The sequence below is a fragment of the Pseudomonas sp. BMW13 genome, assembly GCF_013357275.1.
Lineage (GTDB): Bacteria > Pseudomonadota > Gammaproteobacteria > Pseudomonadales > Pseudomonadaceae > Aquipseudomonas > Aquipseudomonas khazarica.
Map to the genome: position 1 here is coordinate 1 of NZ_SUKD01000033.1, position 93,163 is coordinate 93,163.

Sequence of the window (93,163 nt, forward strand, 5' to 3'; positions counted from 1 at the left end):
GATCGAAGCCGCCATGCTCAAGGCCCAGCTGCGCAAGCTGGAGAAGCTCGACAGCCCGGACGATGAACAGCAGGCCGAAATCGCCCGCGTGCGCCAGCAGCTGGAAGCCGCCGAGAAGGCCCTGACCGAACTGGACAGCCCAAAGCCTGCCGCAGCCGCCAAGCCCGCCGGCGACGATGCGCTGAAAAAAGCCAAGATCGAGCTGGCGATGAAGCGCGCCGAACTGAAGAAAGCCGAGAAGGCCGGCAGCGACGAAAGCGCGCTGCAACCACTGCGCGATGCCCTGGCCGCTGCCGAGCAGGCCCTGCATGCCGCCGAGGAGAACTCGGACAAACCGGCACCGCAGCTGGTACGCACCGAGCGCCCCGGCGTGGATGCCGAACAGAAGGCGCTGAAGACCGAAGTCGCCTTCGCCCGCGCCGACCTGCGCAAGCTCGAACGTGACGACAGCGCCGCAGCCGATGCACTGGAACACGCACGCAGCCGCCTGGCCGAGGCCGAACGCAAGCTGGCCGAATACCAGACGTAACGATCGCCCGGATGACATCCGGGCGACATGACGACAGCCCAGAGCATCCGGGCAACACAGACCACCGTAGCCCGGATGCAATCCGGGGAATGAATACCCACTGCGATCAACTCGAACGCAGTAACAGGAGCGCCGATGGCCCTGCCCCGCATCACATCGCCCCACGCCACGGGCAGCAACCGCACCCAGCAGGTCATGCTGCAGGTGCTGCTGGCCACCGTGCCGGGCATCTTCGCCCTGACCTGGCTGTTCGGCATCGGCACCCTGTTCAACCTGGTCTGGGCCAGCCTCTGCGCACTGGGCTTCGAAGCCGCGCTGCTGGCCGCACGCAAGCGCCCGCTGGCGTTCTTCCTCAAGGACTACAGCGCCCTGGTCACCGCCGTGCTGCTGGCCGTGGCCCTGCCGCCCTACTCGCCCTGGTGGCTGACGCTGGTCGCCTGCGGCTTCGCCATCGGCTTCGGCAAACAGCTCTACGGCGGTCTCGGGCAGAACCCGTTCAACCCGGCCATGGTCGGCTACGTGGTGGTGCTGATTTCCTTCCCCGTCGACATGACCAGCTGGCCCGCACCGCACGGCGTCGCCGCGCTGGACGGGATCAAGCACATCCTCGGCCTGGCCAGCCTGCCCGACGGCTGGGCGCAGGCCACCGCACTCGACGCCCTGAAGGTCAACAAGAGCCTGACCATCGACGAGCTGTACGCCGGCAACCTGGCCTTCGGTCGCTTCGGCGGTGCGGGCAGCGAGGCGGTCAACCTGGCCTTCCTCGCCGGCGGCCTGTACCTGCTGCACAAGCGCCTGTTCACCTGGCACGCACCGGTGGGCATGCTCGCCGCGCTGTTCGTCATGAGCCTGCTGTTCTGGAACGGCAGCGGCTCCGACTCCAATGGCTCGCCGCTGTTCCACCTGCTCACCGGCGCGACCATGCTCGGCGCCTTCTTCATCGTCACCGACCCGGTGTCCGGTGCCACCAGCAATCGTGGCCGACTGGTGTTCGGCATCGGTGTCGGCGTGCTGGTCTACGTGATCCGCACCTGGGGCGGCTACCCGGATGCGGTGGCCTTCGCGGTGCTGCTGATGAACCTCGCGGCACCGACCATCGACTACTACACGCGGCCACGCAGCTACGGCCATCGCAAGCCCAACAGCGGCTTCAAGCTGGGAGAATGAGCATGCTGCCGGAAATCAGCCGCTCGATGCTGAAGAACGCCCTGGTGCTTGGCCTGTTCGCCATTGCCACGGTGGGCAGCGTCGCCTTGCTGCAACAAGGCACCGCCGAGCGCATCGCCAACGCCGAGCGCGAGGCGCAGGTGCGCGCCCTCGCCGAAATCCTGCCGGCCGGCAGCTACGACAACCACCTGCTGGACAATCGCATCGAACTCGACGCGCCGGAACTGGGCCACCGCAGCCCGCAGTCGGCCTACCTGGCGTTCAAGGATGGCCAGCCCAGTGCGCTGATCCTGCCGGTCACCGCGCCGGACGGCTACAGTGGCGCCATTCACCTGCTGGTGGGCATTTACGCCGACGGTCGCCTGGCCGGCGTGCGCGTGCTCAGCCACAAGGAAACCCCCGGCCTGGGCGATCGCATCGAGCTGGCCAAGAGCGACTGGATACTTGGCTTCGCCGGCAAGTCCCTGAGCGATCCCGACGAGGAAGGCTGGGCGGTGAAGAAGGATCGCGGCGACTTCGACCAGTTCGCCGGTGCCACCATCACGCCGCGTGCCGTGGTCAAGGCCGTGCACGGCGCCCTGCGCTACTTCGCCACCCATCGTGCCCAGCTGCTGGGCCTGACGGAGGATGAACGATGACCAGCTATCGCGACATCACCCTCAACGGCCTGTGGAAGAACAACCCGGCGCTGGTGCAGCTGCTCGGCCTCTGCCCGCTGCTCGGGGTGAGCAACTCCACGGTCAACGCCCTTGGCCTGGCGCTGGCCAGCGCCGTGGTGCTGATCTGCTCCAACACCGCCGTGTCGCTGGTGCGTGGCGTGGTCAACACCGCCGTGCGCCTGCCGGCCTTCGTCATGATCATCGCCGCACTGACCACCTGCATCGAACTGCTGATGCAGGCCTACACCTACGAGCTGTACCAGATCCTCGGCATCTTCATCCCGCTGATCACCACCAACTGCGTGATCCTCGGCCGCGCCGACGGTTTCGCCGCCAAGCACGACCCGGCCCGCGCCGCCTATGACGGCCTGATGATGGGCCTCGGCTTCGGCGTGGTGCTGGTGCTGATTGGCTCGATACGCGAGCTGCTCGGCACGGGCGCCCTGTTCGCCAACATGCACCTGCTGTTCGGCCCGGTCGCCGCCGACTGGAAGCTCACCCTGGTGCAGGACTACCGCGGTTTCCTGCTGGCCATCCTGCCGCCGGGCGCCTTCATCGTCCTGGGCCTGCTGATCGCCGGCAAGAACCGCATCGACCAGATCGCCGCCGAACGGGCCAGGGCCGCTGAACCCGAGGCACCGGCACAGAGCCGCCGCGTGCGCGTCACGGGAGTCATCGAATGATGGCGCCCAGGTGAGCGACAAACCCTAGCCCGGATGCGATCCGGGAATGCCGAAACCACCCCGGATTGCATCCGGGCTACGCCAGAAGCCCTGAGCCATGAACGCAGCCAAACGCCTGGAAATCTTCCGTCGCCTGCACGAGGACAACCCCGAGCCGAAGACCGAGCTGGCCTACAGCAACCCCTTCGAGCTGCTGGTGGCGGTGACGCTCTCGGCCCAGGCCACCGACGTCAGCGTCAACAAGGCCACGGCCAAGCTGTTCCCGGTGGCCAACACGCCGGAGGCGATCTACGCCCTCGGCGTCGAGGGCCTGTCCGAGTACATCAAGACCATCGGCCTGTACAACAGCAAGGCAAAGAACGTCATCGAGGCCTGCCGCATCCTCATCGAGAAGCACGGCAGCCAGGTACCGGACAACCGCGAGGACCTCGAAGCCCTGCCCGGCGTGGGCCGCAAGACCGCCAACGTGGTGCTCAACACTGCCTTTCGTCAGTTGGCCATGGCCGTGGACACGCACATCTTCCGCGTCAGCAACCGCACCGGCATCGCCCCGGGCAAGAACGTGCTGGAGGTGGAGAAGAAGCTGCTCAAGTTCGTGCCCAGGGATTATCTGCTCGACGCCCACCACTGGCTGATCCTGCATGGGCGCTACGTCTGCACCGCGCGCAAACCGCGCTGTGGCGCCTGCCGCATCGAAGACCTGTGCGAGTACAAGGCCAAGACCTCGGACGATTGATCGACCATAGAATCCGGCGATCTTCTGATTGAAAAAATCTTTTTTACCCGCTCAATTTTTGCCGCTATAAGGTGCGCAAATGGCCCCTGGTAATGGGCCTGGAGTGGAATAGATGAGCACAGACAAAGAAGACCTCGAACTGGACGAAGACTTTGTCGCGGACGATGCAGACGATGCCGAGCCTGCGGTGGAAGTTGCCAAGACCAACCTGACCAAACGCCGCATCATCGACAACTTCCTCGAAGAGCGCCGCCTGCACAAACAGCTGGCCGAATACGACTTCGATATCTGAAGCCGCACGAAAAAGCCCCGCAGACGCGGGGCTTTTTTCATCGACGCGGCAATCAGTCGCGACGCGAGGGCGAGAGCAGCTCGACCTTGTAGCCGTCCGGGTCCTCGACGAAGGCCAGGATGCTCGTCCCATGCTTCATCGGCCCCGGCTCACGGGTGATCTTGCCGCCGCGCGAGCGGATATCCTCACAGGCCTTGTAGACATCTTCCACTTCCAGGGCGATGTGGCCGTAGCCGCTGCCCAGCTCGTAGCTGTCGACGCCCCAGTTGTGGGTCAGTTCGATCACGCTGTTGTGCGCCTCGTCGCCATAGCCGACGAACGCCAGGGTGAACTGGCCGTCCGGATAGTCCTTGCGGCGCAGCAGGGTCATGCCCAGCACTTCGGTATAGAAGGCGATGGACTTGTCCAGGTCGCCGACACGCAGCATGGTGTGCAGCAGTCTCATGGCTGTTCTCCTCATCGGCCCGCTGTTGCCGGGCCCAGAATGACGAACCCCGGCGCGTGGCCGGGGTCGTTTGACACGCTGCAAGCAGTCTATCAGAGCAGCTTGCGACCCTTGCCTGCGGCGATGCGCATGCGCAGGGCGTTGAGCTTGATGAAGCCCGCCGCGTCCTGCTGGTTGTAGGCGCCGCCGTCTTCCTCGAAGGTCGCGATGTTGGCGTCGAACAGCGAGTCGTCGGACTTGCGGCCAGTGACGATGACATTGCCCTTGTACAGCTTCAGGCGGACCACGCCGTTCACGTTGGCCTGCGAGGCGTCGATCATCTGCTGCAGCATGACGCGCTCCGGGCTCCACCAGAAACCGTTGTAGATCAGGCTGGCGTACTTCGGCATCAGCTCGTCTTTCAGGTGCGCCACTTCACGGTCGAGGGTGATCGACTCGATGGCGCGGTGCGCCTTGAGCATGATGGTGCCGCCGGGGGTCTCGTAGCAGCCACGGGACTTCATGCCGACGAAACGGTTCTCGACGATATCGAGACGGCCGATGCCGTTCTCGCCACCGATGCGGTTCAGCTCGGCCAGCACCTGCGCCGGGCTCATGTCCTTGCCGTCGATGGCGACGATGTCACCGCCACGGTAGGTCAGTTCGATGTAGGTGGGGACGTCCGGCGCCGCTTCCGGCGACTTGGTCCAGCGCCACATGTCTTCTTCGTGCTCGGTCCAGGTGTCTTCCAGCACGCCGCCCTCGTAGGAGATGTGCAGCAGGTTGGCGTCCATGGAGTACGGCGACTTCTTCTTGCCGTGGCGCTCGATCGGGATGGCGTGCTTCTCGGCATAGTCCATCAGCTTCTCGCGCGACAGCAGGTCCCACTCGCGCCACGGCGCGATGACCTTGACGCCCGGCTTCAGCGCGTAGGCGCCCAGCTCGAAACGCACCTGGTCGTTGCCCTTGCCGGTGGCGCCGTGGGAGATGGCGTCGGCGCCGGTCTCGTTGGCGATCTCGATCAGGCGCTTGGCGATCAGCGGACGGGCGATGGACGTACCCAGCAGGTACTCGCCTTCGTAGATGGTGTTGGCACGGAACATCGGGTAGACGAAGTCGCGGACGAATTCTTCGCGCAGGTCGTCGATGTAGATTTCCTTGACGCCCAGCGCCTGTGCCTTGGCACGGGCCGGCTCGACCTCTTCGCCCTGACCGAGGTCGGCGGTGAAGGTCACCACTTCACAGTTGTAGGTATCTTGCAGCCACTTGAGGATCACCGAGGTGTCCAGGCCACCGGAATAGGCCAGAACTACCTTTTTGACGTCCGCCATGCCATCACTCCACGGGTTGTACGGTAAAACCCGTGATTCTACTGACCCTGCCGGTCAATTTACAGAGGCGCGACAGCTTGTGATGACGAAGCGACGAGGATAAGCGGTCATTTTCCGGCCGAGGACGCTGGCGACCACTCTCGAGCGGACTCGCGGCCCCGCCATGGTGCCGCATGCCTCAGGAGGGCGTGCTGCCCGCAGGGTCGGCAGCCGGACTCGCCGGCGTGGTCTGCGGCGCCGCTTCCGGCACGGGCACGCGGTCCAGGCGCAGGGTCGCCCGACGATTCCTGGCGCGGTTGGCCTCGCTGTTGTTCGGCACCAGCGGATAGCGCTCGCCGTGGAAGCGCACGGTAATCTGCTCAGCCGGAATGCCACCTGCCTTGAGATAGTCCTGCACGGCCAGCGCACGACGACGCGAAAGGTCGCGGTTGGTCAGGCGATTGCCGGTGTTGTCGGCGTGGCCGTCGATCTGGAAGCTGTTGATGCTGGGGTCGGCCTTGACGAACTGGAGAACGATGTCGAGCTTGGCCCTGGCCATCGGATCCAGGTCGATGCCGCCGCCGGGGAAACCGACCTGCGCCTGGCGGATCTGGTCGAAGTTGACCGGCAGCAACTTGGCCGTACAGGCCTGGTAATCATCGTAGGCCTGGTGAAACTTCACCGGCAGCAGGCGTACCTCCAGGCGCTCCCCGCCATTGAAGGTGCGGTGGCGCACCACTGGGCTGCGCCCTTCCAGCAGGCCGCTGAGCAGGCGCGCGCCCTGCTCCTGCGAGGTGTTGAACGGCACCTCGCCCTGGCCGACGCTGACCACGCCCAGGTTGATGTCCTCGCGTCCGGGCTGCCACGGCGCCGCAGCCGCCAGCAGGGTCGCCGAGCCGGCGCCCATCCAGTGTTCACGCGCCTTCAGGCGGAACGTCACCTGCTCACCGGCGCGGCGCACGAACTCGCCGCTGCCGAAGTTGCTGATCGGCTGGCTCAGGCGGCACTCGAACTGATCACCCTCGACCTTCCACTCCACCTTTTCCAGCCGGGTCTGGAAGCTGATGGCATGCGCCGGCAGGCACAGAGGCATGCCAGCCAGCAGGCTGATCAGGATGAAATAGGGCGCACGCACGGCAGGCTCCAGGGCGGTTCACGGCATTCTCTGCTGATATCGGTCAGCCGCGCGAAAACTTGACCCCTGCGCGTGATTGTCGCGTCGGCGCAAGCGCGGACAGGTGCTTTTCAGGTACCATGCGGCCACGTTTTACCCGCCTGGAAGCCTCCATGTCCGACCGTCTGACTCTTCTGCGTCCCGATGACTGGCACATCCACCTGCGCGACGGCGCGGTGCTGCCACACACCGTCGGCGATGCCGCGCGCACTTTCGGCCGCGCCATCATCATGCCCAACCTGGTACCGCCGGTACGCAATACCGCCGAGGCCGACGCCTACCGCCAGCGCATTCTGGCCGCACGCCCGGCCGGCAGCCGTTTCGAGCCGTTGATGGTGCTCTACCTCACCGACAACACCAGCCCCGAAGACGTGCGCGCGGCCAAGGCCAGCGGGTTCGTGCATGCGGCCAAGCTCTACCCGGCCGGCGCCACCACCAACTCCGACTCGGGCGTGACCAGCATCGACAAGATCTTCCCGGCCCTGGAAGCCATGGCCGAAGTCGGCATGCTGCTGCTGGTGCACGGCGAAGTGACCCGCGCCGAGATCGACGTGTTCGACCGCGAGAAGATCTTCATCGATGAGCACCTGAGTCGCGTGGTCGAGCGCTTCCCGACGCTCAAGGTGGTGTTCGAGCACATCACCACCCGTGACGCCGTGCAGTTCGTCGAGGCCGCCTCGGCCAACGTCGGCGCCACCATCACCGCGCACCACCTGCTGTACAACCGCAACCACATGCTGGTCGGCGGCATCCGCCCGCACTTCTATTGCCTGCCGATCCTCAAGCGCAACGTGCACCAGGAAGCCCTGCTCGACGCCGCCACCGGTGGCAACGCCAAGTTCTTCCTCGGCACCGACTCGGCGCCGCACGCCAAGCATGCCAAGGAAGCCGCCTGCGGCTGTGCCGGCTGCTACACCGCCTACGCCGCCATCGAGCTGTATGCCGAGGCCTTCGAACAGCGTGGCGCGCTGGACAAGCTGGAGGCGTTCGCCAGCTTCCATGGCCCGGACTTCTACGGCATGCCGCGCAACAGCGACAGCATCACCCTGGTGCGCGAGGAGTGGACCGTACCGGCCAGCCTGCCGCTCGGCGAGAACAGCGTAGTGCCCCTGCGCGCCGGCGAAACCCTGCGCTGGAAGCTGCTGGAGGCCCAGGCATGAGCGAAGACAACTACGACGACGAACTGGACCCGAGCCTGCCGGTCGGCCCACGCTCGCCGATGGCAGCGCGCTTTCGTGGCTACCTGCCGGTCGTGGTGGACGTGGAGACCGGTGGTTTCAACAGCGCCACCGACGCGCTGCTGGAAATCGCCGCCACCACCATCGCCATGGACGAGACGGGTTTCCTCTACCCGGATCACACCCACTTCTTCCGCATCGAGCCCTTCAAAGGCGCCAACATCGAACAGGCGGCCCTGGAGTTCACCGGCATCAAGCTCGATCACCCGCTGCGCATGGCGGTGAGCGAGGACCATGCCCTGGGGGAAATCTTCAAGGGCATTCGCAAGTCGATCAAATCGGCCGGCTGCAAGCGCGCGATCCTGGTCGGGCACAACAGCAGCTTCGACCTCGGCTTCCTCAATGCCGCCGTGACGCGCTGCGGCATCAAGCGCAACCCGTTCCACCCCTTCTCCAGTTTCGACACCGCCACGCTGGCTGGCCTCGCCTATGGCCAGACCGTACTGGCCAAGGCCTGCCAGGCTGCCGGTATCGAGTTCGACGGCAAGGAGGCGCACTCGGCGCGCTACGACACCGAGAAGACCGCCGAGCTGTTCTGCGGCATCGTCAACCGCTGGAAGGAAATGGGCGGCTGGGACGAGTTCGACCACTGATCCCTGCCTCCGTACGCACATTAAAAAACCGGCACCTGCCGGTTTTTTAATGCCTGGATAATGCGCGGCCTGCGCCGTTCGTCAGGAGGTGCGAGCATTCGCAATCGATCTTTGACAAGCATTCTCATTAACATTAGTATCCGATTCATCGAACAGAACCACCAAGGCGAGCCTTGCCCCATGTACGTCTGCCTCTGTGAAGGTGTCACCGATACACAAATCCGCGATGCGGTTTACGAAGGCTGCTGCAGCTATCGTGAAGTCCGCGGCTCGCTCGGCATCGCCAGCCAGTGCGGCAAGTGCGCCTGCCTGGCCAAGCAGGTCGTTCGCGAGACCATCGCCGAAGTGCAAAGCAGCCAGGCCTCCCTCGCCTACCCTGCAGGCTTCGTCGCCGCCTGACACAGGCCCCGCACACAAAAAACCGGATCTCAGCATCCGGTTTTTTTATGGCCTGTGGTCAGCGAACCGCCGCGTCGGTCGACGCAGATGCCCCCGCATCCGACGCACTACAGACCATCACGCTCCAGGTGATCGAAGTTCACCGTATCCCCCGGTTTGGTATGCAGCTTGGCGCGAATGTCCTCGAAGATCGCGTCGTACTCTTCGTGCTCGCGCATGATCGGGCTGTGGTTGGGGTGCAGGCCGTGCTTGGCCACCAGGCGAGAGATCACGCTGGCGAAATTGAAGGCCGTGTCGCGGTGCATTTCGAAGACTTCCTCGAAGGCCTTGCCGTCGATCTCGCCAGCCAGGCGTCCGTGCAGCATCGGGCCTTCCTGCGCGTCCTGACGCACCTCGTAGTGGAAGTCGATGCTGTAGCCGGGCTGACCATCCAGACCAGGCAGCCTGCTGCGATGCAGATGACCGGGTTCGAACATGCTTGCTCTCCTTATCGGTTGCGCTGGCACAGTACCGAGGAACGCGCCCGGACAGTCTAGACCGGGACCTGCAGCGCTGCCGCGCGACATTTCAGTGCAGCGTCGACTGCCCTGCCCTCTCCTGAACCAGCACCCAGGGCGCGACCACCACGGCCCAGAGCTGCGGATCACGCGTCAGCAGATCTTCGGCCTGTGCATCTTCGAGCTTGCTCAGCAGTCCCTGGTTCATCCACTCGGCAACCTTGGCCTGGTCGTTCTCCGCCACGGCCTGCGCGATCGCCACCAGATCCTGCGCCCCGTCGACCCAGAGCAGCGCGCCCCGAGCGAAGAATGGCTGCAGCTCCTGCCAGGTGATGGCCGCTGTCTCGCCGAGCAGCTTGGCATAGAGGGTGCTAGATTGTTCCGTCATGGTGTGCCCCGTGTCGATGGCGGTAAGTGCAGGCGCGCATGATAACGTCGAGCGTTGCCCTGGCAACTGCGCGACGCTCGCCAGCCGACCCAGGCCACGCCGTTTTTCTATACATTTCTTGCATTTAAGCGACAACCCCGTGTTTCGCCTCCCGCTGCCGGCTTTTCAAGGCGCAAATCCGCGCTCTACACTGTTCCGGTACAGTTGCCGGGGGCATTACCGGGATCAAGGACCCGGTTCTGCAGCTTCGGCCGCAAGAACTACAACAATGAAAAACACAAGACTGGAGCATTCATGAACAAGGCTACTAAGCAGATTTCCAAACTGTTCGCGGCAATGGCACTGGCGGGGGCGGCCAGCTACTCGATGGCAGCCGACACCATCAAGATCGGCCTGGCCGGTCCGGTGACCGGTGCCGTCGCACAGTACGGCGAGATGCAATTCATCGGTGCCAAGATGGCCATCGAGCAGATCAACAAGGCTGGCGGCGTGAACGGCGCCCAGCTCGAAGGCGTGGTCTACGACGACGCGTGCGATCCGAAGCAGGCCGTGGCCGTGGCCAACAAGATCGTCAACGACGAAGTCAAGTTCGTGGTTGGCCACCTGTGCTCCAGCTCCACCCAGCCGGCCTCCGACATCTACGAAGACGAAGGCATCCTGATGATCACCGCGGCTTCCACCAGCCCGGACATCACCGCTCGTGGCTACGAGCTGGTCTTCCGTACCATCGGTCTGGACAGCCTGCAGGGCCCGACCGCCGGTAACTTCATCGCCGACCACATCAAGCCGAAGAGCGTTGCCGTCATCCACGACAAGCAGCAGTACGGCGAAGGCATCGCCACCGCGGTCAAGCAGACCCTGGAAGGCAAAGGCGTGAAAGTCGCCATGTTCGAAGGCATCAACGCCGGCGACAAGGACTTCTCCGCGCTGATCGCCAAGCTCAACCAGGCGGGTGTCGACTTCGTCTACTACGGTGGCTACCACCCGGAACTGGGCCTGCTGCTGCGCCAGACCAAAGAGCGTGGCCTGAACGTCAAGTTCATGGGTCCGGAAGGCGTGGGTAACAAGGAAATCTCGGCCATCGCCGGCCCGGCTTCCGAAGGCCTGCTGGTCACCCTGCCGAAGTCCTTCGACCAGGATCCGAAGAACCAGGCGCTGGTCGAGGCCTTCAAGGCCAAGAACGAAGACCCGAGCGGCCCGTTCGTGTTCCCGGCCTACGCTGCCGTTCAGGTCATCGCTGAAGGCATCGAGAAAGCCGGCGACACCGATACCGCCAAGGTAGCTGCCGCCCTGCGCTCCAACAGCTTCGACACCCCCACCGGCACCCTGGCCTTCGACGAGAAGGGCGATCTGAAGGACTTCAGCTTCGTGGTGTACGAATGGCACCAGGACGGTTCCAAGTCCGAAGCCAAGTAAGCTTCCCGCCTGAACCCAAAGCCCACTGCAGCCTGCAGTGGGCTTTGTTTATTAGAAGAATTCCGGCCTCGCGCTGCGCCACAAGCGCCGCTTTACGCGCTGCCCAGGAGTTAGGCTATGCCTGATCTTTATCACTACCTGCAACAGTTGCTCAATGGCCTGACCATTGGCAGCACCTATGCCCTGATCGCCATCGGCTACACCATGGTCTACGGCATCATCGGCATGATCAACTTCGCCCACGGCGAGGTTTACATGATTGGCGCGTACGTCGCCTTCATCGTGATTGCTGGTCTCTCCATGTTCGGTATCGAAGCCGTACCCGTGATCATGATCGGCGCGTTCGTCGTCACCATGATCGTTACCAGTGCCTACGGTTACAGCATCGAGCGGGTGGCGTATCGCCCCCTGCGCGGCGGCAACCGTCTGATTCCGCTGATCTCCGCGATCGGTATGTCGATCTTCCTGCAGAACGCCGTGCTGCTCTCGCAGGACTCCAAGGACAAGGCCATTCCCAGCCTGCTGCCTGGCAACTTCATCCTCGGTGAAAGCGCCACCAACGGCGTGGTCGTCTCCTACATGCAGGTGCTGATCTTCATCGTCACCTTCGTCGCCATGATCGGCCTGACCCTGTTCATCTCCCGCTCGCGCCTGGGCCGTGCCTGCCGCGCCTGCGCCGAAGACCTGAAGATGGCCAACCTGCTGGGTATCAACACCAACAACATCATCGCCCTGACCTTCGTCATCGGCGCCGCACTGGCGGCCATCGCCTCGGTGCTGCTGGGCATGCAGTACGGCGTGATCAACCCGCACCTGGGCTTCCTCGCCGGCATCAAGGCTTTCACCGCTGCGGTACTCGGCGGCATCGGCAGCATCCCCGGCGCGGTACTCGGCGGCCTCCTGCTCGGCGTGGCCGAAGCCTTCGGCGCCGATATCTTCGGTGATCAATACAAAGACGTGGTCGCATTCAGCCTGCTGGTCCTGGTGCTGCTGTTCCGTCCCACTGGCATCCTCGGCCGTCCGGAGGTGGAGAAGGTATGAGCACCTCCAGCGTGAAGAACCTCAAATCGGCGATTTTCAGCGCCCTGCTGGTGCTGATCATTGCCTACCCAGTCCTGGGTCTGAAACTCACCACCGTCGGCATCAGCCTGGAAGTGCACGGTGCCACCGCGTTCGAGCTCTGGTGCATCGGCGGCGCTGCGGCGCTGATCTTCGTGTGGCAACTGCTGCGTGATCGCATCACCCCGGCCTGGGCCAAACGACCGAGCTTGCCCAGCGGCGGCCAGGTCGGCAACTTCCTCACCCTGCCCTCCACCCAGCGCTGGATCATCCTGGCCATGCTGGTGGTCGCCCTGGTCTGGCCGTTCTTCGCCAGCCGTGGCGCCGTGGACATCGCCACGCTGATCCTGATCTACGTGATGCTCGGCCTCGGCCTGAACATCGTGGTCGGCCTGGCGGGCCTGCTCGATCTGGGCTACGTCGGCTTCTACGCGGTCGGCGCCTACAGCTACGCGATTCTCTCGCACTACTTCGGCCTGAGCTTCTGGATGTGCCTGCCGATCGCCGGGATGATGGCCGCCCTGTTCGGCTTCCTGCTCGGCTTCCCGGTGCTGCGTCTGCGCGGCGACTACCTGGCCATCGTGACCCTGGGCTTCGGCGAGATCATCCGCATCCTGCTGCGCAACCTCACCGACCTGACCGGCGGCCCGAACGGCCTGAGCATCGCCAACGAGAACAAGCCGACCCTGTTCGGCCTGTCCTTCGAGCGTCGTGTGCCGGCCGACATGCCCACCTTCCACGGCTACTTCGAGATCGCCTACAACTCGCAGTACAAGGTGATTTTCCTCTACCTGATCGCCCTGCTACTGGTGTTACTGACCCTGTTCCTGGTCAACCGCCTGCTGCGCATGCCGATCGGTCGCGCCTGGGAAGCCCTGCGCGAGGACGAGATCGCCTGCCGCGCGCTGGGCCTGAACCCCACCGTGATCAAGCTCTCGGCCTTCACCATCGGCGCCAGCCTGGCCGGTTTCGCCGGCAGCTTCTTCGCCGCCCGTCAGGGTCTGGTGACACCGGAGTCCTTCACCTTCATCGAGTCGGCGATGATCCTCGCCATCGTGGTGCTCGGCGGCATGGGCTCGCAGCTCGGCGTGATCCTCGCGGCCATCGTCATGGTGATGCTGCAGGAGATGCGTGAGCTGAGCGAGTACCGCATGCTGATCTTCGGCCTGGTCATGATCTTCATGATGATCTGGCGCCCGCAAGGTCTGCTGCCGATGCAACGTCCCCACCTGGAGCTGAAGCGATGAGCCGCACGATTCTCGAAGTAAGCGGCCTGACCATGCGTTTCGGCGGCCTCCTGGCCGTCAACGGGGTGGGCCTGAACGTCAAGGAAAAGCAGGTGGTATCGATGATCGGCCCGAACGGCGCCGGCAAGACCACCGTGTTCAACTGCCTGACCGGTTTCTACCAGCCAAGCTCGGGCAGCATCCGTCTCGACGGCGAGGCCATCGAAGGCCTGCCGGGCCACAAGATCGCCCGCAAGGGCGTGGTGCGGACATTCCAGAACGTACGTCTGTTCAAGGACATGACCGCGGTGGAGAACCTGCTGATCGCCCAGCACCGCCACCTCAACACCAGCTACCTGGCCGGCCTGTTCAAGACGCCCAGCTTCCGTCGCAGCGAGCGCGAGGCGATGGACTTCGCCGGCTACTGGCTGGAGAAGGTCAACCTGGTGGAGTTCGCCAACCGCGAGGCGGGCACCCTCGCCTACGGCCAGCAACGCCGCCTGGAGATCGCCCGCTGCATGATGACCCGTCCGAGCATCCTCATGCTCGACGAGCCGGCTGCCGGCCTCAACCCGCGCGAGACCGAAGACCTGAAGGAGCTGATCGGCATGCTGCGTGACGAGCACAATGTCACCGTGCTGCTGATCGAGCACGACATGAAGCTGGTGATGAGCATTTCCGACCACATCTACGTGATCAACCAGGGCACTCCCCTGGCCGACGGCACGCCGGAGCAGATCCGCAACAACCCGGACGTGATCAAAGCCTATCTGGGGGAGGCGTAATCCATGCTGAGCTTCAACAACGTCTCCACCTTCTACGGCAAGATCCAGGCGCTGCACGATGTCAGCATCGATGTGCAGGCCGGCGAGATCGTCACCCTGATCGGCGCCAACGGCGCCGGCAAGTCCACCCTGCTGATGACCCTGTGCGGCAACCCGCGCGCCACCAGCGGCAGCATCCGTTACCTGGGTGAAGAGCTGGTGGGCATGGACACCCCCGAGATCATGCGCAAGAGCATCGCCATCGTGCCGGAAGGCCGTCGCGTGTTCGCCCGCCTGACCGTCGAGGAGAACCTGGCCATGGGTGGCTTCTTCGGCAACAAGGCGGACAACCAGGAGCAGCTGGACAAGGTCCTGCACCTGTTTCCGCGCCTGAAGGAGCGCTTCGCCCAGCGCGCCGGCACCATGAGCGGCGGCGAACAGCAGATGCTCGCCATCGGTCGTGCGCTGATGAGCAAGCCCAAGCTGCTGCTGCTCGACGAGCCGTCGCTGGGCCTGGCGCCGATCATCATCCAGCAGATCTTCGACATCATCGAGCAACTGCGCGAAGACGGCGTGACCGTGTTCCTGGTCGAGCAGAACGCCAACCAGGCGCTGAAGCTGGCTGATCGTGGCTACGTGCTGGAGAACGGCCATATCGTCATGCAAGGCAGCGGTGAGGATCTGCTCAACGACCCGAAGGTACGCGACGCCTACCTCGGCGGCTGAGCCGGACTGCCGTACCCGAAACCGCCCTCCGGGGCGGTTTTTTCATGCCTGGACGACAGGCCTGCAACGCGCGCACACCTGCCGGCCAGCGAACTGTTTAGCGGATATGTCCGCCCTCTTGCATCCGCTTCGCCGCGTATTAGTCTCAACGACTCTACCCAGGCGGACCCCGCTCATGCGCAAGTCCCTGCTGCTGTTGCTCGCCCTCACCGTTGCGCTCGGCGCCTGCAGCCGTGCCGGCCTGGCCTACCGCAACCTGGACTGGATCATCCCCTGGAAACTGGGCGACTACGTCGAGCTGAGCCGTGAGCAGAGCGCCTGGCTGGAACCCAGGCTGCAGCAGCACCTGACCTGGCATTGCAGCGTGGAGCTGCCGCACTACCTCGACTGGCTGCAACGCAGCCGCCAGGCCCTGGCCGAGCGCGACGCCGAACTGATGCTCAGCCAGCTGGACGGCTTCGAGCAGGCGATGCAGCGCATCGCCGTGGAAATCACCCCGAGCACCGTCGAACTGCTGCGCGGCCTCAACCCGCTGCAGGTCGAGCGCCTGTTCGCCGAGCTGGAGGAGCAGAACCGGAAGCTGCGCACGACCTTCCTCGAGCCGCCACTGGACGAGCAGATCAGCCTGCGCGCCGAACGCATGAACGAGCGCCTGCAGCCCTGGTTCGGCGACCTCGAGCCGGCCCAGCGCGAACGGGTACTGGCCTGGGCCCGGAGCCTGGGCGCGCAGAATCAGGTCTGGCTGGACAACCGCCTGGCCTGGCAACAGGCACTGCGTGACGCCCTGGAAGCGCGACGTGGCGACGACTTCGCCGCGCGCATCAGCGCCTTGCTGCAGCAGCGCGAACGCTTCTACACCGAGGCCTATCGCGCCAGCTACCAGAGCAACCGCGAGGCCATGGCCGGCATGCTCGTGGATATCGTCGCCACGGCGGACGCGCGCCAGCTGCAACGCGCCGACGAACGCCTGGACGCGCTGCGTGCCGACCTGACCGCCCAGCAGTGCCGCAGCGACGACACGCTGGCCAGGCGCTAGGCGCGCTGGCAGCGCTTCAGAGCGCGGGCAGGCGCCAGTCGATGGGGGTCATGCCGTTCTGGCTGAGGAACTGGTTGCAGCGACTGAAATGACCGTTGCCGATGAAGCCGCGATGCGCGGACAGCGGCGACGGGTGCGGCGAGCGCAGTACCAGGTGCTTGGTCGGGTCGATCAGGCGCTGCTTGCTCTGCGCATGGCTGCCCCAGAGCAGGAAGACCAGCTTGGGCTGCCGCTCGCTGACCAGCTCGATGACCCGGTCGGTGAAATGCTGCCAGCCCTTGCCCGCATGCGAACCGGCGTTGGCACGCTCCACGGTCAACGACGTGTTGAGCAGCAGCACGCCCTGATCGGCCCAGCTCTGCAGGTAGCCGTGCGCCGGGATGTCGATGTTCAGGTCGCGCTTGAGCTCCTTGTAGATGTTCACCAGCGACGGCGGCGTCTGCACCCCCGGCTGCACCGAGAAGCACAGGCCATGCGCCTGCCCCGGACCGTGGTAGGGGTCCTGGCCGATGATCACCACCTTGACCTGCTCCAGCGGCGTGGAGTTGAGCGCATTGAAGATCAGCGGGCCGGGTGGGTAGATCTCCTTGCCGGCCGCCTTCTCCGTTCGCAGGAACTCGCCCAGCTCCTTCATGTAGGGCTTGTCGAACTCGTCGCGCAGCGCCTCTTTCCAGCTGGCCTCGAGTTTGATGCGGTCATCGGTCATGCCTGTTTCCTGCCTGAATCCTTACAAGTGCAGGCACGCTAGAGAAGGGGCCAGGGCAAGTCAAGGAAGACGATTGCGGCAAGGCCGGGGATGCTTTGCTAGCCTTTCGAACACAGCCACTGACGAATGAATGGAACTCGATGCCGACCACCACCGATACCTTGCGCCTGGCACTCCTCAACCGTTTTCTCAAGGGCGAAGCCAAGATACCGCAGATGCCGGAGGCCGCCGTGCGTATCCGCAAGCTGCTGGACGACCCGCACACCTCGCAGGAACAACTGGCGCGGGTGATCAACGGCGACCCGCCACTGGCGGCCTACCTGATGCAGTTCTCCGCCGCGCCGCTGCTGCGCGGCAACCGCCCCTGCACCTCGCTGCGCGACCTGCTCGGCCGCCTCGGCACCCGCCAGCTGGCCGACCTGGTGCTGGGTTTCAGCCTGCAGCACCTGTTCACCAGCGACGACGCGGCGCTGCAGCAGGCGTTTCGCACGCGCTGGCGCAACGCCCGTGAACGCGCCGCCTACTGCGCCGTACTGGCACAGACCGTCGGCTTCTCCATGGATGACGCCATGCTCGGTGGGCTGCTGCAGGACATCGGTAGCCTGCCCCTGTTGTCGGAGCTGGAACACTGGCCGGAGCTGCCGCGTGACAGCGCCTCGCTGAATGCCCTGTGCGAGCAGCTCTCCGGCGACATCGGCGCGCTGATCCTGACCCGCTGGCAACTGCCGTCGGCGGTCATCGAATGCGCCCGCCTGCATGGCCAGTGGCAGCGCGAGCACGAACGCAGCGCCGACCTGGCCGACCTGGTGCTGCTGGCCAGCGCCCTGCAGTCGGGCAGTACGCCGGATGGCCTGTTGCCGGCCCAGGTCAAGCTCGGACTGGAGCGCCCATTGGACGAACTGCGTGCGGAACTGGCCGAAGGCCTGAAACTGTGGAAGCGCCTGCTCGCCTGACGCCCGGTCATGGCGCCTCATCAGGTCGGTGGATACAGCTTGCCCAAGCCCAGGGGCAGGTCGAGACTCTCCCGCACACCCCGTGCAGGAGGTCACATGAGCGACTCGAACGGCATCAGCCGCGAGCGTCTGGAACAGGCGCTCGCCCACTCCACCTTCGCCCAGTTGCTCGGCGCCGAACTGCTCGAGTTCGCGCCGGGCCGGGTCAGCCTGCAGGTACCCAGCCGTCCCGACCTGTGCCAGCACCACGGCTACCTGCACGGTGCAGTGGTCGGTTTCATGGTCGACAGCGGCTGCGCCTGGGCCGCCGCCTCGATGGTCGGTGACGTGGTCACCAGCGAATACAAGCTCAACCTCCTCGCCCCAGCACTTGGCGAACGCCTGCTCTGCCGCGCGGAAGTACTCAAGGCCGGCCAGCGCCTGGCGGTCTGCCGAGCGGACGTGTTCGCCGTGAATAACGGCCAGGAAAAGCTGGTGGCTACCGGCCTGGCGACCATCGCACGGGTCTAGCAGGCCGCGACTACCCCAGGTGCAGCGCCCGGTAGTGACTGGGCGCCATGCCCACCACCTTGCGAAACAGACGCGAGAAGTAATAGGCATCCTCGTAACCCAGTTGCTCCGCGACCTGGCGCACCTCGACATCGCCACGGTCGAGCAGGCGGCAGGCCAGGGCCATCTTCAGCTGGATGAAATCCTGGATCGGCGCATGCCCGGTCAGGGCCCGATAGGTCTTGGCGAAATGGAAGCGCGAGAGGTGGAAGTGCTCGGCCAGCTCATCAAGGTTGAGGCTGCCGTGCAGGTGCTCGCGCATCACCGCGTGCACCGCCTCGATATCCAGTACCCGCCCCGACTTGAGATTGACCCGCGCCGGCAGCACCGCCAGCGAACTGAGCATCGCCTGCAGCCGATGCGCTGCATGGATGAATGGCAGGACGTTCAACCCCTGCCGCTGCAGCCCCAGCAGTGCCTCGAAGTCCCCCAGCAGGCGTGGCTGGACACCGATGCGGCGCAACGGCTGGCTACCCAGCAGGTCGAGGAAGTCCTGGCTGAGCGCCCCGTCGAAGTGCACCCAGTAGATGGTCCAGGGGGCGTCAACATCGGCGCCGTAGGCATGCGCGGTGTTCCTGGGCAGCAGCAGCAGATCGCCAGCACCGACCTCGAATCGTCCATCCTCGCCGTGCAGCCAGCCTTTGCCCGAGCGGCAGTAGATCAGCAGGTCATCCTCCGGCTGCGCCCGGCTCATGCGGTGCCCGACCGCTTCGGGGTAGAAACCGATGGCCAGCGGGTAGCAGCCAGCACTCAGCGGATGGCGCGCCAGCAGGCGGCGCAGACGCGGCGGCGTGATGAAGCGTTGCCCACCCAGCGGCAACGGCCAGTTGGAGGTTTCCACGCGCAAGCCCATGCTGATCGCATCCCGAGGCAGTCGACGAATCCCAAGATCGTCCATCCTTCGACCAAGATCGTCAATCCACAAGGCCGTTCCCAGCCGCTATAAAAGACCCGGACAAGAACAACAGGAGGCGAACATGCCCCAGACCCTGCCGCAACTGATCGACGGCCAATGGCGCACCAGCCAGGCTCACGAACTGATCGAAGTCACCGACCCGACCACCCAGGAAGTGATCGCCCTGGCGCCCAAGGCCACGGCCGAGGAAATCGAGACTGCGGTAGCCGGCGCACAGCAGGCCTTCCTCGCCTGGCGTGAAGTCCCGGTCTCGGAGCGAGCCCGCCTGATGCTGCGCTATCAGCACCTGCTCAAGGAGCATCACGACGAACTGGCGGAAATCCTCGCACGGGAAACCGGCAAGACCTTCGCCGATGCCAAAGGCGACGTATGGCGTGGCATCGAGGTGGCCGAGCATGCCGCCAACATTGCCAGCCTGATGATGGGCGAGACGGTGGAGAACGTCGCCCGCGAGATCGACACCGCCAGCTGGATCCAGCCGCTGGGGGTGTGCGTCGGCATCACCCCGTTCAACTTCCCGGCGATGATTCCCCTGTGGATGTTTCCGCTGGCCATCGCCTGCGGCAACGCATTCATTCTCAAGCCGTCCGAACAGGACCCGATGACGCCCAACCGCCTGGCCGAACTGTTCCTCGAAGCCGGCGCACCGGCCGGCCTGCTGCAGGTGCTGCATGGTGCACGCGAGCAGGTCGATGCCCTGCTGGTGCACCCGCTGGTGCGCGCGGTGTCCTTCGTCGGCTCGGTGACGGTGGGCCAGCATGTGTACCGCACCGGCACCCAGCACCTGAAGCGCGTGCAGGCCTTCGCCGGGGCGAAGAACCACATGGTGGTGATGCCCGATGCACCCAGGGACCAGGTCATCAGCAACCTGCTCGGCGCCAGTTGCGGGGCCGCCGGCCAGCGTTGCATGGCGATCAGCGTGGCGGTGTTCGTCGGCGAGGCGAAACACTGGATCGGCGACCTGGCCGAACAGATGGCCGCGCTGCGCCCCGGCCACTGGCAGGACAGTGGCGCCGCCTATGGTCCGCTGATCAGCCCGCAGGCCCGCCAGCGCGTGCTGCGCCTGATCGAGGAAGGCAAGGCCGAAGGCGCCGAGTGCCTGCTCGATGGTTCGCACTGCGTGGTCGACGGGTATCCGCATGGCAACTGGGTCGGCCCGACCCTGTTCCGCGGCGTGACCAGCAGAATGAGCCTGTACCGCGAGGAAATCTTCGGCCCGGTGCTGGTGTGCATGGAGGTGGACACTCTGGAAGAGGCCATCGCGCTGATCAACGCCAGCCCCTACGGCAATGGCACCAGCCTGTTCACCCGCTCCGGCGGCGCCGCTCGGCATTTCCAGCATGCAATCGAGGTCGGTCAGGTGGGCATCAACGTGCCGATCCCGGTGCCGCTGCCGTTCTTCTCCTTCACCGGCTGGAAGGGTTCGTTCTATGGCGACCTGCATGCCTATGGCAAACAGGCGGTGCGCTTCTATACGGAGACCAAGACGGTGACCAGCCGCTGGTTCGATGACACAGCGCTGGGCGACGGGCCGAACATGACCATTTCTCTGAAATGAGAACCGGGTAACGTGTCTTTAGACCAATAGACGATCACCCGAACTGGACAAGCGGCGTAAAAGGGTTCTCAGCAGAACAAGAACAAGGAGAACTGCAATGCGCCAACTGTCTGCCATTCTGGCCCTGTGGGCCGCTGTCACCGCCTGTGCGCAGGCTGCCGAGCCGATCACCCTGGGGCTCAACTACCCGCGCACGGGACCATACAAGGAGGAGGGATTGGCGCAGATGCGTGGAGCCCTGCTGGCCATCGACGAGCTGAACGCCCAGGGCGGCGTGCTGGGCAGGCCCTTGCGCCTGTCCAGCAAGGACACCGCCTCGCGTCCGGCCAAGGCGGTGAAGAACGTCGACAAGCTGGCCGCCGAAGGCGCCGCGATGCTCTTCGGCGGCTCCTCCAGCGCGGTGGCCATCGCCGCCGGCAAGCGCGCCAAGGAGCACGGCCTGCTGTATTTCGGCACCCTCACCTACTCCAACGACACCACCGGCAAGGATGGCCAGCGCTACATGTTCCGCGAGTGCAACAACGCCTGGATGAGCGCCAAGGTGCTCGGCCAGTACCTGAGCAAGACCTTGCCCAACAAGCGCTATTTCTACGTGACCTCCGACTACACCTGGGGCCACACCACCGAGGCCTCGCTGCGGCAGGCCACGGGCACCGACAACGCCGGCCAGCATGCAGGGGTGCGTGTGCCCTTCCCCGGCGCCCGCCTGGCCGATTACCAGGATGCCCTGACCCAGGCTGCCTCCAGCAATGCCGAGGTACTGGCGCTGGTGCTGTTCGGCGAAGACCTGGTGCGCGCCATGCGCATCGCCAAGGACCTGGGGCTGACCGAGCGCATGCAGATCATCGCGCCCAACCTGACCCAGAGCATGGTCGAGCAGGCCGGGCCGGACCTGATGCAGGGCGTGATCGGTACCGAACCCTGGACCTGGCGCGTCCCGGCGCTGGAGAAGTCCGCGCGCGGCGAAGCCTTCGTGCAGTCGTTCAAGACCCGCTACGAGATGTACCCGTCCAGCTCTGCCGCCTCGGCCTACAGCATCGTCCAGCAATGGGCCGATGCCGCCAAGCGCGCCAACAGCCTGGACAGCGAGGCGCTGATCAAGGCGCTCGAAGGCCACCGCTACAGCCTGCTGAAAGACGAGCAGCAATGGCGCGCCTTCGACCACCAGAACCTGCAGACCGTCTATGCGGTACGGGTCAAACCACGCGAGGACGTGCTCAAGGACCCGCTGAAACAGGACTACTTCGAAATCGTCGACCGCCTCGACGCCAGCACGGCGCTGCCCAGCCTCGCCGAGTGGCAGGCCGAGCGGCGCGCCGGCGGCCAACCCCTGACCTTGCAATGAGATGCCATGGACTTCGAACTCAGTGATGAACAACGCCTGCTGACCGACAGTGCCCGCGCCTTCGCCGCGCGGGAACTGGCGCCCTACGCCGCCGACTGGGATCGCGACCACCACTTCCCGGTCGAGGTGATCCGCCGTGCGGCCGAACAGGGCTACCTGGCCCTGTACATCGCCGAGGAGGACGGCGGCCTGGGACTGTCGCGTCTGTCCAGCGCACTGATCTTCGAACAACTGGCGGCCGGCTGCGTGGCCACCACCGCCTACCTGACCATCCACAACATGGCCACCTGGATGCTCGCCAGCTTCGCCGACCAGGCGCTCAAGGACGCCTGGCTGCCCGGGCTGGTCAGCGGCCGGTCGCTCGCCTCCTATTGCCTGACCGAGCCGGACGCCGGCTCCGACGCCGCCAACCTGCGCACACGGGCGCGGCGCGACGGCGACGACTACCTGCTCGACGGCAGCAAGTGCTTCATCTCCGGCGCGGGGGCCAGCGACGTGCTGATCGTCATGGCACGCACCGGCGAGGAAGGCGCCCGGGGCATCTCCTGCTTCCTGGTGCCGGCCGACGCCCCCGGCGTGCGCTACGGTCGCAACGAGGACAAGATGGGCTGGAAGGCGCAGCCGACCCGCAGCATCACCTTCGACGGCGTACGCATCCCCGCCGGCAACCGCATCGGCCCGGAAGGCGAAGGCTTCGTCTACGCCATGAAAGGTCTCGACGGGGGCCGCCTGAACATCGCCAGCTGCTCGCTTGGCGCCGCCCAGGCCGCACTGGAGCAGAGCCTGCGCTATGTCGAGGAGCGCAAGCAGTTCGGCAAGGCGCTGAGCGAGTTCCAGGCGCTGCAGTTCAAGCTGGCCGACATGCTCACCGACCTTACCGCCAGCCGGCAGATGGTACGCCTGGCCGCGCACAAGCTCGATCATGGCCACGGTGAAGCCAGCCTGTACTGCGCCATGGCCAAACGCTTCGCCACCGACCACTGTTTCGGCGTATGCAACGAAGCCCTGCAACTCCATGGTGGCTATGGCTATCTGAATGACTATCCACTGGAGCGCTGGGTGCGCGATGCGCGCGTGCACCAGATTCTCGAAGGCACCAACGAAATCATGCGGGTGATCGTCGCCCGCCGCCTGCTGCAGCAGAGCGGCATGCTCGATCGCCTGCTCTGAAACCTGCAGGAGCCCCTCATGACTACCGCAATCGAAACCTACAAATCCGGCATCTTCGACCTGACCCACAAGCTCACCGTGGAGAAGCACGGGCACACCGCGCTGATCACCATCAACCACCCTCCGGCCAACACCTGGGACCGCGATTCGCTGATCGGCCTCAAGCAGGTGGTCGAACACCTCAACCGCGACGACGAGGTCTACGCCCTGGTGGTGACCGGACAGGGGCCGAAGTTCTTCTCCGCCGGCGCCGACCTGAACATGTTCGCCGACGGCGACAAGGCCCGCGCCCGCGAGATGGCCAGGCGCTTCGGCGAGGCCTTCGAGACCCTGCGCGACTTCCGTGGAGTGTCCATCGCCGCAATCAACGGCTATGCCATGGGAGGCGGCCTGGAATGCGCCCTGGCCTGTGACATCCGCATTGCCGAGCGCCAGGCGCAGATGGCCCTGCCGGAAGCTGCCGTGGGCCTGCTGCCCTGCGCAGGCGGCACCCAGGCACTTCCCTGGCTGGTGGGCGAGGGCTGGGCCAAGCGCATGATCCTCTGCGGCGAACGCATCGACGCCGACACCGCCCTGCGCATCGGCCTGGTCGAGCAGGTGGTCGACAGCGGCGAAGCACGCGGCACGGCCCTGCTGCTGGCCGCCAAGGTGGCGCGGCAAAGCCCGGTGGCGGTACGCACCATCAAGCCGCTGATCCAGGGGGCCCGCGAACGCGGCTCGAACACCTGGCTGCCCGAGGAGCGCGAGCGTTTCGTCGACCTGTTCGACGCCGACGACACCCGCGAAGGCGTCAACGCCTTCCTGGAAAAACGCGACCCGCAGTGGCGCAACAAATAACCGCACCAGTAGCTCGTAGGGTGGATGTCGCCTTTCACATCCACCATTACCCCATCCGGTGGATGGATAGAGCGCCATCCACCCTACGCGGGAAAACCTCATGAACCTGCAATTCGAAGAACGCCCCAGCCTGCACGGCTATCGCATCGGCATCGCCAGCCTGGACGCCGAGAAAAGCATCAACGCGCTGTCGCTGCCGATGATCGAGGCACTCGACGAGCGCCTGAAAGCCTGGGCCGAAGATCCGACCATCGCCTGCGTGATGCTGCGCGGCAACGGCCCCAAGGCCTTCTGTGCCGGCGGCGACGTGGTCCAGCTGGTGCACCAGTGTCGCGAGCACCCCGGCGAAGTCCCGCCCCTGGCGCGCCGCTTCTTCGCCGACGAGTACCGCCTCGACTACCGCATCCACACCTTCCCCAAACCCTTCATCTGCTGGGCCCACGGCCATGTGCTGGGGGGCGGCATGGGCCTGATGCAGGGCGCCGGCATCCGCATCGTCACGCCGAGCAGCCGGCTCGGCATGCCGGAGATCAACATCGGCCTGTACCCGGACGTCGGCGGCAGCTGGTTCCTCGCCCGCCTGCCCGGCAGGCTCGGCCTGTTCCTCGGCCTCACCGCCGCCAGCATCAACGCCCGCGATGCGCTGGACCTCAACCTGGCCGACCGCTTCCTGCGCGATGACCAGCAGCAGGCGCTGCTCGAAGGGCTGGTGCAGCTGAACTGGCGCGAGCAGGCCCAACTGCAGCTGCACAGCCTGCTGCAGGCCCTGGAGAACGAAGCCCGTGGCGACCTGCCGGCGGCGCAGTGGCTGCCTCGCCGTGAACGCCTCGACGCACTGCTCGATGTCGCCGAGCCAGCCGCTGCAGTCCAGGCCCTCAGCGCCCTGCAGGACGACGACGATGCCCTGCTGGCACGAGCGGCGAGAACCCTCGCCGGCGGTTGCCCGCTGACCGCGCACCTGGTCTGGGAACAGATCCGCCGCGCCCGTCACCAGTCGCTGGCCGACGTGTTCCGCATGGAGTACGCCATGAGCCTCAACTGCTGCCGCCACCCGGAATTTCCGGAAGGCGTGCGCGCGCGCCTGATCGACAAGGACCACAGCCCGAACTGGCACTGGCCGGATGTCGCCGCGATCCCCGCTGCCGTGATCGACGCGCACTTCGCTCCGGCCTGGGAGGGCGAGCACCCGCTGGCGGACCTGTAGCCAGAAGAAACACGTAGCCCGGATGAAATCCGGGGAGGCCGGACCGTCAGCCCCACCCGCACGCCTCGAGCGCTGCACGGACAACAACAAGGAGATGCCAGAATGACCCAGATCGCCTTTATCGGCCTTGGCCATATGGGCCTGCCCATGGCTCGCAACCTGCTCAAGGCAGGCTACCCGCTGAAAGTCTTCGACCTGGTGCGCAGCGCCGTCGACACCCTTGCCGGCGAGGGGGCGATAGCCGCCGTCAGCGCCAGCGCCGCCGTCGATCAGGCCCAGGTGGTGATCAGCATGCTGCCAGCCAGCCGCCATGTGGAAAGCCTCTACCTGGGGCGCGACGGCCTGCTCGAGCAACTGCCGGCCGGCAGCCTGGTGGTCGAGTGCTCCACCATCGCCCCGGAGTCCGCGCGCAAGGTGCATGCGGCGGCGCGCGAACGCGGTATCGAGCTGCTCGATGCGCCGGTGTCCGGCGGTACCGCAGGCGCCGCCGCTGGCACCCTGACCTTCATGGTCGGCGGTGCCGCCGAGGCCCTGGAGAAGGCCCGGCCGCTGCTCGCGGTCATGGGCCAGAACATCTTCCACGCGGGCCCGGAGGGTGCCGGCCAGGTCGCCAAGGTGTGCAACAACCAGGTGCTGGCGGTGCAGATGATCGCCACCGCCGAAGCCATGGCCATGGGCGTGGCCAACGGCCTGGACCCCGCCGTGCTGGCCGAGATCATGCGGCAGAGCTCGGGTGGCAACTGGACGCTGGAGAAGTACAACCCCTGGCCTGGGGTGATGGAAAACGCGCCGGCGTCGAAAGGCTACAGCGGCGGGTTCATGGCCGAGCTGATGGCCAAGGATCTCGGCCTGGCCCAGGAAACGGCCAGCCACCATGGCAACAGTGCGCCGATGGGCGCGCTGGCCCTGCAGCTCTACCGCCTGCTGCTCAAGCAGGGCAAGGGCAAGCAGGACTTCTCGGTGGTGCAGCAGCTGTTCGTGGAGTGATGCCCTGCGGGAGCCGGCGTGCGGGTGAGGTCGCTCACCGGCACGTCGTCTCCCGCACGCAGCGCGATCATCTCAGGCGCATCCTCGTCGCGATCGCGCTCAACGCAAACGCTGCAGGTGCAACAGGCCGAACAGCAGCACCTGCAGGCGCTGCCACCAAGGCCCCGGCAGCCCGTGCAGACGCGTGCGGAACAGCAGCATCTCGGCAACGTGCGCCAGCAGTACCGCCAGCGCCAGCCAGTTGACCCAAGCGCCCAGCGGCGCAGCGAAGGGATAGAGCAGGTTGAGCAACGCCACCAGCCAGAACATGGCCAGGGCGCCCTTGGCGAAGGACAGCAGGTTCATCGTCAGTCTCCGAGTGGATGAACCCGGAGTGTGCCGGGCCTGACTCCGTGCGAACGCCCCTCTTTCGACTGGCGTGGCCCTGCCCCAGCGGCGATTCGCCGGGGCATTGCTGCAGCCAGATCGGCTAGCGCAGAGTCAGCCCGAAGGCTTCGTCGGTGAAGTCGAAGCAGCTGAGGAAGCGGCGGATATCCAGCAGGTTGCCATCGACCTTCACATCCCCCAGCAGCGCGCCCTTGACCAGGCCCCCCTCGCCGGTCAGCAGGGTGTCCATGAAGCTCTTGTCCATCGACAGACGCAGTTCGGTGCCCTCGGGAATGCCCTTGTGCAACTGCGCGACGCCACGCCGTACCTCCAGCGCCCACTGCTCTCCGACATCGGGAAAGCTGAAGCCCAGGGTCATTTCCAAATCGCCGGCCTTCTCCGGGTCGATGCGGGTCACCCAGTTCTGCAGGAAGCTCTGCGGGGTGAAGCTGCGCACCATGTCCGGCGAGAGGAACACCTTGCGCATCTCGATCGAGCGCTGGCTGATCTCGTCACCGTCGAGCTTGCCCTCCAGCTCCATGGCGCTCATCAGGTACCAGTTGCGCCAGTTGATGTTCATGCTGGCGTAGCCCAGCTTGCGGAAGCTGCGCGCCTTGATGTCGCGCGCCAGCTGGTCGTCATGATCGACACGGATGGCATAGCCGGCCAGCTCGGCGGCCCACTGGTAATCACCCTTGAGGTAGGCATTGCCGGCCTCCAGCAGCAGCTTCTCGCGCCCGCCCATCATGGCGATCAGGCGCTCGGCCTTCTGCCGTGGCGGAGTCGGGTCGAGGTCCACCGGGTCACCCTGGAACCAGCCCAGGTAGCCGTTGTAGATCTGTCGCACGCTGTGCTTCACCGTGCCGTAGTACTCACGCAGGTAGGGCGTGTAGCCCGCCAGGTGCGGTGGCAGCTTGACCTTCTCCACCAGTTCGTCCGGCGTCAGCCCCTTGTTCATCCAGCGCACGGTCTGGTCATGGATGTAGGCGATGCCGTCGCGGGTCATGCGCAGCACTTCCTCCACGGCGTCCTGACCGCTGACCGGGCGACCGTGCAGCGGCACCATGTAGTCGGCCCGGTAGGCGCGCAGCTTGTCCAGGCTGTCGACCCATTGCACCGGGTCGCGGAACTTGGTGCCGCGCAAGGTGTGGATGTTCGGCAGCGTCGGCCCCTGGTCCACCTCGGCGCTGATCAGCACGCGATTGGCCGGCAGGTAGAGCACGATCTCGTCCGGCGCCTCGCTGGGGACATGCAGGAACTGCACGTCGAGCCCGGCGATGGTGGTGTCGAGCTTGTCCGCGAAGGTCACCGTCGGGGCGATGAAGGTGGAAGGCTCCGGAGTGACCAGCGGGCCGATGCCGCCGTTCATGTCCTGCTCGTCCTGCGCCTCGAGGAAGGAGCCGAAGCTGTAGGCCGAGCGCACACCGAGAATCGGCCCGACCAGTGCGCCCTGGGCCACGACATTGGCCAGCAGGGTGTCGTGGGCGTAGATCTGCACGTCGCCGGACTCGACCTGCTCGCGCGTGACGAACGCCTGCACGCCGTTGATATGGTCCGGATGGAAGTGGGTGTAGACCACCGCCTTCACCGGCTTGTCGGTGATCTTGCGGAACTCGGCCATGATCTTGCGCGACTCGCTGACCGACTCGCCGGTGTCGACGATGATCAGCCCCTCCGGGGCCTCGATCATCACCACGTTGCCGAGCTGCCAGCCCACGGCGGAATAGACGTTGTCGGCGACGCGGTAGAGCTGCTGGGCAAAGACCTTGGTGTGGGCCGCCAGCTCGGCGTTGATGCTGGGCTCGATGCGCTCGGCCGGCAGCTCGGCATAGGCGCTCAGGGGCAGGGAGGCGGCCAGCAGCAGGCCGCTCAAGCGAAGGAATGTGCTCATGGCGATGGACGTCTTGTTGTTGGAGTGCTGGCAGGTTGGCAAAGCCTGTTCGATAATTCCAATGCATTCGAATAAGCAAGTTGATGCACAACGCACATGAACGATCTACGCCAGCTCCGCCACTTCGTCGCGCTCGCCGAGCACCAGCACTTCGCCCGTGCCGCTGCCGCCGTGCACCTCAGCCAGCCTGCCCTGAGCCGCAGCATCCAGGCCCTGGAGAGCCAGCTCGGCTGCACCCTGGTGGATCGCCACAACCGTGGCGTCACCCTCACCGCCCATGGCCGGCTGGTGCTGGAGCATGCCCGGCGCCTGCTGGCCGGCAGCCTGGCGTTGAGCAACGCGGTCAACCAGCTGGGCAACCTGCAGGCCGGCGAGCTGCGCCTGGGCGCAGGCCCCTACCCCGCCGCCAGGCTGGTACCGCAGGCGCTCGGCCAGTTGCTGCACCGCTATCCGCGCGTGCAGGTGAAACTGAACATCGCCAACTGGCTGGAGCTGCGCGACGCGCTGCTGGAGTCGACCATAGAACTGTTCGTCGCCGACATCCGCGAACTGCAAGACGATGCGCAACTGCACATCGAGCCGCTACGGGTGCACCACGGCGTACTGTTCTGCCGCCCGGCGCACCCCCTGCTGCAACGGCGCGAGCTGAGCCTCGGCGACCTGCTCGACTTCCCCCTCGCCGGCACGCAGTTGCCGCATGTGGTCGAGCGCAGCCTGAGCGCTGCCAGCGGCCGCCTGCAGCCGCTGAGCGTGGAGTGCGACAACTTTCTGGTGCTCAAGCGCCTGGTCGCGGGCAGCGACGTGCTGAGCATGGCGCCCTGGGACGTGATTGCCGAAGAAGTTCGCAGCGGTCAGCTCTGCCTGCTGCCCATGCAGGCGGAAGGGCTGCACCAGCACTCGGCCTATGGCCTGGTCAGCCGCGCCGGTCACAGCCTGTCGCCAGCGGCGCAGGCCATGGTCGAGGCGATTCGTCGGGTCGATGAGCAAACCCCGCACAGCGAAACCGTGCGGGGTTGAACGGGACTACCAGCGACGCTCGTTGCCGCGCCGCTGCTCGCTGTAGCTGCGCCCATTGGAGTAGCGCTGCGGGGTGCTCCGTCCGGTGTCCCAGCCGCGCAGGACCTTGACGCCACGCTGCTCCTGGCGCCGCGCGTCGCGCGGCTTGTCATGGCGTTGCTGCTCGTGACGCTTGTAGTCGTCGCGGTAGTGCGGCGCGTAGCCATAGCGTTGACGCGGTTGCGGCGCCGGCACGTAGCGGGGTGGCGCCTGGTACTGGCGACGGCGGTCGTCGTAGTAATAGCGCGACGTCACGTATACCGGTGGCGAATAGTCGTGACGGTAGCCGTTGTAGTAGGCGTGATTGCGGTAACCGCGATCGTGGTCGTAGCCATACACCGCACAACCGCCGAGCGGCAGGATCAGCAACGTGGCAAGCAGGATTCTATAGAACATGGTAGCCTCCACAGGGGAAGCGGGCCAGTGGCCCGGAAGCGGATCAGCAACGACCCTTCTTGGCCTGCCCCGGAGGGCAGTGCGAAGGACCACCACCGTCACCGATATCGACGCCGATACCTGGCAACCGCAGGCTGCAGCCCGACAGACCGGTGGCCAGGCTGGCGGCCAGCAACAAGGTGCAGAGGGTTTTCATCAGCAACTCCCCTTCATGCGATGCCCCGGCGGGCAGAAGTAGCCGCCGTTGGAGTGGCCACGGCCATCCAGATCGACACGAATCACGTCAGGGTCACCTACCCGCGCATGCACGCCCGGCGCGCTGAAGCTGCAGCCGCCCAGCAGCAACGCCAATGTCATCACAGTCAAACCACGCATATTGGAATACTCCTCGATTTCCAGAAGACTGCTGGACAGGCAGCGGCCCGGTGGTCACGGCGCTATTCAGCATGACTGTTCGACAATATGGACTGAGTCACGTTCCGTGCAGCCGAGTGACCAGGATCACAGGCTCGTCACGTTCGCTGGCACACTCCTCGCTTAGCATGGCCCGCAGCGGGAAAGCGTGGCGCTGCCTCAACACAATGGCCGACTAGGGTTCCGGCTCGTCCGATGACGAGTGGCTGGTCCGAGAGTGGGCGACCTCATCAGCGGCGGGGAGCCGCGAGGTTACACGGCGGGACAAAAGCCCGGGAGAACGCGCAGCACGGCTGTCTGCTTTCCCGCGTCCGCCAACCAACCGAGGTCCCTATGCCCATTCGCCCGCTACTCACCGCCCTGCTCTGCGCCTGCCTGCTCAGCGCTCCGACAGCCCAGGCCGCGCCGAAAACCTTCAAGCTCTGCTGGTCGGTCTTCGCCGGCTGGATGCCGTGGGACTACGCCGCCAAGCAGGGCATCGTGAAGAAGTGGGCCGACAAGTACGGCATCGACATTCAGGTGCAGGAAGTGCCGGATTACGTCGCTTCCATCGAGCGCTACAGCGCCGGCCAGTTCGATGCCTGCACCATGACCAACATGGATGCCCTGACCATCCCCGCCGCCGCCGGCACGGACAGCACCGCGCTGATCATCGGCGACTTCTCCAACGGTGCCGACGGCCTGCTGCTGCGCGGCAGCGGCAAGAGCATCCGCGACCTCAAGGGCAAGACCGTGCTGCTGGTGGAAAACTCGGTCTCCCATTACCTGCTCAGCCGGGCACTGGAATGGGGCCTGCTGGACGAGCAGGACGTGACCATCAAGCATGTCTCCGACAGCGAGATCGCCGACGCCTTTCTCTCCGGCCAGGGCGATGCGGTGATCACCTGGAACCCGATCCTCTCGGAAATCCAGCGCAAGGCGCAGGTCAGCATGGTGTTCACCTCCAACCGGATACCGGGCGAGATCCTCGATCTCACCGTGGTCAACAGCCAGACCCTGGCCCAGCATCCCGAGTTCGGCCGCGCGCTGACCGGTGCCTGGTTCGAGACCCAGCGCCTGCTCGGCCTGCCGACGGCTGCCGGACGCGCAGCCCGAGCACAGATGGCCGCCGCGGCGGGTACCAGCGCCGAGGACTTCGAGGACCAACTGGGCACCCTGCGCTCGTTCTATTCGCCACGCAGCGCCCTCAACTTCGCCCGCACCGGCAAGATGCCGGACCTGATGCGACGCGTCGCCCACTTTGCCGATGCCCATGCCCTGCTGGGCAAGCGTGGCCAGGGCCTGACCAACCTGGGTATCGAGTTCAGCGGTGAAAAGACCATCGGCAACCCGCAGCGCGTCCTGCTGCGCTTCAACCACGCCTACATGCAGCTGGCCGCCGACGGCACCCTGTAGCGCCCCAGCAGGCGGCACGCCAGCCGCACCACGCACCAGCACGGCGCAGCCTGCCCTCGACGAGCCGCAGCGCAGCGCCAAGCGCCGCACCTTGCGGCGCATGGCACGATGTTCGCTAAGGACATCGGGTGCAGGAACACCCCCGGCCAGCCGGGATCGCGGCACCACAATTTGCAATAGCCGGCTAGGGTTCCGGCTCGCCACAGGCGAGTGACTGGTCCGAGAGCTGGCGACCTCCAGCGAGGTTACACGGCGGGACAAAAGCCCGGGAGAACGCGCCCCATCCGTGGGGAACCGCCGCGAACTCCTGTCCGCCACCGTCAAACTGGAGGTTCATCATGGCTACGCCCCACTCGCACCAGCGGCACCCTGCCGCCTACCGGACACCCGTCAGCGGCGTCGTCGCGCTCTAGCCGTGCCCGCCCTTCGCTACAGGCCCGACGAGGACTCTCCATGCGCCTGATCAACCGCCATCCGGACCGCAGTGGCCGCCTGCTGCTGATCCTGCTGCCCTTCGCCCTGCTGCTGTTCGTCTACTTCAGCACCTCGACCGCACGCCTGGCCGAGAACCCCAACGACAAGCTGCTGCCCAGCGCCAGTCAGATGATCGATGCCGTCGACCGCCTGGCCTTCAGCGAAGACAAGCGCACGGGCAACTACCTGTTCTGGCAGGACAGCGCCTCCAGCCTCACCCGCCTCGCCATCGGCCTCGGCGTGGCGGCGCTGGCCGGACTGGTGCTGGGTATCGCCGCCGGCAGCGTGCCGCTGTTCGGCGCGCCGCTGTCGCCGATGCTCACGGTGCTGTCGATGATTCCCCCCCTGGCCATCCTGCCGATCCTGTTCATCGTCTTCGGCCTGGGCGAGCTGTCCAAGGTGATGCTGATCGCCATCGGCATCACCCCGTGCATCGCCCGCGACATCGAACAGCGCGCGCGGGAGATTCCAGCCGAACTGCTGATCAAGGCTCAGACCCTCGGCGCCAACTCCTGGACGCTGATCCTGCGCCTGGTGCTGCCGCAACTGATGCCACGCCTGTTGATCTCGCTGCGCCTGATGCTCGGCTCGGCCTGGCTGTTCCTGATCGCCGCCGAGGCCATCGCCAGCACCGACGGCCTCGGCTACCGCATCTTTCTGGTCCGCCGCTACATGGCCATGGACGTGATCCTGCCGTACGTCGTCTGGATCACCCTGCTGGCCTGGCTGATGGACCTGGGCCTGCGCCAGGTGCTGCGTCTGTGCTTCCCCTGGCACGCAGGAGGCAAGGCATGACCCTGTTCAGCCAACACATCGTCCCGCTGAGTGAACCCGCCATGAGCGAACCCCGTACCGCCGCCAGCCCGTCGCCAGGCGCCTTCATCGAAGCGCGCCACCTGTGGCAGGAGTACGCCGACCAGGTGGTGCTGGAACGCCTCAACCTCAGGGTCGAAGAAGGCGAGTTCTGCACCCTGGTCGGCGCCTCCGGCTGCGGCAAATCCACCTTCCTGCGCATGCTGCTCGGCCAGGAACGCCCCAGTCGCGGCGAGCTCCTGCTCGGCGGTGCCCCGCTCCCCAACGAGCCGGACCCGAGCCGTGGCGTGGTCTTTCAGCGCTATTCGGTGTTCCCCCACCTGAGCGTGCTGGACAACGTCGCCCTGGGCCTGGAACTGCCGCGCGCCCCCGTGCTGGGGCGCCTGTTCGGCGCAGCCAAGCGCGAGGCCCGCGAGCGTGCCGCCAGCATCCTCGCCCGGGTCGGCCTCGGCCATGCCCTGGATAAATACCCCAGCGCACTCTCAGGCGGCATGCAGCAGCGCCTGGCCATCGCCCAGGCGCTGGTGATGCAACCGCGCATGCTGCTGCTCGACGAACCGTTCGGTGCCCTCGACCCCGGTATTCGCAAGGACATGCACGCCCTGCTGCTGGAGCTGTGGCAGGAAACCCGCCTGACGGTGTTCATGGTCACCCATGACCTGTCGGAGGGCTTCAGCCTCGGCACCCGCCTGCTGGTGTTCGACAAGGTGCGCCACGACCCGCAGGCCCCCAACGCCTATGGCGCGCGCATCACCTACGACATTCCGCTGAACGCCGCACGCCGCGCGCAGGCGCAGCTGCCCAGCGAAGTGGCCGAACGTATTGCCGCACGCTGATCGCCCGCCCCGAAGACGTTGCCGATCAGCCCATCACCGTAGCCCGGATGAAATCCGGGGATTCACCGGGACATCGCCCCGGATTGCATCCGGGCTACACAGCCGAATGCCGTCCGCAGATCGTCCGTAGGAACCCGCTTGCGGGCGATCCATCGCTGGTACCGCCAATCGCCCGCAAGCGGGCTCCTACCCCAGGCACGTTGCCGATCAATCCAACACCGTAGCCCGGATGAAATCCGGGGGATTCACCGGGACATTGTCCCCGGATTGCATCCGGGCTACAGCCGAACGCCGTGCGCTGATCGCCCGTAGGAGCCCGCTTGCGGGCGATCCAGCGCGGCTAAAGCCCCTCCCACGAATCGTGGCGGACCCCGCCCCGTGGGAGGCGCTTCAGCGGCGAGCTTTTCAGCTCCGCATCACGCAGGCACCGATGGCTAGCTCAACACCTCGAGATAACGCGCCAGCGTCTCCTGCTCCGTGGCGAACCACTGTTGCGCTTCGCTGCTGCTCGGCGTCGCGAGGTCGGCTCGCCAATCCGGCTCGAGGGTATCGACGATGAAGGTACGCACCCGCGCACGGCCATCCTGCGGATGGTGCAGGTACTGGCGGACGCGCCCCTGCACCGGCGGCTCGAAACCCTCCAGGGTCAGCACCTGCCCGACGCGCGCCGGCACGGTGGACAGTTGCACGCGGTAGTCGCCCTGCGCATCGATGCTGGCCAGCGAGGTTTCGCAGTCGAGCAGCGCCGCCAGGGCCGCAGCATCGCCACAGGCCTGCGCCACCCGCTCACGCAATGACATGCTCGACGGCCGCGGCTCGAGCGCTCGCCCCTGCACCCAGCCAAGCTGCTCGCCGCAGACGATCAGGCCACCCCCACGACGCAGCACCTGGCCGGTTTCGCCGTCGCATTCTTCCAGCAGGCGCAGGCCGATCAACGGCCCCCTGCCGGCCTGCAGGCGCCAATCTTCGACATAGGCGCCCGTGGTGCCGAACTCGATCATGCAGTTGCCGATGCGCTGCAGCCGCGCCGGCTCCGGCCAGCGGTTGTGCAACTGCAGCGAGACCCCGCCGCGCCAGCTGAGCATGCCGCCCTCCCAGAGGCTGTCGGCCACCCAGCCTTCGTGATTGGCCAGCACGCGCAGCTCGGCGGCGTCATAGTTCTGCCAGGCGCGCCCCGGCAATGGCGGCCCCTCCGGCAGGCGCAGGTCGATAGTGAAGGTGCGGCTCTGCAACCAGTGCACCTGGGTGCGTTCGTCGCTGCGGCCATCGGCGAAGCTGATGGTGCGCCGGCGAAAGTGCCCGAGCATCCAGTCCGGCACGCCGCCCTCGACGCGCATCGGGTGGCGTGCCGCCAGTTCGAACAGGTTCATGCCGTCACCTCCCGGCGCCCCTGGCCGAAGCTGGACAGGCCCAGCGTGCCATCGGGGAGCTGCAGTGTGCCGTCCTCCAGACGCTCGCGCAGGTAACGAAAGGTCTGCGCGGTCTGCGCGAACAGGTGATCGCCGCAGCTCACCGGCTGGTACACCCGCTCACCCCGGGGCGCCAGGCCGGCAATCGGCGCGATGCGCGTCGGGTAATCGCAGGCGCAGAACAGCGGGAAGGCGAAACGCTCCTCGCTGACCTTGCGCACGCGGTGCGAGGTGGCGACGAACTGGCCGTTGCTGAGCACCTCGAGCATGTCGCCGATGTTGATCACGAAGGCGTCCTCGATCAGCGGCACGTCGATCCACTGCCCGTCGCCGTTGAGCACCTGCAGTCCCTCGGCAGTCGGCAACAGAATGGTGAAGCACTCGTAGTCGGTGTGCGCGCCGATGCCGGGGCGGTCCGCCACCGGGTCAGGGTCGAGCGGATAGTGGATCATGCGCAGCTGGCTGGTGGGGTGACGGGTGATACTGGCGAAGGTGTCCTCGGCCAGCCCCAACGCCAGGGCGAAACCGCGAAACAATGTGTCGCCCAGCGCCAGCGCGGCACGGTAGTAGGCGCTCACCTCGCGCTTGAAGTCGTCCGAGTCCGGCCACTGGGTCGGCCCCAGCAGCGGGTATACCTGCACCGCTTCGGTGTAGTCGTAATTGACGTCGTAGGCTTCCTTGAGGTCCTGGCTGCCGCCGGCGAACTGCTCCTCGCCTTCCGGCACGTAGCCGCTGTGGTTGCTCGACTGACCGATGTAGAAGCGCATCTTTTCCGCCAGCGGCCGGGCGAAGAAGCTGCGCGCCTGGCGGATCAGCCCCTGGCGCAGCTCGCGGGCAATACCGTGCCCGCTGATCTGCAGAAAGCCGACGTCGCGCGCGGCGCGGCCGAGTTCGTCGGCCACGCGCTGGCGCGCGGCCAGGTCGGCACAATTGAGACCGGAGATATCGACAAGCGGAATGGACGTGAAATGGGTATGCGCCATGGCAAGCTCCCTTGAACAAGTGAGTTACCTGGTCGTCCAGACAAGCAGCGGAGTCGGGTCGTCCCGAAGGCGCCGGCGAGGCCGCCTCTGCAGCCAGGCTGGTAGCGATTTCCATGCCACCGCGCTGGGGCGCCGGGAAGCGCATTTCACGCGTCGCCCGCCCTCGAACGGTGCAACGGGCGCCGAAGCGGCCCCATCAGGCAGCACCGATGCCGCCTTGCCCGACCGCCAACCCGTGGTTCACCGCGTTTACCGACCTGGCACGCAATTCGCTACGACCTCAGCGTGCAGGTTCCAACCGGGATTTCCCGGAATCGCGGCACCACAATTTGCGAAATGGATGACTAGGGTTCCGATCCGCCCAGGCGGGTGACTGGTCCGAGAGTCATCGACCTCCGATGAGGTTACACGGCGGGATAAAAGCCCGGGAGAACGCGCCTTTCGAACGCTTCGAAACGTGCCGCGACTCCTGCCCGTACTCATCAAGACTGGAGGTTCCAATGCGCAAGTACCGTCTGCTCTCCTTCGCTGCCGCCGGCCTGGCCGCAGTACTCAGTTTCAGCGCCCACGCCGAGAAGAAAGACAGTTTCAGCGTCTGCTGGACGCTCTACGCCGGCTGGATGCCCTGGGGCTATGCCAGCACCTCCGGCATCATCGACAAATGGGCGAAGAAATACGGCATCGACATCGACGTCGTGCAGCTCAACGACTACGTCGAGTCCATCAACCAGTACAGCGTCGGCCAGTTCGACGGCTGCACCATGACCAACATGGACGCCCTGACCATTCCGGCCGCTGGCGGCGTCGATTCCACCGCACTGCTGGTCGGTGACTACTCCAACGGCAACGACGGCCTGCTGATCAAGGGCGAAGGCAAGACCCTGGCCGACCTCAAGGGCATGCCGGTCAACCTGGTCGAGCTGTCGGTCTCCCACTACTTCCTCGCTCGCGCCCTGGAAAGCGCCGGCATGAGCGAGCGCGACGTGACGGTGGTGAACACCTCCGACGCCGACATCATCGCCGCCTACACCACGCCCGGCGTGGAGGCCGCCGCCACCTGGAACCCGATGCTGGCGGAAATTCTCGCCCAACCGGGCAGCACCCAGGTCTTCGACTCGTCGAAGATTCCCGGCGAAATCCTCGACATGATGGTGGTCAACACCCAGACCCTGAAAGACAACCCGGACTTCGGCAAGGCCCTGACCGGCGCCTGGTTCGAGATTCTCGAACTGATGCAGGCCGGCACCGCCGAGAGCAGCGAAGCGCTGAGCGAAATGGCCAAGGCCTCCGGGACCGACCTCGCCGGCTACCAGTCGCAGCTGGCCACCACCAAGCTGTTCTACACGCCGCAGGACACCCTGGACTTCATCACCAGCCCGGCGCTGCCGGAGACCATGACCAAGGTCGCCAGCTTCAGCTTCGACCACGGCATCCTCGGTGAAGGCGCACGCAGCGCCGATGCCATCGGCATGACCTTCGCCGGCGGCGTCAGCACGGGCGACAGCGCCAACATCAAGCTGCGCTTCGACCCCAGCTACGTGCAGATGGCCGTCGACGGCAAGCTCTGACGCCATCCCATCGCAACGATGATCAGGCGCCCTCTGGCGCCTGACGCTCCGGCTTTGATCCCGAGGTTCCCATGCACACTGCCCTTACCCTGCGCCCGAGCCTGTACGAAGAGACCGTACCTGGCGGCGGGCATACCTCATTCATCCTCAAGCGCGGACAACTGCTGCGCATCACCGACATCGAGGGCGGCGCCAACGTCAGCCTGCTGCTGTTCAACGCCGGCGAAAAGAGCGAGCGCCTGAACCTGCCGGACACCCTCAAAGGCCAGCACACCGCCAAGCTCACCGCCGGCCATTGCCTGTACTCGGACATGGGCAGGGTGCTGGCCGCGATCACGGCCGATACCTGCGGCTGGCACGACAGTTTCGCCGGCGTGCTCAACGCCGCCGAGACGCTGGAGAAGTACGGCCAGGGCCGCTACCAGGAACTGCGCAACGGTTTCTTCCGCAACGGCATGGACAACCTGCTGGTGGAGATGGGCAAGTGGGACCTGAACCTGCAGGACCTGCTGATGAACCTCAACCTCTTCAGCCGCGTGGATGTCGACGCCGCCGGGGCCTTCCACTTCCAGCCCGGCAACAGCCAGGCCGGCGACTACATCGAACTGTACGCGCCGATGGACACCCTGGTGGTGCTCACCGCCCTGCAACACCCGATGGACCCGAACCCGCAGTACGCGCCCAAGCCCGTGCAGCTGAGCTGGAGCAAGGTCGCCAGCGACGGCATCAGCGTACTCTGCCGCACCTCGCGCCCGGAGAACGGCCGTGCCTTCCACAACACCGAACGCCAGTACATCTGAGGGTGCCGACATGAGCCTGACCGCAAGCAACCTGCATCCCGAAACCGCCGTCTACCGACACACCATCCCGGCGGGCGAGCCCTACCTGTTCGAGGTCAGGGCCGGACAGACCCTGCGCCTGCACGACCTGGAAGGCAACCAGGCGATCGACACCCTGTTCTTCGCCGCTGCCAACCCGCGCGAGCGCTTCGACCCGCAGCGCACCCTGCGCAAGCAGAACCGCGTCTACCTGAGCACCGGCACCGTGCTCTACTCCAACCTCGGCAACCCGCTGCTGACCATCACCGCCGATACCTGCGGGCGTCACGACACCCTCGGCGGTGCCTGCGCGCAGGAGAGCAACACCGTGCGCTACGCCCTGGACAAGCGCTACATGCACAGCTGCCGTGACAACTTCCTGCGCGCCAGCCTGCACGACGGCCGCCTGAGCAAACGCGACATCGGCGCCAACATCAACTTCTTCATGAACGTGCCGGTCACGCCCGAAGGCGGCCTGACCTTCGAGGACGGCATCTCCGCGCCCGGCAAGTACGTCGAAATGAAGGCCGAGACCGATGTCATCGTGCTGATCTCCAACTGCCCGCAGCTGAACAACCCCTGCAACGGCTGGAACCCGACGCCCGCCGAAGTGCTGGTGTGGGATTGATTGATGCACTCCCCTCTCCCGCTTGCGGGAGAGGGGCCGGGGGAGAGGGTCATGTCATCAACCGCCCCTCTCCCCAGCCCTCTCCCATGAATGGGAGAGGGAGACAAGCCACCCGGATTTTCCGTCGCGGACGACCGTGGCGCATGACCAATGACGGCGGGACGGCCCGCCATGACCTTCGAGGGTCACCCCATGTTCGAAAAACTGCTGATCGCCAACCGTGGCGCCATCGCCTGCCGCATCCTGCGCACCCTGCGTGAATTGCAGGTCGGCGGCGTGGCCGTGTACTCCGAAGCCGACGCGGCCAGCCTGCATATCCAGCAGGCCGACGAGGCCTTCTCCCTGGGTGAGGGGCCGGCGACGCAGACCTACCTGGTGGTCGACAGGATTCTCACCATCGCCAGGGCCAGTGGCGCCACGGCGATACACCCCGGCTATGGCTTTCTCTCCGAGAACGCCGCCTTTGCCGAAGCCTGCGAAGCGGCGGGCATCGCCTTCGTCGGCCCGACGCCCGAGCAACTGCGCGTGTTCGGCCTCAAGCACACCGCCCGCGCGCTGGCCAGGCAACACGGCGTACCGATGCTCGAAGGCACCGAGCTGCTGGAGAACGTGGCGGCGGCGCTGGCCGCTGGCGAGCAGGTCGGCTACCCGGTGATGCTGAAAAGCACCGCCGGTGGAGGCGGCATCGGCATGCGCGTCTGCCGTTCGGCCGAGGAGCTGAGCGACGCCTTCGACGCCGTCAAACGCCTGGGACAGAACAACTTCAGCGACAGCGGCGTGTTCATCGAAAAATACATCCAGCGTGCCCGTCACCTGGAGGTGCAGGTGTTCGGCGATGGCCAGGGCGAGGTGATCGCCCTCGGCGTGCGCGACTGCTCGGTGCAGCGCCGCAATCAGAAGGTGCTGGAAGAGACTCCGGCGCCGAACCTGCCCGCCGGCATGGCCGATGCACTCTGCGCGGCAGCGATCAAGCTGGCCAAGGCGGTCGACTACCGCAGTGCCGGCACCGTGGAGTTCGTCTATGACAGCGAGGCGCAGCGCTTCTACTTCCTCGAAGTGAACACTCGCCTGCAGGTCGAGCACGGCGTCACCGAACAGGTCTGGGGCGTCGACCTGGTGCGCTGGATGATCGAACTGGCCGCCGGTGACCTGCCGCCGCTGAGCGAACTGGCCGCCGGGCTGCGCCCCAGTGGGCATGCCATCCAGGCACGCCTGTATGCCGAAGATCCGGGCCGGGACTTCCAGCCCAGCCCCGGTCTGCTCACCGCCGTGGCCTTCCCGCCCGCCGATGGCAAGGCGCTGCGCATCGACACCTGGGTCGAGGCCGGCTGCGAGATTCCACCCTATTTCGACCCGATGATCGCCAAGCTGATCGCCTGGGCCCCGGCCCGCGCACAGGCCAGTGCCGCGCTGGACCAGGCCCTGGCGGATTCCGTGCTCCACGGCGTGGAATGCAACCGCGACTACCTGCGCCAGATTCTGGCCGACGCCCCCTTCGCCAGCGGCTCACCCTGGACACGCTGCCTGGAAGGCCTGGTCTACCAGGCCAGCACCTTCGACGTGCTCAGTGCCGGCACCCAGACCAGCGTGCAGGACTACCCCGGCCGCCTCGGCTACTGGGCCGTGGGGGTGCCGCCCTCCGGGCCGATGGACGACCGCGCCCTGCGCCTGGGCAACCGCCTGCTCGGCAACGACACCGCAGCAGCCGGCCTGGAAATCACCATGAGCGGCCCGACCCTGCGCTTCAATTGCGATGCCGTGGTGGCCGTCACCGGCGCCGATATCCCGCTGAGCGTCGACGGCGCCGCGCAACCGATGAACACGGCCCTGCTGATCCACGCCGGCAGCACCCTGGCCCTCGGCACCATCGCAGGCAGTGGCGCGCGCAGCTACCTGAGCGTTCGCGGCGGCATCCAGGTGCCGGACTACCTGGGCAGCAAGAGCACCTTCACCCTCGGCCAGTTCGGCGGCCACGGCGGTCGTGCCCTGCGCGCCGGCGACGTCCTGCACATCCCGACGCTGAACGAACGCAGCGCAGGCGCACGACTGCCTGCCGAGCTCTGCCCGGCCCTGCCAGCGCTGCGCGAACTGCGGGTGATCTACGGCCCCCACGGCGCGCCGGAATACTTCACGCAGGCCTATGTCGACAGCTTCCTCGCCACCGACTGGGAAGTGCACTTCAACTCCAGCCGCACCGGCGTGCGCCTGATCGGGCCGAAGCCCGAATGGGTACGCGACAGCGGCGGCGAGGCCGGCCTGCACCCGTCGAACATCCACGACAACCCCTACGCCATCGGTGCGGTGGACTTCACCGGCGACATGCCGGTGATCCTCGGCCCAGACGGCCCCAGCCTGGGCGGTTTCGTCTGCCTGGTGACCATCATCGAGGCCGACCTCTGGCAGCTCGGCCAGCTCAAGGCCGGCGACAAGGTGCGCTTCGTGCCGGTGGAGATCGCCACGGCGCGGGAGCTTGCCAAAGCCAGTGCAATCGAGTGCACCACACTCCGTAGGAGCGGCTTCAGCCGCGATATAGCTGGCACACCAATCGCGGATAAATCCGCTCCTACAGGCTCCCCCATCGTGCTCGACCTAGGCGAAGCCGACACCCGCCTGGTCGCGCGCCTGTCCGGCGACACCCACCTGCTGCTGGAGATCGGCCAGCCGGAGCTCGACCTGGTCCTGCGCTTCCGTGGCCACGCGCTGATGCAGGCACTGGAAGCCAAGCGCCTCGACGGCGTGATCGACCTCACCCCGGGCATCCGCTCGCTGCAGCTGCACTACCAGCCGGAAACCCTGCCCCTGCAGACGCTGCTCGACATCGTCGCCGGCGAATGGGACGCGGTCTGCGCCGCGCGCGATCTGCAGGTGCCGTCGCGCATCGTCCACCTGCCGCTGTCCTGGGACGACCCGGCCTGCCAGTTGGCCATCGAGAAATACATGACCACCGTGCGCAAGGACGCCCCCTGGTGCCCGAGCAACCTGGAGTTCATCCGCCGCATCAACGACCTGCCGAACCTCGACGAGGTGTACCGCACCGTATTCGACGCCAGCTACCTGGTCATGGGCCTGGGCGACGTCTACCTGGGGGCACCGGTGGCCACGCCGCTCGATCCACGTCATCGCCTGGTCACCACCAAGTACAACCCGGCACGCACCTGGACGGCGGAGAATTCGGTGGGCATCGGCGGCGCCTACATGTGCGTGTACGGCATGGAAGGCCCCGGCGGCTACCAGTTCGTCGGCCGTACCCTGCAGATGTGGAATCGCTACCGTGAGGTCGCGGCCTTCGACGGCAAGCCCTGGCTGCTGCGCTTCTTCGACCAGATCCGCTTCTACCCGGTATCGGCCTCCGAGCTGCTGCGCATCCGCCGCGATTTTCCGCTCGGCCGCTTCGACCTGCGTATCGAGCACAGCGAACTGGCGCTGGCCGACTACCAGCAGTTCCTCGCGGATGAGGCCGATGGCATTGCCGCCTTCCGCCACCAGCAGCGTGCTGCCTTCGACGCCGAGCGGCAGCGCTGGATCGACAGCGGCCAGGCGCATTTCGAGGTCGAGGAAGCCGCACCGGAGCAGGCGGAAGACGCGCCACTCGGCGTCGGTCAGCATGCCATCGAAAGCCACGTGGCCGGCAACCTCTGGCAGGTGCAGGTCAGCGAAGGCGCGCAGGTTCAGGCAGGTGACGTGCTGGTGATTCTCGAATCGATGAAGATGGAGATCCCGCTGACCGCCCCCATGGCCGGCACCGTGCGCGAAGTGCGCGTGCAACCGGGCTCGCCGGTGCGCGCCGGGCAGCGCGTGGTGGTCCTGGACGAAGCCTGAGATTCGCCGCTGAAGCCCCTCCCACAGCGCCCCTGTGGGAGGACTTCCACCACAACCGCCGACCCCGTCCACCCCGCCCCGTAGGAGCGGCCTCAGCAGCGACTCCTCCGCGACCCCGCCCACACGAGGTCCCGTGGAAGAAGCCCCAGCCACAACCTCCCGCCCCATCCCGTAGGAGCGGCTTCAGCCGCGATTCCTCTCCAAGCCCGCAACACGAGCCACCGTGGGAGGGGCTTCAGCCGCGACCGCATCCTGGCAATCAACACCATCATCTCCAACCATCGCATCCACTCTCGCAGCCCCCCGCCCCGAACGCGATCCAGAAGCGAAATGCCCGCAACGTCCAGGTTTCACCCACACCACACAACGCTCATCGCCACCGATCACAACTGGCGCTCCCCCCGCCCGGCACGCTAGCATCACGCCATCAGATAGCCCCGGGTTACCCATGTCACTGCCTCCCACACGGCACACGCAAGCCTCGTTGGTGTTGTTGCTCCTGTTCCTGCTCGGCAGCGGCTTTCTCACCACTTCGCTGCTGAGCTACTACGCCTCGCGCGACTCGATTCGCGACAGCATCATCAACACCGAGCTACCGCTGACCTCCGACACCGTCTACTCGGAGATCCAGAAGGACCTGGTGCGCCCCATCCTCATCTCCTCGATGATGGCCCGCGACACCTTCCTGCGTGACTGGGTACTGGCCGGCGAGCAGGACACCGCGCAGATGACGCGCTACCTGCGCGAAGTCCAGGAACACTATGGCGCCTTCACCAGCTTCTTCGTCTCCGACAAGAGCAGCACCTACTACCAGTCCAAGGGGGTGCTCAAACGGGTCAAACCGGATGAACCACGCGACGTCTGGTACTACCGCGTGCGCATGCAGCCGGAGCCCTACGAGATCAATGTCGACGTCGACATGGCCAACGCCGACCGCCTGACCATCTTCATCAACTACAAGGTGGTCGACTACGACGGCAACTTCATCGGGGCCGCCGGCGTCGGCCTGGCCGTCGATGCGGTGGTCAAACTGATCGACGACTACCAGCAACGCTACGAACGCAGCGTCTACTTCGTCGACACCACCGGACGCATCACCCTTACCGGCGCGCAGGGCGGGCCGCAGGGGGCGAAGGTCGGTGATTCGCTGGCCGACATCCCCGGCCTGAGCGACATGCTGGAGAAGCTGCCCAGTCCGCAGAGCGGCCGCTTCGAGTACCAGGAGCATGGCCGCGAGCACTTCCTAAACGTGCGCTACATTCCCGAGCTGGAGTGGTACCTGTTCGTCGATAAACACGACAAGGCCCTGGCCGGCATCCGCCAGGGGCTCTACATCAACCTGCTGCTGTGCCTGCTGGTCACCGCCATCGTGCTGACACTGGTAAGCCTGGCGATCCGCCGCTACCAGCAGCGCATCGCCGCCCTGGCCACCACCGATGTGCTCACCGAGCTGCCCAACCGCCGCGGTTTCGACATCCTCGCCGAGCAGGCCCTGCAGGAAGCCCAGCGCGAGCAGAGCCCGCTCTGCGCGGTGCTGCTCGACCTCGACAACTTCAAGCTGATCAACGACGAGCATGGCCACCTCGCTGGCGACGAAGTCCTGCAGCGTTTCGCCCGGCAACTGCGTGACAAGCTGCGCCAGTCCGACATCCTCTGCCGCTGGGGTGGCGAGGAGTTCATCCTGCTGCTGAAGAACACCGACCGCCAAGCCGCCCATGACCTGGCCGAAAAGCTGCGCCAGCAATGCGCGGAACAGCGCTATGCCATCGCCGGCCAGACACTGCAGGTCACCGCCAGCCTCGGTCTCAGCCAATGGCAACCGGGCGAGAGCCTGCATAGCCTGCTCGGTCGTACCGACCGCGCGCTGTACCGCGCCAAGCAATCCGGGCGCGACCGCGTCTGCGTCGAACAGTGATGGATACCCAGCGCTGCCCGCTGTGCGGCAAGGCCAATGATTGCAGCATCGCCGTGGGGCGCAGCGACGAACCCTGCTGGTGCTTCGGGGCGCAGATCGATCCCGCCGCACTCGAACGCCTGACGCCCGAGCAGCGCGACACGGCCTGCCTGTGCCCGGCCTGCGCCGGCGCAGTGGATGCCGCGCAGCGCTCTGAGCGGGACTAAGCCATGCGCCTGGACCGTTTCCTCAGCAACTTCCCGCGCTTCAGCCGCCAGGACAGCCGCCTGCTGGTCAGCGCCGGACGAGTGCGGGTGGATGGCGCAGTGGTGCGCGACCCGCGTAGCGAAGTCCGTGACTTCCAGCGCGTGGAACTGGACGACGAACTGCTGCAGGCGGGCCGCAGCGCGCGCTACTGGATGCTGCACAAACCAGTCGGCGTGGTCAGCGCGACCGAGCACAAGGAACACCGTACCGTGCTCGATCTGCTCGACGAGCCGGACAAGCACGACCTGCACCTGGCCGGCCGCCTCGACCTGGGCACCAGCGGCCTGCTGCTGATCACCAACGATGGCCGCTGGTCACGCCGCATCACCCAGCCGCAGCAGCGCAAGCCGAAGGTCTACCACGTCACCACCGAACAGCCGATCACCGACGAATACGCCGAGGTCTTCGCCCGTGGGCTGTACTTCGCCTTCGAAGACCTCACCACCCTGCCCGCCCAGCTCGAACTGCTGGACAGCCACCGCGCCCGCCTGACCCTGTTCGAGGGGCGCTACCATCAGGTCAAGCGCATGTTCGGTCACTTTCGCAATCGCGTCGTCGCATTGCACCGCGAAAGCATGGGCGAGATCGTCCTCGATCCGCAGCTCGCCCCCGGCCAGTACCGCGCCCTCACCGCCACGGAAATCGCCAGCGTCTGATCGCAACGCAGCCGCGAAACCTGACTACCCGACCAACGGTGCCCACAACGGACGATAAAGATGTGACTCGCCCTTGCATCGCTGCAAGGCAACTGCTTGAATCGCACCATAAGTCTCTAGATGACCAACCGGTCACGACGAGACAAGCCGTGTTTTTTTCAGTTATTGGCGCGCTGCGCCGACTGGATTCCTGCCTGGTAACACCGCTCTCTCCCAGCCTCGAAAAGGCTTGGAGCGTTTGCCTGTTTCGATCCTAACTGATTGAAATTCCTAGACTTATAAAAATCTCCCGCCTGACATCAAGCTGTCACGCTCAGGCGCTTTTCTGACTGCTCAATCAAATGCGAACGGCCGCCCGCTCGCCTTGACCCATTTGCGCCAGGAGGAAACGACATGAGGCCAGAAACCGCAGTCGTCGAGATCAACAGGAAGCACAAGGTTCATACGGAGTTCTACGGCAATCCGGCAGCAAGCAAGACCGTCATTCTGGTCAATGGCTCTCTGGCGACCACGGCCTCGTTCACGCAAACCGTCAAATACCTGCAGCCCCAGTTCAACGTGGTGGCCTTCGACCTGCCCTACGCCGGGCAGTCGAAGCCGTACAACAGCGACTTCACGCCGATCAGCAAGGAGGACGAGGCCGCTATCCTGCTCAAGCTGATCGACCACTACCGCGCCCAGTATCTGATGTCCTTCTCCTGGGGCGGCGTCGCCTCCATGCTCGCCCTGGCCCAGCGCCCTGCCACACTGGAGAAGGCCGCCATCTGCTCCTTCTCGCCGATCCTCAACGTGCCGATGCTCGACTACCTGCAGAAGGGCCTGCGCTTCCTCAATGCCGTGGATCGCGACAACATCGCCCTGCTGGTCAACAGCACCATCGGCAAGCACCTGCCGTCGCTGTTCAAGCGCTTCAACCACAAGCACGTCAGCACCCTGGACGAACACGAGTACCGGCAGATGTACGCACACATCAAGCAGGTGCTGAACATGGAGGCGCACTGCAGCATGGAGTGCCTGCAGGCCATCGACATCCCGCTGCTGTTCGTCAACGGCGACCGCGACGAATACACCTCGGTGGAAGATGCCTGCCTGTTCGCCCAGCACATCGACAACGCCCAGTTCGCGGTGATCGACGATGCCGGGCACTTCCTCGACATGGAGCACAAGGCTGCCTGGCTGCAGTGCCAACGCGTACTGCTGGACTTCTTCAACGCCCCCAGCAAACGCCTGCAACTGCCGGCCAAAGGCGACCTGCGCGACCTCCAGGCCGTCGCGGTATGACGGCCCGCAAGCGCGGAGCGGCTGCATCTGTCGCAACGCTTCGCGCTTCATTTCTGTGCCGAGTTCCGGTATAAAGGCACCCGCTGCGGGTGTCGTATAATGGTAATACCCTAGCTTCCCAAGCTAGAGCCGTGGGTTCGATTCCCATCACCCGCTCCAGACAGTCAAGAAAAGCCCCGTCATCACTGACGGGGCTTTTTCGTTTTTTGTGTTTGGCCAGCCTGAGCTCAAGCACTCAGGCTAGAAAAGATGCCGGCATTAAGGTCAGCCAGAGGACAAATCGCCTTCTTTTTTCCCGGATGCCCCTCGACGCACTGACGAAAACCTACCTTCATCCCCCTGTGGCCAGCAGGAAGTAGCTAGACACCGATGTGCCCTAACACACGCCCCAGTGGCGTCGGCCAGAATGAATTGCTAGGCCGCCCCAGGCCTGTGTACGGCCAAGCGTTAACCTACTTTGGGAGAAGGCACTTTGCAGCAATGAACGCTACGGCGCCTGAAAGAGGTACCAGCAAGAGCGTGACCCCAAGCCCACCGAAACGGCAGGCGAGCGCCGGCAGAGTGAAGGCATCGCTACAGGCATTACGTGAGATGAAATCCAGATGGTTCGTGACCCACCACAACGTCAGAAACGAGACCAGCAACCCAATGGCCACTGAGACGGCTGTTCTCATCAAAATCTTGGAGTCGTTCATACGGTCTGACGTCCGAGGTTCAAGGAAAAAGGGATAGAACTGTTTATAGGCAGCTCAGCCGACAACAAAACTAATCGAAGCCTGCCCCAACGCGACATAGCGATCATCCAGCAAGCAGCTAGATGCTGGGATGCCCGAGCACATCAAGCCAAATGCGGGTGAAGTATTCGAATGGCAACGCCTGCTCAAGGGGCAGGCCTCAGCCCATCCCAGCAAGCGACGCTAGCCACAGCAGCCAGACATGTCTAGCCACCCCGTGTCAAAAATGGCGAAGGGCAAGGAAGATTCCGCACTGATCGCGCAAGGCGTGTGAAGCCTCACGTACAGGTGACGACCAGGGGCCTGGAGGATATTCGACGTTGCCAGTCGTCACTGCTGTTTCGATATGATGGCGGCCGTTACCGCATGCCAAGAAATGGAATTCCCTCATGAACGATCGCCAGTTCCTCACCAGACGCAGCATCCACCTGTGCCGTCTGATCCTGCTGACCCTCGCCATCTACAGCGGATGCGAGGTGCTCATCGAGCTCTGGCACAGTGAGTACTCTGCGGCGCGGAGCAATCTCGCAGCGATGATCATGCTGCTGTTTTTCTGGTCGCTTGAACCACTGACCAACAGCCTGCAGAAATCCAGTTCATCACCGGAGCAGCGATAGATTCGCGGAATACGTCCGAGGCGTTCCTGCCATCTGCCATGTCGCCAGGGCTGCTGAGAAGCGACCGCCCTCCCCATTCATGGGAACTTCTGCCCCCCAGGGCCTACAGAAAACTATGTGTCTTTTTCTGGAGGCCCCTGGCGATGGAGCAATGGAATATCTGGCTGGACCAAGAGTTCTGGCTCAACGTGGCGATCGTCGTGGTTGCCACCGCGCTGATCTACAGCGTGTTGCGTACCCTGGTCAGCACGCTGCACAAACGACTCAAGGCCTGGTCGAAGGGTCAGGACGGCAGTTGGCCGAACTTCCTGGCGGCGGTGATCGGCCGCACCAGCCGCTCGTTGCTCCTGGCGTTTTCCTTGCTGCTGGCGTTGCGCCTGCCGGAGCTGCCCGACGGCTGGCAGAGCGCGCTGAGTCATACCTGGTTCGTCGCCCTGGCCCTGCAGGTGGCGCTGTGGGTCGATAGCGGCGTGCGCCTGTGGTCGCGCAGTCTGCTGATGAGCAAGAACGGCGGCCACTACAACCCGGTGATGACCACCATCATCAGCATCATGGTCCTGATCGTGGTGTGGTCGGTGATGCTGCTGTCGATCCTGGCCAACCTGGGGGTGGATATCACGGCGCTGGTGGCCAGCCTGGGCGTCGGCGGTATCGCCGTGGCACTGGCGGTGCAGACGGTCCTCAGCGATGTGTTCGCCTCGCTGTCGATCGGCGTCGACAAGCCGTTCGAGATCGGCGATTTCGTGGTCTTCGGCGAGGTGGCCGGGACCATCGAGCACATCGGCCTGAAGACCACGCGCATCCGCTCCCTCAGCGGTGAGCAGGTGGTCTGTGCCAACGCCGATCTGCTGCGCCAGGTGGTGCACAACTACAAGCGCATGGACACACGCCGCATCGTCTTCAAGTTCGGTATCAACTACGACACGCCGAGCGACAAGGTCCGCCAGGTGGCCGAGGCGGTCGGCGATATCGTCCGGGCCACGCCCAAGGCCAGGTTCGACCGCGCGCATTTCCTCGGTTTCGACGAAAGCCAGCTGACCTTCGAAGTGGTCTACATCGTCCTGACCTCGGACTACAACCAGTACATGGACATCCAGCAGGAGATCAACCTGCAACTGCTCGATGCCTTGCGCGACCTGGACGTGCGCTTCGCCCTGCCCCGTCGCGACCTGCGCCTGGTGGGCGAACGCACGCCAGTGATCAAGGTCGCCGGCATGCCGCAGCAGGTCGACAACGGTGAGCCCCGTGACGATCAACGGCTGCCCCGGTTCAGCTAGGCGGTGCGGACAACGGCCCAACTGATGACGCGGGGTGGGCGCGCCAGTCAAGGGGGGCCGCCACGCCTGCCCGAGCCTTCGGTGACGGCGACTGGGCCGCTTCGTAAAATATCAACAACGCCTGCCCGGCAGCGCAGCCGCACACCCCTGATTGCCTGTACTCCCCACCCTTGGGGCTCATCGTTTGTCGATTTTCTGCTCAGCAGGCTTTTATCTGTTTGACATATTTTACGTTTTTGGCAGACTGCCCGCCCATTGCGGCAAGTGGCCGCGAACCCGCAGCGGCATCTGCCGTGGCGGTTTCGCTCGCCAGCCGTGACACGCCATGAAAACAACAATTCTGTCGGTCCAGGCGGCCTAGCGGGCACTGCCCACGCCGGACGACGGGCGAGCCACTGGTATCCACCCCATGCTGATCTGGTTTGTTGCGATCTACCTGCTGTTCACCGTCGGTGTCGGCTTCTATGCATCCACCCGTGTCAAGAACGCCAAGGACTTTGCCGCTGGCGGCAGGAGCATGTCCTTCCCCCTGGTCGCGGCCATGGTGTTCGCCACCTGGTTCGGTTCCGAAGCCCTGCTGGGCATACCCGCCACCTTCATCGAAGACGGTTTCGCCGGCATCGTCGAGGACCCCTTCGGCTCCTTCGGTTGCCTGATGCTGGTCGGCCTGATCTTCGCCCGCCCGCTGTACCGCATGAACCTGCTGACCATCGGCGACTTCTTTCGCAAGCGCTACGGCCCGCACGTGGAGATTTTCACCAGCCTGGTGATCATCGGCTCGTACCTGGGTTGGGTGGCAGCGCAGCTGACCGCCCTGGGCGTGGTGTTCAACGTACTTTCCGACGGGTCCATCAGCACCACGCAGGGGATGCTGATCGGCACCGGCATCGTGCTGCTCTACACCCTGTTCGGCGGCATGTGGTCGGTGGCGCTGACCGACTTCATGCAGATGATCATCATCGTTCTGGGGCTGGTCTACCTGACCTGGCTGATCGGCGACATGGCGGGTGGCGCCGATGTGGTGATCAGCCACGCAGCGGCCGAAGGCAAGTTCGCCTTCATGCATGCCTTCGAGCCACGGGATATCGTTGCCTTCATCGCGGCAGCGGTGACGCTCATGCTCGGCTCGATCCCGCAGCAGGACGTGTACGCCCGCGTCATGTCGGCCAAGACCGAGAACATCGCCGCCCGCGCCTCCATGGCCGGCGCGGTGTTCTACCTGTCGTTCTGCATGCTGCCGATCTTCCTCACCTACGCCGCTTCGCTGATCGACCCGGCAATGGTGCAGCGCTGGCTGGCCGAGGATGCGCAGATGATCCTGCCGCACCTGATCATGGAGCGCACGCCGCTGTTCGCTCAGGTGATGTTCTTCGGTGCCCTGCTGTCGGCAATCATGTCCACCGCCTCGGGTACCCTGCTGGCGCCGTCGGTGACCTTCACCGAGAACATCCTGAAGAACTTCGTGCCGGCGATGAGCGACCGCCAGTTCCTGCTGGCCATGCGTATCAGCGTGGTGGCCATGACCATCGCCACCTCGGTGTTCGCCCTGCACTCCACGGCGAGCATCTACGAGATGGTCGGCAATGCCTACAAGGTGACCCTGGTGGCCGCGGTGGTGCCGCTGTTCGCCGGTCTGTTCTGGAAGCGTGCGACGACCCAGGGCGCGTTGTTTGCCATCGGCCTGGGCCTGGCGAGCTGGATCATCCTGGAACTGACCTATCAGGAAACCGACTTCTGGCCGCCGCAACTGGCGGGTCTGCTGCTCAGCCTGCTGGGGATGGTGGTGGGCTCGCTGATACCGCAGTTCAGCCCTGATCGCGGCGAGAGCGTGCAAGGCATCACAGCGGCAGCCTCGAGCAACGCCTGAAGAACGCAGGGCCCCTCGCTGCATGGAGGGGCCCTTTGCCACTACATAAGCCATTGAAAAACATCGCTTTTAATCTTCACACGAGACATGTCGGCGGCTAATCTGCCGCCCCATGATTCGACGCCTACTCCCCCTGCTCTGCTGTTTCGCCAGCCTCTCCCTCCACGCCGCACCTGCCACCTTTGCCGAGGCCAAGCGCCTGGCCTGGCCGCTGTACGCCAAGCAGTCGACCGAGTTCTATTGCGGCTGCAAATACAGTGGCAATCGCGTGGACCTGCATTCCTGCGGCTACACGCCGCGCAAGAACGCCAATCGCGCTCGGCGTATCGAGTGGGAACACATCGTCCCGGCCTGGGTGATCGGCCATCAGCGCCAATGCTGGCAGAAAGGTGGGCGCAAGAACTGCGCCGCCAACGATACCCAGTTCCGCAAGGCCGAGGCCGACCTGCACAACCTGGTGCCGAGCATCGGCGAGGTGAACGGCGACCGCAGCAACTACAGTTTCGCCTGGCTGCCGCAGAAACCGCACCAGTATGGCCGCTGCCAGACGGTGGTGGACTTCAAGGCGCGCAAGGTGATGCCACGCCCGGCGATTCGCGGAATGATCGCACGCACCTACTTCTACATGGCCGACCGCTACAAGCTGCGCCTGTCGAAGCAGGATCGACAGCTCTACCAGGCGTGGAACAAGGCCTACCCGGTAGAACCCTGGGAGCGCCAGCGCAATCAGCGGGTGGCGTGTGTCATGGGTTGGGGCAACCACCACGTCGGCAGCGTCGACCTGAGTGCCTGTCGCAAGAACCCGTGAAGCCCGCGGCCTGCGCTCAGCCCCGAGGGCTGTTCAGGCGCAGGCGTGGCAAGCGCGCCTCGAGCAGGCGCGCGGCCTGCAGGACCTTGTGATCCTGGAAGCGCCCAGCGACCAACTGCAGGCCAACCGGCAGACCACCGCCGTCCAGGCCACAGGGCAGCGAAGCGGCCGGCTGCTGGGTCAGGTTGAAGGGATAGCTGAAAGGCGTCCACTGCGTCCACTCGCTGAATCGCCCTCCCAGCGGCACCTCGACCCCGGCCTGAAACGGCGCGATGGGCATCATCGGTGTCACCAGCAGATCGTAGCGCTCATGCAGCTGCGCCATCTGCGCCGTCAGCTCGGCCCGCTCGCGGCGAGCCTGCAGGTAGCGTTGCAGACTGATCTCGCAGCCCTGCTCGGCGATACGCCGGAAGCCCGGGTCGAGCTGTGCACGCTGTTGCGCATCGAGTCGTCCGAGAGTCTGGCTCGCGCCGGCGTACCAGAGCGTGGTGAAGGTCTCCTGCGGGTCGCTGAATCCCGGATCGATCCGCTCCACCTGAGCGCCTAGTTCGTGCAGCAGCAACACCGCTTGCTCGACACAGGCCCGAATGTCAGGAGCGACCTCGACGTATCCGAAATCGAGGCTGACCGCCACGCGCCAGCCTTTCAGACTGCTGGGGGCCGGCGCCAGCCAGTCACCGCCGCGCGGATTGCCCAGGTAGCCATCGCGCGAATCGGGCTGCGCCATGACGCTCAGCATCAGCGCACTGTCGGCGGCGTTGCGGGTCATCGGCCCGAGATGCGAGAGCGTGCTCATCGCGCTGGACGGCCACTGCGGCACCCAGCCGAACGTCGGCTTGATGCCAAAGGTGCCGGTGAAGCTGCACGGAATACGGATCGAGCCACCGGCATCGCTGCCCTGGTGCAGCAGGCCGAGGTTCAGTGCAGCCGCCGCCCCCGCGCCGCCGGATGACCCGCCCGGCGTCAGGGCCAGGTTCCACGGGTTGCGGGTGATGCCGTGCAACGGGTTGTCGGTCACCCCCTTCCAGCCGAACTCCGGCGAGGTGGTCTTTCCGATCAGCACCGCACCGGCATTGCGCAAGTGCGCGACAACAGGTGCGTCGGTGTCCCAGGGGCCAGTCGCCGAGCTGGTGGCCGACCCCATGCGCGAGGGCATGCCCCGGGTCAGCGTCAGGTCCTTGATACTGGTGGGGATACCATCGAGCGGACCGCAGGGCTGCCCCGCCAGCCAGCGCGCCTCGGAGGCACGTGCAGCCTGCATCGCCCCTTCGGCATCGACATGACAGAAGGCATTCACCTGCGGGTTGAAGCGCTCAATACGCGCCAGGCAGTCCTCCAGCAGTGCGACCGGGGACAGCGCCTGGCGCCGGAACAGCGCCAGCGCCTCGACGGCTCCGAGGTCGGCCAACTCGTTGGCGGCATCGGTTTGCGAATTCATCGGTCTTCCTCCTGATATCACGACTCGACGACGCCAGCCGCACGCAGCATGGCGCGCAGCAGCACGTCGCAACCAGCCGCCAGGTGCTCGGCACTGGCGTTCTCGATCTCGTTGTGACTGATCCCCCCTTCGCAGGGCACGAAGATCATCGCCGCCGGAGCGATACGGCCGACAAAAATGGCGTCGTGGCCGGCGCCGCTGACGATATCCATATGCGACAGGCCGAGTTCACGGGCGGCATCTCGCACCGCTTCGATGCAGGGCTCGGCAAAGGGCTGCGGCGCGAAATCCGCCGTAGGCGTCAACCGCTGCCCCAGGCCCCGGCGTTGGGCGACCTCGGCCACCGCCAGGCGCACGTCGGCGACCATCGCCTCGAGCCGTTCGGGACACAGGTGGCGTAGGTCGATACTCATCTCCACACGGCCGGGAATGACATTGCGCGAACCGGGGTGCACGTTCAGATAGCCGACCGTGCCGCGTGCGTCGGGCTGGTGGGTTTCGGCGATGCGGTTGACCGCCTGTACCAGTTCGGCGGCACCGAGCAGTGCATCCTTGCGCAGGTGCATGGGCGTCGGCCCGGCATGTGCCTCGACACCCGTGAGGATCAGGTCGAACCACTTCTGGCCGAGCGCGCCAAGTACCACACCGATGGTCGTATCGCGGTCCTCGAGGATCGGCCCCTGCTCGATGTGCGCCTCGAAATAGGCCTGGACCTGGTCCGGGCTGACCGCGTCGCTGCCGGCATAACCTATTGCCTGCAGCGCCTCGGCAACGCTGACGCCGTCGGCATCGCATCGGGCCAGCATCTCGTCCAGTTCCAACTGCCCGGTGAAAACCCCCGAGCCCATCATGCAGGGCGCAAAACGGCAGCCTTCCTCGTTGCTCCAGACCACCACCTCGATCGGCGCACGCGTCTGGATGCCGTGCTGGTTGAGACTGCGCAGCACCTCCAGCCCGGCCATGACCCCGTAGCACCCATCGAACTTGCCGCCAGTGGGCTGGGTGTCGATGTGGCTGCCGGTCATCACCGCCGCTGCCTGCGGGTCGCTTCCCGGCCGCCGGGCGAACAGGTTGCCGATGGCATCGATACGAATCTCGCAGCCTTCGGCCCGGCACCACTGGATGAACAGGTCACGTGCCTGACGATCCAGTTCCGTCATGGCCTGGCGATTGACGCCGCCCTTGGCCGTGGCGCCCAGGCGTGCCAGATCCATCAGCGATTGCCACAGGCGGTGTTGATCGACGCGCGGCACAGCCGCACGCTGGAAGCTCTCGATTGCGATGGTCATTTCAGTACTCTCTGTGTAGCGGGCACCGATGGGCTCAGCTGGGCTCCATCAGGCGCCGTGACAGGACTTGTTCGTAGGTCGGCAACGGCGAGTCGGCGGCCAGCGCACTGGACGCCTCGCCGCTGACCAGCATCTGCGCCGCCATCTGCGCCTCCAGGGCGCTCATGTGGTGTTCGGCGTCGCACATGTGCTCGCTCATCAGGGCGCGCACTTTCTCGCGATCCGCGTCGCGATAGGCATCGATCAGTCGCTGGTGATAATCCTGGTTGGCCTGGTCGAAGGCCTTGCGCTCAGGCTTGTAGGCCTTCTTGAACACCACCAGGTCACGCAGCATGTCGTTAAGGAACTGGCACATGAAGGCCAGCAGTGGATTGGGGCAGGCCCGAGCCAGGATGTTATGGAACTCGAGTTCGAGAATACGCTGGCGCCGCTGCTCTTCCTCGCCCTCATGGCACTGCCGGCAGGCCGCCAGGTTGGCCTCGAGCGAGGCAATGTCACCCTCACCCAACTGCCCCACCACGGACATCGCCAGCTCCACCTCGAGCAGCTTGCGCAACTGATAGACCTGCTCACCGTCGAGCTTCTGGAAGTGCAGGAAGTTGCGCAGCGTACGGCTGGCGGGCTCGGTGGTTGGCGGGTTGATGACCGCGCCGCCTCCCGGTCCGGTGCGCAGACTGACCAAGCCTTCGACCTCGAGGATCTTGAGCATCTCGCGGATGGTGCCCTTGGCGCAGCCGAACAACTCCATCAGGGTCTTCTCGTTCGGCAGCCGGTCACCAGCGCCCAACCGCTCGCTGGCAATCCAGCGCTTGACGTCTTCGGCGATCAGCTCGGCCAGTTTCTGGCGTTTGGGGCGATTGGATGCAGCCATGTTCTCGTTCGTTTCCATGCTTGGGCTGGCGGCCACCATGGCCGCCAGAGGGTGGGGTTCTACCTGGCGGACGTCGCTGGCGTCGCGTCGGTGAGCGGCGCACGACCATCGTCCAGGGTCTCCGGATGGTACTCGGCATCGTAGTCATCGCGCGCCTCGGCGAAACGCTCGACCACCTGCCGGTCGTGACGCTGCAGACACAGGCTCAGCACCACGAACAGCACACTGTTCAACAGCAGCCCCCAGACACCGGCGTGATAGCCAAGCGGGGCACGGAACGCCGGCACGAAGGTCATCAGCAACACGCAGGCCACCCCCGCCAGCAAGCCCCAGATGGCTGCCGTGGGGTGCGCCCGGCGCCAGGTAATGGCACCGACAGTGGGCACGATCAGTTGCGCCGTACCTGCCAGGGCCGCGATACCGATGGTCACCAGTACGCCAGGCACCGTCAGCGCCATCACATAGGCGATCAGCGAGAACAGCACCAGCGACCAGCGGCCGACGCTGACGATGCGCGCCTGTGAGGCGTTGCGATCGATATAGCGCTGGTAGATGTCCATGGTCACGATGGTCGACACCGCATGGATCTGCGAATTGGCGGTGGACATCGCCGCCGAGGCGCCTGCCGCGAGGATCAGCGAGGCCAGTACGAAAGGAGCGTACTTCATCAGCATGATCGGCAGGATCTGGTCGGGGTTGGCCACACCGGGTTCGAGCAGCACCCCGGTGTAGCCGGACAGTATCGAACCGACGTAGGCGAAGGCCGCGACACCGAGCAGGAACGGCATCAGATTGAACAGCCGGCCGCTTTTCACCGAGTACATGCGCAGCCAGATCTGCGGCCCCATGAAGGCGCCTACCGCGGTAATCAGAAACAGCGAGAACCACATCGGATAACCCATGCTGCCGTTCGGCCCTGGCAGCGTCAGGTGCGCCGGTGAGCTGGCCTGCAACTGGGCGAACAAGGCGCCAGGGCCACCCACCTGACTGGAGATGTAGTAGCCGGCGTACATCATGCCGAAGAACAGCAGGGCGCCGTAGATCACGTCGGTCCAGGCGATGGCGCGGATGCCGCCGACCCAGACGTAGACGATGATCACGAAGTAGAACAGCAACGCCGCCAGCCAGAACTTGATCACGCCACCCGAGGCGACCTCGATCAGGTAGGCACCGCCGGTGAGCTGGATCTGCAGGTAGGGAATGGTGAACACCAGGGCGATAGCTGCCACCACGATGCGCAACGTTTCGCTGTTGTAGAAGTCGCCGAGCAGGTCGGAGGGTGTCAGGTAGTTGAAACGCTTGCCGAGGAACCACACACGCTTGCCGACCCAGTAGTACATCAGGCCGAACAGCAGGTTCCAGGCCAGCGCCGTCAGGTAGACCGGGCCGTTGGTGTAGAACGTGGCGTTCGAACCGAGGAAGGCAAATGCGCTCCACCAGGTGGCGGCGACGGTGAAGAACACCGCAACGCTGCCCATGCCACGCCCCTGGACGAAGAAGTCTTCACTGGTCGCCACCGACTGCTTGGCCGAAACCAGGCCAACGATCATCGGAATGATCATGAAGGCGGCAATGATCAGAATGCTGGCTGTCATGGCTCAGACCTCCCCAGCGCGCGGAGAACTGGAGCGACTGCCCCAGTTGCACCAGTAACCGACGAGGAACAGCAAGGTGATGAGCGACCACCACAACAGGTTCCAGAAGAACAGGAAGGGCATGCCGAGGATGAACGGATCGGCCACGTTGGCCAACATCACCAACGGACTCTCGAGCATGACGAAGCCAAGGAGGATGCCGGCGTACAGAGCCAGCTTGAGCGGAGTGAAGCGTCGTTTCATGGTTGGGTACCTTTCTTGTTGTAGCTGCGATGCAGCCGTATGGCAGGACCAAAAACCGATAAACGGAGTAGTGCTTAATTTTTTATATTTATACGAATAAATACATTAATTATCGCCACGCGCTTCGACTGTCAAGCCCCAACCGGCAGACAGCCCATAAAAGTACCGAGCCCCCCCTCCCAGGCACACCCCTCTGCCGCGCTAGCTCTGACGCTGCAACTCGCGCCGCACCATGCTGGCGAACTCCGGGGGACTGAGCTGGTACAGCTCCTGCGCCACCCAGGACAGCCAGCGCCCCTGCAGTTCGGCCTTGCGCGCCAGCAGGCGCCGAGCCTCGGCTTCGGCGCGGGCCTGATGCTCACGGTGGTAATCAGCGCGGCCTGGTTTTTCTGTCATCACTCTGTTGTCCTTTTCCTCAGCACGGGTGGAGCAGGCATAATCGCCGCCTGTTCGCCCATTTCGACCTTCATCAATGCGCATCCACGTCAGCTTCATCGACCGCGTCGGCATCACCCAGGAAGTCCTGGCGCTGCTTGGCGGGCGCAATCTGAACCTCGATGCGGTGGAAATGGTACCGCCGAACGTCTACATCGACGCGCCGACGCTGAGCGCCGAGGTGCTGCAGGAGCTGCAGGGCGCCCTGTTGCAGGTGCATGGTGTGCGCAGCGTGGAAGTGGTGGACATCCTTCCGGGACAGCGCCGCCGCCTGCAGCTGGACGCCCTGCTCGCCGCCATGCCCGACCCGGTGCTGGCAGTGGACGATCGCGCCACCGTGCTACTGGCCAACCCGGCACTGGTCGACCTGTGCGGGCGCGCCCCCGAGGGGCAGAGCATCGCCGCGTTGTTCAGTGACGAGGCGCTGCAGCAATCGCTGCTCGGCGCCGGCTTCCACCAGCCGCTGCGCGAGGTGCACTTCGCCGGCCAGCCCCTGCTGCTCGATGCCCAACCGATCACCGAGGATGGCCGTCTCACTGGTGGCCTGCTCACCCTCTATGCTCCCAGCCGCATGGGTGAACGCCTGGCGGCCCTGCATCACGACCACGCGGAAGGGTTCGATTCGCTGCTCGGTGAGTCGGCGCCGATCCGTGCGCTCAAGGCCCGCGCTCTGCGTGTCGCTTCGCTCGACGCGCCACTGCTGATCCACGGCGAAACCGGCACCGGCAAGGAGCTGGTGGCGCGCGCCTGCCACACCGTCAGCGTGCGTCGCAGCGCGCCCTTCCTGGCACTGAACTGCGCCGCCCTGCCGGAGAATCTGGCCGAGAGCGAGCTGTTCGGCTATGCCCCCGGCGCCTTCACGGGCGCCCAGCGCGGCGGCAAGCCGGGGCTGCTGGAGCTGGCCAACCAGGGCACGGTGTTTCTCGATGAGATCGGCGAGATGTCGCCCTACCTGCAAGCCAAGCTGCTGCGCTTCCTCAGTGACGGCAGTTTCCGCCGCGTCGGTGGCGATCGCGAAGTGAAAGTGGACGTGCGCATCCTCAGCGCCACCCACCGCGACCTGGAGCAGATGGTCACCGAAGGCAGCTTCCGCGAAGACCTGTTCTATCGCCTCAACGTGCTCAACCTGGAAGTGCCGCCGCTGCGCGAGCGGGGCCAGGACATCCTGCTGCTGGCCCAGCACTTCATGGCCCAGGCCTGCGCGCAGATCCAGCGCCTGCCCTGCCGCCTGGCGCCGGCTACCTTCGCCGCGCTGCTGGCCGGGCGCTGGCCGGGCAACGTGCGCCAGTTGCAGAACGTGATCTTCCGCGCGGCGGCCATCTGCGACAGCAATTGGGTGGAGATGGACGACCTGGATATCGCCGGCACCGAGGTAGCGCCCAGGGTCGACGGGGAAGTCGGCAGCCTGGAACAGGCGATGGACGACTACGAACGCGCGCTGCTGGAGAAACTCTACGCCAGCCATCCCTCCAGTCGGCAACTGGCCGCACGCCTGGGCACCTCGCACACCGCCATCGCCAAGCGCCTGCGCAAGTACGGCATACCCGGCAAGCACTGAGGCCACGCCCGGCAAACGCAGCGCCCCGCTGGACGAACCAGCCGCCAGCCTCGAACACTGCCTTCTGCTGGATCATGCGGCGCACGGCTGGTGCGCTGCCTGGCCGCGCGCTGACTGGCGCCGCTGACCCAGCCTGAAACCGCCCGAGTGCGGTCAGCTGGCCGGTGCCTTGATCACCCCACAGGCAACGCGTGCACCGCCACCGCCCAGCGGCTGCGGGTGGTCCGCGTGGTTGTCGGAGCCGGCATGGATCATCAGCGCATGATCGCGCAATGCCTCCAGACGCTCGAGCCGTGGTGCCAGCACCGGCTGGCTGGCACTGCCATCCGCCCCGACGTACAAAGCAGGCAGGTCGCCGAGGTGAGCGTCATCTTCCCAGGGGAAGCCATGGCGCCCGGCCTCGTTCGGATCCCAGTGACCGCCTGCGGCTCCAGCCGGTGTCAGCTTGCCGTCCGCCTCCACCGCGTCGCAGCTGGCCTTGGCATGTACATGGAAACCATGGATGCCCGGCTCCAGGCCCTTGAGGTTCGGGGTGAAGACCAGGCCGTGAGCGGACTCGCTGATGGTCACGGTACCCACCGCCGCACCTGGCCCCTTCTCGGTCGCCTGTTGCATGGTCACGGTGATGGTCTCGCTGGCCTGTACGGAGGCGGCACCGAGCAGTGCGAAGGCCAGGGGAATCAGAGGTTTCATGAGGGTTCGAGCTCCTTGTCGATTAACGGTCTGCATAGGGACCTGCCGAGGGGATCAGCGGTTCCGGACAAGCAACGTATCGAAATCATTCCACCGTAACGAATTCGCAACGAACAGGTAGAAGCCGCAGTGCGCCTGGCGCGACGCAAACTTTTCCATTTACGACGCGACAATCCGTATCGATAACGTTCCATAACAGCCTGGACCATTTTGCGCAAAGCACCAGAAAACAATTTAAGCCTTTGATTTTATTGATATTTTTAATACTGGCACTGGCATTGCTAACACTCCACCACCTGCCCGCCACCTAGAAGCGGACACCTTTACCCTTTGAGGAGTTGACATGAGCGAGTTGCGTTTCACCGCCGATCACGAATGGCTGCGTCTGGACAACGATGGTCTGGTAACCGTCGGCATCACCCATTACGCCCAGGATGCGCTCGGCGATGTGGTCTATGTGCAACTGCCGGAAGCCAAGTCCTACGCCCAGGGCGAGGAAGTGGCGGTACTGGAGTCGGTCAAGGCTGCCAGCAACATCGTCATGCCGCTGGACGGCGAGATCGTCGAACTCAACGGCGACCTGGAAGGCAGCCCCGAGTTGGTCAACGAATCGCCCCTGGACAAGGCCTGGTTCTTCCGTATGCGCCTGGCCGACAACGCCGTTCTCGCCGACCTCCTCGACCAGGCCGGCTATGATCGTCTGTTGAATGCCAACGCCGACGCCTGAGTGACCGCCATGACCAAGCTCGATACCCAGAACGAATTCATCGCCCGCCACATCGGCCCGCGCGATGCCGATACGGCTGCCATGCTGCAGCTGCTCGGCTATGACTCGGTCGACGCGCTGACCGACAGCGTGATCCCCGAGAGCATCAAGGGCACCAGCATCCTCGGCGAACAGCCGGGCCTGTCGGAAGCCGACGCCCTGGCCAAGATCAAGGCCATCGCCGCACGCAACCAGCAGTTCAAGAACTTCATCGGCCAGGGCTACTACGGCACCCATACGCCGAGCCCGATCCTGCGCAACCTGCTGGAAAACCCGGCCTGGTACACCGCCTACACCCCGTACCAGCCGGAGATTTCCCAGGGCCGCCTGGAGGCGCTGCTGAACTTCCAGACCCTGATCAGCGACCTCACCGGCATGCAGATCGCCAACGCGTCCCTGCTGGATGAGGCCACTGCAGCCGCCGAGGCCATGACCTTCTGCAAGCGTCTGTCGAAGAACAAGGCCAGCAACACCTTCTTCGCCTCCCAGCACTGCCACCCGCAGACCCTCGACGTGCTGCGCACCCGTGCCGAGCCGCTGGGTATCGAAGTGGAAGTCGGCGACGAAGCCGCCATCAGCGATGCCAGCGCCTACTTCGGCGCGCTGCTGCAGTACCCGGCCAGCAACGGTGACATCTTCGACTACCGTGCCCTGGTCGAGCGCTTCCATGCCGCCGGCGCCCTGGTGGCCGTGGCCGCCGACCTGCTGGCCCTGACCCTGCTCACCCCGCCGGGCGAGTTCGGTGCCGACGTCGCCCTGGGCAGCGCCCAGCGCTTCGGTGTCCCGCTGGGCTTCGGTGGCCCGCACGCCGCCTACTTCGCCACCCGCGATGCATTCAAGCGCGACATGCCGGGCCGCCTGGTCGGCATGTCGGTCGATCGCTTCGGCAAGCCGGCCCTGCGCCTGGCCATGCAGACCCGCGAGCAGCACATCCGCCGCGAGAAGGCCACCAGCAACATCTGTACTGCCCAGGTGCTGCTGGCCAACATCGCCAGCATGTACGCCGTGTACCACGGTCCGAAAGGCCTGACCGAGATCGCCCAGCGCGTTCACAGCTTCACCGCCATCCTCGCCCTGGGCCTGACCAAGCTGGGCCACAGCGTCGAGCAGCAGCACTTCTTCGACACCCTGAGCATCAAGACCGGCGCCAAGACCGCCGAGCTGCATGCCAAGGCCCGTGCTGCCGGCATCAACCTGCGCGAGATCGACGCCGAGCGCCTGGGTCTGTCGCTGGACGAAACCACCGACCAGGCCGCCGTCGAGGCGCTGCTGGCGCTGTTCGCCGGTGAGCAGGCCGCCCCTGCCGTCAGCGACCTGGCCGCACAGATCGCCAGCCGCCTGCCGGAAGGCCTGCTGCGCCAGTCGGCGATCCTCGCCCACGAGGTGTTCAACCGCTACCACAGCGAAACCGAGCTGATGCGCTACCTGCGCAAACTGGCCGACAAGGACCTGGCGCTGGACCGCAGCATGATCCCGCTGGGCTCCTGCACCATGAAGCTCAACGCCGCCAGCGAGATGATCCCGGTGACCTGGCCGGAGTTCGGCAACCTGCACCCCTTCGCCCCGGTCGAGCAGGCAGCCGGTTACAGCCAGCTGACCAGCGAACTGGAAGCCATGCTCTGCGCTGCCACCGGCTACGATGCCGTGTCGCTGCAACCCAACGCGGGCTCCCAGGGTGAGTACGCCGGCTTGCTGGCCATCCGTGCCTATCACCTGAGCCGTGGCGACGATCAGCGCGACATCTGCCTGATCCCGCAGTCGGCCCACGGCACCAACCCGGCAACCGCCTCCATGGCCGGCATGCGCGTGGTGGTGACGGCCTGTGACGCACGCGGCAACGTCGACATCGCCGACCTCAAGGCCAAGGCCGAGGAGCACAAGGATCGTCTCGCCGCGATCATGATCACCTACCCGTCCACCCACGGTGTGTTCGAGGAAGGTATCCGCGAGATCTGCCAGATCATTCATGACAACGGCGGCCAGGTGTACATCGACGGCGCCAACATGAACGCCATGGTCGGCCTCTGCGCCCCGGGCCAGTTCGGCGGCGACGTCTCGCACCTGAACCTGCACAAGACCTTCTGCATCCCGCACGGCGGCGGCGGTCCGGGCGTCGGCCCGATCGGCGTCAAGTCGCACCTCGCCCCCTTCCTGCCCGGCCACGCCAACATGGCCCGCAAGGAAGGTGCGGTCAGCGCCGCGCCGTTCGGCAGCGCCAGCATCCTGCCGATCACCTGGATGTACATCACCATGATGGGCGGCAATGGCCTCAAGCGTGCCTCGCAGATGGCGATCCTCAACGCCAACTACATCGCCCGTCGCCTGGAGGAGCACTACCCGGTACTGTACTCCGGTGAAGGCGGCCTGGTGGCGCACGAGTGCATCCTCGACATCCGTCCGCTCAAGGACACCAGCGGCATCACCGTCGACGACGTGGCCAAGCGCCTGATCGACTTCGGCTTCCATGCCCCGACCATGTCCTTCCCGGTAGCCGGCACCCTGATGATCGAGCCGACCGAGAGCGAATCCAAGGAAGAGCTGGATCGCTTCTGTGACGCCATGATCGCCATCCGCGAGGAAATCCGCGCGGTCGAACAAGGCCGTCTGGACAAGGACGACAACCCGCTGAAGAACGCCCCGCACACGGCTCTGGAGCTGGTCGGCGACTGGCACCACGCCTACAGCCGCGAGCAGGCCGTGTACCCGCTGGCGAGCCTGATCGAGGCCAAGTACTGGCCGCCGGTCGGCCGCGTGGACAACGTCTACGGCGACCGCAACCTGGTCTGCGCCTGCCCGTCCATCGAGGCGTACCAGGACGCGTAATGAACCTCCCCTCTCCCGCTTGCGGGAGAGGGGACGGTTCAGTGGCTAGCCTCCCCTATTTTTCGGCTCCCCTCACCGGGGCGGGCCGGATGCATCCCGAGAAAAACGATAAAGAGGGCCTCACCATGTTCAGCAAGCACGACCAACTGCAGGGTTATGACGATGCCCTGCTCGCGGCGATCCAGGCCGAAGAACAGCGCCAGGAAGACCACATCGAGCTGATCGCCTCGGAGAACTACTGCAGCCAGCGCGTCATGCAGGCGCAAGGCAGCGGCCTGACCAACAAGTACGCCGAGGGCTATCCGGGCAAGCGCTACTACGGTGGCTGCGAGCATGTGGACAAGGTCGAGGCGCTGGCCATCGAGCGCGCCAGGCAGCTGTTCGGTGCCGACTACGCCAACGTCCAGCCGCATTCCGGTTCCTCGGCCAACAGCGCCGTCTACCTGGCGCTGCTCAATGCCGGTGACACCATCCTCGGCATGAGCCTGGCCCACGGCGGCCACCTGACCCACGGCGCCAAGGTGTCGTCCTCGGGCAAGCTGTACAACGCGGTGCAGTACGGCATCGACGAGAACGGCCTGATCGACTACGACGAGGTCGAGCGCCTGGCGCTGGAGCACAAGCCGAAGATGATCGTCGCCGGCTTCTCGGCTTATTCGCGCGTGCTGGACTTCGCCCGTTTCCGCGCCATCGCCGACCAGGTCGGTGCGCTGCTGTTCGTCGACATGGCCCACGTCGCCGGCCTGGTCGCCGCCGGCCTGTACCCGAACCCGGTGCCCTTCGCCGACGTGGTCACCACCACCACGCACAAGACCCTGCGCGGCCCGCGTGGCGGTCTGATCCTGGCCAAGGCCAACGAAGAGATCGAGAAGAAGCTCAACTCCGCCGTGTTCCCCGGCGCCCAGGGTGGCCCGCTGATGCACGTCATCGCGGCCAAGGCGGTGTGCTTCAAGGAAGCGCTGGAGCCTGGCTTCAAGGCCTACCAGCAGCAGGTGATCGACAACGCCCGCGCCATGGCGGCGGTGTTCGTCGAGCGTGGCTATGACGTGGTTTCCGGCGGTACCGACAACCACCTGATGCTGATCAGCCTGGTCAAGCAGGGCCTGACCGGCAAGGCGGCCGACGCGGCGCTGGGCGCTGCCCACATCACCGTGAACAAGAACGCCGTGCCGAACGACCCGCAGTCGCCTTTCGTCACCTCCGGCATCCGCATCGGTACCCCGGCGGTGACCAGCCGTGGCTTCAAGGAAGGCGAATGCTGCACCCTGGCCGGCTGGATCTGCGACATCCTCGATGACCTGGAAAACCCGGCCGTGATCGAGCGCGTCCGTGGCCAGGTGGCCGAGCTGTGCGCCACCTTCCCGGTCTACGCTGACTGATAACCGACGAACAACGGGCCGCGCTGCGGCCCCTACCGGTGCGCTCGGCGCACCCAACAGGAACTCGACATGACCACTGAAACTCTCGCCAAGACTCCGCTGCACGCCCTGCATATCGAACTCGGCGCGCGCATGGTGCCCTTCGCCGGCTACGACATGCCCGTGCAATATCCGCTGGGCGTGATGAAGGAACACCTGCACACCCGTGACGCCGCCGGCCTGTTCGACGTGTCGCACATGGGGCAGATCCTGCTGCGTGGCGAGAACGCCGCGCGCGCCCTGGAAACCCTGGTCCCGGTCGACATCATCGACCTGCCGGCCGGCATGCAGCGCTACGCCATGTTCACCGATGCCAACGGCGGCATCCTCGACGACCTGATGGTCGCCAACCTGGGTGACGACACCCTGTACGTGGTGGTCAACGCGGCCTGCAAGGATCAGGACCTGGCCCACCTGCAGCAACACATCGGCGACCAGTGCCAGATCGAGTGCCTGTTCGAGGAGCGCGCCCTGCTCGCCCTGCAAGGCCCGAAAGCGGTCGACGTGCTGGCCCGCCTGGCGCCGGAAGTGAGCAAGATGACCTTCATGCAGGTCGCCCGCGTACGCCTGCTGGGCAGCGACTGCATCGTCAGCCGCAGCGGCTACACCGGCGAAGACGGCTTCGAGATCTCCGTTGCCGTCGAACAGGCCGAAGCCCTGGCGCGCAGCCTGCTGGCCGAAGTGGAAGTCGAGGCCATCGGTCTGGGCGCACGCGACTCGCTGCGCCTGGAAGCCGGCCTGTGCCTGTACGGCCACGACATGAGCAGCGCGACCACGCCGATCGAAGCCAGCCTGCTGTGGGCCATGTCCAAGGTCCGCCGCGAAGGTGGCGAGCGCGCCGGCAACTTCCCGGGCGCCGAACGCGTGTTCGCCCAGCAACAGCAAGGCGTGGCGCGCAAGCGCGTGGGCCTGCTGCCGCAGGAGCGCGTGCCGGTGCGTGAAGGCGCGGAAATCGTCGATGCGGACGGCAAGGTGATTGGCCAGGTCTGCAGCGGCGGCTTCGGCCCGACCCTCGGCGCACCGGTGGCCATGGGCTACGTAGACGCCAGCCATGTCGCCATCGACAGCGACGTCTGGGCCGTGGTGCGCGGCAAGCGCGTGGCCATGAAAGTCGCCAAGACCCCGTTCGTGGCGCAGCGTTACTACCGCGGCTGATCCGCGTCCTGCGCCCTCTTCCGTATCCGGCAGAGGGCCAGTCGCAGAAAGGGAGAACCCGCCAGGTGCATGTGGCGGGTTTCCCCCGCCCTACCCCCTGATCCGCTCATAGGGCACCCGTTCGCGCCCCGCGCGCAGTGTTTGCGCCCACCAGTTCAGCTGCACCAGGGTGTGTGCCAGCGCCGAATTGGCATGCCGGGGTTCGCGCAGCGCGCCGCGCTCATCGAACTGTTCCCAGGCATTGGTGAAGCTCACCGAGCCGCGTACCGTCATCGCGTGCAACTCCGCCAGCACCTGGCGCAACTGCTCCACGGCACGCAGCCCTCCCGACACCCCGCCATAACTGACAAAGCCCACCGGCCGCGCATCCCAGGACGCCGGCACTTCATCGATGAACTGCTTGAGCGCCGACGGATAGCCGTGGTTGTACTCCGGCGTGACGATGAGAAAGGCGTCTGCCCGCAACAACTGCTGCAGCGACTGATGACGCTGCTGTGCGGTGGCCGGCGCCTCATCGGGCTGGCGGAACATCACGGCCGGATCGACCAGACTCAGCTCGAACTCGCTGCGTTGTTCGATCTGCTCGCGCGCCCAGGCCACCACCTGGTCGCAGAAGCGCTCCTCACGCACACTGCCGTAGATCAGTACCAGACGAATGCGGTCCTGCATGGGAATACCCTCGGTGTTGTCTATCCAGGCCAGCAAGGGTAAAACCTCAACTTAACATGAGGTCAACAGGATTCTTTCATGACAGCGCCACGCTGCATCCACGAACGCCCGCTCAGCGTCGGCGAGGTCGCCGAACGCAGCGGCGTGACGGTATCTGCCCTGCACTTCTACGAGTCCAAGGGACTGATCCAGAGCCAGCGCAACGCCGGCAACCAGCGGCGTTACCGACGCGATGTGCTGCGCCGCGTGGCGATCATCAAGGTGGCGCAACGCCTTGGTGTGCCACTGGCCGACATCGGCACGGCACTGGACAGCCTGCCCAGCGACCACCTGCCCACGGCCGCCGACTGGCAGCGGCTGTCGGCGCAATGGCGCAACGACCTCGACGCGCGCATCAGGCAGCTGACACGACTGCGCGACCAGCTCACCGGCTGTATCGGCTGCGGTTGCCTGTCGATGCAGGACTGCCCGCTGCGCAATCCCCAGGACACCCTGGGCCAGCAAGGCACGGGCGCACGCCTGCTGGAAGTCGACTGACGGCCTCGCTCGAGTGCACTAGTCGTCCTGGCAGTTGCGCCGGTTGCTGAACAGCTCGCGCTGCATCTCGCGCATGTCCAGGGAAATCGCCGGAACCTGGGGCAAGCGCTGCACCAGCGCACGCACGATGCGGCGCGACAGGGCCCGCTTGTCCTCATCGTTGCGCCCGGACAGCAGGTAGAAGATCAGGTGCACGAAAGGCCCCGGCTCGCCCCCGACGCAATGATGCTCGTGGAGGCTCAGGCGCACCTTGATCTCGTCCGGGCGGAACAGGCCACTGGCGGCCGCCTGCTCATGCACCAGTTGCAACAGCGCCTGCGGCGCAATCAGCTCAGCCACCTCGCGGGCCGCTTCGATCAGGCAGTGGGGCATGGGCAAGCGCTCAACATCGGGAAAGTCGTCATACGTTATCACACAACGATATCGATACCAGCAGATTGCCCGCCCCCCCCTGAAAAGGCCCGCCCGTACCTGAATAGCGCAGACAAACCGCAAGATACGGGGAGAACGCCCCTCAGACTTTCGTCTAGCCATGCGTTGACAAGCGACAAAAAGGCTGTCGATAATCCGATCAGTTGTATGACGACATATGACAAACAATAACAACAAGAATCAGGGCCAGGACATGACCACTCTCGCCTCTTCCCCAGCACAGCAGCGCCTCACCTGCTCGGCAGCCATCGCCACCACACGCCACAGAAGCGGATTCGCCGGAGGCTGACCCCAGCCACCGGCAATGACCGGTCGCTTCAGGCCGGCCTGCCCTGCGGGGCACTTCAACCACCAACCCGACATGCAGGCTGCCACCAGCCAGCAGGGGACGGTTCGTTCAAAAACTGGGAGCACAACAACAATGACTGCACGCAACACCCTTCCCCTGGCGCTGCTCGGCAGCACCGCACTGGCGCTGATCCTGCCTGCCACGACGCATGCCGCCGGTTTCATCGAGGACGCCAAGGTCTCGCTGAACCTGCGCAACTACTACTTCAACCGCAACTACCTGAACGGCACCGATCCGCGGATCCAGGGCGAACGCCAGGGCCAGGCCGAAGGCTGGACCCAGAGCTTCATCCTCGATGCCCGCTCCGGCTACACCGAAGGCACCGTCGGCTTCGGCCTCGATGTGCTCGGCCTGTACAGCTTCAAGCTCGATGGCAACCGTGGCGCCGCCAACACCAACCTGATGCCCATCCATGACGATGGCGAAGCCGCTGACCAGTTCGGCCGCACCGCCGTGGCCGCCAAGGCCAAGATCTCCAAGACCGAGCTGAAGGTCGGCGAATGGTTCGCCGTACTGCCGATCCTGCGCGCGGACGACGGTCGCTCGCTGCCGCAGACCTTCCAGGGTGCCCAGCTGACCTCCAGCGAGATCGACGGCCTGACCCTGTACGGCGGCCAGTTCTGGAAGAACAGCCAGCGTCATGACGCCAGCCGCGAAGACATGTCCTTCGGCGGAGTGAAAGGCGACGACTTCAACTTCGGCGGCGGTGAGTTCCGCTTCAATGACAACCGCACCATGGTCGGCGCCTGGCATGCGCGCCTGGAAGACGTCTATCAGCAGAGCTTCCTGCAACTGACCCACAGCCAGCCGGTGGGTGACTGGGTGCTGGGCGCCAACCTCGGCTACTTCAACGGCAAGGACGAAGGCGCATCGAAGGCCGGCGACCTGGACAACAAGGTCTACCAGGGCGCGCTGTCGGCGAAGAAAGGCAACAACACTTTCCAGGTCACCTACCAGCGCCTGAGCGGTGACACCAAGTTCCTGCGCATCGACGGCGCCAGCGGCGGCTCGCTGGTCAACGATGGCTACCTGTCGGCCTTCGACAACCCGCAGGAGCGCTCCTGGCAGCTGCGTCACGACTACAACTTCGCCGGCCTCGGCATTCCCGGCCTGACCCTGATGAACCGTTACACCAGTGGTTCCAACATCCACACCGGCGGCCGTACCGATGCCGAGGAATGGAGCCGCGAGACCGAGCTGGCCTACACCATCCAGGAAGGCACGCTGAAGAACCTGAACGTGCGCTGGCGTAACTCCAACGTCCGCCGCGACGTTGGCCAGGACCTGCACGAGAACCGCCTGATCATCAACTACCCGCTGTCGATCCTGTAATTTCCGACGCCTCACTGCGTCCTATCGACTCCTGTGTGTTTACGGCACTTTGCGCCCGTCCTCGTGACGGGCTTTTTTTCATTCATTTCAGGCGCTGCAGCGGCGCCGCCCGTGCCGTTCGCCGGCTCTCCTTCAGCGCAAGCGTTCGACCATCTGCGCCAGCACCGTCAACACATCCCGCCCCAGCCTCTTCGAACGGTCACCATTCCAGCCGGTATGCGGCTGCGGGCTGTCATCGTGATCCTTGAACGGCATCTCGATGGTGAACGACAGGCAGTCGAACGCCTCGCCCACGGCGTTGCAGGCCAGGGTCAGGTTGGCCTGGCCGGGCTGGCTGCGCGGGTAGCCGAAACGGGTCTGGAACTCGGCGCCGATGCCGACCAGACGGCTGCGGAAATCTTCCTCCAGGGCGGCCAGGCGCGGCGTGTAACTCGGGTTGCCCTCACAGCCGGCCGTGAACACGTGGGGAATTTCCTCGTCGCCATGGATATCCAGGAACAGGTCGACGCCAATGCGCTGCATGTGCTGCAGCACGAACAACACTTCCGGGCTGTGCTCGGAGTTGGCCGACTGCCAGGCGCGGTTGAGGTCCTGCCCGGCGTAGTTGGTGCGCAGATGCCCCCGGTAGGCGCCATCCGGATTCATGTTCGGCACCAGGTACAGTTCGGCCTCGGCCAGCAGCGCGGCGATCTCGCCGTCCTCGGGGGCCTGCAGGCGCTCGATCAGCCCCTCCATGAACCACTCGGCCATGTGCTCGCCGGGATGCTGCTGGGCGATGATCCACAACTTGCGCGGCGCCGCAGCCTGGCCGCCGATACGTAGCAACTGGATATCGCGCCCCTCCAGGCTGCGACCGCAGGCCACCAGCTCGGCACCACGCTCCAGCGCCGCACCGACCAGGCGCTCATGGCGTGCCCGCGGATAGGGTTCGAAGTAGGCGAACCAGGCCTGCTCGCCCTCGGCCTGCAGCTCGAAGTGCAGCTGCCCGTCGGCGAAGCGCGTGGGTACGCGAAACCAGTGCTGCTGGTCGTAGCTGGCCACGGCCTGGTAGCCGTCCCAGGCCTGGTTGTAGGCCGACTGCCCGGCGTTGGTCAGGCAGAAGCCATGACGCTGGCCGACCTGCAGGCCGTCGACCTGAAAGTGGAACCACTGAAAATGATGGCTGTTGAGATCTGGCCGCATGGCCAGCAATACTCGCTGCGGGTCACTGGAATCGATGACCTGGATATTGCCACTGTCGAAATCCGCACTGATCTTCATGACTGCCTCGCCGACGAAACCGGCCATCAGGATTGCAGCTAGTCGCTCAGGTGTGAAGTCGTCAGTGCATGAACGGTGCGAAGCGAACTATGGTGAACGACTCGGGCCTAACGCCATCACACGTCAAACAAGGAGTCCGCCGCCATGCCCATCTTGCCCCCCTTTCGTCGCACCGCCGTCGCCCTGCTCGCCCTGGCGCTGCTGGCCGGCTGTGCAGGGCGCAGCCCGGACTCCGGCACCGCCCCAAAGGACTCGCAGATCGGCCAGCCCGCCGCCCAGACGCAGCAGGAGCAGCTGCGCCAGCAGGCCGAGCGCGGCGACCTGGACAGCCAGTTCCAGCTCGGCAGCAGCTATTTCGTCGGCCAGCCGGAGAAGAACCTCAAGCAGGCCGAGTACTGGTGGAAGCGGGCTGCCGACAAGGGCCATGCGATGGCGGCGGTGAGCCTCGCCTACCTCTACACCGGGCGCGACGCGCCGGAGTTCGCCAACCAGCGCGACATGCTCAAGTACCTCAACCAGTCGGCGGCGGCCGGCAACCCCATGGCCCAGCACGTGCTCGGCAACCTCTATCGGCGTGGCGAAGGCGGTGTGCCGCGTGATCCCGACCAGGCCCTGCGCCTGTACCAGAGCGCCTGCGCGCAGGACTACCAGGCCTCCTGCGCGGCGCTGGGCCGGCAGTGAGGCGTCGCCGCGCGGCCACCCGCGCCACGCTTCGCCTGCGGGTGTCGCCACGGTGACCGCGCCTGCGCCCGCATGCGGGCTCAGGGCTGCAGATCGAACAGCGCCTTGCCGCTCTCCATGTCGCAGGGTGCGGAGAAGTGCTCGTGGAAGATCAGCCAGCGGCCAGCCTCGCGCCGCAGGCACTGGGTCACGCGCATCCAGCAGGTTTCCAGCTCCCCCTTGTCATTGCTGCCACCGCAGTGCAGCAGGTAATGGCTGACCGCGAGATCAGCGCTGACGTTGAAGCTCGGCTCATGCGGATCGAAGCGCCCCTCGCCGCTGCACATTTCCATGCAGGCCTGCCAATGCGCCTGATACGCCGGGCGCCCCTGGAAGCGCAACGGGCCCACGGCGTCATAGGCGACCACATCCTCCACGTAGTGACTCATGATGCGCGCCACATCCTTGCTGCGGCAGGCTTGGGTCCAGCTGTTCAGTGCGTCTTGCAGTTCGGACTGACTCATGGCGTTTCTCCTTCGCTCAGGTTCGGGCCTTGTGGGCGCAGCAGTCGTGCGCAGGCGCACGCTGCTCGTATTCGTCGTGCAAGCGGGTCCAGTCGAGGCCCTTGCCATCCAGATCCGGCATGCCGTCCCAACCCTCGCCGCGACCAAAAGGCGTGAGATCGAGGAAATGGAAGCTGCCCATCAGCATCTCCACGCCCCGGCCATAACAGGAATAGGTGTGATAGATCTGCCCGCCGTCGCGCAGGAACACGCTCAGTCCGTGCTGCTCGCCCTGGACGTGGTAGCCCTGCCCCAGGCGCAGCAGTTCCTCCTTGTCGCGGTAGTTGTACTGCACCGGCGCGACCTGCTCGTCGGTGGTGGCGTGGTAGTCGTAGTTGAAGCGGCTGCCATGGGAGCTGTACCAGGGCAGCGACCAGCCCATGCGTTGCCTGAAGGCTTCGAGCTCGGCCAGCGGCGCACGCGAAACCAGCACCAGGTTGGTGTCGCGTTGATGCAGGTGGGACTGATGGCCGATGCTGTCCACCAGGCTGGAACACCCGGCGCAGCCCTTGCCACGGTCCATGTGATACATGAAGTGGTAGACGATCAACTGGCTGCGGCCGTCGAACAACGCCTCCAGCCCGACCTCGCCTTGCGGCCCCTGGAAACGGTAGTCCTCCTCCACCCGCACCATGGGCAGGGCGCGACGGGCACGGTTGAGCGCATCACGCTGGCGGGTCAGTGCCTTTTCCTGCTCCAGCAATGCCTTGCGGGCGGCCAGCCATTGCTCACGCGTGGCGACCTCGGGGACAGGGTGACGATCCATGACGGTTCTCCTGTGGCTGAACGACAGCGACTCAGTGCTGCGCGGCGGGGTCGATATCCAGGTCACGTACCGGTCGCACCTCGACGCAACCGACACGGGCAGCGGGAATGTGGCCGGCGAGCTGAAGCGCCTCGTTGAGATCGCGCGCCTCGATCAGATAGAAGCCGGCCAACTGCTCCTTGGTTTCCGCGAACGGCCCATCGGTGATCGTCAGCCGGCCAGCGCGCATACGCACCGTGGTGGCGGTCTGCACCGGCTGCAGCGCCTCCGCCGCGAGCATGCGCCCGCTGCCCTGCACCTGCTGGGCGTAGGCGTGGCACTCACTGTCATGGGGGCTGTCGGGGGAGCTGTGCAGCTCCTGCTCATTGGCATAGACGAGGCAGAGGTATTTCATGTCGCGCTCCAGTTCCTTGGCGGTGGGTACTGGATAGTCGAACGCGACGACGCCGTTTCGACAATGGCCGAAAAAACAGCGTCTAAGCCGACGAACGGTCAGGCGCGAACTACTGCGGCACCTCGACGCTGACGTGGATCGCGTCGTGGCGCCAGAACTCCAGGTCGCAGTCGATGATGCGCCCATGCTGGTCGCGATTGACCCGGGTGACCCGCAGCGCCGGGCTGCCTGGCGCCACCCGCAGGCTGGCCGCTGCCTCGGCGTGCAACGCGGTGGGCACCATGTCGAAGCGCACCCGACCGTAGTGGATGCCGTACTCGCTGGCATACAGGTCGGTCAGCGAGCGCGTCAGGTCGAACTCGAGAATGCCGGGGAAGTAGGCCGGGTTCAGGTAGTGCTCGACGTACAGCACCAGGCGCCCGTCGATGCGCCGCGCCCGGCACACCTGGTAGACGCTGGACAGCGCCGGCAGCTCCAGCAACTGGCAGACCTGCGCACTGGCCGGCATCAGCCTCGCGCTGAGCACCTCGGTGGCAGGCACCCGCCCCTGTTCGGCGACCATCGCATGGAAGTGGGTGCGGACCAGCGGGTTGTAAGACACCCGCTGCGGAGAAACGAACCAGCCACGGCGTTCCTCGCGGTACACCAGCCCCTGAGCCTCCAGCTGCCCCAGGGCCTCACGCAGGGTGATGCGGGTGGTGTCGAACAGTTCGCTGAGCTTGCGCTCGGCCGGCAACTTGCTGCCGGACGGCAACAGGCCCCGGTCGATCTGCTCCTGCAATGCGCGGCAGATGATGGTGACCGCTCGCGGCGCTTCATCGCGCATCAATTTCTCCCCTTTTGGACTAGTCCAGCCCCAACACGGGGCACACGTCATTCGCTCGAATGGGTGACAAGACTAGGCAGTCTAGATGACTGATAGATGACAGCTATGCTGCAAGCATGCCGCATGCCACCACGACCTTCGTGCACAACCCGTTAAATCAGTTACTTATCCATGGTCTACGCTTGCTGAGCGCGCCATCCGTACAGGCCTAGACATCTGCAGCTGGCAAACGGACATAAAACTGTCATCGAAGGCGCTTAGATTGGCTCGGGTATTGCTGATCTAGACCAACACACACACCGCAAAGGAGTTTCCGATGAAACAACTGCTGCTGGCTTCTCTGATGGGTTCGGCGATTGCCCTCGCCACTTCCGCCATGGCTGCAGGCACCGACCTGCAAGCGCTGGAAAAAGCCGCTCGCGCCGAAGGCGCGGTCAATAGCGTGGGTATGCCCGACAGCTGGGCCAACTGGAAGGACACCTGGAACGACCTGAATAGCAAGTACGGCCTCACGCACTCCGACACCGACATGAGCTCGGCCCAGGAGATCGCCAAGTTCGCCGCCGAGAAGGACAACGCCACCGCCGACATCGGCGACGTAGGCGCCGCCTTCGGCCCCATCGCCGTGCAGCAGGGCGTGACCCAGCCCTACAAGCCGAGCACCTGGGAACAGATCCCGAGCTGGGCCAAGGATGCCGACGGCCACTGGATGCTGGCCTACACCGGCTCCATCGCGTTCATCGTCAACAAGCAACTGGTCAAGGACGTACCGAAGTCCTGGGCCGACCTGAAGAACGGCAAATACCGCGTCGCCATCGGTGACGTCAGTGCCGCCGCCCAGGCCGTCAACGGCGTACTGGCTGCAGCCATCGCCAACGGCGGCGACGAGAAGAACATCCAGCCGGGCCTGGACTTCTTCGCCAGCATCGCCGAACAGGGCCGCCTGTCGCTGTCCAACCCGACCATCCAGACCCTGGAGAAGGGCGAAGTGGAAGTCGGCGTGGTGTGGGACTTCAATGGCCTGTCCTACCGCGACCAGATCGACCCCAGCCGCTTCGAAGTGCTGATTCCCTCCGATGGCTCGGTCATCTCCGGCTACAGCACCATCATCAACAAGTACGCCAAGAACCCGAACGCGGCCAAGCTGGCGCGTGAGTACATCCTTTCCGACGCCGGCCAGATCAACCTGGCCAAGGGTAACGCCCGGCCGATCCGCGCCGAGCACCTGACCCTGCCGGCCGACGTGCAGGCCAAGCTGCTGCCCAACGAGCAGTACGCCAAGGTCCAGCCGATCAAGGACGCTGCGGCCTGGGAAGCCACGTCCAAGGCGCTGCCGCAGCTGTGGCAGGAGCACGTCATCATCAACATGGAGTGATAGGTTGAGGCACAGGGTGGACCGGGGCGCGTAGCTGACGCCCCACCCGTACACCATTCGATACCGCGGATGGTGGATGAAAAGAGCGTCATCCCCCCTGCGCACGACAAACGCCGCTCCCTCGGGCAGTACCTGTGGGAGCGGCTTCAGCCGCTAAGCGCTTCCATCGTTTTCAGGATTTCCCCCATGCCTTCCAAGGTCATCCTCGTCGTGCTCGACGGCCTCAGCCATTCGGTCGCACAACACGCCATGGGCCATCTGCATGCCTGGTGCCAAGCCGGGCGGGCGGCCTACTACCGCCTGGACTGCGAGCTGCCGGCGCTGTCGCGCCCGCTCTACGAATGCATCCTTACCGGCGTACGCCCGATCGACAGCGGCGTGGTGCACAACGACGTCTCGCGCCTGTCGCGTGAGCACAGCCTGTTTCATTACGCGCGCGATGCCGGCCTGACGACCGCCGCCGCGGCCTATCACTGGGTCAGCGAGCTGTACAACCGTTCGCCCTTCGTCGCCGTGCGCGATCGCCACAGCAGCGATCCGGGCCTGCCGATCCAGCACGGCCATTTCTACTACGCCGACCACTACCCGGACTCGCACCTGTTCGTCGACGCCGAGAGCCTGCGCCTGCAGCACGAGCCGGACCTGCTGCTGGTGCACCCGATGAACATCGACGACGCCGGGCACAAGCACGGCCTGGACAGCCCGCAGTACCGCAACGCGGCACGCATGGCCGACGTGCTGCTGGCCGACCACCTGCAGAACTGGGTCGATGCCGGCTACCAGGTGCTGGTCACCGCCGACCACGGCATGAACGTCGACCGCTCGCACAACGGCCTGCTACCGGAGGAGCGCCAGGTGCCGCTGTTCGTCATCGGCGACGCCTTCAGCCTCGACGCGGCCGCCCGCCCACGGCAGGTCGAACTGTGCGGCAGCATCTGTCAGCTGCTCGGTGTGCCCCATGACAAACCCTACTGCGCGGAGCTGTTGAAATGAGCGCGCCGTCTTCCCTGCGACGCTGGTTACCGCTGCTGTGCCTGCTGCCTTTCGCCGTGTTCTTCCTGGTGTTCCAGGTCGCGCCGCTGGTGTGGGTGGCGGTCAACAGCCTGAACGGCCCCGATGGCTGGGGCCTGGGCAATTTCGAGAAGATCTTCGCCTCCAAGTTCTACCTGCAGGCGATCAAGCACAGCCTGCAGATCGCCTTCTGGTCGAGCCTGTTCGGCATGGCCATCGCCATCCTCGGCAGCTACTCGCTGCGCCAGGTGGACTCGAAGCTGCGCGACTTCGTCATCGCCTTCTCCAACATGACCAGCAACTTCGCCGGCGTGCCGCTGGCCTTCGCCTTCATCATCCTGCTCGGCTTCAACGGTGCGCTGACCCTGCTGCTGATCCAGGCCGGGCTGATCGAGGGCTTCAACCTCTACTCGAAGAACGGCCTGATCGTCCTCTACACCTACTTCCAGATTCCCCTGGGCGTGCTGCTGCTCTACCCCGCCTTCGACGCCCTGCGCCAGGACTGGCGCGAGTCAGCGGCGCTGCTCGGCGCCGGCACCTGGGACTTCTGGCGCCACATCGGCCTGCCGGTGCTGACCCCGGCACTGCTCGGCACCTTCGTCATCCTCCTGGCCAATGCCCTGGGCGCCTACGCCACGGTGTACTACCTGACCACGGGCAACTTCAACGTGCTGCCGATCCGCATCGCGGCGATGGTCTCCGGTGACATCTCGCTGAACCCGAACCTGGCCAGCGCTCTGTCGATGATCCTGGTCGGGCTGATGGTGCTGATCACCATCGTTCACCAGCTGCTGCTGAAAAGGAGCAACCATGTCACGCGCTGACGCCCCTGCCGCCAGCCTCTACCACCGAGTCGTGGTCTGGCTGCTGTTCCTCATCCTGCTCCTGCCGCTGGCCGGCACCCTGCTCTACTCGCTGTCCACCAGCTGGTCGGCGACCATCCTGCCGGATGGCCTGACACTGAAGTGGTACGCCGCCCTGTGGAGCGACGAGCGCTTCCTGCGTGCCTTCGCCCAGTCGCTGCTGGTCTGCGTCGGCGCCCTGGCACTGTCGGTGGTGCTGATCCTGCCGCTGATGTTCGTGGTGCACTACCACTTCCCCAGGCTCGACACGCTGATGAACGTGCTGATCCTGCTACCGTTCGCGGTACCGCCGGTGGTGTCCTCGGTGGGCCTGCTGCAGCTCTATGGCTCCGGCCCGCTGGCAATGACCGGCACGCCGTGGATCCTGTTCGGCTGCTACTTCACCATCGCCCTGCCGTTCATGTACCGCGCCATCAGCAACAACCTGCAGGCGATCAACCTGCGCGACCTGATGGACGCTGCCCACCTGCTCGGCGCCAGCACCTGGAAGGCGGCCTTTCTGGTGGTGCTGCCGAATCTGCGCAAGGGCCTGATGGTGTCGCTGTTCCTCTCCTTCAGCTTCCTGTTCGGCGAGTTCGTCTTCGCCAACATGCTGGTCGGCACCCGCTATGAAACGCTGCAGGTGTACCTGAACAACATGCGCAACAGCAGCGGCCACTTCAACAGTGCGCTGGTGATCTCCTATTTCTTCTTCGTCCTGGTCTTCACCTGGGCGGCCAACCGTTTGAACAGGGACAAGGCATGAGCTTCCTGAGCATCCAAAACCTGCATAAAAGCTACGGCGACACCCGCATCTTCAGCGACATCAACTGCGAGATCGCCCAGGGCGAGTTCGTCACCCTGCTCGGCCCCTCCGGCTGCGGCAAGTCCACCCTGCTGCGCTGCATCGCCGGACTGACCGGCGTCGATGGCGGGCAGATCATCCTCGGCGACCAGGACCTGGTGCCGCTGACGCCGCAGAAACGTGGCATCGGCATGGTGTTCCAGAGCTATGCGCTGTTCCCCAACATGACCGTGGCGCAGAACGTCGCCTTCGGCCTGCGCATGCAGAAAGTGGCCAGGGCCGAGAGCGACAAGCGCGTGCAGGAAGCCCTGGACATGGTCGAGCTGGGCGAGTTCGCCACACGCTACCCGCACCAGCTTTCCGGCGGCCAGTGCCAGCGCGTGGCCCTGGCCCGCTCGCTGGTCACCCGTCCGCGCCTGCTGCTGCTCGACGAGCCGCTGTCGGCCCTCGACGCCCGCATTCGCAAACACCTGCGCGAGCAGATCCGCGCCATCCAGCAGGAACTGAACCTGACCACCATCTTCGTCACCCACGACCAGGAAGAGGCGCTGACCATGAGCGACCGCATCTTCCTCATGAACGCCGGCAAGATCGTCCAGAGCGGCGACGCCGAGACCCTCTACACCGCCCCCGTGGACGCCTTCGCCGCCGGTTTCATCGGCAACTACAACCTGCTCGAGGCCGATGCCGCCAGCCGCCTGCTGGAGCAGACGGTGAGTTCGCGCGTGGCGATTCGTCCGGAAGCCATCGCCTTCGCCGAGCATGGCATCGGCGCGAAAATCGTCAGCCACAGCCTGCTGGGCAACGTCGTGCGCTACCGCATCGACGCCCGCGGTGTGGAGCTGTTCGTCGACGTGCTCAATCGCTCGGCGGATGAACTCTACAGCTGCGGCCAGCAGGTCAGCCTGCAGATCGATGTCGGCGCAATCCGGGAGGTGGCGTGATGGCCCTGGTCATATTCGATCTGGACGAAACCCTGATCCACGGCGACTGCTCCACCCTGTGGACCGAGGAAATGGTGAAGATCGGCTGGGCCGATGGCGATTCCTTCATCAGCCACGAGCAGGAGCTGATGCGCCAGTACGCCAGCGGGACCCTGGCCATGGAGGACTACATGGCCTTCACCCTGTCGCCGCTGGTCGGGCGCACGCCCGAGGAGGTCGCCCACGTGGTCGAGCCCTTCGTCGAGGACGTGATCGAGCCGATCTTCTACAGCGACGCCAGCCGCTGCCTGGCCCGGCACCGCGAAGCCGGCGACCGCCTGCTGGTGATCTCCGCCTCGGCGCACTTCCTGGTCAGCGCGATTGCCGAACGCTTCGGCATCGGCGAAGTGCTGGCCATCGACCTGGAACAACAGCGGGGCTTCTACACCGGACGCACCGAAGGCGTGCTGACCTATCGCGAAGGCAAGGTGACGCGCCTGCATGCCTGGCTCAGCGAACAGGGCGAGAGCCTGGCCGGGGCCGCCTTCTACTCCGACTCGCGCAACGACCTGCCGCTGCTGCAACTGGTGGAAAAGCCCTTCACCGTCAACCCGGACCCAGTCCTGCGCGCCCACGCCGAACAGGCGGGCTGGCCGATCCTCAACTGGCGCTGAGCGCGCCAGCCGGGGCCTGCATGATCCCTTCGCACGCCTCGATCAACGCCGCCGCCAACTCACGCGCATAACCGGGCAACTGGTTGCGCGCGTGCAGGGCCACTTCCACCGGCGCCACGGCGGCAAAGCCTTCGGTAGCCCCCAGTTCGCGGTGCGCCGCGGTGATCAGGCGGCGCGGCAGCAGGGTCAGGCCCAGGCCGCCTTCGGCCGCCGCGCTGACACCCGGCAGGCTGCTGCTGACATAGGCGATGCGCCAGGGCTTGCCCATGGCATCCAGGGCGTGGGTCATTTCCAGGCGATACAGGCCGTTGGGCGGGAACACCGCCAGCGGCACCGGGTTGCGCGCCAGCACCGGCCGTGCGCGGCTGTCCAGCCAGGCCAGGGGCTCGGCCCAGCTGGCCAGCCCCTTGGCGCTGCCGGCGCGCTGCTTGATCAGCGCCAGGTCCAGCTCGCCGGCGTTGAACGCACGCCACACGTCGTGGCTGAGGCCGCTGGTGATCTCCAGGCGGATGCCAGGGTGCGCGTCGGCGAAATCAGCCAGGTAAGGGGTCAGGCTGTTGGCCGCGAAATCGTCCGGCACGCCGAGACGCACCTCGCCCTCCACCGCACTCTGGCCCAGCGCGAGCAGCGCTTCGTCCATCAGCGCAACGATGCGATTGGCATAACCGAGCAGGCGCTCACCTTCGGTGGTGGTCACCACGTAGCGGCCGCTGCGGTCGAGCAGCTCGGCGCCGATCTGCTCCTCCAGACGCCGCACCTGCTGGCTGACCGTGGACTGGGTCAGGTGCAGGCTGGCCGCGGCACGGGTAAAGCCACCGGTCTGAACCACGGCGAGAAAGCTGCGCAACAGCACGGGATCGAGCATACCGACACCTATCATGAAACCCACTGACAAGGATTCTACTATTTAATTTCCGAATCCAGGCGCAAATTCCTATAGTGCATGGGAGACCGTTTTCCGCGCCGGGTCGATCCCGGTGCCTTTCACCCGCCGAGGCAATCTCTCGATGAGCAAATCGCCCTACTACTACGCCCCGCATGGCGGCCATCCCGGTCAGGAGCAACTGCTGACCGATCGCGCCATGTTCACCGAAGCCTACGCCGTGATCCCCAAAGGCGTGATGCGTGACATCGTCACCAGCCACCTGCCGTTCTGGGACAACATGCGCATGTGGGTCATCGCCCGCCCGCTGACCGGTTTCGCCGAAACCTTCTCGCAGTACATCGTCGAAGTCGCCCCCAACGGCGGCAGCGACAAGCCCGAGCTGGACCCGAGCGCCGAAGGCGTGATCTTCGTCGTCGAAGGCGAGTGCAACCTGACCCTGAACGGCACCCGGCATGCCCTGCGTCCGGGCAGCTACGCCTTCATCCCGCCGCAGAGCGACTGGTCGCTGCGCAACAACGGCAGCGAAGCGGTGCGTTTCCACTGGCTGCGCAAGGCCTACCAGCCCGTCGAAGGCGTGCCCTACCCGGAGGCCTTCGTGACCCACGAGCAGGACATCGAGCCGATCGTCATGCCGGGCACCGAAGGTCGCTGGAGCACCACGCGCTTCGTCGAAATCAGCGACATGCGCCATGACATGCACGTCAACATCGTCAACTTCGAGCCGGGCGGCGTGATCCCCTTCGCCGAGACCCACGTCATGGAACACGGCCTGTACGTGCTGGAAGGCAAGGCGGTGTATCGCCTCAACCAGGACTGGGTCGAAGTCGAAGCCGGTGACTTCATGTGGCTGCGCGCCTTCTGCCCGCAGGCCTGCTACGCCGGTGGCCCGAGTCGCTTCCGCTACCTGCTGTACAAGGATGTGAACCGCCAGATGCCACTGACCCTGGGTGGCCTCAAGCGCTGAGTGCAGGAGTGGCTCTAGCCGCGGGCTGACGAGCCGCCGCGGATTGCATCCGGGCTACACAAGCGTAGCCCGGAGGAAATCCGCGGCATGCAGCATGAACAGCTGCAGCTTCGGCCGCGAAGCAGTCACCGCAATACGCCCATGACGACAAAGGCCACCCGAAGGTGGCCTTTGTCGTTCCAGCGCGCTGATCAGCTGTGGCGGATCAGGTGATCGAAGGCGCTCAGCGAGGCCTTGGCACCCTCGCCCACGGCGATGACGATCTGCTTGTACGGCACGGTGGTGACGTCACCGGCAGCGAAGACGCCCGGCACGCTGGTCTGGCCCTTGGCATCGACCACGATCTCGCCGAAGCGGTTGAGCTCGAGGGTGCCCTTGAGCCAGTCGCTGTTGGGCAGCAGGCCGATCTGCACGAAGATGCCTTCCAGCTCGACCGTGTGCAGCGTTTCGCTGGTGCGGTCCTTGTAGACCAGCGCGTTGACCTTCTGGCCATCGCCCTTGACCTCGGTGGTCTGCGCACTCTTGATCACGGTCACGTTCGCCAGGCTGTACAGCTTCTTCTGCAGCACGGCGTCGGCACGCAGGGTGTCGGCGAACTCCAGCAGGGTCACATGGGCGACGATCCCGGCCAGGTCGATGGCCGCCTCGACGCCGGAGTTGCCGCCACCGATCACCGCCACGCGCTTGCCCTTGAACAGCGGGCCGTCGCAGTGCGGGCAGAAGCACACGCCCTTGGCCTTGTACTCCTGCTCGCCAGGCACCCCCATCTCGCGCCAGCGTGCGCCGGTGGAGAGGATCACGGTCTTGGCCTTGAGCGAGGCGCCGTTCTCGAACTGCACCTCGTGCAGGCCGCCTTCGCCATTGGCCGGCACCAGCGCGGAGGCGCGCTGCAGGTTCATCACGTCGACTTCGTATTCCTTGACGTGTTCTTCCAGGGCGCGCACCAGCTTCGGCCCTTCGGTTTCCTTCACCGAAATGAAGTTCTCGATCGCCATGGTATCGAGCACCTGGCCACCGAAACGCTCGGCAGCGATGGCCGTACGGATACCTTTGCGCGCAGCGTAGATGGCCGCCGAGGCGCCAGCCGGGCCACCGCCGACAACCAGCACGTCGAAGGCTTCCTTGGCGCTCATCTTCTCGGCGTCGCGGCTGCCGGCCTTGGTGTCGATCTTGGCGAGAATCTCCTTCACTTCCATGCGGCCGGAAGCGAATACCTCGCCGTTCAGGTAGATGCTCGGCACGGCCATGACCTGGCGACGCTCGACTTCTTCCTGGAACAGCGCACCGTCGATGGAGACGTTGCGGATATTGGGGTTCAGCACTGCCATCAGGTTCAGCGCCTGGACCACGTCCGGGCAGTTCTGGCAGCTCAGCGAGAAATAGGTCTCGAACTCGAAGCGGCCTTCGATGGCCTTGATCTGGGCGATGGTATCGGCGTCCAGCTTCGACGGGTGGCCACCGACCTGCAGCAGCGCCAGCACCAGCGAGGTGAACTCATGGCCCGTGGGGATGCCGGCGAAGGCGACGCCGGTGTCTTCGCCCGGACGATTCAGGGCGAACGAAGGACGACGGGCATCGCTGCCATCGGTCTTCAGGGTGATCTTGTCGGTCAGGCCGACGATGTCGTTGAGCAGGCCAAGCAGCTCCTGGGATTTCGCGCTGTCATCGAGGGACGCGACGATCTCGAACGGCTGGGTGACCTTTTCCAGGTAGGCCTTCAACTGGGCTTTAAGATTGGCGTCCAACATGGCGAACAGTCCTCAGAAACAAAAAATTCGGGCAATAAAATGCCCGGACGGATCGCGCCCGGGCATCGGGCACCACAAGGGCCGGTGATGGCCCAAACAGCGCAGGTAGCAAGTGCAAAACGGGTTTCAGAGCGTCGCGAGCGACGGCCAGGCAAGGCGTAATCCGATGAGGGCGCGGAATGTACCGACGTACATCACAAGCCCGAGTCCGATTACCCCGCTGCCTGGCCGAGCGCAGCAGCTCTGAAGCCGTTCTTAGATCTTGCCGACCAGGTCCAGCGAAGGAGCCAGAGTGGCTTCGCCTTCTTTCCACTTGGCCGGGCAAACCTGACCCGGGTTGGCGGCGGTGTACTGAGCGGCCTTCAGCTTGCGCAGGGTCTCGGACACGTCACGGGCGATTTCGTTGGAGTGGATTTCCAGGGTCTTGATCTGGCCTTCCGGGTTGATGATGAAGGTGCCGCGCAGCGCCAGGCCTTCTTCCGGAATGTGCACGCCGAAGGCGTTGGTCAGCTGGTGGGTCGGGTCACCGATCAGCGGGAACTGAGCCTTGCCAACGGCCGGCGAAGTTTCGTGCCAGACCTTGTGCGAGAAGTGAGTGTCGGTGGTCACGATGTAAACCTCGGCACCCGCCTTCTGGAACTCGGCGTAGTTGTTGGCGGCGTCTTCGATCTCGGTCGGGCAGTTGAAGGTGAAGGCAGCCGGCATGAAGATCAGCACGGACCACTTGCCCTGCAGGGACTGCTCGGTCACTTCGACGAACTCACCAGCGTGGAAAGCGTTGACCTTGAACGGTTGAACTTGAGTATTGATGAGGGACATCTCTGACTCCTTCTGAGGTTTCTGTGAGGGTTGAAAATTTACGGTTGCTATCTTAGCTACCTAACGGAAAAAAGCTTATTGATTACGGCCATGATATCGATTGATTGCACCAATCGATAACGAAGCCCGCGCCAGACGCAGGCTGCAGCCCTGGCTCAGGCCAGGTCGGGATCAATCAATAGCGCCAGTTTACCTGCGACTTGGTTACCAGCGAGTGTCTCGAACGCCACTTCGCTGTCTTCGATCGCAAAAGTGCGCTCCAGTTGCGGCTGCAATCGGCCTTCGGCGAACAGCGGCCAGACCTGCTGCTGCAGGTCATGCAACAGATCCGCCTTGAACTGATCGTCGCGGTTGCGCAGGGTCGAACCGATCAGCTGGATGCGCTTGCCCAGCACCTGCGCCAGGTCCAGCTTGGCCTCGCGCCCGCCCATCAGGCCGATGTTGATCCAGCGCCCGTCACGCGCCAGCAGCTCCAGGTTGAGGGCCGCGTACTGGCCACCGACCGGGTCGAGGATCACGTCGAACGGCCCGAAATCGCTGAGCGCCTGAAGATCCTCGCCACGCAGCGCGCCGCCCTGGGCGCCGAGCCCTTCGCAGTAGGCCAGCCGCTCGGCGGAGCCGACGCTGACCCAGCAGGGGTTGCCGAACGCCTTGCACAGCTGGATCGCCGCCGAGCCCACACCACTGGCACCGGCATGCAGCAGAACCTTCTCGCCAGGATGCAGCGCGCCGAGCTGAAACAGGTTGAGCCAGGCCGTGGCATACACCTCGGGGACCACGGCGGCCTCGACCAGGCTGAGGCCCTCGGGCACCGACATGGCATGGCGTGCATCGACCACCACCTCTTCGGCCATACCGCCGCCCGCCAGCAGGCAGCAGACCCGATCCCCCACCTGCCAGGCGCTGCCGGCGCCCACTTCGGTGACCACGCCGGAACACTCCAGGCCCAGAGCCTGGCTGGCCCCCGGCGGTGGCGGGTAGAGCCCCGCGCGCTGCAGCAGATCGGCCCGATTGAGCCCTGCGGCGGCGACCTTCACTCGAATCTGCCCCGCGTCGCAGGCCTGGGTGGGTTGTTCCAACCACTCCGCACGCCCTTCGACGCCTTGCAATGCCTTCATGCTGCCTCCATAGTGCAAGTGAAACGAGCCTCGCGCCTTGCGCGAGGCTTTCGTCTAGCGCCAACGGAACCTGGCGCCCTCAGATACGGCCTAATATGCGTTATCACCTGCCACTACGTCGAATCCGCATGAAACGCTCTCTAGCAAGTACCGCCCTCGCCCTAGTACTCGGCTTCAGTGCCCTGCCGCTGGCGGCCAAGACCACTCCAGCGACCAGCTGGGACTACCTGCAGCCGGACCGCGATCAGGTGATTGCCAGTCTCAACGTCGTGGAGCTGCTCAAGCGCCACCACTACAACAAGCCGCCGCTCAACGACGAGCGCTCGATCAAGATCTACGACAACTACCTGAAGTTGCTCGATCCATCGCGCAGCTACTTCATGGCGTCGGACATCGCCGAATTCAACCAGTGGCGCAACCAGTTCGACGACCTGCTCAAGAGCGGCAACCTCGAACCGGGCTTCGCCATCTACCGCCGGCACCTGACGCGCCTGCAGGAGCGCCTCGACTTCGCCCTGGCCGAGCTGGCCAAGGGTGTCGACAAGATCGACTTCAGCGTCGACGAGGACCTGCAGGTCGACCGTGAGAAAGCGCCCTGGGCGAAGGACCGTGCCGAGCTCGACGATCTGTGGCGCAAGCGCGTCAAGGATGAAGTGCTGCGACTGAAGATCGCCGGCAAGGAAACCAAGGACATCCAGGAGCTGCTGACCAAGCGCTACAAGAACCAGCTCAAGCGCCTCGAGCAGACCCGTGGCGAGGATGTGTTCCAGGCCTACATCAACGCCTTCGCCACCACCTACGACCCGCACACCACGTACCTGTCGCCGGACAACGCGGAAAACTTCGATATCAACATGAGCCTCTCGCTCGAAGGTATCGGCGCCGTGCTGCAGAGCGACAACGAGCACGTCAAGGTGGTGCGCCTGGTGCCCGCCGGCCCGGCGGAGAAGAGCAAGCAGATCGCACCGGCCGACAAGATCGTCGGTGTCGCCCAGGGCAACGACGAGATGGTCGACGTGATCGGCTGGCGTCTGGACGAAGTGGTCAAGCTGATTCGTGGCCCGAAAGGCTCCACGGTACGCCTGGAAGTCATTCCGGCCAGCAACCCGCCGACCGACCAGACCAGCAAGGTGGTCACCATCACCCGCGAGGCGGTGAAGCTCGAAGAGCAGGCGGCGAAGAAGAAGGTCCTGCACCTCAAGCAGGATGGCCGCGACTACAAGCTCGGGGTGATCGAACTGCCGGCCTTCTACCTCGACTTCAAGGCCTTCCGCGCGGGCGACCCCAACTACAAGAGCACCACGCGTGACGTGAAACAGCTGATCGACGAGCTGCGTGCCGAGAAGGTCGACGGCCTGGTCATCGACCTGCGCAACAACGGTGGCGGCTCCCTGCAGGAAGCCACCGAGCTGACCAGCCTGTTCATCGAGCAGGGCCCGACCGTACTGGTACGCAACGCCGATGGCCGCGTCGACGTGCTGGCGGACGAGAACAAGGGCATCTACTACAACGGCCCCCTGGCCGTACTGGTCAATCGCCTCTCCGCCTCTGCCTCGGAGATCTTCGCCGGTGCCATGCAGGACTATCACCGCGCGCTGATCCTCGGCGGCCAGACCTTCGGCAAGGGCACGGTGCAGACCATCCAGCCGCTCAATCACGGCGAACTGAAGCTGACCCTGGCCAAGTTCTACCGTGTATCGGGGCAGAGCACCCAGCACCAGGGTGTACTGCCGGACATCGCCTACCCCGATGTGATGCACACCAAGGACATCGGTGAGAGCGCCCTGCCCGCCGCCATGCCCTGGGACAGCATCCGCCCGGCGATCAAGCCGGAGCTGGACCCGATCAAACCGTTCCTCACCCAGCTGCAGAGCAAGCACGACCAGCGCACCGCGCAGGACCCGGACTTCCTCTTCACCCGCGCCAGCATCGACCTGTCGAAGCAGCTGATGGCCGAAACCACCGTCAGCCTCAACGAAGTCAAACGCCGTGCGCAGCAGGCCGCCATCGAGGCCAAGCAGCTCAAGCTGGAGAACGACCGTCGCGTGGCCAAGGGTGAGAAGCCTCTCGCGGAGCTGGCCAAGGAAGACGAAGACGCCCTGCCCGTGGAAGACAAGGGCAAGCCGGAAGACGACGCGTACCTGTCCGAGTCCGGCCACATCCTCATCGACTACCTGAGCCTGAACCCGTCCCTGGCCATCCATTGATCAGGGATTAGGGAACGTCATCAAATTGTCATCGAACTGTCGTGAAATGCAGGGGCCGGCTAAAAAGCCGGCCTCTTCGTTTCCGGCAGATCGAGAACACCATGACCGTCACCGAGCAGTTGAGCGCCTTGGGGAACATCCTCGCTCACGGCGACCTCAGTAGCCTGTTCCAGCCCATCGTCTCGCTTTCCGAGCAGCGCATCCTCGGCTACGAGGCGCTGACCCGTGGCCCGTCCAACAGCCCGCTGCACTCGCCCTTGACCCTGTTCGCCGTCGCCCGCCATGCCGGCCGCCTGAGCGAGCTGGAAATGGCCTGTCGCAAGAGCGCGTGCCGGGGTTTCAGCGCGCTGGGGCTGGAGGGCAAGCTGTTCCTCAACGTATCTCCCGAATCGCTGCTCGACCCCAGCCACCAGCCCGGGCGTACCCTGAAGCTGCTGCAGACCTTCGGCATACCGCCCAGCCAGGTGGTGATCGAACTCACCGAGCAGTCGCCGACCGAAGACTTCGCGCTGCTCGACAATGCCCTGCACCACTACCGCGCCATGGGCTTCTCCATCGCCCTGGACGACCTTGGCGCCGGCTATTCCAGCCTGCGCCTGTGGTCCGAGCTGCGCCCGGACTACGTGAAGATCGACCGCCACTTCATCGACGGCATCCACCAGGACGCGGTGAAGCGCGAGTTCGTCGGCTCGATCCTGAAGATGGCCGAGGCCTCGCGCGCGCAGGTCATCGCCGAGGGCATCGAGCTGACCGAAGAGCTGACCGTACTGGCCGAGATGGGGGTCGATCTGGTGCAGGGCTACCTGCTGAGCAGGCCGCAGGAGAAACCGCCACGGGACGCCCGCCAGTTGCTGCCACAGCTGCAGAGCACGCAGCACAGCAGCCTCAACGAGGACAACCATGACCTCAGCGCCCTGCTCAACGAGCAGCCCGCCGTCGACCAGCGCACCGCCATCGCCGAGGTGCTGGATCTGTTTCGTGCCCAGGCCAATCTGAACTCACTGGCGGTGCTCGACGAGCAGCAACAGCCGGTAGGTATCGTGCACCGCCATTCGCTCTCCGAAGCGCTGCTGAAGCCGTTCGCGACCGACCTGTTCGCGCGCAAACCGATCAGCCGCCTGATGAGCCAGGACTTTCTCGCGGTGGAACTGAAGCAATCGCTGCAGAAGGTCAGCCGCCTGCTCACCAGCCGCGCGCGGCAGCGCATCGAAGAGGACTTCATCATCATCCAGGGCGGCCGCTACCTCGGCCTGGGGCGGGTGATCGACGTGCTCAAGCTGATCACCGAACAGAAGCTGCAGCAGGCGCGTCATGCCAACCCGCTGACCCTGCTACCGGGCAACGTGCCCATCCAACAGTGCCTGAGCCGGCTGCTGCAACAACAGCGGGAAGCGGCGGTGTGCTATGTCGACATCGACAGCTTCAAGCCCTTCAACGACCTCTACGGCTACGCCAAGGGCGACGAGGTCCTGCTGTGCCTGGCACAGTGCCTGAACGAGCGGGTGGACCCGGCGCGCGATTTCGTCGGTCATATCGGGGGCGATGATTTCATGCTGGTGCTCGGCTCGACCGACTGGCGCGAAAAGCTCGGTCGCCTGATCGAGGACTTCCAGAGCCAGTGCCGCCGCTTCTACCGCGAAGAACACCTGCAGGCCGGCTGTTTCGTCGCCCACAACCGTCACGGCCAGCGCCAGGAATACGCCCTGCTGTCGCTGTCCATCGGCGTGGTGCACGTGAGCAAGGAAGACTGCCTGCAGCTCGACGCCTCGCGCCTGGCGGAACTCGCCTCCGAAGCCAAGCGCCACGCCAAGGCTGTGCCCGGCTACAGCCTGCACATCCTCGCCGGATCAGCCAGCTGAAGCCTGCGTCTCCTGCGCCAGCGCGGCATGGTGCTCGGCCAGGGCCCGATCAGGCGTGACGCCCGGTGCGCCGTCGAGATACACCTGGCTCAGGCGCCGCGCCGCCAGCGGATGGCCAGCCGCCAGCGCCATCTCCCACCAGCGCACCGCCTGCACACCGTCCGGCGCCTGTCGCGTGTCACCCTGCAACGCCTGTACACCCAGCTGATAAGCGGCCTTGCCGTCGCCGCCGCTGGCAGCCAGGCGCAACAGCCTCAGCCCCTCCTCGCGCGCACCGAGGCCCTGACCGCGAAACAGCAAGATATGCCCGTAGAAGCTTTGCGCCGGGGTATCGCCCAGGTTGGCCATGCGCCCGTACTGGCCCTGCATCCACTGCCAAAGACGCGGCTGGCGCAACGTCCACGACCAGTGAAACAGGCGCCGGGCCAACCAGTAGCCCAGGCGCGCGCGCACCTGCCAGAGCAGCCTAGACATCGACGGGATAGTCGAATTCGAACACCCGGACCACCTCTGCGGCATGCCAGGATGCGGCCGCCACACCATCGGAGGCTCCGCTGAAGCGCCCCAGGCGCATCACGCAGTCGAAGAAGCCGGTACGCGGCAGACGGCTGGCCCCCTGGCTGATGACCAGCGCGCTGCGCAGTGGCCGTTCGGCACGGGCATCCAGCGCCGCCAGATGCTCCAGTGCTGCGGTCAGGGTCTGCATGGCCGGTGTCGGCAGGTCGAGGCGCTCGATCAGCGCCCGGTAGGTAAGCAGATGGCGCTGCCGGCGCGCATCATCGAGTTCGTCAAGCAACGCCTGCCAGTGTTGGCGACTGATACGTACGCTCAAGACCAGCCCTCCAACCCCAGCGACCATGCCAGGGAGCGCAGGATGGCCGCATCCGGTTGACGCTCGCCACGCTCGATCATCGCCAGATAGTGCGGGCTGATACCGACACTGCGCGCCAGCGCCTCGGCCGTCAGTCCCTTGCCTTCACGCAGTGCCCGCAGTTGATCGAGCCCGGGTCTCACGGCCTCCGGATCAGGCTGTTCGCGACCAGATTCGACGGCAGGCTGGTGTCCTGCGGCCTGCAGCAGGGCCTGATAATCGGCCCAGGGCAGTACCGCGTACTCCGGCTCACCATCGCGGGCAATGATTTGCACACTCATGAGTCTCTCCGTTGGAAAGCAGGACCGATGGCCTCGATCCTTTCCTTGCAAGCGGCCATCTTAACAGGGCCAAGCCGCCTGGGGCGTGATCCGTGCAGGCACTCCACGCAGCGCGCCGCGTCTCGCCGCACAGGCGCCCGCGATCAGGAATGCAACGGCTCGGCCGGCAGGTGCTCGATGAGCGCCAGCTTCTCCGGGGCCTGCCTGGCACGCCAGGCCTTGAATGCCTCGAGTTCCCCCTGCCAGGTGCGCATCACCCAGGCCAGCACGGCCAGGTCATCGACGAAACCCACCCCCACCAGCCAGTCGGGAATGGCGTCCAGCGGGGTGATGAAATACAGCAGCGCGGCGACCACCATCAGCAACGCCTGGCGGCTGATCTGCCGGTATTCCCCCTTGAACCAGGCCAGGCTCAGCGCGCGCAACAGCTGCAGGTCATCCTTCAGCGCGGCGAAGCGCTGGCCCTGCGGGGTGCGCTTGTCACCCAGCGCGCGCAGCAACTCAGGCAGCCGCCCCTCACGAAGAAAACGGGCCGCCAGCGGCAGGTAACGCGTCAGTTTCCACGGGGTTTTCATAGGACCTCCTCGGCAAGCCAGGCGCTGCCTGGGCTTGCTTCGCTTATCCACCGAAGCTGTGGATAAATCTGTGCAAAGACTTTCGACAAGTTTATCAAAGCCCCGTGGCATGGGGCCTGGACTCAGATCGGGCATTTTTTATACAGCCCATAAAATCCATGAAAATCAACGAGTTGCCGATTGACATGAACAGCTTGCAAGGGTAGCGCACGCTTGTTAGGAACCTTTCCCACAATGTGCATAAGCGTAACACTGCAGGTGCCAGCCAAGGCCCGGAAACGACAACGCCCCGTCAAGACGGGGCGTTGTCATGAAGCCATGCAGTGTTACTGCGCTGCCGGCTCGGCTGGCTCAGCCGGTTCTGCCGCCTGATCCTTGATACCGATCAGCTCCAGGTCGAACACCAGCACCGCGTTGGCCGGAATGGCCGGGGACGGGCTCTGCTCGCCATAGGCCAACTCGCTGGGGATGTACAGTTTGTACTTCTCACCCACGTGCATCAGCTGCAGACCTTCGACCCAACCCGGGATCACGCCGCCGACCGGCAGGTCGATGGGGCTGCCACGTGCGACGGAGCTGTCGAAGACGCTGCCATCGGTCAGCTTGCCCTCGTAGTGAACGGTCACCACGTCGCTTTCCTTCGGCTGCGCGCCGTCGGTCTTCTTGATCACTTCGTATTGCAGGCCGGACGGCGTGGTCACGACGCCTTCACGCTTGCCGTTCTCTTCGAGGAATTTCTTGCCGGCTTCGGCCGCTTCCTTGTTCAGCGCGGTCATGCGCTCTTGCGCACGGTTCTGCAGGAAGGAGAAGGCCTCGATCATGTCCTCGTCCTTGATGCGCGGCTCCTTCTTCGCCAGCGCGTCTTCGATGCCCTGGGCGACGGCCTTGGAATCCAGATCGTCCATGCCTTCCTCGGACAGACTGCGACCCATGTTCAGGCCGATGCCGTAGGAGGCTTTCTGCGCGGGGCTCTTGAGTTCGACTTCGCTGGTTTGCGAATCGCAACCGGCAAGCACCAGGCCCACCAGGGCAACCGCTGCCGCCAAACGATGCTGTTTCATGCTTGTTCCTTGTAGATGCGCCCGAAGGCCGTCGTGTGAAAGCGCGAGCTTAGCAGTACGCCACGATCACTGGCTACGGCATAGGAGCCGTGCAATGCCCATAAGTTCAAGCAAACAAAGGATTTTTTCGAAGAGATTCGGCGAACGCCGAAGCGTTGTCACAGGAGGGGATGAAGCGAGGAGAAGAATGGCGCAGCGGACGGGACTCGAACCCGCGACCCCCGGCGTGACAGGCCGGTATTCTAACCGACTGAACTACCGCTG

The 93,163-nt window shown here is 65.2% G+C and carries 92 protein-coding genes, 1 tRNA gene, 1 pseudogene and 3 riboswitches; of the genes and pseudogenes, 57 read left to right on the forward strand and 37 right to left on the reverse strand.

Annotated features, from left to right (window positions below; translation table 11 throughout):
• The 6 genes and pseudogenes from E4487_RS21355 to E4487_RS21380 form a co-directional block, all read left to right on the forward strand.
• Nucleotides 1-529 (forward strand): annotated as a pseudogene (locus E4487_RS21355) (electron transport complex subunit RsxC); the annotation flags it as partial.
• Between the two features lie 135 nt (nucleotides 530-664).
• Nucleotides 665-1,696, forward strand: a complete 1,032-nt coding sequence (locus E4487_RS21360; RefSeq protein WP_037055498.1) for an RnfABCDGE type electron transport complex subunit D — start codon at nucleotides 665-667, stop codon at nucleotides 1,694-1,696.
• Between the two features lie 2 nt (nucleotides 1,697-1,698).
• Complete coding sequence (rsxG, locus tag E4487_RS21365) at nucleotides 1,699-2,334, forward strand: electron transport complex subunit RsxG (protein ID WP_047584479.1); 636 nt, start codon at nucleotides 1,699-1,701, stop codon at nucleotides 2,332-2,334.
• Nucleotides 2,331-3,038 carry an electron transport complex subunit E gene (locus E4487_RS21370; RefSeq protein ID WP_175254344.1) on the forward strand — a complete coding sequence of 236 codons (708 nt, stop codon included), beginning with the start codon at nucleotides 2,331-2,333 and terminating at the stop codon, nucleotides 3,036-3,038. The genes rsxG and E4487_RS21370 overlap by 4 nt, the downstream gene beginning before the upstream one ends.
• A gap of 97 nt (nucleotides 3,039-3,135) precedes the next feature.
• Nucleotides 3,136-3,774 carry an endonuclease III gene (gene nth, locus E4487_RS21375; RefSeq protein WP_037055492.1) on the forward strand — a complete coding sequence of 213 codons (639 nt, stop codon included), beginning with the start codon at nucleotides 3,136-3,138 and terminating at the stop codon, nucleotides 3,772-3,774.
• A gap of 112 nt (nucleotides 3,775-3,886) precedes the next feature.
• On the forward strand, nucleotides 3,887-4,066 hold the full coding sequence (locus tag E4487_RS21380) for a PA3496 family putative envelope integrity protein (protein ID WP_004423730.1): 180 nt from the start codon (nucleotides 3,887-3,889) through the stop codon (nucleotides 4,064-4,066).
• Nucleotides 4,067-4,118: 52 nt separating this feature from the next.
• Here E4487_RS21380 and gloA read toward each other — a convergent pair whose 3' ends face one another.
• From gloA to E4487_RS21395, 3 genes are all read right to left on the reverse strand, one after another.
• Nucleotides 4,119-4,511 (reverse strand): lactoylglutathione lyase, encoded by a 393-nt coding sequence (gene gloA / locus E4487_RS21385; protein ID WP_037055490.1) that lies wholly within the window; start codon nucleotides 4,509-4,511, stop codon nucleotides 4,119-4,121.
• 92 nt (nucleotides 4,512-4,603) lie between these two features.
• Nucleotides 4,604-5,821, reverse strand: coding sequence for an argininosuccinate synthase (locus tag E4487_RS21390; protein ID WP_037055488.1), 1,218 nt, complete (start codon nucleotides 5,819-5,821; stop codon nucleotides 4,604-4,606).
• 178 nt (nucleotides 5,822-5,999) lie between these two features.
• On the reverse strand, nucleotides 6,000-6,935 hold the full coding sequence (locus tag E4487_RS21395; RefSeq protein ID WP_175254345.1) for an OmpA family protein: 936 nt from the start codon (nucleotides 6,933-6,935) through the stop codon (nucleotides 6,000-6,002).
• A gap of 152 nt (nucleotides 6,936-7,087) precedes the next feature.
• On the opposite strand from E4487_RS21395, the gene pyrC reads away from it, so the two are divergent.
• The 3 genes from pyrC (at nucleotide 7,088) to E4487_RS21410 (ending at nucleotide 9,204) form a co-directional block, all read left to right on the forward strand.
• Complete coding sequence (gene pyrC, locus E4487_RS21400) at nucleotides 7,088-8,134, forward strand: dihydroorotase (RefSeq protein WP_037055483.1); 1,047 nt, start codon at nucleotides 7,088-7,090, stop codon at nucleotides 8,132-8,134.
• The gene (rnt, locus tag E4487_RS21405) at nucleotides 8,131-8,805 is read left to right on the forward strand and encodes a ribonuclease T (RefSeq protein WP_175254346.1); all 675 of its coding nucleotides are present in this window, start codon (nucleotides 8,131-8,133) and stop codon (nucleotides 8,803-8,805) included. Before pyrC ends, rnt begins: the two co-directional genes overlap by 4 nt.
• 180 nt (nucleotides 8,806-8,985) lie before the next feature.
• A complete protein-coding gene (locus E4487_RS21410) occupies nucleotides 8,986-9,204 on the forward strand; it encodes a bacterioferritin-associated ferredoxin (RefSeq protein WP_037055480.1) in 219 nt (72 codons plus the stop codon).
• A gap of 107 nt (nucleotides 9,205-9,311) precedes the next feature.
• Here E4487_RS21410 and E4487_RS21415 read toward each other — a convergent pair whose 3' ends face one another.
• Complete coding sequence (locus tag E4487_RS21415; RefSeq protein WP_037055478.1) at nucleotides 9,312-9,680, reverse strand: DUF5064 family protein; 369 nt, start codon at nucleotides 9,678-9,680, stop codon at nucleotides 9,312-9,314.
• Between the two features lie 91 nt (nucleotides 9,681-9,771).
• Nucleotides 9,772-10,089, reverse strand: coding sequence for a DUF2288 domain-containing protein (locus E4487_RS21420; protein ID WP_037055475.1), 318 nt, complete (start codon nucleotides 10,087-10,089; stop codon nucleotides 9,772-9,774).
• A gap of 294 nt (nucleotides 10,090-10,383) precedes the next feature.
• On the opposite strand from E4487_RS21420, the gene E4487_RS21425 reads away from it, so the two are divergent.
• The 6 genes from E4487_RS21425 (at nucleotide 10,384) to E4487_RS21450 (ending at nucleotide 16,316) form a co-directional block, all read left to right on the forward strand.
• Nucleotides 10,384-11,505 (forward strand): branched-chain amino acid ABC transporter substrate-binding protein, encoded by a 1,122-nt coding sequence (locus tag E4487_RS21425; protein WP_037055470.1) that lies wholly within the window; start codon nucleotides 10,384-10,386, stop codon nucleotides 11,503-11,505.
• Nucleotides 11,506-11,622: 117 nt separating this feature from the next.
• Complete coding sequence (livH, locus tag E4487_RS21430) at nucleotides 11,623-12,546, forward strand: high-affinity branched-chain amino acid ABC transporter permease LivH (RefSeq protein ID WP_037055468.1); 924 nt, start codon at nucleotides 11,623-11,625, stop codon at nucleotides 12,544-12,546.
• A complete protein-coding gene (locus tag E4487_RS21435; RefSeq protein ID WP_037055465.1) occupies nucleotides 12,543-13,811 on the forward strand; it encodes a high-affinity branched-chain amino acid ABC transporter permease LivM in 1,269 nt (422 codons plus the stop codon). The genes livH and E4487_RS21435 overlap by 4 nt, the downstream gene beginning before the upstream one ends.
• Nucleotides 13,808-14,575 (forward strand): high-affinity branched-chain amino acid ABC transporter ATP-binding protein LivG, encoded by a 768-nt coding sequence (gene livG / locus E4487_RS21440; protein WP_037055463.1) that lies wholly within the window; start codon nucleotides 13,808-13,810, stop codon nucleotides 14,573-14,575. Before E4487_RS21435 ends, livG begins: the two co-directional genes overlap by 4 nt.
• Before the next feature lie 3 nt (nucleotides 14,576-14,578).
• Complete coding sequence (locus tag E4487_RS21445) at nucleotides 14,579-15,280, forward strand: ABC transporter ATP-binding protein (RefSeq protein WP_037055462.1); 702 nt, start codon at nucleotides 14,579-14,581, stop codon at nucleotides 15,278-15,280.
• 175 nt (nucleotides 15,281-15,455) lie between these two features.
• A complete protein-coding gene (locus tag E4487_RS21450; RefSeq protein ID WP_175254347.1) occupies nucleotides 15,456-16,316 on the forward strand; it encodes a DUF6279 family lipoprotein in 861 nt (286 codons plus the stop codon).
• Between the two features lie 16 nt (nucleotides 16,317-16,332).
• Here E4487_RS21450 and ung read toward each other — a convergent pair whose 3' ends face one another.
• Nucleotides 16,333-17,022 (reverse strand): uracil-DNA glycosylase, encoded by a 690-nt coding sequence (gene ung / locus E4487_RS21455; protein ID WP_037055458.1) that lies wholly within the window; start codon nucleotides 17,020-17,022, stop codon nucleotides 16,333-16,335.
• A 140-nt stretch (nucleotides 17,023-17,162) separates the two neighbouring features.
• Here ung and E4487_RS21460 point away from each other — a divergent pair, with 140 nt between their 5' ends.
• The gene (locus E4487_RS21460; protein WP_037055457.1) at nucleotides 17,163-17,975 is read left to right on the forward strand and encodes an HDOD domain-containing protein; all 813 of its coding nucleotides are present in this window, start codon (nucleotides 17,163-17,165) and stop codon (nucleotides 17,973-17,975) included.
• Nucleotides 17,976-18,071: 96 nt separating this feature from the next.
• Nucleotides 18,072-18,485, forward strand: coding sequence for a PaaI family thioesterase (locus tag E4487_RS21465; RefSeq protein WP_175254348.1), 414 nt, complete (start codon nucleotides 18,072-18,074; stop codon nucleotides 18,483-18,485).
• Nucleotides 18,486-18,495: 10 nt separating this feature from the next.
• Here the strand turns inward: E4487_RS21465 and E4487_RS21470 are convergent, their stop codons facing one another.
• Nucleotides 18,496-19,377: an AraC family transcriptional regulator gene (locus tag E4487_RS21470; RefSeq protein WP_175254349.1), complete on the reverse strand. Its 882-nt coding sequence runs from the start codon at nucleotides 19,375-19,377 to the stop codon at nucleotides 18,496-18,498.
• A gap of 124 nt (nucleotides 19,378-19,501) precedes the next feature.
• Here E4487_RS21470 and E4487_RS21475 point away from each other — a divergent pair, with 124 nt between their 5' ends.
• The 6 genes from E4487_RS21475 (at nucleotide 19,502) to mmsB (ending at nucleotide 26,541) form a co-directional block, all read left to right on the forward strand.
• Nucleotides 19,502-20,998, forward strand: a complete 1,497-nt coding sequence (locus tag E4487_RS21475; RefSeq protein ID WP_037055452.1) for a CoA-acylating methylmalonate-semialdehyde dehydrogenase — start codon at nucleotides 19,502-19,504, stop codon at nucleotides 20,996-20,998.
• Between the two features lie 97 nt (nucleotides 20,999-21,095).
• Nucleotides 21,096-22,343 (forward strand): ABC transporter substrate-binding protein, encoded by a 1,248-nt coding sequence (locus tag E4487_RS21480; RefSeq protein WP_037055451.1) that lies wholly within the window; start codon nucleotides 21,096-21,098, stop codon nucleotides 22,341-22,343.
• A gap of 6 nt (nucleotides 22,344-22,349) precedes the next feature.
• Complete coding sequence (locus E4487_RS21485) at nucleotides 22,350-23,513, forward strand: isobutyryl-CoA dehydrogenase (protein ID WP_175254350.1); 1,164 nt, start codon at nucleotides 22,350-22,352, stop codon at nucleotides 23,511-23,513.
• An 18-nt stretch (nucleotides 23,514-23,531) separates the two neighbouring features.
• Nucleotides 23,532-24,350 (forward strand): enoyl-CoA hydratase, encoded by an 819-nt coding sequence (locus E4487_RS21490; protein WP_047584493.1) that lies wholly within the window; start codon nucleotides 23,532-23,534, stop codon nucleotides 24,348-24,350.
• A 100-nt stretch (nucleotides 24,351-24,450) separates the two neighbouring features.
• Nucleotides 24,451-25,554: an enoyl-CoA hydratase/isomerase family protein gene (locus E4487_RS21495; RefSeq protein ID WP_175254351.1), complete on the forward strand. Its 1,104-nt coding sequence runs from the start codon at nucleotides 24,451-24,453 to the stop codon at nucleotides 25,552-25,554.
• 102 nt (nucleotides 25,555-25,656) lie between these two features.
• On the forward strand, nucleotides 25,657-26,541 hold the full coding sequence (mmsB, locus tag E4487_RS21500; RefSeq protein ID WP_037055442.1) for a 3-hydroxyisobutyrate dehydrogenase: 885 nt from the start codon (nucleotides 25,657-25,659) through the stop codon (nucleotides 26,539-26,541).
• A gap of 99 nt (nucleotides 26,542-26,640) precedes the next feature.
• On the opposite strand, the gene E4487_RS21505 is transcribed toward mmsB, so the two are convergent.
• Together E4487_RS21505 and E4487_RS21510 are read right to left on the reverse strand one after the other, a co-directional pair.
• Nucleotides 26,641-26,886 (reverse strand): DUF1145 domain-containing protein, encoded by a 246-nt coding sequence (locus E4487_RS21505; RefSeq protein ID WP_175254352.1) that lies wholly within the window; start codon nucleotides 26,884-26,886, stop codon nucleotides 26,641-26,643.
• 124 nt (nucleotides 26,887-27,010) lie between these two features.
• A complete protein-coding gene (locus E4487_RS21510) occupies nucleotides 27,011-28,798 on the reverse strand; it encodes an alkyl/aryl-sulfatase (protein ID WP_175254353.1) in 1,788 nt (595 codons plus the stop codon).
• Between the two features lie 96 nt (nucleotides 28,799-28,894).
• Here E4487_RS21510 and E4487_RS21515 point away from each other — a divergent pair, with 96 nt between their 5' ends.
• Nucleotides 28,895-29,815, forward strand: a complete 921-nt coding sequence (locus E4487_RS21515; protein WP_175254354.1) for a LysR family transcriptional regulator — start codon at nucleotides 28,895-28,897, stop codon at nucleotides 29,813-29,815.
• A gap of 6 nt (nucleotides 29,816-29,821) precedes the next feature.
• Here E4487_RS21515 and E4487_RS21520 read toward each other — a convergent pair whose 3' ends face one another.
• The 3 genes from E4487_RS21520 to E4487_RS21530 are packed head-to-tail and all read right to left on the reverse strand — an operon-like array spanning nucleotide 29,822 to nucleotide 30,625.
• On the reverse strand, nucleotides 29,822-30,250 hold the full coding sequence (locus E4487_RS21520; protein WP_175254355.1) for a hypothetical protein: 429 nt from the start codon (nucleotides 30,248-30,250) through the stop codon (nucleotides 29,822-29,824).
• A 43-nt stretch (nucleotides 30,251-30,293) separates the two neighbouring features.
• The gene (locus E4487_RS21525) at nucleotides 30,294-30,446 is read right to left on the reverse strand and encodes a hypothetical protein (protein WP_172979134.1); all 153 of its coding nucleotides are present in this window, start codon (nucleotides 30,444-30,446) and stop codon (nucleotides 30,294-30,296) included.
• Nucleotides 30,446-30,625 (reverse strand): hypothetical protein, encoded by a 180-nt coding sequence (locus E4487_RS21530; RefSeq protein ID WP_037055432.1) that lies wholly within the window; start codon nucleotides 30,623-30,625, stop codon nucleotides 30,446-30,448. The genes E4487_RS21525 and E4487_RS21530 overlap by 1 nt, the downstream gene beginning before the upstream one ends.
• A 203-nt stretch (nucleotides 30,626-30,828) precedes the next feature.
• Nucleotides 30,829-30,945: riboswitch (guanidine-I (ykkC/yxkD leader) on the forward strand.
• 52 nt (nucleotides 30,946-30,997) lie between these two features.
• On the opposite strand from E4487_RS21530, the gene E4487_RS21535 reads away from it, so the two are divergent.
• From E4487_RS21535 to E4487_RS21545, 3 genes are all read left to right on the forward strand, one after another.
• Nucleotides 30,998-32,059 (forward strand): putative urea ABC transporter substrate-binding protein, encoded by a 1,062-nt coding sequence (locus E4487_RS21535; RefSeq protein WP_037055429.1) that lies wholly within the window; start codon nucleotides 30,998-31,000, stop codon nucleotides 32,057-32,059.
• 173 nt (nucleotides 32,060-32,232) lie between these two features.
• Nucleotides 32,233-32,333: riboswitch (guanidine-I (ykkC/yxkD leader) on the forward strand.
• A 179-nt stretch (nucleotides 32,334-32,512) separates the two neighbouring features.
• Nucleotides 32,513-33,328, forward strand: coding sequence for an ABC transporter permease (locus E4487_RS21540; protein ID WP_037055426.1), 816 nt, complete (start codon nucleotides 32,513-32,515; stop codon nucleotides 33,326-33,328).
• A gap of 41 nt (nucleotides 33,329-33,369) precedes the next feature.
• Nucleotides 33,370-34,182: an ABC transporter ATP-binding protein gene (locus E4487_RS21545; protein ID WP_052178150.1), complete on the forward strand. Its 813-nt coding sequence runs from the start codon at nucleotides 33,370-33,372 to the stop codon at nucleotides 34,180-34,182.
• 434 nt (nucleotides 34,183-34,616) lie between these two features.
• Here E4487_RS21545 and E4487_RS21550 read toward each other — a convergent pair whose 3' ends face one another.
• Both E4487_RS21550 and E4487_RS21555 read right to left on the reverse strand, forming a co-directional pair.
• Entirely contained in the window at nucleotides 34,617-35,552 is a 936-nt protein-coding gene (locus E4487_RS21550) for a hypothetical protein (protein ID WP_175254356.1), read from the reverse strand.
• Entirely contained in the window at nucleotides 35,549-36,574 is a 1,026-nt protein-coding gene (locus tag E4487_RS21555; RefSeq protein WP_175254357.1) for an isopenicillin N synthase family oxygenase, read from the reverse strand. Before E4487_RS21555 ends, E4487_RS21550 begins: the two co-directional genes overlap by 4 nt.
• A gap of 333 nt (nucleotides 36,575-36,907) precedes the next feature.
• A riboswitch (guanidine-I (ykkC/yxkD leader) is annotated at nucleotides 36,908-37,007 on the forward strand.
• A 67-nt stretch (nucleotides 37,008-37,074) separates the two neighbouring features.
• On the opposite strand from E4487_RS21555, the gene E4487_RS21560 reads away from it, so the two are divergent.
• The 13 genes from E4487_RS21560 (at nucleotide 37,075) to E4487_RS21620 (ending at nucleotide 52,808) form a co-directional block, all read left to right on the forward strand.
• Nucleotides 37,075-38,142, forward strand: a complete 1,068-nt coding sequence (locus E4487_RS21560; RefSeq protein ID WP_047584504.1) for a putative urea ABC transporter substrate-binding protein — start codon at nucleotides 37,075-37,077, stop codon at nucleotides 38,140-38,142.
• Nucleotides 38,143-38,213: 71 nt separating this feature from the next.
• Nucleotides 38,214-38,942, forward strand: a complete 729-nt coding sequence (locus E4487_RS21565) for an urea amidolyase associated protein UAAP1 (RefSeq protein ID WP_150608656.1) — start codon at nucleotides 38,214-38,216, stop codon at nucleotides 38,940-38,942.
• 10 nt (nucleotides 38,943-38,952) lie between these two features.
• Entirely contained in the window at nucleotides 38,953-39,588 is a 636-nt protein-coding gene (locus tag E4487_RS21570) for an urea amidolyase associated protein UAAP2 (protein ID WP_152488204.1), read from the forward strand.
• Between the two features lie 192 nt (nucleotides 39,589-39,780).
• The gene (gene uca, locus E4487_RS21575; protein WP_175254358.1) at nucleotides 39,781-43,407 is read left to right on the forward strand and encodes an urea carboxylase; all 3,627 of its coding nucleotides are present in this window, start codon (nucleotides 39,781-39,783) and stop codon (nucleotides 43,405-43,407) included.
• Nucleotides 43,408-43,855: 448 nt separating this feature from the next.
• Nucleotides 43,856-45,322: a sensor domain-containing diguanylate cyclase gene (locus E4487_RS21580; protein WP_175254359.1), complete on the forward strand. Its 1,467-nt coding sequence runs from the start codon at nucleotides 43,856-43,858 to the stop codon at nucleotides 45,320-45,322.
• Nucleotides 45,322-45,528 (forward strand): cysteine-rich CWC family protein, encoded by a 207-nt coding sequence (locus E4487_RS21585; RefSeq protein ID WP_037055405.1) that lies wholly within the window; start codon nucleotides 45,322-45,324, stop codon nucleotides 45,526-45,528. Before E4487_RS21580 ends, E4487_RS21585 begins: the two co-directional genes overlap by 1 nt.
• Before the next feature lie 3 nt (nucleotides 45,529-45,531).
• Entirely contained in the window at nucleotides 45,532-46,224 is a 693-nt protein-coding gene (locus tag E4487_RS21590) for a pseudouridine synthase (RefSeq protein ID WP_175254360.1), read from the forward strand.
• Nucleotides 46,225-46,617: 393 nt separating this feature from the next.
• Nucleotides 46,618-47,505: an alpha/beta fold hydrolase gene (locus tag E4487_RS21595; RefSeq protein ID WP_037055400.1), complete on the forward strand. Its 888-nt coding sequence runs from the start codon at nucleotides 46,618-46,620 to the stop codon at nucleotides 47,503-47,505.
• An 85-nt stretch (nucleotides 47,506-47,590) separates the two neighbouring features.
• A tRNA-Gly gene (locus tag E4487_RS21600) sits at nucleotides 47,591-47,664 on the forward strand.
• Nucleotides 47,665-48,628: 964 nt separating this feature from the next.
• Nucleotides 48,629-48,856 carry a hypothetical protein gene (locus tag E4487_RS21605; protein WP_175254361.1) on the forward strand — a complete coding sequence of 76 codons (228 nt, stop codon included), beginning with the start codon at nucleotides 48,629-48,631 and terminating at the stop codon, nucleotides 48,854-48,856.
• Nucleotides 48,857-48,999: 143 nt separating this feature from the next.
• Nucleotides 49,000-50,133, forward strand: a complete 1,134-nt coding sequence (locus E4487_RS21610; protein ID WP_037055395.1) for a mechanosensitive ion channel family protein — start codon at nucleotides 49,000-49,002, stop codon at nucleotides 50,131-50,133.
• Nucleotides 50,134-50,542: 409 nt separating this feature from the next.
• Nucleotides 50,543-52,000, forward strand: coding sequence for a sodium:solute symporter family protein (locus tag E4487_RS21615; protein ID WP_175254362.1), 1,458 nt, complete (start codon nucleotides 50,543-50,545; stop codon nucleotides 51,998-52,000).
• A gap of 112 nt (nucleotides 52,001-52,112) precedes the next feature.
• Nucleotides 52,113-52,808, forward strand: a complete 696-nt coding sequence (locus E4487_RS21620; protein WP_175254363.1) for an endonuclease — start codon at nucleotides 52,113-52,115, stop codon at nucleotides 52,806-52,808.
• 16 nt (nucleotides 52,809-52,824) lie between these two features.
• Here the strand turns inward: E4487_RS21620 and E4487_RS21625 are convergent, their stop codons facing one another.
• The 6 genes from E4487_RS21625 to E4487_RS21650 all read right to left on the reverse strand — a co-directional run bounded on the left by E4487_RS21625 (nucleotide 52,825) and on the right by E4487_RS21650 (nucleotide 58,643).
• Nucleotides 52,825-54,246 (reverse strand): amidase, encoded by a 1,422-nt coding sequence (locus tag E4487_RS21625; RefSeq protein ID WP_037055391.1) that lies wholly within the window; start codon nucleotides 54,244-54,246, stop codon nucleotides 52,825-52,827.
• Nucleotides 54,247-54,263: 17 nt separating this feature from the next.
• Complete coding sequence (locus tag E4487_RS21630; RefSeq protein WP_037055389.1) at nucleotides 54,264-55,535, reverse strand: Zn-dependent hydrolase; 1,272 nt, start codon at nucleotides 55,533-55,535, stop codon at nucleotides 54,264-54,266.
• Nucleotides 55,536-55,569: 34 nt separating this feature from the next.
• Nucleotides 55,570-56,406 (reverse strand): FadR/GntR family transcriptional regulator, encoded by an 837-nt coding sequence (locus E4487_RS21635; RefSeq protein WP_051800641.1) that lies wholly within the window; start codon nucleotides 56,404-56,406, stop codon nucleotides 55,570-55,572.
• 59 nt (nucleotides 56,407-56,465) lie between these two features.
• Entirely contained in the window at nucleotides 56,466-58,001 is a 1,536-nt protein-coding gene (locus tag E4487_RS21640; RefSeq protein ID WP_175254364.1) for a sodium:solute symporter family protein, read from the reverse strand.
• Between the two features lie 3 nt (nucleotides 58,002-58,004).
• Nucleotides 58,005-58,244, reverse strand: coding sequence for a hypothetical protein (locus tag E4487_RS21645; RefSeq protein ID WP_037055380.1), 240 nt, complete (start codon nucleotides 58,242-58,244; stop codon nucleotides 58,005-58,007).
• A 201-nt stretch (nucleotides 58,245-58,445) separates the two neighbouring features.
• On the reverse strand, nucleotides 58,446-58,643 hold the full coding sequence (locus E4487_RS21650; RefSeq protein WP_175254365.1) for a hypothetical protein: 198 nt from the start codon (nucleotides 58,641-58,643) through the stop codon (nucleotides 58,446-58,448).
• A gap of 73 nt (nucleotides 58,644-58,716) precedes the next feature.
• Here E4487_RS21650 and E4487_RS21655 point away from each other — a divergent pair, with 73 nt between their 5' ends.
• On the forward strand, nucleotides 58,717-60,237 hold the full coding sequence (locus tag E4487_RS21655) for a sigma-54-dependent transcriptional regulator (protein ID WP_037055373.1): 1,521 nt from the start codon (nucleotides 58,717-58,719) through the stop codon (nucleotides 60,235-60,237).
• A 153-nt stretch (nucleotides 60,238-60,390) separates the two neighbouring features.
• Here E4487_RS21655 and sodC read toward each other — a convergent pair whose 3' ends face one another.
• Nucleotides 60,391-60,930: a superoxide dismutase family protein gene (gene sodC, locus E4487_RS21660; RefSeq protein WP_150608623.1), complete on the reverse strand. Its 540-nt coding sequence runs from the start codon at nucleotides 60,928-60,930 to the stop codon at nucleotides 60,391-60,393.
• A gap of 343 nt (nucleotides 60,931-61,273) precedes the next feature.
• Here sodC and gcvH point away from each other — a divergent pair, with 343 nt between their 5' ends.
• From gcvH to gcvT, 4 genes are all read left to right on the forward strand, one after another.
• Entirely contained in the window at nucleotides 61,274-61,657 is a 384-nt protein-coding gene (gene gcvH / locus E4487_RS21665) for a glycine cleavage system protein GcvH (RefSeq protein ID WP_037055368.1), read from the forward strand.
• Nucleotides 61,658-61,666: 9 nt separating this feature from the next.
• Nucleotides 61,667-64,519 (forward strand): aminomethyl-transferring glycine dehydrogenase, encoded by a 2,853-nt coding sequence (gene gcvP, locus E4487_RS21670; protein WP_152488184.1) that lies wholly within the window; start codon nucleotides 61,667-61,669, stop codon nucleotides 64,517-64,519.
• 125 nt (nucleotides 64,520-64,644) lie between these two features.
• Nucleotides 64,645-65,898 carry a serine hydroxymethyltransferase gene (gene glyA, locus E4487_RS21675; protein WP_175254366.1) on the forward strand — a complete coding sequence of 418 codons (1,254 nt, stop codon included), beginning with the start codon at nucleotides 64,645-64,647 and terminating at the stop codon, nucleotides 65,896-65,898.
• Between the two features lie 69 nt (nucleotides 65,899-65,967).
• A complete protein-coding gene (gcvT, locus tag E4487_RS21680; RefSeq protein WP_037056998.1) occupies nucleotides 65,968-67,092 on the forward strand; it encodes a glycine cleavage system aminomethyltransferase GcvT in 1,125 nt (374 codons plus the stop codon).
• Between the two features lie 90 nt (nucleotides 67,093-67,182).
• On the opposite strand, the gene E4487_RS21685 is transcribed toward gcvT, so the two are convergent.
• Complete coding sequence (locus E4487_RS21685; RefSeq protein WP_230622741.1) at nucleotides 67,183-67,797, reverse strand: NADPH-dependent FMN reductase; 615 nt, start codon at nucleotides 67,795-67,797, stop codon at nucleotides 67,183-67,185.
• Between the two features lie 42 nt (nucleotides 67,798-67,839).
• On the opposite strand from E4487_RS21685, the gene soxR reads away from it, so the two are divergent.
• Nucleotides 67,840-68,298 carry a redox-sensitive transcriptional activator SoxR gene (soxR, locus tag E4487_RS21690; protein ID WP_037056995.1) on the forward strand — a complete coding sequence of 153 codons (459 nt, stop codon included), beginning with the start codon at nucleotides 67,840-67,842 and terminating at the stop codon, nucleotides 68,296-68,298.
• Between the two features lie 18 nt (nucleotides 68,299-68,316).
• Here the strand turns inward: soxR and E4487_RS21695 are convergent, their stop codons facing one another.
• On the reverse strand, nucleotides 68,317-68,670 hold the full coding sequence (locus tag E4487_RS21695; protein ID WP_175254367.1) for a 5-carboxymethyl-2-hydroxymuconate Delta-isomerase: 354 nt from the start codon (nucleotides 68,668-68,670) through the stop codon (nucleotides 68,317-68,319).
• Nucleotides 68,671-69,151: 481 nt separating this feature from the next.
• On the opposite strand from E4487_RS21695, the gene E4487_RS21700 reads away from it, so the two are divergent.
• Nucleotides 69,152-70,411, forward strand: a complete 1,260-nt coding sequence (locus E4487_RS21700; RefSeq protein WP_037056988.1) for an OprD family porin — start codon at nucleotides 69,152-69,154, stop codon at nucleotides 70,409-70,411.
• 132 nt (nucleotides 70,412-70,543) lie between these two features.
• Here the strand turns inward: E4487_RS21700 and E4487_RS21705 are convergent, their stop codons facing one another.
• Complete coding sequence (locus E4487_RS21705; protein WP_037057005.1) at nucleotides 70,544-71,671, reverse strand: M14-type cytosolic carboxypeptidase; 1,128 nt, start codon at nucleotides 71,669-71,671, stop codon at nucleotides 70,544-70,546.
• A 144-nt stretch (nucleotides 71,672-71,815) separates the two neighbouring features.
• Between E4487_RS21705 and E4487_RS21710 the strand changes: the two genes are divergently transcribed.
• Nucleotides 71,816-72,352: a tetratricopeptide repeat protein gene (locus tag E4487_RS21710; protein WP_037056983.1), complete on the forward strand. Its 537-nt coding sequence runs from the start codon at nucleotides 71,816-71,818 to the stop codon at nucleotides 72,350-72,352.
• A gap of 80 nt (nucleotides 72,353-72,432) precedes the next feature.
• On the opposite strand, the gene E4487_RS21715 is transcribed toward E4487_RS21710, so the two are convergent.
• The 4 genes from E4487_RS21715 to E4487_RS21730 all read right to left on the reverse strand — a co-directional run bounded on the left by E4487_RS21715 (nucleotide 72,433) and on the right by E4487_RS21730 (nucleotide 74,880).
• Entirely contained in the window at nucleotides 72,433-72,855 is a 423-nt protein-coding gene (locus tag E4487_RS21715; protein WP_037056981.1) for a nuclear transport factor 2 family protein, read from the reverse strand.
• Between the two features lie 16 nt (nucleotides 72,856-72,871).
• Entirely contained in the window at nucleotides 72,872-73,660 is a 789-nt protein-coding gene (locus E4487_RS21720) for a DUF899 domain-containing protein (RefSeq protein ID WP_037056980.1), read from the reverse strand.
• A gap of 31 nt (nucleotides 73,661-73,691) precedes the next feature.
• Nucleotides 73,692-74,054 (reverse strand): YciI family protein, encoded by a 363-nt coding sequence (locus tag E4487_RS21725; RefSeq protein WP_037056978.1) that lies wholly within the window; start codon nucleotides 74,052-74,054, stop codon nucleotides 73,692-73,694.
• 109 nt (nucleotides 74,055-74,163) lie between these two features.
• The gene (locus E4487_RS21730) at nucleotides 74,164-74,880 is read right to left on the reverse strand and encodes a UTRA domain-containing protein (RefSeq protein WP_037056975.1); all 717 of its coding nucleotides are present in this window, start codon (nucleotides 74,878-74,880) and stop codon (nucleotides 74,164-74,166) included.
• A gap of 316 nt (nucleotides 74,881-75,196) precedes the next feature.
• Between E4487_RS21730 and E4487_RS21735 the strand changes: the two genes are divergently transcribed.
• From E4487_RS21735 to E4487_RS21760, 6 genes are all read left to right on the forward strand, one after another.
• Entirely contained in the window at nucleotides 75,197-76,255 is a 1,059-nt protein-coding gene (locus tag E4487_RS21735) for an ABC transporter substrate-binding protein (RefSeq protein ID WP_037056973.1), read from the forward strand.
• Nucleotides 76,256-76,441: 186 nt separating this feature from the next.
• Nucleotides 76,442-77,248: an alkaline phosphatase family protein gene (locus E4487_RS21740; RefSeq protein WP_037056972.1), complete on the forward strand. Its 807-nt coding sequence runs from the start codon at nucleotides 76,442-76,444 to the stop codon at nucleotides 77,246-77,248.
• On the forward strand, nucleotides 77,245-78,090 hold the full coding sequence (locus E4487_RS21745; protein WP_037056971.1) for an ABC transporter permease subunit: 846 nt from the start codon (nucleotides 77,245-77,247) through the stop codon (nucleotides 78,088-78,090). The genes E4487_RS21740 and E4487_RS21745 overlap by 4 nt, the downstream gene beginning before the upstream one ends.
• Nucleotides 78,077-78,874 (forward strand): ABC transporter permease, encoded by a 798-nt coding sequence (locus E4487_RS21750; RefSeq protein WP_047587654.1) that lies wholly within the window; start codon nucleotides 78,077-78,079, stop codon nucleotides 78,872-78,874. The genes E4487_RS21745 and E4487_RS21750 overlap by 14 nt, the downstream gene beginning before the upstream one ends.
• Nucleotides 78,871-79,857, forward strand: coding sequence for an ABC transporter ATP-binding protein (locus E4487_RS21755; RefSeq protein ID WP_037056963.1), 987 nt, complete (start codon nucleotides 78,871-78,873; stop codon nucleotides 79,855-79,857). Before E4487_RS21750 ends, E4487_RS21755 begins: the two co-directional genes overlap by 4 nt.
• Nucleotides 79,857-80,510, forward strand: coding sequence for an HAD family phosphatase (locus E4487_RS21760; RefSeq protein WP_037056961.1), 654 nt, complete (start codon nucleotides 79,857-79,859; stop codon nucleotides 80,508-80,510). The genes E4487_RS21755 and E4487_RS21760 overlap by 1 nt, the downstream gene beginning before the upstream one ends.
• Here the strand turns inward: E4487_RS21760 and E4487_RS21765 are convergent.
• Nucleotides 80,497-81,375: a LysR substrate-binding domain-containing protein gene (locus E4487_RS21765; protein WP_175254368.1), complete on the reverse strand. Its 879-nt coding sequence runs from the start codon at nucleotides 81,373-81,375 to the stop codon at nucleotides 80,497-80,499. The two genes, E4487_RS21760 and E4487_RS21765, sit on opposite strands and share 14 nt — an antisense overlap.
• Nucleotides 81,376-81,517: 142 nt before the next feature.
• Here E4487_RS21765 and E4487_RS21770 point away from each other — a divergent pair, with 142 nt between their 5' ends.
• Nucleotides 81,518-82,360: a bifunctional allantoicase/(S)-ureidoglycine aminohydrolase gene (locus E4487_RS21770; protein ID WP_037056954.1), complete on the forward strand. Its 843-nt coding sequence runs from the start codon at nucleotides 81,518-81,520 to the stop codon at nucleotides 82,358-82,360.
• 191 nt (nucleotides 82,361-82,551) lie between these two features.
• Here E4487_RS21770 and ahpF read toward each other — a convergent pair whose 3' ends face one another.
• The 3 genes from ahpF to E4487_RS21785 all read right to left on the reverse strand — a co-directional run bounded on the left by ahpF (nucleotide 82,552) and on the right by E4487_RS21785 (nucleotide 86,045).
• On the reverse strand, nucleotides 82,552-84,108 hold the full coding sequence (gene ahpF, locus E4487_RS21775) for an alkyl hydroperoxide reductase subunit F (RefSeq protein ID WP_175254369.1): 1,557 nt from the start codon (nucleotides 84,106-84,108) through the stop codon (nucleotides 82,552-82,554).
• A 255-nt stretch (nucleotides 84,109-84,363) separates the two neighbouring features.
• Nucleotides 84,364-84,927, reverse strand: a complete 564-nt coding sequence (ahpC, locus tag E4487_RS21780; protein ID WP_037004971.1) for an alkyl hydroperoxide reductase subunit C — start codon at nucleotides 84,925-84,927, stop codon at nucleotides 84,364-84,366.
• A gap of 155 nt (nucleotides 84,928-85,082) precedes the next feature.
• Nucleotides 85,083-86,045 carry an NAD(P)H-quinone oxidoreductase gene (locus E4487_RS21785; RefSeq protein WP_134677390.1) on the reverse strand — a complete coding sequence of 321 codons (963 nt, stop codon included), beginning with the start codon at nucleotides 86,043-86,045 and terminating at the stop codon, nucleotides 85,083-85,085.
• 128 nt (nucleotides 86,046-86,173) lie between these two features.
• Between E4487_RS21785 and E4487_RS21790 the strand changes: the two genes are divergently transcribed.
• Together E4487_RS21790 and E4487_RS21795 are read left to right on the forward strand one after the other, a co-directional pair.
• Entirely contained in the window at nucleotides 86,174-88,252 is a 2,079-nt protein-coding gene (locus E4487_RS21790; RefSeq protein ID WP_175254370.1) for a carboxy terminal-processing peptidase, read from the forward strand.
• A 101-nt stretch (nucleotides 88,253-88,353) separates the two neighbouring features.
• Nucleotides 88,354-90,111: a bifunctional diguanylate cyclase/phosphodiesterase gene (locus E4487_RS21795; RefSeq protein WP_037057446.1), complete on the forward strand. Its 1,758-nt coding sequence runs from the start codon at nucleotides 88,354-88,356 to the stop codon at nucleotides 90,109-90,111.
• Here the strand turns inward: E4487_RS21795 and E4487_RS21800 are convergent.
• The 5 genes from E4487_RS21800 to E4487_RS21820 form a co-directional block, all read right to left on the reverse strand.
• Nucleotides 90,100-90,585 (reverse strand): SEL1-like repeat protein, encoded by a 486-nt coding sequence (locus E4487_RS21800; protein WP_134677387.1) that lies wholly within the window; start codon nucleotides 90,583-90,585, stop codon nucleotides 90,100-90,102. The two genes, E4487_RS21795 and E4487_RS21800, sit on opposite strands and share 12 nt — an antisense overlap.
• On the reverse strand, nucleotides 90,578-90,943 hold the full coding sequence (locus tag E4487_RS21805; RefSeq protein ID WP_037057444.1) for a hypothetical protein: 366 nt from the start codon (nucleotides 90,941-90,943) through the stop codon (nucleotides 90,578-90,580). Before E4487_RS21805 ends, E4487_RS21800 begins: the two co-directional genes overlap by 8 nt.
• Nucleotides 90,940-91,263 carry a helix-turn-helix domain-containing protein gene (locus E4487_RS21810; RefSeq protein ID WP_175254371.1) on the reverse strand — a complete coding sequence of 108 codons (324 nt, stop codon included), beginning with the start codon at nucleotides 91,261-91,263 and terminating at the stop codon, nucleotides 90,940-90,942. Before E4487_RS21810 ends, E4487_RS21805 begins: the two co-directional genes overlap by 4 nt.
• A 143-nt stretch (nucleotides 91,264-91,406) precedes the next feature.
• On the reverse strand, nucleotides 91,407-91,838 hold the full coding sequence (locus tag E4487_RS21815) for a YkvA family protein (protein ID WP_037057442.1): 432 nt from the start codon (nucleotides 91,836-91,838) through the stop codon (nucleotides 91,407-91,409).
• A gap of 326 nt (nucleotides 91,839-92,164) precedes the next feature.
• Nucleotides 92,165-92,899, reverse strand: a complete 735-nt coding sequence (locus tag E4487_RS21820) for an FKBP-type peptidyl-prolyl cis-trans isomerase (RefSeq protein ID WP_134677383.1) — start codon at nucleotides 92,897-92,899, stop codon at nucleotides 92,165-92,167.
• Between the last annotated feature and the right edge of the window lie 264 nt (nucleotides 92,900-93,163).

Excerpts from the sequence above, each read along its gene's own strand:
- nth (WP_037055492.1), top strand. The coding sequence starts at position 3,136 with ATGAACGCAGCCAAACGCCTGGAAATCTTCCGTCGCCTGCACGAGGAC.
- E4487_RS21750 (WP_047587654.1), top strand. The coding sequence starts at position 78,077 with ATGTCACGCGCTGACGCCCCTGCCGCCAGCCTCTACCACCGAGTCGTG.
- E4487_RS21620 (WP_175254363.1), top strand. The coding sequence starts at position 52,113 with ATGATTCGACGCCTACTCCCCCTGCTCTGCTGTTTCGCCAGCCTCTCC.
- E4487_RS21760 (WP_037056961.1), top strand. The coding sequence starts at position 79,857 with ATGGCCCTGGTCATATTCGATCTGGACGAAACCCTGATCCACGGCGAC.
- E4487_RS21595 (WP_037055400.1), top strand. The coding sequence starts at position 46,618 with ATGAGGCCAGAAACCGCAGTCGTCGAGATCAACAGGAAGCACAAGGTT.
- E4487_RS21360 (WP_037055498.1), top strand. The coding sequence starts at position 665 with ATGGCCCTGCCCCGCATCACATCGCCCCACGCCACGGGCAGCAACCGC.
- E4487_RS21415 (WP_037055478.1), bottom strand. The coding sequence starts at position 9,680 with ATGTTCGAACCCGGTCATCTGCATCGCAGCAGGCTGCCTGGTCTGGAT.
- rsxG (WP_047584479.1), top strand. The coding sequence starts at position 1,699 with ATGCTGCCGGAAATCAGCCGCTCGATGCTGAAGAACGCCCTGGTGCTT.
- E4487_RS21470 (WP_175254349.1), bottom strand. The coding sequence starts at position 19,377 with ATGGGCTTGCGCGTGGAAACCTCCAACTGGCCGTTGCCGCTGGGTGGG.
- E4487_RS21530 (WP_037055432.1), bottom strand. The coding sequence starts at position 30,625 with ATGCGTGGTTTGACTGTGATGACATTGGCGTTGCTGCTGGGCGGCTGC.
- E4487_RS21585 (WP_037055405.1), top strand. The coding sequence starts at position 45,322 with ATGGATACCCAGCGCTGCCCGCTGTGCGGCAAGGCCAATGATTGCAGC.
- ahpF (WP_175254369.1), bottom strand. The coding sequence starts at position 84,108 with ATGTTGGACGCCAATCTTAAAGCCCAGTTGAAGGCCTACCTGGAAAAG.
- E4487_RS21420 (WP_037055475.1), bottom strand. The coding sequence starts at position 10,089 with ATGACGGAACAATCTAGCACCCTCTATGCCAAGCTGCTCGGCGAGACA.
- gcvH (WP_037055368.1), top strand. The coding sequence starts at position 61,274 with ATGAGCGAGTTGCGTTTCACCGCCGATCACGAATGGCTGCGTCTGGAC.
- E4487_RS21505 (WP_175254352.1), bottom strand. The coding sequence starts at position 26,886 with ATGAACCTGCTGTCCTTCGCCAAGGGCGCCCTGGCCATGTTCTGGCTG.
- E4487_RS21725 (WP_037056978.1), bottom strand. The coding sequence starts at position 74,054 with ATGAAATACCTCTGCCTCGTCTATGCCAATGAGCAGGAGCTGCACAGC.
- E4487_RS21605 (WP_175254361.1), top strand. The coding sequence starts at position 48,629 with ATGAACGATCGCCAGTTCCTCACCAGACGCAGCATCCACCTGTGCCGT.
- E4487_RS21480 (WP_037055451.1), top strand. The coding sequence starts at position 21,096 with ATGCGCCAACTGTCTGCCATTCTGGCCCTGTGGGCCGCTGTCACCGCC.
- E4487_RS21785 (WP_134677390.1), bottom strand. The coding sequence starts at position 86,045 with ATGAAGGCATTGCAAGGCGTCGAAGGGCGTGCGGAGTGGTTGGAACAA.
- E4487_RS21560 (WP_047584504.1), top strand. The coding sequence starts at position 37,075 with ATGCGCAAGTACCGTCTGCTCTCCTTCGCTGCCGCCGGCCTGGCCGCA.
- E4487_RS21615 (WP_175254362.1), top strand. The coding sequence starts at position 50,543 with ATGCTGATCTGGTTTGTTGCGATCTACCTGCTGTTCACCGTCGGTGTC.
- E4487_RS21570 (WP_152488204.1), top strand. The coding sequence starts at position 38,953 with ATGAGCCTGACCGCAAGCAACCTGCATCCCGAAACCGCCGTCTACCGA.
- E4487_RS21590 (WP_175254360.1), top strand. The coding sequence starts at position 45,532 with ATGCGCCTGGACCGTTTCCTCAGCAACTTCCCGCGCTTCAGCCGCCAG.
- sodC (WP_150608623.1), bottom strand. The coding sequence starts at position 60,930 with ATGAAACCTCTGATTCCCCTGGCCTTCGCACTGCTCGGTGCCGCCTCC.
- livG (WP_037055463.1), top strand. The coding sequence starts at position 13,808 with ATGAGCCGCACGATTCTCGAAGTAAGCGGCCTGACCATGCGTTTCGGC.
- E4487_RS21525 (WP_172979134.1), bottom strand. The coding sequence starts at position 30,446 with ATGAAAACCCTCTGCACCTTGTTGCTGGCCGCCAGCCTGGCCACCGGT.
- E4487_RS21490 (WP_047584493.1), top strand. The coding sequence starts at position 23,532 with ATGACTACCGCAATCGAAACCTACAAATCCGGCATCTTCGACCTGACC.
- E4487_RS21770 (WP_037056954.1), top strand. The coding sequence starts at position 81,518 with ATGAGCAAATCGCCCTACTACTACGCCCCGCATGGCGGCCATCCCGGT.
- E4487_RS21465 (WP_175254348.1), top strand. The coding sequence starts at position 18,072 with ATGAGCGACTCGAACGGCATCAGCCGCGAGCGTCTGGAACAGGCGCTC.
- E4487_RS21390 (WP_037055488.1), bottom strand. The coding sequence starts at position 5,821 with ATGGCGGACGTCAAAAAGGTAGTTCTGGCCTATTCCGGTGGCCTGGAC.
- E4487_RS21625 (WP_037055391.1), bottom strand. The coding sequence starts at position 54,246 with ATGAATTCGCAAACCGATGCCGCCAACGAGTTGGCCGACCTCGGAGCC.
- livH (WP_037055468.1), top strand. The coding sequence starts at position 11,623 with ATGCCTGATCTTTATCACTACCTGCAACAGTTGCTCAATGGCCTGACC.
- E4487_RS21460 (WP_037055457.1), top strand. The coding sequence starts at position 17,163 with ATGCCGACCACCACCGATACCTTGCGCCTGGCACTCCTCAACCGTTTT.
- E4487_RS21755 (WP_037056963.1), top strand. The coding sequence starts at position 78,871 with ATGAGCTTCCTGAGCATCCAAAACCTGCATAAAAGCTACGGCGACACC.
- E4487_RS21795 (WP_037057446.1), top strand. The coding sequence starts at position 88,354 with ATGACCGTCACCGAGCAGTTGAGCGCCTTGGGGAACATCCTCGCTCAC.
- ung (WP_037055458.1), bottom strand. The coding sequence starts at position 17,022 with ATGACCGATGACCGCATCAAACTCGAGGCCAGCTGGAAAGAGGCGCTG.
- E4487_RS21745 (WP_037056971.1), top strand. The coding sequence starts at position 77,245 with ATGAGCGCGCCGTCTTCCCTGCGACGCTGGTTACCGCTGCTGTGCCTG.
- E4487_RS21710 (WP_037056983.1), top strand. The coding sequence starts at position 71,816 with ATGCCCATCTTGCCCCCCTTTCGTCGCACCGCCGTCGCCCTGCTCGCC.
- E4487_RS21515 (WP_175254354.1), top strand. The coding sequence starts at position 28,895 with ATGAACGATCTACGCCAGCTCCGCCACTTCGTCGCGCTCGCCGAGCAC.
- E4487_RS21495 (WP_175254351.1), top strand. The coding sequence starts at position 24,451 with ATGAACCTGCAATTCGAAGAACGCCCCAGCCTGCACGGCTATCGCATC.
- uca (WP_175254358.1), top strand. The coding sequence starts at position 39,781 with ATGTTCGAAAAACTGCTGATCGCCAACCGTGGCGCCATCGCCTGCCGC.
- E4487_RS21580 (WP_175254359.1), top strand. The coding sequence starts at position 43,856 with ATGTCACTGCCTCCCACACGGCACACGCAAGCCTCGTTGGTGTTGTTG.
- E4487_RS21730 (WP_037056975.1), bottom strand. The coding sequence starts at position 74,880 with ATGCGCGATGAAGCGCCGCGAGCGGTCACCATCATCTGCCGCGCATTG.
- E4487_RS21540 (WP_037055426.1), top strand. The coding sequence starts at position 32,513 with ATGCGCCTGATCAACCGCCATCCGGACCGCAGTGGCCGCCTGCTGCTG.
- gloA (WP_037055490.1), bottom strand. The coding sequence starts at position 4,511 with ATGAGACTGCTGCACACCATGCTGCGTGTCGGCGACCTGGACAAGTCC.
- E4487_RS21475 (WP_037055452.1), top strand. The coding sequence starts at position 19,502 with ATGCCCCAGACCCTGCCGCAACTGATCGACGGCCAATGGCGCACCAGC.
- glyA (WP_175254366.1), top strand. The coding sequence starts at position 64,645 with ATGTTCAGCAAGCACGACCAACTGCAGGGTTATGACGATGCCCTGCTC.
- E4487_RS21630 (WP_037055389.1), bottom strand. The coding sequence starts at position 55,535 with ATGACCATCGCAATCGAGAGCTTCCAGCGTGCGGCTGTGCCGCGCGTC.
- E4487_RS21535 (WP_037055429.1), top strand. The coding sequence starts at position 30,998 with ATGCCCATTCGCCCGCTACTCACCGCCCTGCTCTGCGCCTGCCTGCTC.
- E4487_RS21640 (WP_175254364.1), bottom strand. The coding sequence starts at position 58,001 with ATGACAGCCAGCATTCTGATCATTGCCGCCTTCATGATCATTCCGATG.
- E4487_RS21735 (WP_037056973.1), top strand. The coding sequence starts at position 75,197 with ATGAAACAACTGCTGCTGGCTTCTCTGATGGGTTCGGCGATTGCCCTC.
- E4487_RS21485 (WP_175254350.1), top strand. The coding sequence starts at position 22,350 with ATGGACTTCGAACTCAGTGATGAACAACGCCTGCTGACCGACAGTGCC.
- E4487_RS21555 (WP_175254357.1), bottom strand. The coding sequence starts at position 36,574 with ATGGCGCATACCCATTTCACGTCCATTCCGCTTGTCGATATCTCCGGT.
- E4487_RS21635 (WP_051800641.1), bottom strand. The coding sequence starts at position 56,406 with ATGGCTGCATCCAATCGCCCCAAACGCCAGAAACTGGCCGAGCTGATC.
- E4487_RS21700 (WP_037056988.1), top strand. The coding sequence starts at position 69,152 with ATGACTGCACGCAACACCCTTCCCCTGGCGCTGCTCGGCAGCACCGCA.
- E4487_RS21820 (WP_134677383.1), bottom strand. The coding sequence starts at position 92,899 with ATGAAACAGCATCGTTTGGCGGCAGCGGTTGCCCTGGTGGGCCTGGTG.
- gcvT (WP_037056998.1), top strand. The coding sequence starts at position 65,968 with ATGACCACTGAAACTCTCGCCAAGACTCCGCTGCACGCCCTGCATATC.
- E4487_RS21510 (WP_175254353.1), bottom strand. The coding sequence starts at position 28,798 with ATGAGCACATTCCTTCGCTTGAGCGGCCTGCTGCTGGCCGCCTCCCTG.
- E4487_RS21800 (WP_134677387.1), bottom strand. The coding sequence starts at position 90,585 with ATGTCTAGGCTGCTCTGGCAGGTGCGCGCGCGCCTGGGCTACTGGTTG.
- gcvP (WP_152488184.1), top strand. The coding sequence starts at position 61,667 with ATGACCAAGCTCGATACCCAGAACGAATTCATCGCCCGCCACATCGGC.
- rnt (WP_175254346.1), top strand. The coding sequence starts at position 8,131 with ATGAGCGAAGACAACTACGACGACGAACTGGACCCGAGCCTGCCGGTC.
- E4487_RS21715 (WP_037056981.1), bottom strand. The coding sequence starts at position 72,855 with ATGAGTCAGTCCGAACTGCAAGACGCACTGAACAGCTGGACCCAAGCC.
- E4487_RS21610 (WP_037055395.1), top strand. The coding sequence starts at position 49,000 with ATGGAGCAATGGAATATCTGGCTGGACCAAGAGTTCTGGCTCAACGTG.
- ahpC (WP_037004971.1), bottom strand. The coding sequence starts at position 84,927 with ATGTCCCTCATCAATACTCAAGTTCAACCGTTCAAGGTCAACGCTTTC.
- pyrC (WP_037055483.1), top strand. The coding sequence starts at position 7,088 with ATGTCCGACCGTCTGACTCTTCTGCGTCCCGATGACTGGCACATCCAC.
- E4487_RS21410 (WP_037055480.1), top strand. The coding sequence starts at position 8,986 with ATGTACGTCTGCCTCTGTGAAGGTGTCACCGATACACAAATCCGCGAT.
- E4487_RS21645 (WP_037055380.1), bottom strand. The coding sequence starts at position 58,244 with ATGAAACGACGCTTCACTCCGCTCAAGCTGGCTCTGTACGCCGGCATC.
- E4487_RS21425 (WP_037055470.1), top strand. The coding sequence starts at position 10,384 with ATGAACAAGGCTACTAAGCAGATTTCCAAACTGTTCGCGGCAATGGCA.
- E4487_RS21550 (WP_175254356.1), bottom strand. The coding sequence starts at position 35,552 with ATGAACCTGTTCGAACTGGCGGCACGCCACCCGATGCGCGTCGAGGGC.
- E4487_RS21565 (WP_150608656.1), top strand. The coding sequence starts at position 38,214 with ATGCACACTGCCCTTACCCTGCGCCCGAGCCTGTACGAAGAGACCGTA.
- E4487_RS21705 (WP_037057005.1), bottom strand. The coding sequence starts at position 71,671 with ATGAAGATCAGTGCGGATTTCGACAGTGGCAATATCCAGGTCATCGAT.
- E4487_RS21720 (WP_037056980.1), bottom strand. The coding sequence starts at position 73,660 with ATGGATCGTCACCCTGTCCCCGAGGTCGCCACGCGTGAGCAATGGCTG.
- E4487_RS21520 (WP_175254355.1), bottom strand. The coding sequence starts at position 30,250 with ATGTTCTATAGAATCCTGCTTGCCACGTTGCTGATCCTGCCGCTCGGC.
- E4487_RS21815 (WP_037057442.1), bottom strand. The coding sequence starts at position 91,838 with ATGAAAACCCCGTGGAAACTGACGCGTTACCTGCCGCTGGCGGCCCGT.
- E4487_RS21450 (WP_175254347.1), top strand. The coding sequence starts at position 15,456 with ATGCGCAAGTCCCTGCTGCTGTTGCTCGCCCTCACCGTTGCGCTCGGC.
- soxR (WP_037056995.1), top strand. The coding sequence starts at position 67,840 with ATGACAGCGCCACGCTGCATCCACGAACGCCCGCTCAGCGTCGGCGAG.
- E4487_RS21695 (WP_175254367.1), bottom strand. The coding sequence starts at position 68,670 with ATGCCCCACTGCCTGATCGAAGCGGCCCGCGAGGTGGCTGAGCTGATT.
- E4487_RS21545 (WP_052178150.1), top strand. The coding sequence starts at position 33,370 with ATGAGCGAACCCCGTACCGCCGCCAGCCCGTCGCCAGGCGCCTTCATC.
- E4487_RS21445 (WP_037055462.1), top strand. The coding sequence starts at position 14,579 with ATGCTGAGCTTCAACAACGTCTCCACCTTCTACGGCAAGATCCAGGCG.
- E4487_RS21740 (WP_037056972.1), top strand. The coding sequence starts at position 76,442 with ATGCCTTCCAAGGTCATCCTCGTCGTGCTCGACGGCCTCAGCCATTCG.
- E4487_RS21655 (WP_037055373.1), top strand. The coding sequence starts at position 58,717 with ATGCGCATCCACGTCAGCTTCATCGACCGCGTCGGCATCACCCAGGAA.
- E4487_RS21810 (WP_175254371.1), bottom strand. The coding sequence starts at position 91,263 with ATGAGTGTGCAAATCATTGCCCGCGATGGTGAGCCGGAGTACGCGGTA.
- E4487_RS21380 (WP_004423730.1), top strand. The coding sequence starts at position 3,887 with ATGAGCACAGACAAAGAAGACCTCGAACTGGACGAAGACTTTGTCGCG.
- E4487_RS21790 (WP_175254370.1), top strand. The coding sequence starts at position 86,174 with ATGAAACGCTCTCTAGCAAGTACCGCCCTCGCCCTAGTACTCGGCTTC.
- E4487_RS21765 (WP_175254368.1), bottom strand. The coding sequence starts at position 81,375 with ATGCTCGATCCCGTGCTGTTGCGCAGCTTTCTCGCCGTGGTTCAGACC.
- mmsB (WP_037055442.1), top strand. The coding sequence starts at position 25,657 with ATGACCCAGATCGCCTTTATCGGCCTTGGCCATATGGGCCTGCCCATG.
- E4487_RS21435 (WP_037055465.1), top strand. The coding sequence starts at position 12,543 with ATGAGCACCTCCAGCGTGAAGAACCTCAAATCGGCGATTTTCAGCGCC.
- E4487_RS21370 (WP_175254344.1), top strand. The coding sequence starts at position 2,331 with ATGACCAGCTATCGCGACATCACCCTCAACGGCCTGTGGAAGAACAAC.